119 protein-coding genes, 2 tRNA genes and 3 rRNA genes (2 of these 124 only partly in view) are annotated in these 115,343 nt (G+C 33.6%); 38 read left to right on the top strand and 86 right to left on the bottom strand.

Annotation, left to right across the window (positions count from 1 at the left end; all coding sequences use genetic code 11):
• A protein-coding gene (locus H1R17_RS05190) for a S41 family peptidase (RefSeq protein ID WP_163432746.1) crosses the window boundary here: on the bottom strand, positions 1–329 show its 5' portion. 1,246 nt of this gene lie to the left of the window's left edge; the window shows 329 of its 1,575 coding nt (coding positions 1–329); the start codon lies at positions 327–329; its stop codon lies off the left edge, out of view.
• Positions 322–768 (bottom strand): dCMP deaminase family protein, encoded by a 447-nt coding sequence (locus H1R17_RS05185; RefSeq protein WP_163432745.1) that lies wholly within the window; start codon positions 766–768, stop codon positions 322–324. The genes H1R17_RS05190 and H1R17_RS05185 overlap by 8 nt, the downstream gene beginning before the upstream one ends.
• Positions 769–995: 227 nt before the next feature.
• Between H1R17_RS05185 and H1R17_RS05180 the strand changes: the two genes are divergently transcribed.
• A complete protein-coding gene (locus tag H1R17_RS05180; RefSeq protein ID WP_163432744.1) occupies positions 996–1,445 on the top strand; it encodes a TerB family tellurite resistance protein in 450 nt (149 codons plus the stop codon).
• A gap of 16 nt (positions 1,446–1,461) precedes the next feature.
• On the opposite strand, the gene fbp is transcribed toward H1R17_RS05180, so the two are convergent.
• Complete coding sequence (gene fbp / locus H1R17_RS05175; protein ID WP_163432743.1) at positions 1,462–2,457, bottom strand: class 1 fructose-bisphosphatase; 996 nt, start codon at positions 2,455–2,457, stop codon at positions 1,462–1,464.
• 171 nt (positions 2,458–2,628) lie between these two features.
• Here fbp and H1R17_RS05170 point away from each other — a divergent pair, with 171 nt between their 5' ends.
• The gene (locus tag H1R17_RS05170; protein ID WP_163432742.1) at positions 2,629–3,882 is read left to right on the top strand and encodes an aspartate kinase; all 1,254 of its coding nucleotides are present in this window, start codon (positions 2,629–2,631) and stop codon (positions 3,880–3,882) included.
• 117 nt (positions 3,883–3,999) lie between these two features.
• Positions 4,000–4,557 (top strand): autotransporter outer membrane beta-barrel domain-containing protein, encoded by a 558-nt coding sequence (locus H1R17_RS05165; RefSeq protein ID WP_163432741.1) that lies wholly within the window; start codon positions 4,000–4,002, stop codon positions 4,555–4,557.
• A gap of 103 nt (positions 4,558–4,660) precedes the next feature.
• Here H1R17_RS05165 and H1R17_RS05160 read toward each other — a convergent pair whose 3' ends face one another.
• Both H1R17_RS05160 and H1R17_RS05155 read right to left on the bottom strand, forming a co-directional pair.
• Complete coding sequence (locus tag H1R17_RS05160) at positions 4,661–6,097, bottom strand: helix-turn-helix domain-containing protein (RefSeq protein ID WP_163432740.1); 1,437 nt, start codon at positions 6,095–6,097, stop codon at positions 4,661–4,663.
• A gap of 244 nt (positions 6,098–6,341) precedes the next feature.
• Entirely contained in the window at positions 6,342–7,106 is a 765-nt protein-coding gene (locus tag H1R17_RS05155) for a hypothetical protein (RefSeq protein WP_163432739.1), read from the bottom strand.
• A gap of 93 nt (positions 7,107–7,199) precedes the next feature.
• On the opposite strand from H1R17_RS05155, the gene H1R17_RS05150 reads away from it, so the two are divergent.
• From H1R17_RS05150 to H1R17_RS05130, 5 genes are all read left to right on the top strand, one after another.
• Entirely contained in the window at positions 7,200–10,601 is a 3,402-nt protein-coding gene (locus H1R17_RS05150; RefSeq protein ID WP_163432738.1) for a hypothetical protein, read from the top strand.
• 40 nt (positions 10,602–10,641) lie between these two features.
• Entirely contained in the window at positions 10,642–11,163 is a 522-nt protein-coding gene (locus tag H1R17_RS05145) for a hypothetical protein (protein ID WP_163432737.1), read from the top strand.
• Between the two features lie 90 nt (positions 11,164–11,253).
• Entirely contained in the window at positions 11,254–11,868 is a 615-nt protein-coding gene (locus tag H1R17_RS05140; protein ID WP_163432736.1) for a hypothetical protein, read from the top strand.
• Positions 11,869–11,933: 65 nt separating this feature from the next.
• Entirely contained in the window at positions 11,934–13,994 is a 2,061-nt protein-coding gene (gene metG / locus H1R17_RS05135; protein ID WP_163432735.1) for a methionine--tRNA ligase, read from the top strand.
• A gap of 286 nt (positions 13,995–14,280) precedes the next feature.
• Positions 14,281–14,583, top strand: coding sequence for a GIY-YIG nuclease family protein (locus tag H1R17_RS05130; RefSeq protein WP_163432734.1), 303 nt, complete (start codon positions 14,281–14,283; stop codon positions 14,581–14,583).
• A gap of 114 nt (positions 14,584–14,697) precedes the next feature.
• Here the strand turns inward: H1R17_RS05130 and H1R17_RS05125 are convergent, their stop codons facing one another.
• From H1R17_RS05125 to H1R17_RS05100, 6 genes are all read right to left on the bottom strand, one after another.
• On the bottom strand, positions 14,698–15,552 hold the full coding sequence (locus H1R17_RS05125) for a hypothetical protein (protein ID WP_163432733.1): 855 nt from the start codon (positions 15,550–15,552) through the stop codon (positions 14,698–14,700).
• Between the two features lie 31 nt (positions 15,553–15,583).
• Positions 15,584–16,684, bottom strand: coding sequence for a DUF2891 domain-containing protein (locus tag H1R17_RS05120; RefSeq protein ID WP_163432732.1), 1,101 nt, complete (start codon positions 16,682–16,684; stop codon positions 15,584–15,586).
• A gap of 79 nt (positions 16,685–16,763) precedes the next feature.
• On the bottom strand, positions 16,764–17,042 hold the full coding sequence (locus tag H1R17_RS05115) for a GNAT family N-acetyltransferase (protein WP_163432731.1): 279 nt from the start codon (positions 17,040–17,042) through the stop codon (positions 16,764–16,766).
• A 56-nt stretch (positions 17,043–17,098) separates the two neighbouring features.
• Complete coding sequence (locus H1R17_RS05110) at positions 17,099–18,526, bottom strand: amino acid permease (protein ID WP_163432730.1); 1,428 nt, start codon at positions 18,524–18,526, stop codon at positions 17,099–17,101.
• 86 nt (positions 18,527–18,612) lie between these two features.
• On the bottom strand, positions 18,613–19,269 hold the full coding sequence (locus H1R17_RS05105) for a hypothetical protein (protein WP_163432729.1): 657 nt from the start codon (positions 19,267–19,269) through the stop codon (positions 18,613–18,615).
• Between the two features lies 1 nt (position 19,270).
• Entirely contained in the window at positions 19,271–19,453 is a 183-nt protein-coding gene (locus H1R17_RS05100) for a hypothetical protein (RefSeq protein ID WP_163432728.1), read from the bottom strand.
• A gap of 105 nt (positions 19,454–19,558) precedes the next feature.
• Here H1R17_RS05100 and H1R17_RS05095 point away from each other — a divergent pair, with 105 nt between their 5' ends.
• On the top strand, positions 19,559–20,254 hold the full coding sequence (locus H1R17_RS05095) for an HAD family hydrolase (protein ID WP_163432727.1): 696 nt from the start codon (positions 19,559–19,561) through the stop codon (positions 20,252–20,254).
• Complete coding sequence (locus H1R17_RS05090; RefSeq protein WP_163432726.1) at positions 20,251–20,877, top strand: chloramphenicol acetyltransferase; 627 nt, start codon at positions 20,251–20,253, stop codon at positions 20,875–20,877. Before H1R17_RS05095 ends, H1R17_RS05090 begins: the two co-directional genes overlap by 4 nt.
• Before the next feature lie 16 nt (positions 20,878–20,893).
• Here the strand turns inward: H1R17_RS05090 and H1R17_RS05085 are convergent, their stop codons facing one another.
• From H1R17_RS05085 to H1R17_RS05050, 8 genes are all read right to left on the bottom strand, one after another.
• Entirely contained in the window at positions 20,894–21,889 is a 996-nt protein-coding gene (locus tag H1R17_RS05085; protein WP_163432725.1) for a hypothetical protein, read from the bottom strand.
• 59 nt (positions 21,890–21,948) lie between these two features.
• Positions 21,949–22,449 carry a GNAT family N-acetyltransferase gene (locus H1R17_RS05080; RefSeq protein WP_163432724.1) on the bottom strand — a complete coding sequence of 167 codons (501 nt, stop codon included), beginning with the start codon at positions 22,447–22,449 and terminating at the stop codon, positions 21,949–21,951.
• A gap of 225 nt (positions 22,450–22,674) precedes the next feature.
• Positions 22,675–23,091, bottom strand: coding sequence for a hypothetical protein (locus tag H1R17_RS05075; RefSeq protein WP_163432723.1), 417 nt, complete (start codon positions 23,089–23,091; stop codon positions 22,675–22,677).
• 56 nt (positions 23,092–23,147) lie between these two features.
• Complete coding sequence (locus tag H1R17_RS05070) at positions 23,148–23,702, bottom strand: pentapeptide repeat-containing protein (RefSeq protein WP_163432722.1); 555 nt, start codon at positions 23,700–23,702, stop codon at positions 23,148–23,150.
• Complete coding sequence (locus H1R17_RS05065; RefSeq protein ID WP_163432721.1) at positions 23,702–24,871, bottom strand: class I SAM-dependent rRNA methyltransferase; 1,170 nt, start codon at positions 24,869–24,871, stop codon at positions 23,702–23,704. Before H1R17_RS05065 ends, H1R17_RS05070 begins: the two co-directional genes overlap by 1 nt.
• Before the next feature lie 69 nt (positions 24,872–24,940).
• Positions 24,941–26,176 carry an AI-2E family transporter gene (locus H1R17_RS05060; RefSeq protein ID WP_163432720.1) on the bottom strand — a complete coding sequence of 412 codons (1,236 nt, stop codon included), beginning with the start codon at positions 26,174–26,176 and terminating at the stop codon, positions 24,941–24,943.
• Between the two features lie 12 nt (positions 26,177–26,188).
• On the bottom strand, positions 26,189–26,845 hold the full coding sequence (locus tag H1R17_RS05055) for a CoA transferase subunit B (RefSeq protein WP_163432719.1): 657 nt from the start codon (positions 26,843–26,845) through the stop codon (positions 26,189–26,191).
• A 2-nt stretch (positions 26,846–26,847) separates the two neighbouring features.
• Positions 26,848–27,549, bottom strand: coding sequence for a CoA transferase subunit A (locus tag H1R17_RS05050; protein WP_163432718.1), 702 nt, complete (start codon positions 27,547–27,549; stop codon positions 26,848–26,850).
• 228 nt (positions 27,550–27,777) lie between these two features.
• On the opposite strand from H1R17_RS05050, the gene H1R17_RS05045 reads away from it, so the two are divergent.
• Positions 27,778–28,362: a DUF6252 family protein gene (locus H1R17_RS05045; protein WP_163432717.1), complete on the top strand. Its 585-nt coding sequence runs from the start codon at positions 27,778–27,780 to the stop codon at positions 28,360–28,362.
• 44 nt (positions 28,363–28,406) lie between these two features.
• On the opposite strand, the gene H1R17_RS05040 is transcribed toward H1R17_RS05045, so the two are convergent.
• From H1R17_RS05040 to H1R17_RS05010, 7 genes are all read right to left on the bottom strand, one after another.
• Positions 28,407–30,767 carry a penicillin-binding protein 1A gene (locus H1R17_RS05040; protein WP_163432716.1) on the bottom strand — a complete coding sequence of 787 codons (2,361 nt, stop codon included), beginning with the start codon at positions 30,765–30,767 and terminating at the stop codon, positions 28,407–28,409.
• A 13-nt stretch (positions 30,768–30,780) separates the two neighbouring features.
• The gene (locus H1R17_RS05035; RefSeq protein ID WP_163432715.1) at positions 30,781–31,269 is read right to left on the bottom strand and encodes a gliding motility lipoprotein GldH; all 489 of its coding nucleotides are present in this window, start codon (positions 31,267–31,269) and stop codon (positions 30,781–30,783) included.
• Positions 31,256–32,719, bottom strand: a complete 1,464-nt coding sequence (locus H1R17_RS05030) for a regulatory iron-sulfur-containing complex subunit RicT (protein WP_163432714.1) — start codon at positions 32,717–32,719, stop codon at positions 31,256–31,258. The genes H1R17_RS05035 and H1R17_RS05030 overlap by 14 nt, the downstream gene beginning before the upstream one ends.
• A gap of 195 nt (positions 32,720–32,914) precedes the next feature.
• Entirely contained in the window at positions 32,915–33,091 is a 177-nt protein-coding gene (locus tag H1R17_RS05025) for a helix-turn-helix transcriptional regulator (protein WP_163432713.1), read from the bottom strand.
• A 110-nt stretch (positions 33,092–33,201) separates the two neighbouring features.
• Positions 33,202–33,759, bottom strand: coding sequence for a DinB family protein (locus tag H1R17_RS05020; RefSeq protein WP_163432712.1), 558 nt, complete (start codon positions 33,757–33,759; stop codon positions 33,202–33,204).
• Between the two features lie 51 nt (positions 33,760–33,810).
• Positions 33,811–34,338 carry a Crp/Fnr family transcriptional regulator gene (locus H1R17_RS05015; protein WP_163432711.1) on the bottom strand — a complete coding sequence of 176 codons (528 nt, stop codon included), beginning with the start codon at positions 34,336–34,338 and terminating at the stop codon, positions 33,811–33,813.
• Positions 34,339–34,450: 112 nt separating this feature from the next.
• Positions 34,451–35,074 carry a zinc-ribbon domain-containing protein gene (locus H1R17_RS05010; protein WP_163432710.1) on the bottom strand — a complete coding sequence of 208 codons (624 nt, stop codon included), beginning with the start codon at positions 35,072–35,074 and terminating at the stop codon, positions 34,451–34,453.
• Between the two features lie 314 nt (positions 35,075–35,388).
• On the opposite strand from H1R17_RS05010, the gene H1R17_RS05005 reads away from it, so the two are divergent.
• Positions 35,389–36,030, top strand: a complete 642-nt coding sequence (locus tag H1R17_RS05005; RefSeq protein ID WP_163432709.1) for a hypothetical protein — start codon at positions 35,389–35,391, stop codon at positions 36,028–36,030.
• A gap of 164 nt (positions 36,031–36,194) precedes the next feature.
• Here H1R17_RS05005 and H1R17_RS05000 read toward each other — a convergent pair whose 3' ends face one another.
• The 6 genes from H1R17_RS05000 to H1R17_RS04975 form a co-directional block, all read right to left on the bottom strand.
• Positions 36,195–36,572: a GreA/GreB family elongation factor gene (locus H1R17_RS05000; protein ID WP_163432708.1), complete on the bottom strand. Its 378-nt coding sequence runs from the start codon at positions 36,570–36,572 to the stop codon at positions 36,195–36,197.
• Between the two features lie 341 nt (positions 36,573–36,913).
• Positions 36,914–37,660, bottom strand: coding sequence for a hypothetical protein (locus H1R17_RS04995; RefSeq protein WP_163432707.1), 747 nt, complete (start codon positions 37,658–37,660; stop codon positions 36,914–36,916).
• On the bottom strand, positions 37,644–38,114 hold the full coding sequence (locus tag H1R17_RS04990; protein WP_163432706.1) for a MepB family protein: 471 nt from the start codon (positions 38,112–38,114) through the stop codon (positions 37,644–37,646). Before H1R17_RS04990 ends, H1R17_RS04995 begins: the two co-directional genes overlap by 17 nt.
• A gap of 3 nt (positions 38,115–38,117) precedes the next feature.
• Positions 38,118–38,672, bottom strand: coding sequence for a DUF4256 domain-containing protein (locus H1R17_RS04985; protein WP_163432705.1), 555 nt, complete (start codon positions 38,670–38,672; stop codon positions 38,118–38,120).
• 8 nt (positions 38,673–38,680) lie between these two features.
• On the bottom strand, positions 38,681–39,028 hold the full coding sequence (locus tag H1R17_RS04980) for a hypothetical protein (RefSeq protein WP_163432704.1): 348 nt from the start codon (positions 39,026–39,028) through the stop codon (positions 38,681–38,683).
• 12 nt (positions 39,029–39,040) lie between these two features.
• On the bottom strand, positions 39,041–39,598 hold the full coding sequence (locus tag H1R17_RS04975; protein ID WP_163432703.1) for a GNAT family N-acetyltransferase: 558 nt from the start codon (positions 39,596–39,598) through the stop codon (positions 39,041–39,043).
• Positions 39,599–39,680: 82 nt separating this feature from the next.
• Here H1R17_RS04975 and H1R17_RS04970 point away from each other — a divergent pair, with 82 nt between their 5' ends.
• Complete coding sequence (locus H1R17_RS04970) at positions 39,681–40,592, top strand: DUF808 family protein (RefSeq protein ID WP_163432702.1); 912 nt, start codon at positions 39,681–39,683, stop codon at positions 40,590–40,592.
• A 51-nt stretch (positions 40,593–40,643) separates the two neighbouring features.
• Here the strand turns inward: H1R17_RS04970 and H1R17_RS04965 are convergent, their stop codons facing one another.
• From H1R17_RS04965 to H1R17_RS04935, 7 genes are all read right to left on the bottom strand, one after another.
• A complete protein-coding gene (locus H1R17_RS04965) occupies positions 40,644–41,351 on the bottom strand; it encodes a hypothetical protein (RefSeq protein WP_163432701.1) in 708 nt (235 codons plus the stop codon).
• Between the two features lie 172 nt (positions 41,352–41,523).
• Positions 41,524–41,635: ribosomal RNA gene (rrf, locus tag H1R17_RS04960) — 5S ribosomal RNA — on the bottom strand.
• Between the two features lie 185 nt (positions 41,636–41,820).
• Positions 41,821–44,701: ribosomal RNA gene (locus tag H1R17_RS04955) — 23S ribosomal RNA — on the bottom strand.
• A 183-nt stretch (positions 44,702–44,884) separates the two neighbouring features.
• Positions 44,885–44,958: transfer RNA gene (locus H1R17_RS04950), tRNA-Ala, on the bottom strand.
• Between the two features lie 90 nt (positions 44,959–45,048).
• Positions 45,049–45,122, bottom strand: a tRNA-Ile gene (locus tag H1R17_RS04945).
• A gap of 69 nt (positions 45,123–45,191) precedes the next feature.
• Positions 45,192–46,709 (bottom strand): 16S ribosomal RNA (locus tag H1R17_RS04940).
• The 16S, 23S and 5S rRNA genes sit together here with 2 tRNA genes alongside, the layout of an rRNA operon.
• 505 nt (positions 46,710–47,214) lie before the next feature.
• The gene (locus tag H1R17_RS04935; RefSeq protein WP_163431634.1) at positions 47,215–47,802 is read right to left on the bottom strand and encodes a thymidine kinase; all 588 of its coding nucleotides are present in this window, start codon (positions 47,800–47,802) and stop codon (positions 47,215–47,217) included.
• Between the two features lie 98 nt (positions 47,803–47,900).
• On the opposite strand from H1R17_RS04935, the gene H1R17_RS04930 reads away from it, so the two are divergent.
• The 4 genes from H1R17_RS04930 to recJ all read left to right on the top strand — a co-directional run bounded on the left by H1R17_RS04930 (position 47,901) and on the right by recJ (position 52,174).
• Positions 47,901–48,920, top strand: a complete 1,020-nt coding sequence (locus H1R17_RS04930; RefSeq protein ID WP_163431633.1) for a hypothetical protein — start codon at positions 47,901–47,903, stop codon at positions 48,918–48,920.
• Between the two features lie 3 nt (positions 48,921–48,923).
• The gene (rsmI, locus tag H1R17_RS04925) at positions 48,924–49,619 is read left to right on the top strand and encodes a 16S rRNA (cytidine(1402)-2'-O)-methyltransferase (RefSeq protein WP_163431632.1); all 696 of its coding nucleotides are present in this window, start codon (positions 48,924–48,926) and stop codon (positions 49,617–49,619) included.
• Entirely contained in the window at positions 49,612–50,034 is a 423-nt protein-coding gene (locus tag H1R17_RS04920) for an OsmC family protein (protein WP_163431631.1), read from the top strand. Before rsmI ends, H1R17_RS04920 begins: the two co-directional genes overlap by 8 nt.
• Before the next feature lie 445 nt (positions 50,035–50,479).
• Positions 50,480–52,174, top strand: a complete 1,695-nt coding sequence (recJ, locus tag H1R17_RS04915; protein WP_163431630.1) for a single-stranded-DNA-specific exonuclease RecJ — start codon at positions 50,480–50,482, stop codon at positions 52,172–52,174.
• 94 nt (positions 52,175–52,268) lie between these two features.
• Here the strand turns inward: recJ and H1R17_RS04910 are convergent, their stop codons facing one another.
• The 3 genes from H1R17_RS04910 to H1R17_RS04900 all read right to left on the bottom strand — a co-directional run bounded on the left by H1R17_RS04910 (position 52,269) and on the right by H1R17_RS04900 (position 55,848).
• Positions 52,269–53,816 (bottom strand): acyl-CoA carboxylase subunit beta, encoded by a 1,548-nt coding sequence (locus tag H1R17_RS04910; protein ID WP_163431629.1) that lies wholly within the window; start codon positions 53,814–53,816, stop codon positions 52,269–52,271.
• A 96-nt stretch (positions 53,817–53,912) separates the two neighbouring features.
• The gene (gene accC, locus H1R17_RS04905; protein ID WP_163431628.1) at positions 53,913–55,358 is read right to left on the bottom strand and encodes an acetyl-CoA carboxylase biotin carboxylase subunit; all 1,446 of its coding nucleotides are present in this window, start codon (positions 55,356–55,358) and stop codon (positions 53,913–53,915) included.
• 4 nt (positions 55,359–55,362) lie between these two features.
• Positions 55,363–55,848, bottom strand: a complete 486-nt coding sequence (locus tag H1R17_RS04900; protein WP_163431627.1) for an acetyl-CoA carboxylase biotin carboxyl carrier protein subunit — start codon at positions 55,846–55,848, stop codon at positions 55,363–55,365.
• A 115-nt stretch (positions 55,849–55,963) separates the two neighbouring features.
• Here H1R17_RS04900 and H1R17_RS04895 point away from each other — a divergent pair, with 115 nt between their 5' ends.
• On the top strand, positions 55,964–56,518 hold the full coding sequence (locus H1R17_RS04895; RefSeq protein ID WP_163431626.1) for a 2'-5' RNA ligase family protein: 555 nt from the start codon (positions 55,964–55,966) through the stop codon (positions 56,516–56,518).
• A 27-nt stretch (positions 56,519–56,545) separates the two neighbouring features.
• On the top strand, positions 56,546–57,415 hold the full coding sequence (locus tag H1R17_RS04890) for a CPBP family intramembrane glutamic endopeptidase (protein ID WP_163431625.1): 870 nt from the start codon (positions 56,546–56,548) through the stop codon (positions 57,413–57,415).
• Here H1R17_RS04890 and pgi read toward each other — a convergent pair.
• The 16 genes from pgi to H1R17_RS04810 all read right to left on the bottom strand — a co-directional run bounded on the left by pgi (position 57,412) and on the right by H1R17_RS04810 (position 74,735).
• Entirely contained in the window at positions 57,412–59,004 is a 1,593-nt protein-coding gene (gene pgi, locus H1R17_RS04885) for a glucose-6-phosphate isomerase (RefSeq protein WP_163431624.1), read from the bottom strand. The two genes, H1R17_RS04890 and pgi, sit on opposite strands and share 4 nt — an antisense overlap.
• Positions 59,004–60,248, bottom strand: a complete 1,245-nt coding sequence (locus H1R17_RS04880) for a peptidoglycan DD-metalloendopeptidase family protein (protein WP_163431623.1) — start codon at positions 60,246–60,248, stop codon at positions 59,004–59,006. Before H1R17_RS04880 ends, pgi begins: the two co-directional genes overlap by 1 nt.
• A complete protein-coding gene (locus H1R17_RS04875) occupies positions 60,249–61,184 on the bottom strand; it encodes a tryptophan 2,3-dioxygenase family protein (RefSeq protein WP_163431622.1) in 936 nt (311 codons plus the stop codon). It abuts the gene before it with no gap.
• Positions 61,184–61,951 (bottom strand): DUF3108 domain-containing protein, encoded by a 768-nt coding sequence (locus H1R17_RS04870; RefSeq protein ID WP_163431621.1) that lies wholly within the window; start codon positions 61,949–61,951, stop codon positions 61,184–61,186. Before H1R17_RS04870 ends, H1R17_RS04875 begins: the two co-directional genes overlap by 1 nt.
• A 262-nt stretch (positions 61,952–62,213) precedes the next feature.
• The gene (gene hppD / locus H1R17_RS04865) at positions 62,214–63,374 is read right to left on the bottom strand and encodes a 4-hydroxyphenylpyruvate dioxygenase (protein ID WP_163431620.1); all 1,161 of its coding nucleotides are present in this window, start codon (positions 63,372–63,374) and stop codon (positions 62,214–62,216) included.
• A 29-nt stretch (positions 63,375–63,403) separates the two neighbouring features.
• Entirely contained in the window at positions 63,404–63,859 is a 456-nt protein-coding gene (locus tag H1R17_RS04860; protein ID WP_163431619.1) for a CCC motif membrane protein, read from the bottom strand.
• A 10-nt stretch (positions 63,860–63,869) separates the two neighbouring features.
• Complete coding sequence (locus H1R17_RS04855; protein WP_163431618.1) at positions 63,870–65,027, bottom strand: homogentisate 1,2-dioxygenase; 1,158 nt, start codon at positions 65,025–65,027, stop codon at positions 63,870–63,872.
• Positions 65,028–65,210: 183 nt separating this feature from the next.
• Positions 65,211–67,415 carry a patatin-like phospholipase family protein gene (locus H1R17_RS04850; RefSeq protein ID WP_163431617.1) on the bottom strand — a complete coding sequence of 735 codons (2,205 nt, stop codon included), beginning with the start codon at positions 67,413–67,415 and terminating at the stop codon, positions 65,211–65,213.
• Between the two features lie 119 nt (positions 67,416–67,534).
• Entirely contained in the window at positions 67,535–68,896 is a 1,362-nt protein-coding gene (locus tag H1R17_RS04845) for a TolC family protein (RefSeq protein WP_163431616.1), read from the bottom strand.
• On the bottom strand, positions 68,896–69,549 hold the full coding sequence (locus H1R17_RS04840) for a toxin-antitoxin system YwqK family antitoxin (RefSeq protein WP_163431615.1): 654 nt from the start codon (positions 69,547–69,549) through the stop codon (positions 68,896–68,898). Before H1R17_RS04840 ends, H1R17_RS04845 begins: the two co-directional genes overlap by 1 nt.
• 21 nt (positions 69,550–69,570) lie before the next feature.
• Positions 69,571–69,912 (bottom strand): hypothetical protein, encoded by a 342-nt coding sequence (locus tag H1R17_RS04835; RefSeq protein WP_163431614.1) that lies wholly within the window; start codon positions 69,910–69,912, stop codon positions 69,571–69,573.
• A gap of 116 nt (positions 69,913–70,028) precedes the next feature.
• Positions 70,029–71,126 (bottom strand): efflux RND transporter periplasmic adaptor subunit, encoded by a 1,098-nt coding sequence (locus tag H1R17_RS04830; protein ID WP_163431613.1) that lies wholly within the window; start codon positions 71,124–71,126, stop codon positions 70,029–70,031.
• An 18-nt stretch (positions 71,127–71,144) separates the two neighbouring features.
• A complete protein-coding gene (locus tag H1R17_RS04825) occupies positions 71,145–71,513 on the bottom strand; it encodes a DUF4260 domain-containing protein (RefSeq protein WP_163431612.1) in 369 nt (122 codons plus the stop codon).
• Positions 71,514–71,523: 10 nt separating this feature from the next.
• Positions 71,524–72,792: an ABC transporter permease gene (locus H1R17_RS04820; protein WP_163431611.1), complete on the bottom strand. Its 1,269-nt coding sequence runs from the start codon at positions 72,790–72,792 to the stop codon at positions 71,524–71,526.
• Position 72,793: 1 nt separating this feature from the next.
• Positions 72,794–74,041 (bottom strand): ABC transporter permease, encoded by a 1,248-nt coding sequence (locus H1R17_RS04815; protein ID WP_163431610.1) that lies wholly within the window; start codon positions 74,039–74,041, stop codon positions 72,794–72,796.
• Positions 74,034–74,735, bottom strand: coding sequence for an ABC transporter ATP-binding protein (locus H1R17_RS04810; RefSeq protein WP_163431609.1), 702 nt, complete (start codon positions 74,733–74,735; stop codon positions 74,034–74,036). Before H1R17_RS04810 ends, H1R17_RS04815 begins: the two co-directional genes overlap by 8 nt.
• A gap of 695 nt (positions 74,736–75,430) precedes the next feature.
• Here H1R17_RS04810 and H1R17_RS04805 point away from each other — a divergent pair.
• Entirely contained in the window at positions 75,431–76,795 is a 1,365-nt protein-coding gene (locus H1R17_RS04805) for a T9SS type A sorting domain-containing protein (RefSeq protein WP_163431608.1), read from the top strand.
• Between the two features lie 66 nt (positions 76,796–76,861).
• Here H1R17_RS04805 and uvrC read toward each other — a convergent pair whose 3' ends face one another.
• Entirely contained in the window at positions 76,862–78,661 is a 1,800-nt protein-coding gene (gene uvrC, locus H1R17_RS04800; protein WP_163431607.1) for an excinuclease ABC subunit UvrC, read from the bottom strand.
• A 94-nt stretch (positions 78,662–78,755) separates the two neighbouring features.
• Between uvrC and H1R17_RS04795 the strand changes: the two genes are divergently transcribed.
• The 5 genes from H1R17_RS04795 to H1R17_RS04775 all read left to right on the top strand — a co-directional run bounded on the left by H1R17_RS04795 (position 78,756) and on the right by H1R17_RS04775 (position 81,712).
• Positions 78,756–79,730 (top strand): succinylglutamate desuccinylase/aspartoacylase family protein, encoded by a 975-nt coding sequence (locus tag H1R17_RS04795; RefSeq protein WP_163431606.1) that lies wholly within the window; start codon positions 78,756–78,758, stop codon positions 79,728–79,730.
• Positions 79,723–80,292, top strand: coding sequence for a 5-formyltetrahydrofolate cyclo-ligase (locus tag H1R17_RS04790; RefSeq protein WP_163431605.1), 570 nt, complete (start codon positions 79,723–79,725; stop codon positions 80,290–80,292). The genes H1R17_RS04795 and H1R17_RS04790 overlap by 8 nt, the downstream gene beginning before the upstream one ends.
• Positions 80,289–80,540 carry a hypothetical protein gene (locus H1R17_RS04785; RefSeq protein ID WP_240453338.1) on the top strand — a complete coding sequence of 84 codons (252 nt, stop codon included), beginning with the start codon at positions 80,289–80,291 and terminating at the stop codon, positions 80,538–80,540. The genes H1R17_RS04790 and H1R17_RS04785 overlap by 4 nt, the downstream gene beginning before the upstream one ends.
• Before the next feature lie 76 nt (positions 80,541–80,616).
• A complete protein-coding gene (locus tag H1R17_RS04780) occupies positions 80,617–81,000 on the top strand; it encodes a DoxX family protein (protein WP_163431604.1) in 384 nt (127 codons plus the stop codon).
• A gap of 79 nt (positions 81,001–81,079) precedes the next feature.
• Positions 81,080–81,712: a nitroreductase family protein gene (locus H1R17_RS04775; protein ID WP_163431603.1), complete on the top strand. Its 633-nt coding sequence runs from the start codon at positions 81,080–81,082 to the stop codon at positions 81,710–81,712.
• 153 nt (positions 81,713–81,865) lie between these two features.
• Here the strand turns inward: H1R17_RS04775 and H1R17_RS04770 are convergent, their stop codons facing one another.
• The 11 genes from H1R17_RS04770 to H1R17_RS04725 form a co-directional block, all read right to left on the bottom strand.
• Positions 81,866–82,555 (bottom strand): Bax inhibitor-1 family protein, encoded by a 690-nt coding sequence (locus tag H1R17_RS04770; protein WP_163431602.1) that lies wholly within the window; start codon positions 82,553–82,555, stop codon positions 81,866–81,868.
• 56 nt (positions 82,556–82,611) lie between these two features.
• Complete coding sequence (locus H1R17_RS04765) at positions 82,612–83,202, bottom strand: lipoprotein signal peptidase (protein ID WP_163431601.1); 591 nt, start codon at positions 83,200–83,202, stop codon at positions 82,612–82,614.
• Positions 83,203–83,282: 80 nt separating this feature from the next.
• Positions 83,283–83,669, bottom strand: a complete 387-nt coding sequence (locus H1R17_RS04760; protein ID WP_163431600.1) for a TraR/DksA C4-type zinc finger protein — start codon at positions 83,667–83,669, stop codon at positions 83,283–83,285.
• An 11-nt stretch (positions 83,670–83,680) separates the two neighbouring features.
• The gene (ileS, locus tag H1R17_RS04755) at positions 83,681–87,076 is read right to left on the bottom strand and encodes an isoleucine--tRNA ligase (RefSeq protein ID WP_163431599.1); all 3,396 of its coding nucleotides are present in this window, start codon (positions 87,074–87,076) and stop codon (positions 83,681–83,683) included.
• 145 nt (positions 87,077–87,221) lie between these two features.
• Positions 87,222–87,959 (bottom strand): DUF3575 domain-containing protein, encoded by a 738-nt coding sequence (locus H1R17_RS04750; RefSeq protein WP_163431598.1) that lies wholly within the window; start codon positions 87,957–87,959, stop codon positions 87,222–87,224.
• Positions 87,960–88,349: 390 nt separating this feature from the next.
• Positions 88,350–88,670, bottom strand: coding sequence for a hypothetical protein (locus tag H1R17_RS04745; protein ID WP_240453337.1), 321 nt, complete (start codon positions 88,668–88,670; stop codon positions 88,350–88,352).
• A gap of 30 nt (positions 88,671–88,700) precedes the next feature.
• A complete protein-coding gene (locus H1R17_RS14200; RefSeq protein ID WP_255481750.1) occupies positions 88,701–88,829 on the bottom strand; it encodes a hypothetical protein in 129 nt (42 codons plus the stop codon).
• Between the two features lie 111 nt (positions 88,830–88,940).
• Entirely contained in the window at positions 88,941–90,044 is a 1,104-nt protein-coding gene (locus H1R17_RS04740; RefSeq protein WP_163431597.1) for a T9SS type A sorting domain-containing protein, read from the bottom strand.
• 252 nt (positions 90,045–90,296) lie between these two features.
• The gene (locus tag H1R17_RS04735) at positions 90,297–91,328 is read right to left on the bottom strand and encodes an asparaginase (protein ID WP_163431596.1); all 1,032 of its coding nucleotides are present in this window, start codon (positions 91,326–91,328) and stop codon (positions 90,297–90,299) included.
• The gene (locus H1R17_RS04730; RefSeq protein ID WP_163431595.1) at positions 91,321–92,454 is read right to left on the bottom strand and encodes a 1-acyl-sn-glycerol-3-phosphate acyltransferase; all 1,134 of its coding nucleotides are present in this window, start codon (positions 92,452–92,454) and stop codon (positions 91,321–91,323) included. Before H1R17_RS04730 ends, H1R17_RS04735 begins: the two co-directional genes overlap by 8 nt.
• 42 nt (positions 92,455–92,496) lie before the next feature.
• Positions 92,497–93,267 carry a TatD family hydrolase gene (locus H1R17_RS04725; RefSeq protein WP_163431594.1) on the bottom strand — a complete coding sequence of 257 codons (771 nt, stop codon included), beginning with the start codon at positions 93,265–93,267 and terminating at the stop codon, positions 92,497–92,499.
• A gap of 29 nt (positions 93,268–93,296) precedes the next feature.
• Here H1R17_RS04725 and H1R17_RS04720 point away from each other — a divergent pair, with 29 nt between their 5' ends.
• Positions 93,297–93,734, top strand: a complete 438-nt coding sequence (locus H1R17_RS04720; RefSeq protein ID WP_163431593.1) for a retropepsin-like aspartic protease — start codon at positions 93,297–93,299, stop codon at positions 93,732–93,734.
• Here the strand turns inward: H1R17_RS04720 and H1R17_RS04715 are convergent.
• Positions 93,720–94,301, bottom strand: coding sequence for a DUF3109 family protein (locus tag H1R17_RS04715; RefSeq protein WP_163431592.1), 582 nt, complete (start codon positions 94,299–94,301; stop codon positions 93,720–93,722). The genes H1R17_RS04720 and H1R17_RS04715 overlap by 15 nt on opposite strands.
• A 191-nt stretch (positions 94,302–94,492) precedes the next feature.
• Between H1R17_RS04715 and H1R17_RS04710 the strand changes: the two genes are divergently transcribed.
• The 3 genes from H1R17_RS04710 to H1R17_RS04700 are packed head-to-tail and all read left to right on the top strand — an operon-like array spanning position 94,493 to position 95,927.
• Complete coding sequence (locus H1R17_RS04710; protein ID WP_163431591.1) at positions 94,493–95,068, top strand: MarC family protein; 576 nt, start codon at positions 94,493–94,495, stop codon at positions 95,066–95,068.
• Positions 95,069–95,113: 45 nt separating this feature from the next.
• A complete protein-coding gene (locus tag H1R17_RS04705) occupies positions 95,114–95,308 on the top strand; it encodes a hypothetical protein (protein WP_163431590.1) in 195 nt (64 codons plus the stop codon).
• Position 95,309: 1 nt separating this feature from the next.
• Positions 95,310–95,927 (top strand): FAD-dependent oxidoreductase, encoded by a 618-nt coding sequence (locus tag H1R17_RS04700; protein WP_163431589.1) that lies wholly within the window; start codon positions 95,310–95,312, stop codon positions 95,925–95,927.
• 31 nt (positions 95,928–95,958) lie between these two features.
• Here H1R17_RS04700 and H1R17_RS04695 read toward each other — a convergent pair whose 3' ends face one another.
• Positions 95,959–96,192 (bottom strand): uracil phosphoribosyltransferase, encoded by a 234-nt coding sequence (locus tag H1R17_RS04695; RefSeq protein ID WP_163431588.1) that lies wholly within the window; start codon positions 96,190–96,192, stop codon positions 95,959–95,961.
• A gap of 111 nt (positions 96,193–96,303) precedes the next feature.
• Between H1R17_RS04695 and H1R17_RS04690 the strand changes: the two genes are divergently transcribed.
• Positions 96,304–97,233, top strand: coding sequence for a DUF6427 family protein (locus H1R17_RS04690; RefSeq protein WP_163431587.1), 930 nt, complete (start codon positions 96,304–96,306; stop codon positions 97,231–97,233).
• Here the strand turns inward: H1R17_RS04690 and upp are convergent.
• Complete coding sequence (gene upp, locus H1R17_RS04685) at positions 97,228–97,869, bottom strand: uracil phosphoribosyltransferase (protein WP_163431586.1); 642 nt, start codon at positions 97,867–97,869, stop codon at positions 97,228–97,230. The genes H1R17_RS04690 and upp overlap by 6 nt on opposite strands.
• A gap of 69 nt (positions 97,870–97,938) precedes the next feature.
• On the opposite strand from upp, the gene H1R17_RS04680 reads away from it, so the two are divergent.
• Genes H1R17_RS04680 through H1R17_RS04670 form a run of 3 tightly spaced genes read left to right on the top strand, consistent with a single transcriptional unit; the run spans position 97,939 to position 99,921 of the window.
• Positions 97,939–98,544 (top strand): DUF4254 domain-containing protein, encoded by a 606-nt coding sequence (locus tag H1R17_RS04680; protein WP_163431585.1) that lies wholly within the window; start codon positions 97,939–97,941, stop codon positions 98,542–98,544.
• Positions 98,545–98,584: 40 nt separating this feature from the next.
• Positions 98,585–98,884, top strand: a complete 300-nt coding sequence (locus H1R17_RS04675; protein WP_163431584.1) for a hypothetical protein — start codon at positions 98,585–98,587, stop codon at positions 98,882–98,884.
• Between the two features lie 2 nt (positions 98,885–98,886).
• On the top strand, positions 98,887–99,921 hold the full coding sequence (locus H1R17_RS04670) for a glycosyltransferase family 9 protein (protein ID WP_240453336.1): 1,035 nt from the start codon (positions 98,887–98,889) through the stop codon (positions 99,919–99,921).
• A gap of 22 nt (positions 99,922–99,943) precedes the next feature.
• Here H1R17_RS04670 and H1R17_RS04665 read toward each other — a convergent pair whose 3' ends face one another.
• The 3 genes from H1R17_RS04665 to H1R17_RS04655 are packed head-to-tail and all read right to left on the bottom strand — an operon-like array spanning position 99,944 to position 104,282.
• Positions 99,944–100,357 (bottom strand): hypothetical protein, encoded by a 414-nt coding sequence (locus H1R17_RS04665; RefSeq protein WP_163431583.1) that lies wholly within the window; start codon positions 100,355–100,357, stop codon positions 99,944–99,946.
• Complete coding sequence (mfd, locus tag H1R17_RS04660) at positions 100,354–103,704, bottom strand: transcription-repair coupling factor (RefSeq protein ID WP_163431582.1); 3,351 nt, start codon at positions 103,702–103,704, stop codon at positions 100,354–100,356. Before mfd ends, H1R17_RS04665 begins: the two co-directional genes overlap by 4 nt.
• On the bottom strand, positions 103,704–104,282 hold the full coding sequence (locus tag H1R17_RS04655) for a hypothetical protein (protein WP_163431581.1): 579 nt from the start codon (positions 104,280–104,282) through the stop codon (positions 103,704–103,706). The genes mfd and H1R17_RS04655 overlap by 1 nt, the downstream gene beginning before the upstream one ends.
• 154 nt (positions 104,283–104,436) lie before the next feature.
• Here H1R17_RS04655 and H1R17_RS04650 point away from each other — a divergent pair, with 154 nt between their 5' ends.
• The gene (locus tag H1R17_RS04650; RefSeq protein WP_163431580.1) at positions 104,437–105,381 is read left to right on the top strand and encodes an NAD-dependent epimerase/dehydratase family protein; all 945 of its coding nucleotides are present in this window, start codon (positions 104,437–104,439) and stop codon (positions 105,379–105,381) included.
• 111 nt (positions 105,382–105,492) lie between these two features.
• Positions 105,493–105,894 carry a hypothetical protein gene (locus H1R17_RS04645; RefSeq protein ID WP_163431579.1) on the top strand — a complete coding sequence of 134 codons (402 nt, stop codon included), beginning with the start codon at positions 105,493–105,495 and terminating at the stop codon, positions 105,892–105,894.
• A gap of 17 nt (positions 105,895–105,911) precedes the next feature.
• On the opposite strand, the gene H1R17_RS04640 is transcribed toward H1R17_RS04645, so the two are convergent.
• A complete protein-coding gene (locus H1R17_RS04640) occupies positions 105,912–106,463 on the bottom strand; it encodes a CvpA family protein (RefSeq protein ID WP_163431578.1) in 552 nt (183 codons plus the stop codon).
• Positions 106,464–106,527: 64 nt separating this feature from the next.
• Between H1R17_RS04640 and H1R17_RS04635 the strand changes: the two genes are divergently transcribed.
• Complete coding sequence (locus H1R17_RS04635) at positions 106,528–106,884, top strand: hypothetical protein (protein WP_163431577.1); 357 nt, start codon at positions 106,528–106,530, stop codon at positions 106,882–106,884.
• A 68-nt stretch (positions 106,885–106,952) separates the two neighbouring features.
• Positions 106,953–107,972, top strand: a complete 1,020-nt coding sequence (gene pheS / locus H1R17_RS04630) for a phenylalanine--tRNA ligase subunit alpha (protein WP_163431576.1) — start codon at positions 106,953–106,955, stop codon at positions 107,970–107,972.
• Positions 107,973–108,054: 82 nt separating this feature from the next.
• Here the strand turns inward: pheS and H1R17_RS04625 are convergent, their stop codons facing one another.
• Genes H1R17_RS04625 through H1R17_RS04595 form a run of 7 tightly spaced genes read right to left on the bottom strand, consistent with a single transcriptional unit; the run spans position 108,055 to position 112,498 of the window.
• Positions 108,055–108,804: a hypothetical protein gene (locus H1R17_RS04625; protein WP_163431575.1), complete on the bottom strand. Its 750-nt coding sequence runs from the start codon at positions 108,802–108,804 to the stop codon at positions 108,055–108,057.
• A 3-nt stretch (positions 108,805–108,807) separates the two neighbouring features.
• Positions 108,808–109,515 carry a hypothetical protein gene (locus H1R17_RS04620; protein ID WP_163431574.1) on the bottom strand — a complete coding sequence of 236 codons (708 nt, stop codon included), beginning with the start codon at positions 109,513–109,515 and terminating at the stop codon, positions 108,808–108,810.
• The gene (locus tag H1R17_RS04615; protein WP_163431573.1) at positions 109,512–110,186 is read right to left on the bottom strand and encodes a hypothetical protein; all 675 of its coding nucleotides are present in this window, start codon (positions 110,184–110,186) and stop codon (positions 109,512–109,514) included. Before H1R17_RS04615 ends, H1R17_RS04620 begins: the two co-directional genes overlap by 4 nt.
• A complete protein-coding gene (locus H1R17_RS04610) occupies positions 110,186–110,815 on the bottom strand; it encodes a hypothetical protein (protein ID WP_163431572.1) in 630 nt (209 codons plus the stop codon). The genes H1R17_RS04615 and H1R17_RS04610 overlap by 1 nt, the downstream gene beginning before the upstream one ends.
• The gene (locus H1R17_RS04605) at positions 110,815–111,471 is read right to left on the bottom strand and encodes a hypothetical protein (RefSeq protein ID WP_163431571.1); all 657 of its coding nucleotides are present in this window, start codon (positions 111,469–111,471) and stop codon (positions 110,815–110,817) included. Before H1R17_RS04605 ends, H1R17_RS04610 begins: the two co-directional genes overlap by 1 nt.
• Positions 111,456–112,151: a hypothetical protein gene (locus H1R17_RS04600; protein WP_163431570.1), complete on the bottom strand. Its 696-nt coding sequence runs from the start codon at positions 112,149–112,151 to the stop codon at positions 111,456–111,458. The genes H1R17_RS04605 and H1R17_RS04600 overlap by 16 nt, the downstream gene beginning before the upstream one ends.
• Positions 112,151–112,498: a PadR family transcriptional regulator gene (locus tag H1R17_RS04595; RefSeq protein ID WP_163431569.1), complete on the bottom strand. Its 348-nt coding sequence runs from the start codon at positions 112,496–112,498 to the stop codon at positions 112,151–112,153. Before H1R17_RS04595 ends, H1R17_RS04600 begins: the two co-directional genes overlap by 1 nt.
• A 138-nt stretch (positions 112,499–112,636) precedes the next feature.
• Between H1R17_RS04595 and H1R17_RS04590 the strand changes: the two genes are divergently transcribed.
• Entirely contained in the window at positions 112,637–113,683 is a 1,047-nt protein-coding gene (locus tag H1R17_RS04590; protein WP_163431568.1) for an FAD-binding oxidoreductase, read from the top strand.
• A 99-nt stretch (positions 113,684–113,782) separates the two neighbouring features.
• Here the strand turns inward: H1R17_RS04590 and H1R17_RS04585 are convergent, their stop codons facing one another.
• Positions 113,783–114,631: a hypothetical protein gene (locus H1R17_RS04585; protein ID WP_163431567.1), complete on the bottom strand. Its 849-nt coding sequence runs from the start codon at positions 114,629–114,631 to the stop codon at positions 113,783–113,785.
• Positions 114,632–114,654: 23 nt separating this feature from the next.
• A protein-coding gene (locus H1R17_RS04580) for an AAA family ATPase (protein WP_163431566.1) crosses the window boundary here: on the bottom strand, positions 114,655–115,343 show its 3' end. The gene runs 2,347 nt beyond the window's last position; 689 of the gene's 3,036 nt are visible here — the last part of the coding sequence; its start codon lies beyond the right edge, outside the window; the stop codon is at positions 114,655–114,657.

Raw genomic sequence — 115,343 nt, 5'->3', positions numbered from 1 at the left:
TTTAAAACATAGTAATTGATGCCAATACCAACAAACGAACCTTTCATTACGTTTTGCACCTCATCAAATTCTGATTTTGAAATATAAGTAGAATGCGGATCTAATTGAGCCAAGATGTTATTTACCGTCATATCTATAATAGAATCGGTATTTACGTTATCAACGTATTCTTGTTCAATTAAATCGATTAATTTATTTAATTTAACACGTCCGGTATCTTCTTTAACAGAAAAAGGAGTTCCGTTTTTAGTAAAAAAACCTCCTAAAACAATACCAACAGCTAATGACCCTGTAGTTAATAAAGGCCATAAATAATTTTTTTTACTCATACAACAAAGAGCTTAAATCCTCAATCTGAATCACTTCTACCCCAGCTCTCTTTAAAAAATCAATACCAGCTAAATCTTTATAACCATTTTGATAAACAACCCGTACAATACCCGATTGATGTATTAATTTACTACAATCTTTACAAGGACTCATGGTGATGTAAAGTGTTGCACCGTCACAAGACTGTGTAGATCTAGCTACTTTTAAAATAGCATTAGCCTCTGCATGCAATACATACCATTTAGTTGTACCTTCTTCATCTTCGCAACAATTTTCAAACCCCGATGGTGTTCCGTTATATCCATCAGAAATAATCATCTTATCTTTTACGATAATGGCACCAACTTTTTTGCGCTGACAGTATGATAATTGCCCCCACTCTTTTGCAATGCGTAGGTAAGCTTTATCGTATTTCTGCAGCTTATTAAGGTTTTTCATAAAGTTGAAAAAACAAAAAAATTATATATTTTTTAACACAAAATAGTAGTGCAAAAGTACGTAAAAGAAACACAACGCAAAACTTTTAAAGCAATATATTTCAGCTAAAAACGAATTGTTTTTAAAAATTAATCTACATTAATTAATTCTAAATATTTAGCCAAATATTTTCATTAATATTATTTTTACGTTAAATTTAACCTGATTAACACCTAAAAAAGTTTATTATGTTATATCAAGATATATATGATTCTGGTTTTAAAGACCGAAACAAAGGGCACTTTGCATCTATTGTAAGAGTAGCCTATAATGATGGTGAATATACCGAAACGGAACGTTGTTTTATTGATGCCTTAGCCAATAAATTAGATATTAGCGAAGAAGATTACAAAGCTATTTTAAAAAACCCTAATGGTTACCCAGTAAACCCGCCGTACTTGCAAGAACAACGTATTGAGCGCTTGTATGATTTAGCTCGTATGGTTTTTATTAATCATATCTTAGGGCCTGAACAAAAATCTACATTACGAAAATTTACCTCAGCCTTAGGTTTTGCAGGCAACATTCAACTAATTACCGATAAAGCGTTGAGTTTATTAGTAATGGAATATAATTTAGATGATTTTAAAGAAGAAATGGATGTTTACATAAAAGCAATCAACAAAAAAGCGAGTTAATAACTCGCTTTTTTGTTTATAGATAACTTTCTAAAGTATCAACCATATTTTTACTTCCACAAAAAATAGGCACTCGTTGATGCAATTCAGTTGGCTCAATTTCAAGAATTCTAGTTTTACCATCGGTTGCTTTACCACCAGCTTGTTCTATAATCATTGCAAACGGATTGCACTCATACAACAATCGTAATTTACCATTAGGTTTTGATACCGTTCCTGGGTACATATAAATACCACCTTTTAAAAGATTTCTGTGCACATCGGCAACCAAACTACCAATATATCTGCCACTGTACGGTTTTTTAGATGCATCATCTTTACAAAAATCAATATACTTTTTTACACCATCGGCAAATTGCTTATAGTTTCCTTCGTTTACAGAAAAAATCTCTCCATCTTCCTTAATTTTCATATCAGGATGCGATAAAAAGAAGGTTCCTAAAGCTGGATCTAATGTAAAACCATTTACTCCGTTACCTGTTGTATACACCAACATGGTTGACGATCCGTAAATTACATAACCTGCCGCTACTTGATGAACACCTTTTTGTAAAAAATCGGCTTGCGTTACAGGCGTTCCTGTTTCAGAAACTCTTCTGTAGATCGAAAAAATGGTTCCTACAGAAACATTTACATCAATGTTTGAAGACCCATCCAACGGATCCATCAAAACCACATATTTATTTGTATTACAATTATTTGCACCAGAAATGGTAATAAAATCATCGTTTTCTTCAGATCCAATTCCACAAACAATTTCTCTATTTGTTAAGGTTTGTATGAAAACATCGTTGGCAAAAACATCTAACTTTTGTTGTTGTTCTCCTTGAATGTTTTCTTTGCCAAAAGCACCCGTAATATCAACCAAACCAGCTTGATTTACTTTTTGACTCACAATTTTTGCTGCCAAACGAATTGAATTCATCAAACGAGATAACTCTCCAGATGAATACGGAAAATCACTCTGCTTTTTAATAATAAACTCACCTAAAGTAATAAATCTTTCTTCCATTTTTGTGTTGTTGTAAAAGTGTTACAAATATCGGTAAAATGTGCGTGAAAATAAGTTTCTTTTTCGTTTTTTAAAAACTTGGTATTGTATAAAACAATTGCTTCCTTATTTTTGCACAAACAAACAAAACAATTTTTATTAATTATGAACTTAATGTACTATTAAAGCAAAATGAAAGTATTTAAATTTGGAGGTGCGTCGATTAAAGATCCGCAAGCAATTCGCAACGTTTTCAACGTTTTACAAACCGTAGGTTACAACAACAGTTTAATTATTGCATCGGCAATGGGCAAAACAACAAACGCCTTAGAAGATGTTGTAAACGCTTATTTTAAGAAACCCGAAGAGCTGAAGAACGCCATTCAAATTATAAAGAACTATCATTTAGATATTACAAATGATTTGTTTGAAAATAAAAATCACTTAGTTTTTGATAAGATAAATGTTTTGTTTGGCGAAATGGAATTTTTCCTTAGCATTAACAAATCGCCCAATTATAACTTTGTGTACGATCAAATTGTATCGTATGGCGAAATTTTATCAACCACTATTTTAAGTTATTTCTTTAACGATCAATCTATTGAAAATGTTTGGATTGATGCTAGAAATTTAATTAAAACCGACACAACGTACCGCGATGGTATGGTTGATTGGCAAGCTACAGAGCAAAATATCAAGAATCAATTACAAGGTCAAAAATTATACATAACACAAGGGTTTATAGGATCAGATCCTAATCATTTTTCGGTAACATTAGGTAGAGAAGGTTCTGATTATTCTGCAGCTATTTTTGCATATTGTTTAGATGCCGAAAGCGTAACTATTTGGAAAGATGTACCGGGCGTTTTAAATGCCGATCCACGTTATTTTGAAGATACGGTACTTTTAAATCATATTTCGTATCATGAAGCTATTGAGTTGGCTTTTTACGGTGCATCGGTTATTCATCCAAAAACATTACAACCGTTACAACGCAAAGAAATTCCGTTGTATGTAAAATCGTTTGTTAACCCAACGTTACCAGGAACGGCTGTTTCAAAGGGAGTTGATTTAGACCCAGCAACATCGTGTTTTATTGTAAAGAAAAATCAATTATTGGTTTCTATTTCTTCAAAAGATTTCTCTTTTATTATGGAACATCAAGTAAGCGATATTTTTAAAACCTTTGCAGAACAACACATCAAAGTAAACGTTATTCAAAACTCGGCAATTAGTTTTACAGTTTGTGTGGAAGATAAATTTGGCAATTTTGAAACCATTTTAAACGATCTTTCAAACAATTTCAATGTTACCTATAATGAAGATGTTTCCTTATATACCATTCGTCATTTTACCGATGAAGCTGCTCAGAAAGTTTTAACCAACCAAACGGTTTTATTAAAACAAATTAACCGCGAAACCATGCAAATTGTAACAAAAGAATAAATTTTAAGTCACTCAATATGAGTGACTTTTGTTTTTAATCTACAAAAAACACATTTTAACATAATTTTTGGTATGTTTTTTGGCTTGCACCAATCAAATCTAAAAACAATCAAACTCATGAAAAAATTTATTTATTTATTAGGACTTGTCTCTGCAACTGCTTTTGCACAAGAAAATCAAAAAGATGTTATTACATTATCTGCCAACTACAATTTTTCTGAGCCAACCCAATACGGACTTAGTTTTGAGTTTAACAAAGGCGGAACACCTGATGTACATTTAGAATCGTGGATTTTAAATGTAGGCTACGGCGAATTAAAATTGGATGAAAAACATTTAAAAACTACCGGAACTGGCTTTGTGGTTGAATTAGGAACCAGAAGCTATTTTAAGAAAGGAATGCGCGAAGGTTTTTATGCAGAAAACTTTTTAACGCATGGTGAAATTAAGTTTGACGATACTGTAAACGGACAACCTTTTGAAGGGAAATATAGTTATTGGAGTATTTTTAACCCTAATGTAGGTTACAAAATTCAATTAACTAAAAACCTAAGCATTGATCCATCGGTTGGTTTTAACTGGAAATGGGAAGTTAAAGGCAAAGGCGATGTGGACAACCAATATTTTGACAATTTTGTTTTTAAAGCAGGTGTTAAATTAGGATATACTTTTTAAAAAAAAGGCTTGAATTTAATCAAGCCTTTTTTTATGGTTTTAAAGATGAAAGTTTTATTTTTAACGAAAACCCTTCAATTACACAAACTTCATTGTTAACATGTTAACTTACATCGTTAGAGTTTTTAATTTTAAAATACCTCTCAAACGCTTTATTTATTATTTCATAATATTTGATAGTTTGCGAATCGGGAAGACCAATACCTTCCATTATATTTCTTGCAATATGTATAAAAGAATAATTTTCTGAAAGGTCAATTACATAATAATTACCATTTTTAAATTCAGGTATTTCAATTTCTGATTTTGGAGACAAGGGAATATTGTAAAGCTTTAATTTTTCTAGATAATCCTCATTATCGAAGAAAACAAATTTTCTCCAACAATCACTTATTTTTGTTCTAAATCCAATTTCATTCTTAAAATCAAAATCATTATCTTCAAGTATAGATTTATATTTAGTAACTATTATCATAATTGTTAATATGAGTTCATGCCCATCAATAAATTTGACATGATTGACAAAATCAGTATCTACTCTACGTAAAGTTTTTTTATCCATTTCCATATTATCAAAATCATAAAATGTATCATATGGACTATATTTATTAAGTAAGTATTCTATAGTGTTTGAATTTTCATAATGTGCTGGAATATTATCCGTTTTAAATTCATGTAAAGGAATTAAAAATTTCAGATTTCCATTATCAAATAGTTCGACAGTAGTGGATTTATAAATTAAATTGCTGTCACTTATTGGTCTAATAATAATTGAGCGTTCTGAACTATAAATACTATTAAATCCTAAGTTCAAGCTTACAGACTTTTCTTCTTCGGAGTTAAAAGCGAATTGCGTATTTTGATAAAATCTAACAGCTACATTTTTAAAAAAATCAGAAGAGTAAAAATTTTTAAATTTAAATTCGTTAAAAGGAAGTGGAAAAAGATAAAGTTCTAAATAAGTTTGATTCCAGTTGGCTTGTCCTTTAGTTTCAGGTAAATTAAATTTGCTAAACCTTTCAATTGACTTATAATAATTGTTTGTTTTTTCGTTTAGTTTTTCAATAATGTATCGATCTTTAATTGGCTTTGATTCGTTATTTTCTCTTTGATATATTACGCCTTGACTTGTAATATATGGCGGTGTGGGACTTTCTTCAATACAAAAGACAATAATAACATTACCATTTTCTACATCAATTACTTTTAAATGATAAAATGGCTTAGGGCTTATATTGGAATTAATTATTTGGGAAATTTGGTCTTCAAAGTTTCTATATTCAGTGATATCTATTCCTTCAAGTGAAACAGGTTTATTACTACTATCACATGTAATTCCCCAAAAAATCCAACCACCTTTTGTATTGGCAAATGATGATATAGATTTAGAAATTTTTATATTATCTAGTTTTCCATTCGTCTTTGGAATAATGCTTTTGTATTCTATGTACCAACCTTCTCCAATTTCTTTAGTAATTAAACTTTCTAAATCACTAAATTTTAATTTGTCAAAATCTGTTTCAAAAGGATTATATTCCATTACATGTTGTCTTTTTAAAATTATAGCTAACATTATTATTTAACCAACCTAAATATACAAAAGTTTCGTACAAAACATTATAAAAACAACGTTTGTTGAGACGCAAGCGGAATTTGTTGCTACACAAACAACGTTTGTTGAGACGCAAGCAGCGTTTGTTGAGACGCAAGCAACGTTTGTTGATACGCAAACAAGGCTTGTCAATAAGCAAACACCGTTTGTTGATACACAAACAGCGTTTGCTTTATGGATTGTAGGTTTTGTCGAAAATTTCGCTCATCATTAAAATATTACTTCTAGGATCTTGTTTATACAACTGAAAATCGCCAGGTAGTATTTTATAATCGCCTGTTTTTTTATAATTAGCATCTTGTATCTTTTTAATTTCGTCGGCAGCATCTTTATTAAAAACAAGCATTTTAATGGTATAATACGTTTCGGTTTTCATAGGCGCATCAGATGATACTGTTACTTCACTTCCAGTAGAATAATCCATTTGTACGTATCTATCGCCTGCAGAGAACTCATAAAAAACATCCTGATCTGTTTGCGGAGAAAAACTTGGTTCACCAAACTCATCTTGCAACTGATTTTTAAGATTTGTGTATAGTTCTTCTTTAGGCACTTTACCATACGCAAGAACTGCTACCACGTTGTTGTTGCGTGTTAAAAAAGCAACTCTGTTAAAATAAACACCTTTGTAATACGCCATACTATCATTTTCGGTGCTGTAATAGGCTTTGCCGTACAATGATTCATTTCCGTTCCAAGGCTCGTATTTATATCCATTGGGGTAATCAAAGTTTTCAGAATATCCTTTCTTAATAAAATCGGTATCTACATTTTGGGTGCTATCAATTTTCCCTTTTAAAAACTGCAACGGGTCTTCTTTAAAACTTACTTTTTCTAAGTTAAACCCTTTCTTTTCTTCAGTAACTTGCTGTTCTTTTGTTTGTTTTGAGCATGCTGTTGCCATTATACATAGCAAAAACAAAAATCCTTTTTTCATGACTCTTTTTTATCAAATGTATTAAAAAACAAGTATCTCTTAAAAAAATCAAGCCTAAATACACTACTTTTGGTTTTTGCGAGTTATAGATATATGAAACAATTGGTTTATTTTATATTTTGTCTGCTGTTTTTTACTGCTGTAAATGCACAGGAAATAAACTCTTTGTATCAAACAAAACAAATTATAACCGATTCTTTGACACAAACCATTGTTTTAGATAGCACTTCTTTAAACAAAAGTTATTTTGTACTTACCAACACAAAAGGCGATACTATTAACACTGCTTTTTACAATGTTGATTACACCCAAGCTACCCTAACTTTTAAGCAACCTGTAAAGGACACTTTGAATGTAGCATATTTAAAATACCCCAACTTTTTAACCCAAACATACGCTTTGTATGATACCAAACGTATTGTACCTAATAAAGAAGGTGCTTATATTTTTAAAGTACCCGAAAAAAAAGCCAGTACTTTTACCCCTTTTGAAGGATTGAACACCAATGGAAGTATTTCCAGAGGAATTACGGTAGGAAACAATCAAAACCTAGTAACCAACTCAAATCTTGATTTGCAAATTGTTGGTAATTTAAGCGATAATATTCAAATAAGAGCTTCTTTACAAGACAGCAATGTACCTTTGCAAAATGGTGGCTATTCACAAAAAATGGATGAGTTTGATCAAATTTTCATGGAACTTTTCTCAACCAATTGGAGTATCAAAGCAGGAGATTTATTTTTAGAAAACAGATCGTCCAAATTCCTTAATTTCAACAAAAAAGTACAAGGAATTTCGGGCACTATGAAATTTGGCCCCGACCATGCTAAAACAACCGTAGAAACCGCTGCCGCTTTAGTGCGCGGGCAATATGCTAAAAGTGAATTTGTAGGACAAGAAGGCAATCAAGGTCCGTACAAATTAAAAGGCAGCAGCAATCAATTATATATTTTAATTATTTCAGGATCAGAATCGGTTTACGTAAACGGTAGAAAATTAACTCGTGGCGAACAAAACGATTATGTAATTGATTATAATTCAGGCGAAATTCGGTTTACCACTTTATTTCCTATTACATCAGAAATGCGCATTGTAATTGAATACCAATATACCGACCGAAATTATTCGCGTTTCTTAGGATATGGTGGCATTAAACACGAAAGAGAAAAATGGAATGTAGCAGGTTATGTGTATACTGAAACCGATATTAAAAATCAGCCTTTACAACAAAACCTCAACAAAGAACAAGTTGAAATTTTAAAGCAAGCGGGTGATAGTACAGCGTTAATGTTGGCGCCATCGGCTTATCTTGACACCTATTCAGAAAACAAAACGTTGTATAAAAAAGCAACTTTAAATGGGTATGAATACTATCAATATTCAAACAACCCAACCGATACATTGTACATGGTTTCGTTTACGTATGTTGGGCCAAACAATGGAAATTACAAATTAAGCAATGCCAGTACTATTGGTAAAATTTATCAATTTACAGAACCTTTAGAAGGTATAAAACAAGGCGATTATGAGCCTTTAATTCAACTTATTGCTCCTACCCGCTTAACATTGGTTACTGCTTTGGGTAGCTACAAACCTAAAGAAAATACGGCTTTTGATTTTGAAATAGGATTTAGCAATAATGATGAAAATTTGTTTTCGCCGATTGATGATGCCGATAACAAAGGAGTAGCAGCATCCTTAAATGGTACCCATAGAATCATTGACAAAAAATGGAAGTTAGATGTTTTTGGAAACTTTCAATGGGTAAGTCAGCATTTTAAAACCATTGAACGCTTGTATTCTATTGAATTTGACCGCGATTGGAATGTTGCCAACACCTTTGGCAATCAATCTTTGCTAAATGTAGGCACAAAAATAGCACCTAATAGTCAAAGCTTTTTCACGTATCAATACAGTCGCTTAGAATACAGCGATAGTTACTTGGGGCACAAACAAACCTTATCAGGAACGTATCAAGTAAAAGATTTTAATTTTACTACCAACACCAGCTTCTTAACAGCAAAGGGATCTGCTTATGACACCAATTTTGCCAGAAGTAAATCGCAAGCCATCTATCAAAAAAACAAAAATTGGGCGGGTGCACGTCTTGACTTAGAAAACTATCAGGTAAAAGATGCTACCACACAACAATATCAATCGTTATCGCAAAAGTATACAGAAATAGATGCTTTCATTGGTCGTGGTGATACATTAAAAACCTATGTAGAATTGGGTTATAAATACCGTGTTAACGATAGTTTACAAAATAATATTTTAAGCAAAGTAGCAACATCACATGCTGTTTATGTAAAATCGCAATTGTTTAAAACACAAACCAGCGATTTATCCATCTACGCAAATTACCGTCGTTTAAAATATATGGAAACAGGTTTGGTTGAACCTACATTAAATTCGCGCATTACGTACAACGATCGTTATTTTAAAAACCTAATACAAACCAACACCATTTATGAAACCTCATCGGGATCGGTAGCGCAACAAGAGTTTACCTATATTAAAGTTGATGCAGGTTTAGGAACACATATGTGGAACGATTATAATGGTAATGGCGTACAAGAGTTAGAAGAATTTGAAGTGGCACCTTACCCAGATTTGGCAACCTATGTACGCATGTATTTGCCTAACCAAAACTTTGTAAAAACGCATCAAACAAAGCTTACGCAAGTATTCAACTTTAACTTTGGTACATGGCAAAACGAAACAGGTTTTAAGAAATTTACGAGTCAGTTTCATATACAATCGTCTTTTATTATTGATCGAAGTATTTTGCGTGATGGAAATAACATTGCTCTAAATCCGTTTGGATCATCAGGTGATGAATTAGTTGCCGAAAATGCTAATATCCGAAATTCGATTTATTTCAACAGAGGAAAGCAAAAGTACACCACCATTTATTCGTTGATTAATAATAGAGCTAAAAACTTAATGAATTATGGCAGTTTAGATAATAAAATAACCACACATCAATTACAATTTCAACACTTATTAAACAAATGGTGGTTAGCACAATTTACAGCCAAAACCGATAAAGTAACTAGTATTTCTGAAAACTACGGTTCTAAAAATTATTTGCTAAACAATGTTGGATTAAACCCTAAAATAGGTTATTTATTTTCTCAAAATGCGCGCATTGAGCTATTTTACGAATGGCAAAACAAAGAAAACACGCAAGGCGATTTAGAATCGCTTCAGCAACATCGCATAGGAACCATTTTTAATTGGAGTACTTCGCAAAAATTTACCTTAAACGGCGAATTTTCTTTGTATCAAAACAACTTTAAAGGAAACCCTTTATCAGCCGTAGCTTATCAAATGTTAGAAGGCTTGCAGCCAGGTAAAAACCTAACATGGCGTTTGCTTTTTCAGCGCAATTTAACCAAGTATTTAGATGCTAATATTAGCTATCAAGGGCGTACAAGTGAAACCTCAAAAACCATTCATACGGGAAGTATACAGTTGCGTGCGTTTTTTTAAACGAAATGTGTATATTTGTTTTTCATTAAGTAATATAATCATGAAAAAATTAACAATTATAGCATTATTTGCTGGTTTAGGACTTGTTTCTTGTAAAGATACAAAGGCTGAAACTACTGAAACTACTACTGAAACAACAACAACTACCGAAACAGGAGCTACAGCAGCTGATCCTCATGCGGGACACAACCATGCACCAGGTGAAGGACATGAAGGGCACAACCACGGACCAGAAGGAAATGATCATGGAGCTGCAACAACTGCCCAAGGTATGAATCCTCCTCACGGACAACCAGGTCACCGTTGTGATATTGCAGTAGGCGCACCATTAAACTCGCCTCCAGGGCAAGGAGCACAACAACAAACATCTTCTGCAGCACCAGCAAATCAAGGTGGTTTCTTAGGTGGTGGTTCTGCTCAGGCACCTGCGCAACAACAAGCTGCACCACAGCAAGCAATGCCTAAACAAGAAACTGCTCCAGGTATGCAAGGAAAACCAAACCCAGCACACGGACAACCAGGTCACCGTTGTGATATTTCGGTTGGGCAACCATTACCATAATTTATCTTTAAATACATTTCTTTAAGATACCAACCTGCAAGGTTTTAAAAACCTTGCAGGTTTTTGCATTTTTTAATTAATCACTTTAAAATGAAAAACAAGTTCTTACTAATTGCAATAATAACATTTTGCATTCTCTCTTGTAGCAAAGGCAAGACAATTATGAATCGAGAAGACTTAGCAATTGATAAAACATTTAAGATTGATCCAACTATCAAAAAGGATACTGCTTTTAAATTTTTAAATACTTTACCTGAAACGTACAACTTCTTAGATGAGGTAATACCTAATGCCAAAAAATCAAGCAATGTACATTTTAATTATGGGAAAGATGTTGAAGCAACCGAGCATTATTATTCAGTAAGAAATAAAGCTGATGCATTTAAAAAAGGGAATGACTCATTAATTATTTCTATAGGCACCGCAGATGGTTACTCAGGTAGCGGGATTAATTTAATAATAAAAAAAGATTCTTACTCATCAAGGTATTATAAATTCTCGGATATGCTAAGCTACAATGATAAAAAGCCTCAACATAAAACACTTTATCAAAACCTTATTTTAGATAAAGCAAAATATAATTTAAATGACAGTATTTACGGATTCATAAATTTTAAATCACAATATATCGATAAAAGAAGTGATACAATTATTGTGGCAGCAAAAGGACATTTTAGAGCAAAAATAAGAGAAGCTGAATTTTAATTGAACACTCCTTTTTTAAACTCTGTGTGTTTTTCACTATTTTTGTAGCTTGAAAACGAGATAGTATGATTCAAAATCCTAAAAGATATACCGTTACAGCAGCTTTGCCGTACACAAACGGACCTATACATATTGGACATTTGGCTGGTGTTTACGTGCCTGCCGATATTTACACACGCTTTTTACGTCAGCAAAATAAAGACGTAGCTTTTATCTGTGGTTCTGACGAGCACGGAGTGGCTATTTCTATGAAAGCCAAAAAAGAAGGCATTTCTCCACAAGAAGTGATTGATAAATACAACAAAATAATCAGCGATTCATTTAATGAATTTGGTATTTCATTTGATAATTACTCGCGTACTTCTGCTAAAATTCATCACGATACTGCATCTGAGTTCTTTAGAAAGTTATACGATGATGGGAAATTTATCGAGGAAACTACAGAGCAATTATACGATGCCGAAGCCGATCAATTTCTAGCCGATCGTTTTGTTACAGGAACTTGTCCTAAATGCAACAGCGAAGGTGCTTATGGCGATCAATGTGAAAAATGTGGAACATCATTAAACGCTACCGATTTAATCAATCCAAAATCAACCATTACAGGTTCTACGCCGGTTTTAAAATCAACAAAACATTGGTTTTTACCTTTAGACCAGTACGATGCATTTTTACGTGAATGGATTATTGAAGGACATAAAAACGATTGGAAACCAAACGTATTTGGTCAAGTAAAATCGTGGTTAGACGATGGTTTAAAACCTCGTGCGGTAACTCGAGATTTAGACTGGGGAATTGATGTGCCTGTTGAAGGTGCCGAAGGTAAAAAACTATACGTTTGGTTTGATGCGCCTATTGGCTACATTTCATCAACCAAAGAATGGGCAGCGCGCGTAGGTAAAGATTGGCAGCCTTATTGGAAAGATGAAGACACCAAGTTGGTTCACTTTATAGGAAAAGACAATATTGTGTTTCACTGTGTGATTTTCCCTGCTATGTTAAAAGCCGAAGGAAGTTATATTTTACCTGATAACGTACCTGCAAACGAGTTCTTAAATTTAGAAGGAAACAAATTATCAACCTCTAAAAACTGGGCGGTTTGGTTGAATGAATATTTAATTGATTTTCCAGAAAAGCAAGATGTGTTGCGTTACGTTTTAACATCAAACGCACCTGAAACAAAAGATAACGATTTTACTTGGAAAGATTTTCAAGCAAGAAACAACAACGAATTGGTTGCTATTTTCGGAAATTTTATCAATCGTGTGGTGGTTTTATCAAACAAATATTACAACGGAGTTATTCCTACACCCAACGCATTAACCGAAGTTGACGAACAAACATTAGCCGAATTAAAAGCATATCCTGCGGTGATAGAAAGCTCTATTGAGCGTTACCGTTTCCGTGAAGCATTAGGCGAATTAATGAACGTAGCGCGTTTAGGAAACAAATATTTAGCTGATGAAGAGCCTTGGAAATTAATTAAAACCGATGAAGAGCGTGTAAAAACACAAATGTATGTAGCGTTGCAAATTGCAGCAGCATTATCAACCTTGGCAGAACCGTTTTTACCTTTTTCGGCAACTAAATTGAAAAACATGCTGAATATTGCAGAACCAATTGCTTGGAATCGTATTTCAGAAACATCTGATTTAATTCCAGCAGGGCACCAAATTGGTCAGGCAGAATTATTATTCGCTAAGATTGAAGACGAAGAAATACAAAAACAAATCGATAAATTGGAAGCAACCAAAATAGCAAACGCAGCAGAAGCAAAACAAGCCGAACCTCAGAAAGAATTAACACAATTTGAAGATTTTGCTAAGATTGATTTACGCGTAGGAACCATTATTGAAGCCGAAAAAATGCCAAAAGCAAACAAGTTATTGGTATTAAAGGTAGATACTGGTATTGATGTACGCACAATAGTTTCTGGTATTGCAGAGCATTTTACACCAGAAGAAGTTATTGGCAAACAAGTTACCGTTTTAGTAAACTTAGCACCAAGAGCTTTACGTGGCGTAAATAGCGAAGGCATGCTTTTACTAACCGAAACCAAAGAAGGTAAATTAGTATTTGTAAACCCAGACAAAGCAGGCGTTTACAACGGTGCAACCATAGGATAATATTACATTATATATAAAAACGCAAACCAAATGGTTTGCGTTTTTTTGTTGTCATTTTGAGCGAAACGAAGTGAAGTCGAAAAATCTTTTATATTTATATTCTTACGAATACAGCATTTGTACAGTCATAAAACAATCAAACAAATTGTTTTTTTTCTAAACATTGTTTCGATTAGATCCCTCCTTTCTCGGGATGACAACAGAAAAGCAAATCAAGTGCTGTCATTTTGAGCGAAACAAAGTGAAGTCGAAAAATCTCTTTATATTTATACTGATAAGGATGTATATGAATAAGTTGCTTGGTTCACATAATTACTATGTTTATATTTTGACGAATAAGTCAAAAAAGGTATTGTATATTGGAGTAACAAACGATCTAAAACAGCGATTGTACAGTCATATAAACAATCAAACCAATAGTTTCACTTCAAAATACAAATGTTTCTATTTAATATATTTTGAACATTTTCAAGATATCTCTCAAGCGATTGCCCGCGAAAAACAATTAAAAGGATGGAGAAGAGAAAAGAAGATTGAATTAATTGAACTTTTTAATCCAAATTGGAACTTTTTAAATGACAACATATAGATCCCTCCTTTGTCGGGATGACAGCAGAAAACCCATACTATCAAGACGTTAGCGAAGACATAGAATAACAATAAATATAGATATAAAAAAAAGTAAACTAAATGATTAGCGTTTTTAATTGGTTAAAAACACTTCTATTTGATAATTTAAATACTCTCCATCTTCTTTAAGATGATATGAATCCCAAAACTGTTCATTCTTCGTTTTTATTCCCATCCACATAAAACTACTATCAACACTACTCATTAATATGTTTGGATAGTAATATTTTTTTTCAATACCATGTTCTTTCAACATATAACTATTTTTTTCAATATAGAGTGGTTTATAAAAAACAAAAAAATCATCAGATGGTATTTGAATATTAAGTTCATGAACATCAACTATAGTTGTTGATACTCCTTTTTTTGCGATTCCATAGATAGGTTCATAATGAAGTAAATCTGACGGTTTTCCATCATCTCCAGCTCCATAAATTCTAATTTCAAATTTAGCATCATTAATATTTGACTTTGTTTTAAGATGAATTTTCTTCACATTTGAATAAGCATCTTTATTTACATTACATTTTATTCCAAAGATCATTACAGAAAAAGGATTCTCTTCAGCAAAAACAAAATCTGAATACTTTTTGATTATTTTATTACCTACCATAATTTCTTTAGTATTCAACTTTGGAATAATAACTAACTCGTCAAGCAAATTAGAACTTTCTTCTAAAAAAATAATTGTCGTTTCTAATTTTGAATGCTTTAATTCATAACCCACAGATTCAAATGTAAAAATATCATTTAGATAATCATCTGGAACTTGAAAAGTTCCATCACTTTCTGCATTAATTTTAAAGGTTTTATCTTCATTGTAAATAAAAGTGTAAGCAATTGGAACATCCGTACTTCGATCTTTTACAGAAAAGGTTTGCTGAGCAAATGAAGCTGTTGATAGTAATAATATTAAAAGTGTTTTCATCAATAAATATATCTAATTCTATACAAAAAACTTACTGCGCATCCAAAGCTTGCAAAGCAAAACTTCCTAACCAATGGCTTCCCATATAATCATCGTTTGAGATGTTAGGAAAAGCGGCGTTAAAATGCTTTTCGGCAACAGGTTTTAAATGATGTAGCTCTGGTAACTTTTTGGCAATTTGAAACAAACAAGTAGCTCGACTAAAGTTCAATCCATCTAAATGTACCAAATGCCCATCGGTTCTATCGGAAACCTTTCCTATTTCTAAATCAAAGTTTTGATCAAACAATTGCGGTAAAAAAGCGTTTAACCAGGTTTTATAATCCTTAGTATCTAAAACTTTACTCATTAACCAAGCTTCTTGCAAACAAGGCGAAAGAAAATCGTGTCCGCTTGGCTCGTAGGTAATAGGGCAATTAACATCTTTCATAAACAATTCCTTTGCTTTAGCTACAATAGCATCTTTTAGTTGGGTATTCCCAACGGTTTCGGCATATTCTAAACTCAACGCCATACCAAAAGCGGTATTATCATGCGTTCCGGTTCTAATGGGATAGTTCAATTTAGGCAAATAGGTTAGATATCTTTCCGAAAAAATAGTTTCCAAAGGCTTTAAGGTTTGGTACCATTGCTGCGCTTTCGGGTTATCCTTCCAAGTATATAATTCTTCTTGTAATTTAAAAAACCATGCCCATCCATAGGTTCGCTCAAAGTTTTTGTTGTGCTCTTGATTGAAGAAAGCGGCTTCAACAGCAACATTCTCAGGAGTAAGAACGCGGGTTAACAGCGCTTCTATTTTACCATCGTTGTTCAATTCAGGAAACTGTTTCCATAACTTTACAACTGACCAATATCCGTGTGCAGATGAATGCCAATCGAAACAACCATAAAAGATAGGTCGCAACTCTTTAGGCGACTTTAATTCATCTGATGATTTTAAAACTTGTCCTAACTTATTGGGATATTCAACCTCTAAACAATGCAAAGGCAGTGCAATGATTTTTTGAGCTTCGGCAAGTTCTAGTTTTAATGTTGATGATGAGGTTTTCTCTATTGATTTCTCCGTTTGCTTTTCTTGTTTACAACTGTAAAAAACACTTATAGTTAGGAATAGTATTAGATATTTTTTCATAATGATAGTTTTGATAAATATAAAGGTTTTAAACAAAAAAAGCAGCTCCTAAGAACTGCTTTCGTTTATTTATATGGTTTTAAAGTACATCTTGAATGCTTTCATCTTTATCAAAAGCGGCTTTAGCAAACGGACATAGAGGTAAAATTTTAATATGATGTTCTCTTGCAAAATCAACAGCTGCTAATACCATTTTTTTACCAACACCTTTTCCACCAAATGCAGGATCTACTTCGGTATGATCAATAATGATCATTTTATCACCGGCTTTAGAATACGTCATTTCGCCCGCATTCTTTCCATCTTCTTGCGCTACAAAAGCACCTTTGTTTTCGTATTGTTCGTGAATTACGTTCATATCTTTAAATTTTAATCTTTTCAAATGTACTAAAAACACATTTTCAACTCCTTAATTTACATTAATTTTTGCTCTTTATTCTTTTGTACAAGTTTATAAGTAATAAACAGTATGATTAACCAAATAGGAATTAAGATAACTGATACATGCATACCTGTAATGCTCATAATAACTAAAATAGCCAGTAAAAATGCAATACAAATATAGTTTGACAACGGAAATAAAAATGATGGAAACTTGGTTTTTACAGCCTCGGCATCTTTTGCTTTTCGAAATTTGAGATGTGTATAAGAAATCATGATCCAATTGATGATTAAACATGAAACCACCAACGACATTAATATTTTAAATGCTTCTTCGGGTACAAATTTATTAATGATGATACATAAGCCCGCAAAACAACTCGACACGATAATAGCACGCGTAGGTACAGCACTTTTGTTTAAATGCATTAAAAACTTAGGCGCATTACCCTGCTCTGCCAAACCATACAACATACGACTGTTACTATAAACCGACGAATTATAAACCGATAAAGCCGCAGTAAGTACAATTAAGTTTAAGGCATTGGCAATTAAGTTGGTTGCCGAAACATCAGCGCCAAACAAATTAAAATGCATGCCTTTTAAATTATCAAATACGGTTACAAACGGACTTGTTTTGGTAGTTATGGTTTCCCAAGGCGATAATGAAAATAAGATAATCAACGCCCCTACATAAAAAATTAAGATTCTATAAATAACCTGATTGGTTGCTTTAGGAATGTTTTTTTCTGGATTTTCGGCTTCAGCAGCAGTAATTCCAATTAGTTCTAAACCTCCAAACGAAAACATAATAATGGCCATTACAGAGAGCAATCCTTGGTAACCATCGGCTGTTTTCTCAAACCATCCTTTGGGGAAGAAACCTCCGTTATTGGTTAAATTACTGATGCTTGCTTGCTCGCCACCTGTTCCTGTAACTAATAAGTAGGTTCCAAAAACAATCATTGCAACAATTGCTACTACTTTTATGATGGAAAACCAAAATTCGGCTTCGCCAAATAATTTTACCGAACCTAAGTTTAAAGCGGTTATGGCAAGAAAGAAAAAGGTGCTTGATGCCCATAAAGGAATATCGGGCCACCAATATTGTACGTAAATTCCAATAGCGGTTAATTCAGACATCGAAACTAAAATATATAAAATCCAGTAGTTCCATCCTGAAGAATATCCTGCAAAAGAGCCCCAATATTTATAAGCAAAATGCGAGAAAGATCCCGAAACAGGCTCTTCAACCACCATTTCACCCAATTGGCGCATAATAAAAAAAGCAATGATACCTGCAAATGCGTAACCAAATATTACCGAAGGTCCAGCCAAAACAGCAGCAGGTCCAATTCCTAAGAATAAACCTGTACCAATAGCACCTCCTAAAGCAATTAATTGTATATGCCTATTAGACAAACCACGCTTTAAAGTGTTGTCTTGTGACGAATTTTCCAAATTAGATCGTTTTAGTTGTAAGTGCTAAAATAGTAAAAAGTTATAGAAACTTAATATGTTAAATAGGCTAGTGCTAAATTATTTGCTTATTCTACAGGATTGAAATTGTCGTATCGATCATAAATTTCATCTGGATCAATCGGTTTTCGACCAATTTCTGTTGGATTTCCTTTAGTATCGTACGTGGTTATTACTTGCTCATCAGAATTATCAACCGAAGCAAACATACGCAAGCTGTCTTTCTCTATTTTAAGAAAAACGGTTGTTGATCCACCATGAAACATTTGCGAAGTAAGGCATTTTAGTTTTTTGTTGTACATTAAATTAGGAAACTCGTTTGAGTTTTTCATAGAAACCAGTTCATCCGTCTTTTTATTATACAAAAACAACCTACGCACTTCATTGGCGCCTCTTGCCGCAACGTCTGACTTATAAGTAAAATCTAAATAGCCATCGTTGTTTAAATCTTCTAATACAGGATCGCATGAAATTAAAAAATCCTTTTCATAGCGGTAACTATTTTTTAGAATCCACTGGTTCTTTTTCTTGCTAAAAAATTTAATTTCAACATAACTTTCGGCATCTAAAAAATGCTTCAAATCAACCATGTTCTTACCTTTATTTCCAATGGTTAAGCTGTCTATAAAAATCTCATTTGTTTCGGGTGTTTTCTTACTATGATTATTTAAGAAAAATGTCATCAATCCTAAACAAAAAGCACTTAATAGCATAAATGCTTTCATGCTAAAAACGCTTCACAATTCCATAAAACAACAAACTTAAACCAACACCTGCAACAGCACCTAATGTTTTAGAATGCCCTGTAATTTTGGTAACTGCAATGCCCGCAGCAGCACCTGTTGTTACTAAAGCAGCAACATCTTCATAGTTTAGCTGCTTCATTTCTTCTTTTACAATATTTGCCATAATTTTTATTTTAAATATACAAAAAATCATTTTACCAACATTCCATTTTAACTTATATCAACTAAATAGCATTAACTTGTATCTTTGCAAATATATTTTACAGCTATGAATACAAAATTTAAAGTAATTGCTTTTGATGCCGATGACACCTTATTTGTGAACGAACCTTATTTTGATGAAGCCGAAGAAAAATTTTGTGCTTTATTAAGTGATTATTTATCAAAACAAAGTATATCGCAAGCTTTATTTCAAACACAAATAACCAACTTGCCGCTTTATGGCTACGGTATTAAAGGCTATATTTTATCGATGGTTGAAACGGCTTATTCTATTTCAAACCATACGGTTTCGACTAAAGTAATGGAGAAAATTATTGAAATTGGAAAAGAATTGCTTCAAAAGCCTATTGTTTTATTAGATGGTATTGAAGAAACCTTACAACAATTGCATCAGCACTATAAATTAGTAGTTGCAACCAAAGGCGATTTAAAAGATCAGCACAGAAAACTGCATTTAAGTGGTCTGGGACCTTTTTTTCATCATATAGAAGTAATGAGCGAAAAAGAAGAGTTGGATTATGAAAAGCTATTAAAACGTTTAGAGGTTGAACCACACGAGTTTTTAATGATTGGTAATTCGTTAAAATCGGATGTTTTGCCTGTTTTAAACATTGGCGGGACAGCTGTTCACGTGCCTTTTCATACCACTTGGGCACACGAACGCATTGATCACGAAATTATTCACAACCATTTTTATACTGCTGAAAAAGCAAGCGATATTATTGAATTATTAGATTTATGAAAAAAGAAATCAACATAGAAACTTGGAAACGTAAAAGTCATTTTGAGTTTTTCTCGGCAATGGAAGAACCTTTTTATGGTATTACTGTAGAAGTTGATGTTACCCAAGCTTATAAAAAAGCAAAAGCGCTTAATATTTCATTCTCTACTTACTATTTACACGCAACGTTAAAAGCAATGAATCAACTGCCTGCTTTTAAATTACGAATTGATAACGGAAAAGTTTTTGAACACAATCGTATTGATGCATCGTCAACGGTAATGAAGGAAGATGAAACCTTTGGTTTTTCGCATGTTATTTATCACGATGATTTGGCGATTTTCAACGAAGCTCTTCAGCAAGAAATTAATCGAGTAAAACAAACCGATACGTTGCTTACAAAAGACGATTATGGCGAAAATATCATTCATTTTTCTGCCATTCCGTGGGTAAATTTTACATCGCTATCACACGCACGTAGTTTTAGTTATCCAGATAGTTGCCCAAAAGTATCTATTGGTAAAATGATTGAAAAAAAGGGTAAAAAAACATTCAATGTTGCTCTTTTTGCACATCATGCTTTAGTAGATGGTATTGATATGGCAAAATTTTTTGATGCTTTTCAAAACATATTGAATGAATAGATTTTTTATTATAATGTTAATCAAACTCATTTAGAATAAGTTGAAAAATATTGTTTTTAATATTTTCTTCTTTTTCTAATTTAATATCCGATTCTGAAAAAATAATTCCCCGTTTATCTTCTTCTGAAAAAGTGTTAAATGATATAAACTCTTCTAAAACAGATTCTATAAGTTTTTTTAATTCTTGTTTATTAAATTGATTATATGCTAAATTTTTAGTTGCTGTATTTTTTATATTGTTAAGCGAACTTCCTACATATTCTGCATTATTATCAGTTAATTTTGAACAATACTCACTTTCGTTGTCTTCAATAACTTTCATCATTCTACTTACGAGTTCATAATCTGTAGAAGTGGAATGCTTTTGAGATTTACTGATGATTTGATCAAGTATATTTCTATCTGCATCGGAAATTTTTATATTTCGTTTTGCTTGGGTTTGTTTTATTAAATTTTCTACAACAGCAACTAGGCTCTTTATTTCTGCATCTCTCGGAGTTATCACATTTCCACTTCTCCAACCATAATAATCCCAAACACTCAATAAGTAATTTGTTCCATCATAAACATCCATATTATTTTTCTCGTATCTAGTTTTATCTACAACCACAGCAAAAGCTTCTGTTAATAGCAAGATATCATCTTCACACATAGAAGCTTCATATTTTTTAACTTTAACTTTATTGTAATCTTCTAAAGAATGTATGCGTGAGTTTAATTTATGAAAACGAACCACATATTTTTCTAACTGATAATCTTTAAGAATTTCATCGATTTGAAAAATATATTTTACATCAAACGACGGTTGCACTAACATTCTAACTTTGTATCTTTCAGCTAACCCATCAAATAACTTTTCTTTTATTTTTTCATTGTGTTTTAATGCCAAATCGGAAATGTCAAAATAGTTTTCACTTGGATCTGATCCATCGTAAAAAACTCTTAACTGGCTTTGAGCTGTAAAACAATTTATCAGGCAGAAAAGTAAGATGAAATAGTTTTTAGTTTTCATAAATGTTAATTGTCAAATATAATCTAAGATAAAAAAGTACTGATTTATTCTAGTAATAACTACATAGAAAAATAATATTCTAAAGTAATCTGGGTTTTATCATTTACAACTTTTGTATCTGTAAGTATAAAACCTAACGATTTGCAAATATGTATTGATGCTTTGTTTTCGGAATCTACACGCGCTATAACAGTTTTAATTGTATTTTGATTTTGCTGTGAAGTTAAAAATCCTTTTAATAAATCTGTTGCGTACCCTTTATTCCAATATTGATCATTTATAATGTAACCGATTTCTACTTTATCTGTTTCTTCAGCTATTTTAAAAACCGAAAACTCGCCAATTATTTCTTTTGATTCTGCAAGTTGTATTGCATGAATACCAAACAATTCATCTGTAAACAATTTTTGAATTTTAAATAAAAGCTGCTCTTTTGTCCAATTAAAACAACCGTTACCAATGAACTTCATAACCAAATCCTTATTGTAAAAATCTAAAAAAGCATTTGCATGATTTTCAGTAAATGGTGTTATGATTAAACGTGGTGTTGAAAAGTTCATTTGTATATCTATTTAATTTTGAATTTAATTTGCATAACTAACGGTTATAACGAGTCACGGCTATGCACCTAGTATTTTGTTTGAAATAAATTGATTTTTATTTTCGATTTCCCAACGCTTCGCAAATCTCAAACCGTTTAGGATAGGCAAATTATTTCATCTATTCAGTTGCAAAAAAAAGACAGAGCTTTCGCTCTGTCTTCTCATTAATTTTTAAAATTAATATTATTTTACTGTTGCAGCTGATTGAAGTTGTTCACCTAACTTTGTAGAGTAATCAGCCCATAATTTTGTGTCTTCTGGCGTAAATTTTGCCATAGCTTCTTGTCCTTTTTTAGCCCATTCAGCTGCTTTCGCTTGAAGTTCTGTTACTTTTGCAGCATCCCCAGATTTTACTGCAGCAACTTGATCTTTTACAAATGCAGTATATTCCTCTGCATATTTTTGTACTTCTGGAGAACTAAATTTTGGAACTTCTAATGTAGTTTCTGTTGTAGTAGTTGTAGTTTCTGTTTCAGTAACCGGATCCGTAGTTGTAGTTGTTTCAGTTGTTGTTTGTTCTTCTACAACTGGTTCTTTTTTATTACAAGATACTACTAACATACTTGAAGCGAATAATGCTGATAAAACTAATTTTTTCATATACAATTTATTTTAATTTGTTAATCAAATGTAACAATATTTTTTAAATACGCAAGTTATTTTACAATAATTTTATAATAAGATAAAAGTCCGGGTAAACCTTCTAAACTAAATTTTGCTTGTTTTAGTTTGTTGTGCTCTGGGCTGATGTCAAAATTATAAGCGGTTGTAAAATCGGCTTTTTCTAAGTTAGTAGCATCAAAAACGGCATTTTTTAAATCGCAATTATTTAAGTATACACCCGACAAATCACTGTTACTAAAATCAACGCTTTCTAATTGACAACTATTAAATGTAGTATTTTTAAGGTTGCAGTTGTTAAACGATGAAAAATTCAATTGGCATTCTTCAAAAAAAACTTCAAACAAAAATAAATTCGCTTTATTAAAATGAATCCCTAATAACTTACATCGATCAAAAGAAACCTTTTGAAACATACTGTTTTGCACATTGGCATTTGCTAAATTACAATCAATAAAAGTGCAATTCTCAAAAGTATATCCGTTTAAATAAGCTTCTGAAAAGTCGCAATTTTTAAAAATACATTCTTCATAAGTACCGCGCTCAATGGAAGTAATTTTCTCGTAAGTTTGTTCGTAAAACACTGCCATTATTCTTCAATATATAAAACCAAGCCTTTTAAGTAAGACCCTTCGGGATGAAACATATTTACAGGATGATCGGGTCCTTGTGATAATTTATGCAACACACGCACTTTTCTACCCGATTCTATTGCAGCAGCTGCAATGGTATTGTAAAACAAAACATCATCAATAACTTGCGAGCATGAAAAAGTAAACAAAATACCGCCTTGGGTTATGGTTTTTAAACCTGCAATATTCAATCTTTTGTAAGCTTGGGTTGCAGTGTGTTTACTCTTAATATTTTTAGCAAAAGCAGGCGGATCTAAAACAATAACATCATATAAATTTTTGTTTTCCTTTAAAAAATCAAAAACATCTGAAGCAATTGCTTGGTGATTACTAGCAGGAAAATTTAACTCCATATTTTCGGCAGCTAATTTTACCGCTTTTTCAGAAATATCAACCGATGTTACCAATTGCGCACCCGCACTCATGGCATACACAGAAAAACCGCCTGTGTAACAAAACGTGTTAAGTACTTTTTTATCTTTTGAATAATACTTTAACAGTTCACGATTGATGCACTGATCTAAAAAGAAACCTGTTTTTTGACCTTCGACCCAATTTACATGAAATAAAATATTGTTTTCCTTAGCAATGGTTTCGGTATTGGTTCCAAACAAATGATAATCGGTGCCTGTTTTAGGCAATGTTTGCGAACTTTTGCAATAAATAGTTTCACAATTATCTGGAAATATTTTTTGAATAGCCTGCGCTATTTCGTCCATTTTAAAATAGATACCCGATGAATGCGCCTGAACAACGAAATTTTTGTTGTAGTAATCAATAATCAAACCTGGAATACCATCTCCTTCTCCATGAATTAATCGAAAAGCATTGGTAGTATCAAGTGAAAACAAATTCATGCGTAATTGCCAAGCGGCTTGCAATCTTTTCTCCCAAAAATGCTCGTTGTAAGCTTCATTACCAAAAGCTACTAAACGCACAACAATACTTCCTCTATCACTAAAAAAACCTGTTCCTAAATGATTGTTGTTATAATCGGTTACATCAACCATTTGCCCGTCTTGTAAATCTTCACTTACACCATAAACAGCACCGCTAAACACCCAAGGATGTTTACGTAATATTGATTTTTCTTTTCCTTGTTTTAAAATGACTTTTGCAAACTCCATTGATTGTATTTTTTACAAAAGTAATAAAAACCAAAAAAGAGATTGTTCAGTTACAATCTCTTTTTTAATTTATTCGGTTTCATTTTTGTCCTTTTCACCTTCTTGATGGTTTTGCTCTTCGGTTTGCAAAGCTCTAGGTAAATCGGCATCTTTTGGTTTTATTCTATAAATATATTTGTTGTAATACTTCTCAAACAAAGGCGTTGGCGCGCTGTCTTCTCCTAACACAAATCCGTACGGGCGCATACCTTCTACATTATCAAATATAATTTTGAATATGGCTAAAATAGGTATTGCTAAGAACATACCTGCAACACCCCAAATAGACTCTGCTATTACAATACCAAAAAGTACTACAAAAGAGTTTAAGGATACTTTAGAACCAATGATTTTAGGTGTAATAATGTTTCCGTCAATAGAATTCACTACAACAACCGCAACAATTACCCATAAAGCTTGTATTGGCTCGCCTGTTGCTAATGTTACCACTGCAGCTAAAACAGTTGCCGTAAAAATTCCAATGTAAGGTATTAAGTTAAGCACGCCGCAAAGTACAGCAAACAATACTGCATATTTGATTCCGATGATAGAATAAGCAATGAACATTAGTACAGATACCGCCACTACTTGTATCATTAATCCAAAAATATATTGTTTGATGATGCTTTGAATTTCTGATACAACATCTTTTACTTTTGACTGATCTTTAGGAGGAAAACACCAAATAATGAATTTTACTAAATGGCTACGGTATAAAAGAAAAAAGAAAATACCTAAAAACACAAACATAGATGATGCTAACATTGATGTTACCGAACTAACGGCAGTACCAACTACACCAGAACCTTTTTTTAATACTTCGCCTGCATTTTTGGTTATGTATTGCAATTGCTCTTGTTCAGACACACCAAATTTATTGTAAACAAACACTTGTATTTCGTGAAACAAATGTTCCATTTGTTGTTTAAATTCGGGTAAATCTTCTGTGAACTGAGCCATTTGTGTGCCTATAAAATAAAACACACCTAAGACCACCAAAGTAAATAATATTGGCGAAACTAGAGAAGATACAATTCTAGGAAATTTTAATTTGCGCTCTTGAAAATTAGACAACGGCAATAGCAACATTGCTATTAAAAACCCCATTACCAAAGGTACCAAGACCGCTTTACCTACAATAGCAATATAAACAATAGCAATAATACTAAGCAATACACAAGTTAAGCGTATTACAAAAGGTACTTGCCCGCTGTTTACTTCATGCGGTTCCATTTTTGGTTGATTTTCTACTTCTTTATTTTCCATAGCAATTTTGTTTTAAAGAGTCATTTCAGGAACATCGCCTTCAATAATCAAAGTAGCTTCTGTAGCTTTTATGATATCTTCTACCGAAACTCCTGGCGCACGTTCTAATAATTTAAAACCGTTTGGTGTTACTTCCATCACAGCTAATTCAGTAACCACTTTTTTAACACAACCAACACCTGTTAATGGCAGGGTACAGTTTTTTAAAATTTTAGATTCGCCTGCTTTGTTTACGTGCATCATGGCAACAATAATGTTTTCTGCCGATGCAACTAAATCCATAGCACCACCCATACCTTTTACCATTTTACCAGGAATTTTCCAGTTGGCAATATCACCGTTTTCTGAAACTTCCATTGCGCCTAAAATAGTTAGATCTACATGTTGTGAACGAATCATACCAAAGCTCATTGCTGAATCAAACAAAACAGCTCCTGGCAACATAGTAATGGTTTGTTTACCTGCGTTAATAACATCTGGATCTTCTTCTCCTTCAAAAGGGAAAGGTCCCATGCCTAACACACCATTTTCTGATTGAAATTCTACATTCATACCATTTGGAACATAATTAGCAACCAAAGTTGGTATTCCTATTCCTAAATTCACATAATATCCGTCTTGCAATTCTTGAGCAATGCGTTTTGCAATGCCAATTTTATCTAAAGCCATAATTAATCTTTTTTACGTACCGTTCGTTGTTCAATTCTTTTCTCGTAATTCTCACCTTGAAAAATACGTTTCACAAAAATTCCTGGAATGTGAATTTGATTAGGATCTAATGCGCCTACAGGAACCAATTCTTCTACTTCTGCAATGGTAATTTTACCAGCACCTGCCATATTTGCATTAAAATTACGAGCTGTACCACGGAAAATTAAATTGCCTGCTTCATCACCTTTCCATGCTTTTACAATAGCAAAATCGGCTTTATAAGCTTCTTCCATTACGTACATTTTGCCGTTAAACTCACGTGTTTCTTTTCCTTCGGCTACTTCAGTTCCATAGCCAGCAGGTGTAAAAAAAGCAGGAATTCCCGCTTGGGCAGCACGGCATTTCTCTGCCAATGTACCTTGTGGCGTAAGCTCTACATCTAACTCGCCACTTAACATCTGGCGTTCAAACTCAGCGTTTTCACCTACATAAGAGGCAATCATTTTTTTAACTTGCTTTTTTTGCAATAATAACCCTAAGCCAAAGTCATCTACCCCGGCATTATTTGAAATACAAGTTAAACCTGTAACGTTTTTACGAACCAATTCGGCAATTGAATTTTCGGGTATTCCACTTAATCCAAAACCTCCCACCATAATGGTTTGATTATCTTGCACATCGTGTAACGCTTCTTGTGCGTTGGCAACCTTTTTGTTAATCATAATTCTTTTAGATTGTTGATGGTATAAAAATATAAAAAAAAACGACTTGGTTATTCAAGCCGTAGTATTAAAGTTTAAAAGAAAAAATGTTTTCTTTGATAAGGTAGGAATTGACGCTCACGCTAACATTAGTATTTCAAAAAATTCTCTATCCTAAAAAATAATATTCTATATATTTGAAAAATAAATTAAAAACGTGATATATTTTTGTTTCCAAAAATGATAATTATGAAGAAAAGTATTTTATTCTTGTTGTTGACAGTTGCGCTTATCAGTTGTAAAAAAGATGATGAGATTCTACAACCAACACTTAATTCTACCGAAATAGAAAAACTACCACCTACTACACAAATAGGAGCAAATACTGCTGGTTGTTTATTGAATGGAGTGGCAGTTGTGGCAGAAGGTGATGAATGGTCAGAGAAAAACCCTCATTGTGGGTATGATCAAGGCGCTTTTGTTTTGTTATTTCGACAAAATATAACAGAAGGGGGCCATATTGGAACACAAGCAGTTTATATAACAACTAATTCTAATACTATATTAGAAGAGAATACTAAATATACAATAAAAGAACAAGAAAGTGGAAAATTCGCTATGTTTTATGTAATAGGAGATGGAAGTATTGCTGATGAAAGGTATTATACTACTACAAGTAACGTAGGGGAACTTTACATAAGTAAATTAGATAAAGAGAAGAATATTATATCTGGTACATTTTGGTTTGATGCTGTTGATTCACAAAATAAGAAAGCAGAAATCCGAGAGGGACGTTTTGATGTAGTTTATCAAAGTATGGGAAATAAAAATTAATTTTTTTAACTCCAACAGCGTTTTAAACGCTGTTGGAGTTAATATTAAAAGTCAAATTCTCTTATGATACTTTGCTTTGGTGGCGACAAACTGTCTTTTTTACCGCTACCCTCATGATTTGAGCCTCCGCCCATAACAGAATCGTTTGAAACACGTTTCCAACAATCTACCAAAACACTCATGTTTGCTGGGCGTTCAAAATCTTCATCCGAAACAAACAATGTTTTATCGGCATAACATTTTTTCATAAAGATACCCCAAATTGGCAATGCCATGGTAGCACCTTGTCCGTAAACGGTTGATTTAAAATGCGCTGCTCTGTCTTCATTACCAACCCAAACACCTGTTACTAAATTAGGCACCATACCAATAAACCATCCATCAGAATTGTTTTGTGTTGTACCTGTTTTACCAGCAATTGGGTTTTTAAATGCGTATGGATATCCTGTCATTCTATGATAACCAGCTCCGCCTCCGCCAGTATAACGTAAACGTCCACCAGAACCTCCTTCGGTAACGCCTTCTAACAACTTAACAATAGCGTAAGCAATATCTTTATTCATTACATCGCGCGTTTCAACCTTTGATTCAAATAAAACTACTCCGTTTTTATCGGTAATTTTATTAATGAAACGCGGTTTTACATAAACTCCTTGGTTGGCAAATGTACTGTAAGCAGCCACCATATCGCTCACGGTAATTTCAACAGCTCCTAATGCAATAGCTGGCGATGCAGGAATGTCTGACTTTACACCTAAATCGCGGCATAAATCAATAACTGCTTTTGGACCAACACGATCCATTAAACGAGCCGTAACTGTATTTAACGATTGCGCCAAAGCATATTTCATGGTTACAGAACCGTAATACTTACCTGCCGAGTTTTTAGGCGACCATGGTTGTTGAATTCCGTAACGACCTTTAGGCATGGTAAACGGTCCATCGTAAATATAATCACAAGGACTCATTCCTAATTGATCAATTGCTGTTGCGTACACAAACGGCTTAAAGGTAGAACCTACTTGGCGCGCCCCTTGTGCCACGTGATCGTACTGAAAATGTTTGTAATCAATACCACCAACCCATGCTTTTACATTTCCGGTAATAGGCTCCATAGACATCATACCTGATTGTAAAAAGTGCTTGTAATACACAATAGAATCTTTAGGTGTCATTAAGGTATCCTTTTCTCCTTTCCATGTAAAAATGGCCATTTTTGTTTTTACATCAAACGATTTAATAATATCTTCTTCTGATTTCCCTTGAGAACTCATTTGGCGCCAACGTTCTGAATTTCGCATAGCACGATCGATGATTTTCTTGGTTTCAGCCTGATTAATTTGAATAAAAGGAGCATTTTTATTACCTTTTGATTGAATAAAAAACTCTTTCTGTAAATTAGACAAGTGCATCTCAACCGCTTCTTCGGCATACTCTTGCATGCGGGAATCAATGGTAGTATAAATACGCAAACCATCGCGGTAAATATCATAAGAAGATCCATCCTTTTTAGGATTTTCTTTTACCCATTTGCGCATATAATCACGTAAATACTCTCTAAAATAAGTTGCGTATCCTTTGGTGTGCGTTTCTGGCGTATAATTTATTTTTAATGGCTTTGCTTGATATTTCTCTTTTTCAGCTTCGGTAATTTTATTGTTTTTGGCCATTTGCGCCAACACAATGTTTCTTCTGTTTTGAGAACGCTCTACATTGAAACGTGGGTTGTAACGCGATGGTCCTTGTAACATACCTATCAAAACAGCCGCTTCTTCTACCGTTAAGTTTTTAGGTTCTTTGTTAAAATAAATATTGGCAGCAGAGCGAATACCGTAAGCATTACTTACAAAATCAACCGTATTTAAGTAATACGCAATGATTTCGTTTTTGGTATATTGGCGCTCTAATTTCACTGCAATAATCCATTCTTTTATCTTTTGAATAACTCGAAACAGTTTGTTGCTAGAGCCAGAACTACCATGAAACAAGTTTTTTGCCAACTGTTGGGTAATGGTACTTGCCCCACCACTTGAACCTGCGCTAAAAACAGCACGCATAGTACCACGAGCATCAATACCAGAGTGCGAGTAAAAACGCTCATCTTCGGTAGCAATTAAAGCATCTACCAAATGTTGCGGCAACTCTTCAAACTTAATAGGCACACGGTTTTCTAAGTAAAACTTACCTAAGGTTTTTCCATCGGCCGATATAATTTCGGTTGCAACGCTAGATTCTGGATTTTCTAATTCATCAAAACTAGGCATTGCCCCAAATATTCCCCAATTTGCAAAAGCAAAAATCAAAATAACAAAAACAACACCACCTCCAAACAGTTTCCAAAACAAGCGTAAAAACTTCTTGTTTGTACTTACTTGTTTCTTTTTAGGATCTTCTATTTTTTCCATAATATCTTATGAATTATTGTACTTGTAAACCTACTTCGGTAATGCCTTTTAATACAGCATCTCCTTTAACTTCATTTAAATTACGAACAGCGTGCGATACCTCAACCTTGTAAACCCCTTTCTTAGGGAACTTAATTTTTTCGCGCCAAACCAACTTGTGTTCTTTTACATCGGTAAAACCACTGCCTAACATGGTTCCATCAGCATTTGCCATTTGATACTGCAACGTATCTACTGTAGCATTGCCTTCTGGCGGTACCAATTTTACAATTACAAACAAATTACTGTAAGGATAATCGTTGTTGGTACGTATGTTTAAAAAGGATTGATGTGCTTTTACGGTGTCTAATGATTCAAAATCAAACGTTAAAACATTGTCCTTTTTCCATCCGTCTTGAACCGATTGATATTCATTAAAAAAATCGGTATCATTACAAGCTGTACACACCAATATTGTTGATAAAACGCTTAATTTTAAAAGCCTTTTTTTACTGTTTATCATCGTTTGGTTTTCTGTTAGGTTTAGATCCGTTGTTTTTATTGTAATTTCTAAAATTCTTTTTCTTAGGTTGATTAGGATTAGTAGCAACACCTTGCACTTGTGGTTTGTCATGTGCTTTTACAGGCGCTTGCTTTTCACCATCGGCTTGTTTTTCAACTTTTGCAACATTACTTTGTTGAGGTTTGTTGCGTTGCTGATTTCGCTGTGGTCTGTTTTGATTGTTTTGACTTTTTTGAGCATTTGCAGCACCTTCGCCTTCTGGTTTTGGTGTTTTTTTAAGCTCTTTGGTAGCACCATTTGGCACAGCTTCAACCGTTGTTTTTTTGTTGTTAGAACGCTGTGGACGTTTTTTCTTTTTAGGTTGATCAAAACGAGACAAGCTATCTTCTGCTAAAACACTTTGCACAGTTGCAGTTGTTGTTTCTTCTTCAAAAACAAAATCTTCTAATGCCTCAACTTGCTTGCCTTCTTTATTTAAAGCCAACATTTCTTTAACCTGCGGAACGCGTATTTTATGCCAATTAGCCATGTTGTTAGCATAAGCAAACCACATAACTTCTTTGAAAATATCTATCTTCTGGCAATATGCATCGCCGTTCTTTGTCCATATCTTGGTGTCGGATTCAGGCATTCCTTTCAACGCATCTAAATACGTATCCAACTCATAATTTAAACAGCATTTAAGCTTACCACACTGCCCCGCTAATTTTTGAGGATTTAACGAAAGCTGTTGGTAACGTGCCGCTGCTGTATTTACACTTCTAAAATCGGTTAGCCAAGTAGAACAACACAGTTCACGTCCGCAAGAACCAATACCGCCCAATCGAGCTGCTTCTTGACGGAAACCTACTTGTTTCATTTCGATACGAATACTGAATTCACGAGCAAATTCTTTGATTAACTGACGAAAATCTACTCGATCATTAGCTGTATAATAAAACGTTGCTTTTGAAGAATCCCCTTGAAACTCAATATCCGAAATCTTCATTTCAAGCTTTAATTCAATCGCAATTTCACGTGCGCGCACCTTCATAGGTTCTTCACGTTTGCGTGCTTCGCTCCAAATATCAATATCTTTCTGGGTTGCTTTGCGGTATACTTTTAAAGTTTCGCCGTATGGGTCTACTTTTTTCTTTTTCATTTGCACTTTAACCAGTTCACCTGTTAAAGTAACTACACCAATATCGTGTCCTGTATTTGCTTCTGTGGCTACAACATCGCCTATTTGCAAGGCTAATTTATCGGTATTCTTATAAAAATCTTTTCTTCCGTTTTTAAAACGAACTTCCACCACATCAAAAGGTTCAAATCCCGAAGGATAGTGCATGTTTGATAACCAATCAAATACACTTAGTTTATTGCAACTATCGGTTCCACAAGAACCTTTGCTACCACAACCTTTTGGAATGCTAGAATCGTTTGTTTTAGTAGAACAATTGGTACATGCCATATATATAGAACAACTTGCGTTGTTTGTATTAATTAATAAAAATTCGTGTAAAGATACTTAAATTTAGTTTTCTGTAATAAAACCTTAACGTTTTATGAGCAAAAACCAAAAACTAATATAAGTAAAAAAGAAGAAAGAGGAAAGAAAAAAGAGGCACTATTGCCTCTTTTCATAATGTTTAACTAAATGCTGGCTTTACTCTGCATCTAACCCTTCTATAAAAGAAGTTGGACTTTCACCTGTTATTACCCTAAACAAGCTAGCAAATGTTTTGGGGTGCAAATCGCCGTAAATTGCTGCCAAATCTTTAATCGGTTTTTTTCGCAGTTCTTTATCTGCTTTTAAATCGGCAACTACTTGCTTTACTTTCATTATCAGAACAGCTATTAGTTGCTATACCTAGTATGGCAAAACCTAATAAAAAAAGATATTTTTTCATACAATTGTATTTTATATGTTAATAATATCAAAAAATGTGCCTTTTAACTATCTGCTATACCTTCTAAAACTTTTTGTGCTTGTACTATATGTCTTTTGTTGTGATAGATAATAACACGTAAAGTATCGCCTAATTTTAGTTTGATGATACTTGAAATACTTGTAGTAATACGTAAACTATTTAAATTGACTTTTTCTGCGTTTGTAAGAATGTTTAATAATTGATTTTGTTGTGTTAAAAAAGTAGTTATGGTTTTTTGGTTTAGCACACTATTAATAGGGTTCAAACTCTTAAACGTTTTCATTTTATTAAGCTTTTCCTTAGGTAGCATTGCATTTGCAAAGTAATTACCTAACCAACCTGGTTTAAAGACAGATTGCGGTTTTGAATTAGAACTTGCTATTTTTTGTTCTATTTGTGGATGATAAAAAGAACCGTATCTATTTAAATGTTCCAAACATTCTAAAATACTCCAACTATCAGGTGTTAAACGTTGGTTTAAAATGGTAAGGTTGATTGATTTTAAATTTTCAGCAAAAGAAATATGAGCTAAGGTTAGTTCCTTTAATTCGTTTAATAAAGTAGAAGTATTTAAGTGCATGATTTTTTTTTCAAAGCTAAAACAGAAAAAAAAGAAAAAAGTTGATTGAAATCAATGTTTTTTAAGTCTTGATAATGTTTCTGGTTTCATTCGTAAATAATTTGCAATGTGCTTGTTGGGAATTTCTTGAAATAATTGTGGACTACGTTCTAAAACACGTTGATATCGTTCTTTGGGTAACAATGTTAGCAGATCTTTCTCACGTTCTATTTGCTGTAAAACCAAATCTTGTAAAATAGAAATCCAAAGTTGTAAATGTTTCGTATCGGCTTCTAAAAACAATTGAAATTGCTGTTTTGTAATTACTTTAAGTGTTGTTTTCTTTAGGGCTTGTATGGTAAAATCGGATGTTTCTTGTGTTAAAAAAGAATCTAATGATGCTATGATATTGTTTTTATATCCTAAACGCACAATTTGTTCATTGCCATCGTTGGTAATAAAAACCTTAACGCTACCTTCTTTTATAAAATAAATATTAGTATCAATACTACCTGCTTTTTTTAAGTAAGCATTGCGATTAAGTGTTATTTCTTTATCAAAAAGTTGGTGTTTATCAAACAAAGCAATTAATTCATCCATTGTAATTTGTTATAAAAAATAAAGGTACAAAATAAGATTCCTAAAAAAAACGCTGATGTAGGGTTACATCAGCGTTTTATATTTCTAATTAAATACATAAACCTGTATTTGCTTATTCTTTAGCTTTATGAATGCTATGAATTACATCGGTTTTATACATTTTTACAAGTTCTTCTTTGGAAACAGTAAGCTTTTCAGAATAATCGTTAGGATGTTCTCTCATTAAATCATCAACCTTAGTTACACTTTCTACTTCATAATCATTCATTTCAAAAGTAACCGAGTCTTTTGTTACATCAACAATTTTATAAACAGTATAGGTACGTTTTCCGTTATTATAGTTCTCAATTTCATAAATATCGTTCACTTCAGGGTTTTTAGCATTTTTACCTGTTTCTATACTAGAGCTTACAATAGTAAAAGTAATCAAAGCAAAAAACAACCCAATTAAAATAAGCCCAAAGTAAAAACGCCATGGAATTTTAGTATTGGTTATTCCTTTAAACGTTTGTAATTCAAACTCATTCAATTCATTTTGATATTGTACTTGTTTGCAATGCGAACATTGAGTGGTTATTTTCTTGCTAATTGGAAAAAAAGGAATCCAGAAAATATGAAAATATCTAAAAGAGGTAAAAGCAGTTACTGTGTTTTGCGAAGAGCAGTTTTTGCAGTTTAGTTTTTTAGTAGCGTTTTTATTACTAAGTACCTTACCACGAGTTCCAAAAATAATCATACGTTTTTTTTAAAACTAAAATAATCAAAAAAGGTAAAGAATTTAATGTAGGCTAGTGCGCTTTATAGTCACTTTTTGTTAAAGTTTAAAGTTGGTTTTAAAGTTAATTTTACACGGAGCTTTTGTATATTTAGTTTGTTAATAAAAAATGTTAGTAACAATTTTAACCCTTTAAATGAAAAATCTACTCCTTATTTTAATCTCATTTATTTCAATAAATGTTTTTAGCCAAAAAAATATATTTGATACTCTTAAAATAGATTCATCAACAAAGATTATTGGACGTTATCCTCATTACGACCAATCAAAAACTTATGAAAAATATAATTTTTATTATAGAAGATTCTTTAGAAATATCAAATTTTGTTAGGGCTATAAAACTTGGTGAAGAAGTACCAAACTCTATAGAGAATCCGAATTTTAGAATTAATATCATTAAGAATCATAAAGAAGAAGCAGGTTGGACAATTAACCCAACTCAAAAAAGTGCTATGACTCACGATGGTCATACTTATAAATTTGATCTAAATCAAATTACAAGTTTAAATGAAAAATTCCCATTTGAATATTATTATGAAGAAGTAATTTTTGAAAGTAAAGAAGAATACAATACTTATTTTAATAAACAGAAAGAAAATAATAATTTCTTATTTGATTATGCTCCTCAATTCAAATATGAGGGAAGTTTTGAAATAGAATTTGAGCAATCTGAAAAATTTCCAAACCCAAAAGAAATTAGCGAATTTCTTTATTCATATATTGACAAAATAGTAAGTAGAGAAGAATATAGAGTATCTTATATTTTTAATGAAAAGAATAAAAAAAATATTGGAAAGTCTTTTACTATGACAATTACTGGTCCTAAGAAAATATTTAAAAAGTTAAAAATCAAAAAGCATAAGAATGAAAATTGGCAACCAACTGTCGAAGATGGATGGTTCTTTTATAAAAAGTAAAAACTGTTGTTAATAAGCAGTTTAACAAAAGAGCGGGTTAATGTATAACAGAAAGATTTGAAAAATTTCCTCTTCGCTTACGCAAGCATTACGCTTGTTCCTACTTAAAATACTTCGTTTTGAAAACAAAAAAGGCTGTCTTATATAAGACAGCCTTTTTATTATTAAGCTATTTCTTCAACATTTAAAATTTCTAACTTTAAATTTCCTTTTTTACTAGGCCATTCAATTACATTACCAATTGGGTAGCCTACCATTGCAATACCTTCATCAGATAATATAGAAATTTTATTTTTGCTTATTTTAGCGTTTTTAGGACCTACAAATAAAACGGTTTTCTCTACATTATTTTCAAGGTCTTTGTACGTAACTTTTTTATTTACCGATACTATGTTCTCTGGTAAATCTTTACGTAATACTTGCGATGCGTGTTTAAGTTCGTTTAAAAGAAGGTCTTCTTCAGCCTGAGTTACTTTTTTTCTACGTACGTGGTCTTTTATTAAATCGTATAATCCTGTTGTTAAAATGATATTTTGTGACATGATGTTTTTTTATTACTTCAATTTTTAAAGGCGATCATAACTCATCATTAAAATATAACATAGCATACATTGGTAATTTAATGATACCGCTATCCTAAATAAAAACTGAAAATGATTAAAATGCTAAAAGTCGAAAATAGATCCCTGTCTAGAGTTATGACAGGGCTTATTGAATAAACTCTTTAGAGTTTTTTAAAAAAACATCATCATGTAAATACAACAACGTTCGCATTAAGCGAAATAAATGATTATTTGTTACATAAAAGCTAGAAATACTCATAATTGTTGTATCGTAAGTGATAGGTAAGCAAGTTACAACTTAATTATGATAATAAAAAATGTTAGTTGGTACTAAACGGCAATAGTTCATCATTTGGTAAATCGTATTCATAAAGGGTATGATTTTCTATGTTGTAATACAACCATTGAACTGTAGTTGTACGATGCTCAAACACTTTACCTATACCAATTACGGTATATTCTTGGTTGTTTCTGGTTTGTTCTTCAATAGAATATTCAATTTGTTCTTTATGCGCAATAATATCTAACAAAAGAGTGTTTTTGGTGTTGGCTATGTAACTTTCGGTTAGCAAATACAATTCATCTAGATACGATGTACTGTAATTAGCCGTAGTGGCATAATGGTATTTAAGTTGTTTGGGATATTTTTTTCTGAATAAAGACACATTGCCATCTTTTACTTTTTTAAAAGACAGTAAATGTTTGGCAATTGCAGGTGTATCGCCATCGCCTGCCATATAAATAGTATCATTTTTCCAAGTAGCATCAATAACATCGCCATACAACAAAGAGCGATCGTCAAGGTTATTTATAAACTGTGTATTGCCATTATTTTCTGTTGCGTTTAGTAAAAAGTAATCGCCATTATCATTATAAGATGTAAACACAACTCTACTGGTAACTGCTTTTTCTTCTTGCACAGGTTTTGTAACAACACTTGTATTGTTAACTTGCTTTTCTGTTGGTTTTTCTATTGCTTTGTTACAAGCACCCAAAGTAGATATTATTGCTACAAAAAAACTTGCTCTTAATGTTGTTGTTGCATTTGTTTTAAAGCGATTTTTCATTGAATGATGATTTACTTACAAAATAATTAGTTTGCCAAGCCTTAGTTTTGGTAGCTTGTTTATTAGCAACAATATCATTAGGGGCGTACAATCTAAAACCGCGTTTGCCTTCTTTTATTGGTGTTGATAAAATACCATTGACTATTAAAGCATTTTTAGGAAATATAAAATAACCAGTATTATCTTGATTTTCTATTTCAATAATATAAAAATCAAACGGAGCGGTACTTTGAAAAGGTTCTGTAATGCCTTTACCATTACGTTGCCACAAAGCTACAAAACAACCTACTTTTTTAGGTGTTACTTTGGCTTTGCGGTACACATATTGTTGGTTGTTAAAGGTAAAAGTACATCCTAAATAATCGGTACTTTCTAAGTCTTCTTTATAATGTAAAAGATCTACTTTTATCTTTTTTTGTAACAAAGTGATTAATGCCGTTACTATATTTTGCATGGTTTATATTTTTAATAAACCACGAAACCCACGAGCAGCATAATACGATTCGGCACCATTATGGTACACAAATACAGTATTGTATCTAAAATCGGCAAAAAGAGCGCCACCTAAATTTCTAATTTCATCTGGTGTTTCAATCCAGCTTGATGTTTTGGTATCAAAATTACCTAGTTGTTGCAATTGTTTATATTGTTGCTCATTTAAAAGAGTAATGCCCATTTGTGCAGCCACATCTAAAACATTATTTTTAGGTTTGTGTTCTTTGCGTTTGTTTAAAGCATCGGCATCGTAACAATAACTACGTCTACCTTTTGGACTTTCCTTAGCGCAATCGCAAAAAATGTATTCTTTAGTAGTTGCATCAAAAGCAATAACATCAGGTTCACCTTCGGTAAGTTCCATTTCATGAAGTGATACTAATTTAGATGGATTTTGCAATAATTTTGTTTCAACATCTTTCCAATCTAAATTTTCGTGTCTGTTTTTATTACTTTCAAATCTATTTTGAAGCAATGATAACAAATCAGTTTGTTGTTGTGCGGTTAATTTTTTCATACAATTTTTTAAAAAAGGTTAATAAACCAACTGCAAAAGCAATTTTCACAATAATCGCTCATTTGACAGTGTATATACAAAATAGGAATATTAAATAAAGCTAAAAAGGGCAGGTTGCTAAGCGCAATTGTTTTTTGTTTGGTACGTAAACGAATTATAAAATCGGCAATTAAACCAATAGCCATAAAACAAAGTAAAAAAAACAAAATAATGGCAACACCTAAACCAACATCAGTAGGATGTCCTTTTTGTCGGTTTGCTTCAAAAGCCATTTGCGAGTATCCGTACAAAACACCCAGCGGAATGCTTATAATAAACAAGCGTATCAAAAAATGCTTTAAAAATATACGTCCCATTTAATTGATTATTTATTCTTTTACACTTAATACCATGGTTAAATTATCATAATAGGTATTATCTTGTTTAAAGAAACCTTGGATAATTCCTACTTCTTTAAAACCTACCTTTTTATACAAATTTAGTCCCAAATTATTTGCTGTATATACTTGTAACCACAAAATTTCTAACAAACTATTTGCTTTTGCCCAATTAATAGCTGCGTTCATTAAAGCTGTGCCTAAACCACCGTTTTGCCATTGCGATAACATACCCATGCCTATAACAGCTGTATGTTCCATTATTTTTCTGCGGCTACCAGTAACATCAATATTACCAATTATTTGATTATTATGAATAGCTAATAATAACAAGGAATTTTCAAAATCTATAAACGATTGTATCAAAGCTTCTTCTTGTTCAATGGTAAATGTAAATTCATTTTCCAACATCGGTATAAAGGTACTTTCTTTTACATAATGTTTTACCGTTTTAATAAGTTGTTCAGCATCGCTTTTTTGTGCTTGCCTTATGATTACTTTTTCCCCATTTTTAAGGAGTATTTCGGTTTCTGGAAAGATATTTTTCATGGTTAATTATTCTTAAAAATTACGATTATAAAAAACGAAACTAAAGATAAATTTATATTTTTACACAAAAAAATAAAAGTATATGGCATCAGGTTTTTTTGCAATTTTAGACGATATAGCTGCGTTGATGGACGATGTAGCGGTTACTAGTAAAATTGCAACACAAAAAACAGCCGGCATATTGGGCGATGATTTAGCAGTAAATGCCGAAAAAGCTACAGGATTTCTATCTTCTAGAGAAGTGCCTGTACTTATGAAAATTATGAAAGGATCGTTTGTAAACAAACTTATTATTGTGCCTTTTGTGTTTTTGCTAGAATGGTTGTATTCACCAGCCATTAAAATTATTTTGATTATAGGAGGATTTTACCTTGCTTTTGAAGGAGTAGAGAAGATTGTAGAGTTTATTTTTCATAGACAGAAAAAAGGTTCTGAAGTTATTGAAGAAGCAACAGTTACAACTACTGAAAGCCCTGAAGATATGGAAAAGAAAAAAGTAAAGTCGGCAATTACAACTGATTTTATTTTATCGTTAGAAATTGTCATCATCGCATTAGCTGCTGCAAAAGAAGGGTATGAGGCTCTTAAATCGCAATTTAATCCTTTATTGGTTGAAATTGTAACAGTATCGGTGGTATCAATCATTGCAACTGTAGGTGTGTATGGTATTGTAGCTTTGATAGTACGTATGGATGATGCAGGCTATAAGCTTATTAAAAAATCGAAAGACGGAAAAGGAGTTTTAGCTACACTTGGTAATCTTTTGATAAAGGCATTACCTTGGGTAATTAAAATATTGGGTGTTGTAGGAACTTTAGCATTGTTATTGGTTTCGGGAGGCATTTTTGATCATAATATTGATTACTTGCACCATCTTTTCCCAACAATCCCTGAAACGGTTAAGCATTTTGCTTTTGGTATTGTAGCCGGTTTGGTATTAGTGCTTTTAGTAACAGCAACTAAGAAGGTATTTGGACTGAAAAGCAGTCATTAAAAAGAAAGAGAGTCAATATGACTCTCTTTCTTTTTAATTTTAATCTTCTCCTTAATAATATTCATAATACTTAAACACAACAGATTTAGGTACTCGACTGCTTTCTTTTTCAAAAAAGTAAATTACCGTGGGGTTGTTGTAAACATCAACTGCTTTTATTAAACGAATATCTTCTTTTGTGTTAGTTTCTTCATTATTAGTAATTGTTACTTTGTAAGTAATTTTTTCTAATAAATTGTTAGCGTATTGATAGGTTGCTTGTTCTTCAGAAAAATAATTAAGTCCTTTAAAAGTAACTTTATGAATGCTAAAATCATTGTTTAAAGTAATAGTACGTACTTGGTTTAACGAATCTTTATTAACAACAATTTTATACTCTAAAGGATTTGTCCAAATAAATTGATATTCCTTTTTTTCAGCAGGAGCATCATTTAAAGTATATTCTTCTTTATAACTAATGTTTTTTCCTATTCCTTTAAAAACAGCTTTACTTTTATAGTTGTATTTAGGCTGATTGTATCTACGCAAATAGTTGATAACATCTCCATTTTTGGTAAAAGTCATAATGGTTTTACCAGTAAATGCAACAGTATCTGTAGGAATAGTATATTTAGTTGCATCAACTATATAGCTGGTAACTTTTTTCACAGCCCCTTTATATCCGTATTCAGCTTTTTGGGTGTAAGTACTGTTTTGTGCATTTACAGTAATTGATATTAAAAACAGTAAGTAAAAATAGTAGTTTACAAGGTTATTCATGGTTTTTAAATTGATTATAAAAATATCAATTAAACCTTATAATCAAAAAAAAAAAACATTTAATTATCCAAAACAAAAAATCCCCAGCATTTACTTCGTCAGTTCGCTGCGCTTGTGTCTGATAAGGATTATAAAAAGAAAACCCCTTCACTTTCGTGAAGGGGTTTCTAAAAAAAGGCGGTGACATACTCTCCCACATTAATATGCAGTACCATCTGCGCAATTGGGCTTAACTTCTCTGTTCGAGATGGGAAGAGGTGAGCCCCAACGCTATAACCACCCTAAGTTTTTGTTTAAGGTTTCACGTTTTTTTTGTTTAAGGTTTGCAACCTTTAACTTTAAACTTGGAACTTTAAACGCAGCTTTGCTGCAATATTGTTAACATATTTTTGATACTATTCTGTAGCTATTTTAGTCTTAATACTTAATTCTAAAATCTTAATACTATAATTTATAAAGCAATCCCTAGAGCACATAAGCTTACGGGCTATTAGTATTACTTGACTATGACATTACTGCCTTTACATCTGTAACCTATCAACGTAGTCATCTTCTACGACCCTTTAAAGAAATCTCATCTTGTGGTGGGTTTCGCGCTTATATGCTTTCAGCGCTTATCCCTTCCCAACGTAGCTACTCAGCAATGCACCTGGCGGCACAACTGATACACCAGAGGTTAGTCCAATTCGGTCCTCTCGTACTAGAATCAGATCCACTCAAATTTCTAACGCCCACAGTAGATAGAGACCGAACTGTCTCACGACGTTCTGAACCCAGCTCGCGTGCCACTTTAATGGGCGAACAGCCCAACCCTTGGGACCTTCTCCAGCCCCAGGATGTGACGAGCCGACATCGAGGTGCCAAACCCCCCCGTCGATATGAGCTCTTGGGGGAGATCAGCCTGTTATCCCCGGCGTACCTTTTATCCTTTGAGCGATGGCCCTTCCATGCGGAACCACCGGATCACTATGCTCTACTTTCGTACCTGATCGACTTGTTGGTCTCTCAGTCAAGCTCCCTTTTGCCATTGCACTCTACGCACGGTTACCAAGCGTGCTGAGGGAACCTTTAGAAGCCTCCGTTACTCTTTTGGAGGCGACCACCCCAGTCAAACTACCCACCAAGCAATGTCCTCAACGTCGTCGAGTTAGATCTCAGATAAGCAAAGGGTGGTATTTCAACAATGACTAACCTACGCCTGGCGACGCAGGATCGAAGTCTCCCACCTATCCTACACATCACTTATCCAAGAACAATACTAAGCTATAGTAAAGGTGCACAGGGTCTTTTCGTCCCACTGCGGGTAATCGGCATCTTCACCGATACTACAATTTCACCGAGCTCATGGCTGAGACAGTGTCCAGATCGTTACACCATTCGTGCAGGTCGGAACTTACCCGACAAGGAATTTCGCTACCTTAGGACCGTTATAGTTACGGCCGCCGTTTACTGGGGCTTCAATTCAATGCTTCTCCGAAGATAACATCTCCTCTTAACCTTCCAGCACCGGGCAGGTGTCAGGCCCTATACTTCATCTTACGATTTGGCAGAGCCCTGTGTTTTTGATAAACAGTCGCCTGGACCTTTTCACTGCGGCCAGCATTGCTGCTGGCGACCTTTCTCCCGAAGTTACAGGTCTATTTTGCCTAATTCCTTAGCCATGAATCTCTCGAGCACCTGAGGATACTCTCCTCGACCACCTGTGTCGGTTTGCGGTACGGGTTGTAATAATCTAAGTTTAGAAGCTTTTCTTGACAGCCTTTAGGTACACTATCACTTTGCCCGAAGGCTCCGTGTACTATCGCATTTCTCCAAATCCTACGCATTTTACTATAAGATCTATAGGTACGTGCTTTAACGAACTATTCCGTCAGTTCGCGGTACTTTCACCACTGTGTCACTCCATCACAACTATTACAAGTACGGGAATATTAACCCGTTGGCCATCGACGTCCCCCTTCGGGTGTGCCTTAGGTCCCGACTAACCCACAGCTGATTAGCATAGCTGTGGAAACCTTGGTCTTACGGTGTGCGGGTTTCTCGCCCGCATTATCGTTACTTATGCCTACATTTTCTTTTCTAAACAGTCCAGCAATTCTCACAAATCACCTTCTACCCAGTTTAGAATGCTCCCCTACCACTTGTATATAATACAAATCCATAGCTTCGGTAGTATACTTATGCCCGATTATTATCCATGCTCGATCGCTCGACTAGTGAGCTGTTACGCACTCTTTAAATGAATGGCTGCTTCCAAGCCAACATCCTAGCTGTCGGGGCAATCAAACCGCGTTTGTTCAACTTAGCATACATTTGGGGACCTTAGCTGATGGTCTGGGTTCTTTCCCTCTCGGACATGGACCTTAGCACCCATGCCCTCACTACTAGTAATCATTTATTAGCATTCGGAGTTTGTCAGGAATTGGTAGGCGGTGAAGCCCCCGCATCCAATCAGTAGCTCTACCTCTAATAAACTATAATAGCGCTGCACCTAAATGCATTTCGGGGAGTACGAGCTATTTCCGAGTTTGATTGGCCTTTCACCCCTACCCACAGATCATCCCAAGACTTTTCAACGTCAACGGGTTCGGTCCTCCATTTGGTGTTACCCAAACTTCAACCTGTCCATGGGTAGATCACACGGTTTCGCGTCTACCATTACTGACTAATGCGCCCTATTCAGACTCGCTTTCGCTTCGGCTGCGTACCTGAAGTACTTAACCTTGCCAGCAACGGTAACTCGTAGGCTCATTATGCAAAAGGCACGCCGTCACCCAACGAATGGGCTCCGACCGCTTGTAGGCGTATGGTTTCAGGATCTTTTTCACTCCGTTATTCACGGTTCTTTTCACCTTTCCCTCACGGTACTGGTTCACTATCGGTCTCTCAGGAGTATTTAGCCTTAGCGGATGGTCCCGCCAGTTTCAATCAAGGTTTCACGTGCCCCGACCTACTCAGGATACCACTATGCATTACATTGCTTACCAATACGGGACTATCACCCTCTGCGGTTCATCTTTCCAGATGATTCTTATTCGCTTTGCATACAATGTCGTGGTCCTACAACCCCAAAATTGCCGTAACAACTTTGGTTTGGGCTATTCCGCGTTCGCTCGCCACTACTTACGGAATCACTTTTGTTTTCTTCTCCTCCGCCTACTTAGATGTTTCAGTTCAGCGGGTTTGCTCATCTATCGATGTGACATGTCTTCAACATGCCGGGTTGCCCCATTCGGATATCTACGGATCAATTCGTGTGTGCCAATCCCCGTAGCTTTTCGCAGCTTATCACGTCCTTCTTCGCCTCTGAGAGCCTAGGCATTCCCCATACGCCCTTATTTTGCTTATTGTGCTCTACTTTTTAATCTCAAAAGATTAAAAATGTGCTTTATATTATTTTACTATAATATTTTTCTACTTTTTAAATGTATCTCAATATGTCAATGAACTTTTCCTTTAGATAATAGAGTATAGATGATAGATAACAGACTAAGTCTATTTTCTCTTTTCTATTCTCTATCTTCTTAAGATAGTGGAGAATATCGGAGTCGAACCGATGACCTCCTGCGTGCAAGGCAGGCGCTCTAGCCAGCTGAGCTAATCCCCCGTGTTTTTAGCTTGCAGTTATCAGCCGTTAGCTTTCAGCGGATTGTTGATAACTCAACTTCTAAAATTTCCTTTTAAATAACTTAAATAGTAGTCCCGGGCAGACTCGAACTGCCGACCCCTACATTATCAGTGTAGTACTCTAACCAGCTGAGCTACGAGACTCTGTATTTTAATTATTCTTGTTTTTTGAACCAACAGTTAAAGAGTAAAAGATGCTTGAACCATCTCTAGAAAGGAGGTGTTCCAGCCGCACCTTCCGGTACGGCTACCTTGTTACGACTTAGCCCTAGTTACTAGTTTTACCCTAGGCAGCTCCTTGCGGTCACCGACTTCAGGTACCCCCAGCTTCCATGGCTTGACGGGCGGTGTGTACAAGGCCCGGGAACGTATTCACCGGATCATGGCTGATATCCGATTACTAGCGATTCCAGCTTCACGGAGTCGAGTTGCAGACTCCGATCCGAACTGTGACCGGCTTTATAGATTCGCTCCTTATCGCTAAGTGGCTACTCTCTGTACCGGCCATTGTAGCACGTGTGTGGCCCAGGACGTAAGGGCCGTGATGATTTGACGTCATCCCCACCTTCCTCACAGTTTACACTGGCAGTCTTGCTAGAGTTCCCACCATTACGTGCTGGCAACTAACAACAGGGGTTGCGCTCGTTATAGGACTTAACCTGACACCTCACGGCACGAGCTGACGACAACCATGCAGCACCTTGTAATTTGTCCGAAGAAAAATCTGTTTCCAAATCTGTCAAACTACATTTAAGCCCTGGTAAGGTTCCTCGCGTATCATCGAATTAAACCACATGCTCCACCGCTTGTGCGGGCCCCCGTCAATTCCTTTGAGTTTCAGTCTTGCGACCGTACTCCCCAGGTGGGATACTTATCACTTTCGCTTAGCCACTCAAACCGAAGTCCAAACAGCTAGTATCCATCGTTTACGGCGTGGACTACCAGGGTATCTAATCCTGTTCGCTACCCACGCTTTCGTCCATCAGCGTCAATAAATTGTTAGTAACCTGCCTTCGCAATTGGTATTCCATGTAATATCTAAGCATTTCACCGCTACACTACATATTCTAGTTACTTCACAATCATTCAAGAATACCAGTATCAACGGCAATTTTTCAGTTAAGCTGAAAACTTTCACCGCTGACTTAATACCCCGCCTACGGACCCTTTAAACCCAATGATTCCGGATAACGCTTGGATCCTCCGTATTACCGCGGCTGCTGGCACGGAGTTAGCCGATCCTTATTCTTACAGTACCGTCAATAAGCTACACGTAACTCTTTTTCTTCCTGTACAAAAGCAGTTTACAATCCATAGGACCGTCATCCTGCACGCGGCATGGCTGGTTCAGAGTTGCCTCCATTGACCAATATTCCTCACTGCTGCCTCCCGTAGGAGTCTGGTCCGTGTCTCAGTACCAGTGTGGGGGATCTCCCTCTCAGGACCCCTACCCATCATCGTCTTGGTAAGCCGTTACCTTACCAACTAACTAATGGGACGCATGCTCATCTTATACCAATAAATCTTTATAATAAAATCGATGCCAATTCTATTAACCATAAGGTATTAATCCAAATTTCTCTGGGCTATCCCTTAGTATAAGGTAGATTGCATACGCGTTACGCACCCGTGCGCCGGTCTCAAAGCAGCAAGCTGCCTCTACCCCTCGACTTGCATGTGTTAGGCCTGCCGCTAGCGTTCATCCTGAGCCAGGATCAAACTCTTCATCGTATATTTTTTATATTTTTGATGTGTTGTTCAAGACCTCTTAGTTACCTAAAAGCTCTTACTCTTTATTCTCTGTTAATCCAATATGTCTATGAACGTATCTTCTTATTCTCTCGCCTTGTTTCTTAAAGCGGTTGCAAAAGTAGTAACTCTTTTTTAATCTCGCAAATTTTTTTTGAAAAAATTTTTAAACGATTTTTTTAACCTTAAAAAATTATGAACTTTTACAAAACTCCTTTCGGAATCGGATTGCAAAGCTACAACCTTTTTTATTTACAATCCAAATTTATTTTCTAAATTTTTATTGTGTTACCAAATCTTTAAATGAACGTTATTTCTGTAATGCGAGTGCAAAGATACTCCCTTTTATTTCCTTTTTCCTAATATTTTTTACCCTTTTTTTATTCTTTTTTTTAAATGGCTTTTGCGCAGGGGGGTTACATAACGCATTTAACCTAAACAACCTCTGCTACTACAAGAGCATCAAACTACTTTTTAAAAGCTGGCTTTATTTTTTATTCTCATGCATTGCTTTGTAATAAGCAGCTCTGCTTAAAGGTTCGTATTCATCGGTTTCGCCAAGCATCACTAAGTTATCATTAGCCGCTTTTCTAAAACTATAATTAGCTAAATTTCCTGTACGGGTACAAACAGCGTGAACTTTAGTAACATATTCCGCTGTTGCCATAAGCGCAGGCATTGGTCCAAAAGGTTTCCCTTTAAAATCCATATCCAAACCCGCCACAATAACACGCACGCCAGCATTTGCTAAATCATTGCAAACGGTCACAATTTCATCATCAAAAAACTGCGCTTCATCAATACCAATAACATCACAACCATCGGCTAAAATACGAATGTTAGCAGCGGCAGGTACAGCGGTAGATCTAATTTCGGTGCCTTGATGCGAAACCACATTATCATCATCATAGCGCGTGTCAACTGCTGGTTTAAAAATCTCAACACGTTGTTTTGCAAATTGCGCTCTACGCAAACGCCTGATTAATTCTTCGGTTTTACCAGAGAACATCGATCCGCAAATAACTTCAATCCAACCAAATTGTTCTTTATGGTTTACTGTATTTTCAAGAAACATTTTTGTAATAATAGTATTTAAAAACAGTTTTTTCTGTTACTTTGTAACAAAACAAATTTATCAAAAATAGTTGGTTAAATTTTAATGCTAGAAAAGTTATGAAGAAAATCATTGAATCTGATTTAATTAGTATTGCTCACAGAATTTTAAAGTTGAAAGACAAATCTGATATTTCAACTCTTTTGAAAGAAACAGAATTGTTGCATAACAAATTGATACTGTTACAATTTTATGAAGATAATAAGTTTAGATTAGATCCATCAATAACAGAGGAAAAACTGTTTGAAGTAGCAAATAAATCCATTGAAAAAGTTGATGATTCTGTATCAGTTACTTCTGAAGAACCTAATTATATGTCGGCAGACATTGTCAATGATTTACTAGAAGACACAAAAAACAACGACATTATTGCTTTTGAAGAGGATATTGAAACACCTGTTGAAACAAGTAACACTACATTTGAGGTTAATGGAAATGATGATATATTAGAGACCGATGACGAAATTACAACTGAAACCTTAACAACGAATGATGATGTTTTGGATATTGAGGAAGAAATAGAGGATGTTACAGAAGTGATTGAATTTACCCCATCAATAGAAGAAACACAAAAAACAGTTGCCGAAATTGACGAAGAAATTGCCGATATTGAAAGCCATAATCCTATTGAAGATGCTAAAGAAGCCGTAGAGCGTGTGGCTTTAGAGATAGATCCTGTTTTTTCTGTAGCACATACTGAATTGTTTGAAAATAATCCAATAAAAAACGAAGCGGAAGAGGTTTTAAACAAAAAAGCAACACAGCATTTTGTTTCTAATCAAGCTGAAGTTCCTTCAAACCAAACATATCGTCAGGCGCCATTGAACAAATCAATAAACGATGCCTTTGCGCATAAAATATCCATTGGTCTAAACGATCGAATTGCTTTTGAAAAGAATCTATTCAATGGCAATAGTGACGATCTAAACCGAGTAATTTCTCAGTTAAATACGATTGAAAGTTATCAAGAAGCCAAAGATTTTATCGATGATTTAGTAAAGCCCGAGTTTAACAATTGGCACGGTAAAGAAGATTATGAAAACCGATTTATGGAGTTGGTTGAAAAAAGATTTTTATAGTAAATGAGTAAATTATATATAGTGCCTACGCCTATTGGCAATTTAGAAGATATGACTTTTAGAGCCATTAAGGTTTTAAAAGAAGTCGATTTGATTTTGGCCGAAGATACTCGTACCAGTAGTAAACTGTTAAAGCATTTTGAAATTGGTACACAAATGCACAGCCACCATATGCATAACGAACATCAAACAGTAGAGCATACGGTGCAAAAATTAAAGAACGGACAAACCATTGCCTTGATTTCCGATGCTGGTACGCCCGCTATTTCTGATCCGGGTTTTCTATTAACACGTGCTTGTGTTGAAAACGGCATTGCTGTAGAATGTTTGCCTGGAGCAACTGCTTTTGTGCCTGCTTTAGTTAATAGTGGTTTACCAAACGATAAATTTGTTTTCGAAGGTTTTTTGCCTGATAAAAAAGGACGTCAAACGCGTTTTTTAATATTGGCCGAAGAAATTCGTACCATGATATTATATGTATCACCTCATAAATTGGTAAAAACTTTACAAGAGTTTAAGGAATATTTTGGCGTTGATCGTCAAATTTCGGTTTCAAGAGAATTGTCTAAATTACACGAAGAAACAGTTCGCGGAACGGTTGAAGAAGTTTTGCACCATTTTGAAACCAAAGCACCCAAAGGAGAAATTGTAGTAGTTGTAGCAGGAAAATCAAAAGAAAAAAGGAAAAAGTATGAGTAGTCACATCATTACCACAACGTGGAAAGGAAATATGCAGTTTGAATCAACCAACCCTGGTGGTTCATTAATGATAGATACAACCGAAGAAATTGGCGGAACAAACAACGGACTTCGTCCAAAAGCATTAATGCTATCGGCTTTAGCGGGCTGCTCAGGATTAGATGTTGCTTCGCTTATTAAAAAAATGCGATTAGAAGTAACCGATTTTAACATTGTAACTGAAGGAAATTTAACTAATACCGAACCACAGGTGTACGACAAAGTTACGGTTACCTACCATTTTTACGGTTCTAATTTAAACGAAGAAAAATTAGCACGCGCTGTAGAATTATCGGTTGATAAATATTGCGGGGTGATGCAAATGTTCCGTGCGTTTGCTACAGTAACTACAGAAATTGTGTATCATACTATTTAATTAGAAGTAATGTACTTTTTAAAGAAGCTATTTGAAAAACATTTTGAGAATAATGAAAATAAAAGCTCAAAATATGATTCATCAGTAGTAAAGAAAGTTATTGTTGAAAACGATAAATCTAACAAAAGTGATAAAAAGATAAAGAAGGATTAATGAGTGTAAAAACAATAAATAGAATTATTGCAATTATAATAATATTATCGAACATTTATTGGATCCCTATATCTTATGAAATAATTAAAACATCTGGTGGAGCAATGGGATTTGGTTTTATGTTTCTCCCTTTTTTACTGTTTTTAAACATTCTCTTCATTCCATCTATATTAATTTTTTTTAATAAGTATAAAGACAACACTTTTATATTAAGTATAAATATTCTTGGTTTAGCACTCATTATATTTATAAGTTGGTTAGCTTTTTTTAAGTAACTAAATTTACATTCCAAATGCGTTGGTCATTAAAACAAAAACCTAATCCTGAAATTGTTCAACATTTAATTCATTCTTTAAATGTAAGTCCACTTATAGCTACGTTATTGGCGCAACGTGGCGTTAAAACTTTTGAAGAAGCAAAAAAGTTTTTTCGTCCAGAATTAACAGATCTGTACAATCCGTATTTAATGAAAGATATGGATAAGGCTGTTGCACGTATCGAAAAAGCTATTGAAACCAACGAACGTATTTTGGTTTTTGGCGATTACGATGTTGATGGAACCACGGCGGTTGCCTTGATGTCATCGTATTTAAAAAGTTTTTATCCCGATGTAGATACTTACATTCCTGATCGTTATGCCGAAGGTTACGGAATTTCAAACCAAGGAATCGATTATGCTGAAGACAATGAAATTACATTGATTATTGCATTAGATTGCGGTATTAAATCAATCGATAAAATAGCATACGCCAACAAAAAAGGAATCGATTTTGTAATCTGTGACCATCATTTACCAAGCAATGAAATTCCAAATGCAGTCGCTGTTTTAGATCCTAAACAAAAAGATTGCAACTATCCGTTTAAAGAATTGTGTGGATGCGGGGTTGGTTTTAAATTGATTCAAGCACTTGCGGCAAATCGAAATCAAACCATAGAAGATTTAATTCCCTATTTAGATTTGGTTGCAACAGCAATTGCAGCTGATATAGTTCCTATTGTTGATGAAAATCGTATTTTGGCTTACTACGGTTTACAAGTTATCAATAATAATCCTCGACCTGGTATTCTGGCAATGATGAAACAGTTTTCGATTAAAGAATTCACCATTACCGATGTTGTTTTTAAGATTGCACCTCGAATAAATGCTGCCGGACGCATTAAACACGGAAATTATGCTGTGCGTTTGCTTACTGAATTTAACTTGAATGAAGCGATTGAATGTGCTAAAGAAATTGATGAATTTAACCAAGACAGAAGAGTTTTAGATCAGCAAATAACCGAAGAAGCTTTACAGCAAATAGTTAATAATAACGAAGAAACTCAATACACATCTGTAGTATACCACGAAACTTGGCACAAAGGCGTTATTGGTATTGTAGCATCGCGATTAATAGAAACCTATTACCGTCCTACATTGGTGTTTACCAAAAGCGGTGATAAGTTAGCCGCATCGGCACGATCGGTGAAAGGATTTGATGTGTACCAAGCATTAGAGAAGTGTTCAGAATATTTAGTACAATTTGGCGGGCATATGTATGCTGCAGGTTTAACGCTTGAAGAAGCGCAATACGATTTGTTTAAAAATAAGTTTGAAGAAGTAGTAAAAGCATCTATTAAAGAAGAACAATTAATAGAAGAAATTGAGATTGATGCCCTTGTTGATTTTAATGAGTTCGATGAAAAAACACTACGCATCTTAAAACAGTTTGAACCCCACGGCCCTGAGAATATGTCGCCAGTGTTTTTAACTCAAAATGTCTTCGATACGGGAAAAGCACAAGCAATAGGTAAAAATAACGAGCATTTGCGTTTGTTTGTTAAACAAAACAACTCGCAAGGTTTCGCAGCCATTGCTTTTAAAAAAGGATATTTACTTAACGAAACAAAAAACCTTAAATTAATAAATATGGTGTATTCGTTATCAGAAAACCAATGGAAAGATAAGATAACTGTACAATTGCATATAAAAGATTTAGGCTTTGTTTAAACTATCTTAATTTATTTAAAACATAAAAAAGCCATTCAACTTTCGCTGAACGGCTTTTGTTTTATATAAAATCTAGTAACTAACTTCTTAAAAACTACAACGGAATATTACCGTGTTTACGGTTTGGTGTAGCAACTTCTTTGTTTTCTAACATTTTAAAAGCTTTGATTAACTTTCTACGTGTATCTTGAGGGAAGATTACTTCATCAATAAAACCACGTTGCGCTGCACGGTAAGGATTAGCAAACTTTTCTGCATACTCTGCTTCTTTTTCTGCCAATTTAGCTACTGGATCCGCTGCTTCTGCAATTTCACGTTTAAAGATGATTTCTGACGCTCCTTTTGCTCCCATTACAGCAATTTCGGCACCTGGCCACGCAAAATTCATATCAGCACCAATGTGTTTCGAGTTCATCACATCGTAAGCACCACCGTACGCTTTACGTGTAATTACCGTTACTTTTGGAACAGTAGCTTCTGATAAAGCATACAACAATTTGGCACCGTGAACAATAATTCCGTTCCACTCTTGATCGGTTCCTGGTAAGAAACCAGGTACATCAACCAATACTAATAATGGTATATTGAACGCATCACAAAAACGTACAAAACGTGCCGATTTTATTGATGAATTTACATCTAAACATCCTGCTAAAAACATTGGGTTGTTTGCTACAATACCAACTGATTTCCCGCCAATCCGAGCAAAACCAACAATAATATTTTCTGCGTAGTTTTTATGAATTTCGTAAAACGAATCTTCGTCAATCACGTTGTTAATTACATCGTGCATATCGTAAGGTTTGTTAGCATTATCAGGAACAATGGTATTTAATTGTTCACGTAACTCATCACCTAATTCAAAAGGTAAATCTTCAACAACCTCTTGGTTATTCTGCGGGATATAACTTAATAAACGTTTTACATCTTCTAAACACTCTACATCGTTAGCCGAAGTTGTATGCGCAACTCCCGATTTTGTTGAATGAGTAGACGCTCCACCTAATTCTTCTGCCGAAACCGTTTCATTTGTAACCGTTTTAACAACGTTTGGACCCGTTACGAACATATATGAAGATCCTTCAACCATCATGGTAAAATCGGTCATCGCAGGCGAATAAACCGCTCCACCAGCACAAGGTCCCATAATAGCAGAAATTTGAGGAATAACTCCTGATGCCTGAACATTACGGAAAAAGATATCTGCATATCCACCTAACGAACGAACACCTTCTTGAATACGCGCTCCACCTGAATCGTTTAATCCGATCATTGGCGCACCTACTTTCAATGCCATATCCATTACTTTACAGATTTTCTCTGCATGTGTTTCAGATAAAGCACCACCGAAAACGGTAAAATCTTGAGCGAAAGCATACACTAAACGCCCATTTACTGTTCCGTATCCTGTAATTACACCATCACCCAAGTAATGTTCTTTATCCAAACCAAAATCTTTGGTACGATGCGTTACAAAAGCGCCAATTTCTTCGAAAGAACCTTCATCGAAAAAATATTCAATACGTTCGCGAGCCGTTAATTTCTTTTTTGCATGTTGCGCTGCAATACGCTTTTCACCTCCGCCTAATTGCGCTTCGGCTAATTTTTTATTTAAAATATCGAATTTTGTATTTGATTCCATTTCTTTTCTTTTATTAAAACTATTCAAGTTTTTGTCATTCAGAACAAAGTGATCAATCTAAGAGATTTCTCCTTACGTCGAAATGACAGTTGAATATTATAATTTCGTTGGTACGCGTAAAACTTTTTGATCTGCAAAGTATTGTTTCAATGCTACTAAAGCAGCAATTTCAGCTTCTTTTGCTTGATTTTCTTTGATGATATCTGCGCTATAGAATTTCTTAACGAAGTTGGTATCAAAGTTACCTGAAACAAACGCATCGTGTTCAAAAACAAACGTTCCAAAAGGTAAAGTGGTACTTACACCTTCTACTTTATAATCTTGAATTGCCTTTAACATCAACTGAATTGCCTCGTTACGATCTTTACCATACGTAATCAATTTTGATAACATAGGATCATAATAAATTGGCACATCCATTCCTTGTTCAAAACCATTGTCTACACGAATACCTTCACCTTCAGGTAAAATATACGTTTCTAAATTACCAACCGAAGGCAAGAAATCATTTAATGGATCTTCGGCATACACACGCAATTCTAAAGCATGCCCTTTAATGTGTAAATCTTCTTGAGTAATTGGTAATACTTCCCCACGAGCCACGCGAATTTGCATTTCTACTAAGTCGATTCCAGTGATTAACTCTGTAACAGGATGTTCAACCTGCAAACGCGTATTCATTTCTAAGAAATAGAAATTCTTGTTCTCATCTAATAAAAATTCAACGGTACCAGCACCAACGTAATCACAAGATTTTGCCACTTTTACAGCAGCTTCGCCCATTGCTTTACGGATTTCTGGCGTTAAAACAGCCGAAGGAGCTTCTTCTACTACTTTTTGATGACGACGCTGAACCGAACATTCACGCTCAAACAAATACACTACATTACCGTGTGTATCTGCCATCACCTGAATTTCGATGTGACGTGGAGAACCTACATATTTTTCAATAAAAACCGATCCGTCGCCAAAAGCTGAAGTCGCTTCAGAAATAGCACGTTGCATTTGAGATTCAAAATCTTCTTCTTTCTCAACCACACGCATTCCTTTTCCACCACCACCAGCAGATGCTTTAATTAAAATTGGGAATCCAACTTCTTTAGCTACTTTTTTAGCTTCGTCAATATCCGTAATGGCATGATCTAAACCAGGAACCATTGGGATATCATAAGCTTTAACGGTATCCTTAGCGGCTAATTTATCTCCCATTACGCGCATTGCATGCGATTTTGGTCCGATAAACGTAATATTGTTTTTCTCAGCTAATTCAGCAAAAGTTGAATTTTCTGATAAGAATCCGTATCCTGGATGAATTCCATCAACACCTAACTTTTTACAAACTTCAATAATTTTATCACCTAATAAATACGATTGGTTCGATGGTGCTTCACCAATACAAACGGCTTCGTCGGCAAATTTTACATGAGGCGATTGACGATCGGCAACCGAATAAACAGCAACGGTTTTAATACCCATTTTCTTTGCTGTTTTCATAACGCGTAGTGCAATTTCACCACGGTTTGCAACTAATATTTTTTTCATTTGATTATTCGAATTCAATTAATAATTGGCCTTTATCTACTGCTTGTCCTTTTTCAACAGCGATAGACTTGATCACTCCCGCACGAGGAGAATCAAAGCTGTTCTCCATTTTCATTGCTTCTAAAATCAATAAATTGTCTCCTTCTTGAACTTCTTGACCCACAGCTACATTGATCTCTAAAATCAAACCAGGCATAGGTGCTTTAATGGCGTTCACTACTTTTGCTTTACCTACTTCAAAGCCCATTTCTTTAATCAATTGATCTAAATGGTTTGCAATAGACACTACATATTCGTTGTTATTTACAACTACAGTATATGTTTTGTTGATGAAATCGGTGTTCACAACTTCAGCATGATACGAAGTATTGTTGTGTAACACATGAAAGTTTTTTTGATCTAAGCTAACTGCATCAACAGCTAACATTTGCTCTTCTGTAAAATCAAAGTTATGTTCTTTATTTACAGAAACTTTAAGTGTGTTGTTCATTTTTAAAATTGTTTCTAAGCTGTAAAGTTATTTAAAAATTCGCAATTATTTTATTAAAAACCATGTTTAATATATTAATTAGAAGGTTATTGCGATATTTGAAAAAAATAATGAAATGAACAAATATTCGGTTGTTTTTATGCCAGATGCGCAAACAATTGCGTTAATTAAAGAAATGAAATTGCGTTTAAGTGACGAAATTGGATGGTTTAATAGCAAAAATTCATTGGCGCATTTTACATTATTCGAATTTTTGGAAGAAGCTGCTAATGAATCTCAATTTTGCAAGCAATTAGAACGAATAGCTTCTGAAATAAATCCTTTTGAGATGACTTGCGATGCGTTTGATTCGTTTGAAAATGGTGCTTTTTATATTAAACCTAATACAGAAACCTCTTTGTTAATGGCAAATGAAATGAAAACCGTGCTAAAAGAATCAACTTCAATAAAAAAGACCATAACCAACACAACGCCGCATTTAACTATTGGCAGGCGTTTAAACAATGATCAATTAATGGTTGCAAAGCAAATGTTTCAAGAAATAGATATTTCGTTTTTTGTTGCTCATTTAACTTTACGAAAGTTCAACGAACAAACTCGTCAATTTGATTTATACCAACATTTTCCGTTATTAGGAAAACCAAAGGAAATACAAGGAAGTTTGTTTTAAAAAGTTATTTTTGCCCAAAACATAATTATGAAAAACATTTTACTTGATTTTTGGCATTTTATTAAAAAACCAAAAGATGAACAATATAGTGGAACAGATAAGAAGTACAAATGGAAAGTACTTTTTACGTTGCTTGGTTTTAACATACTTTTTACTATTCCCTTTTCTGGATTGGTATTGTTTATTAATGAATTCTATCCATTAAAACATAAATTTGACGATTTAGATTATAATCCAATAACATTATTTTTGATTGCTGTTATTACGCAACCTTTTCTCGAAGAAGTTGTATTTAGATTAGGCTTAAGAAGAAAAGGTTTTCTAATGGATTTATTTTCTGAAGAAAAATGGAATCGTTATTTTTCTAAATTCGTTTATTTATCTGTTATCACATTTGCTTTAGCGCATGGAAACAACTACAAATTTGATGGTTATTTCTTTATATTATTAATTCCTTTTTTAACTCTTTCACAATTTGTAACAGGCTTTATCAATACTTTTTTACGCGTTCGTTTTAATTTTTGGATGGGATTTGCTTTTCATGCTTTTTGGAATTTTTCAGCCATTGTATTTTCTAATCCAGAAATGTTTACAATATCTAAAAAAGTTGAAATGAAGAACGATAGATTTCAATTAGAAATCAAACAGCCAGTATTAAACTTAGACGATAAAACAATTTTATATTCCCTTAATCATGATACCATTTATCAATTAGAATCGTCTAAATTTTCTGCGAAAGAAATTTTAGAAACAATGGAAGTTTCGGAAAACAAATATCAAATACTTATAAAAGATTTCGATATCCGATTCAATTCTAAAAAAGGAATTCATAAAGACTCTTTATTAAACATTCTTGAAACAGAAGGTTATATAGTAAAGAAAACGCCAACTAATTAGTTGGCGTTTTTATTTTGTAAATAATAGTTTAGTAAAAATGAGGTAGAACAATCGTGCTCTTTAATGCTGTTTTGTTGTAGTTCAGCTTTAATATTATTGGCTAAAACTTTTCCATACTCAACCCCAAATTGATCAAAGCTGTAAATGTTCCAAATAAATCCTTGCACAAAAGTTTTATGCTCATACATAGCCAATAAGCTACCTAAAGTTTTAGGTGTTAATTTGTTTATTAAAAAGGTATTTGATGGTCTGTTACCTGCAAACTCTTTGTAAACAGCATTTGCATCAGGCATATCGTTATCATGATACTTGCCTTCTTTACCATTCATCAACGCTTCGGTTTGTGCAAAGAAATTCGCCATTAATAAATCATGCAAATCACTTGGATAGAATGGATTGATGAAACCAATAAAATCGGTCGGTATTATTTTGGTTCCTTGATGAAACAACTGAAAAAAGGCGTGTTGCGAGTTGGTGCCTACTTCTCCCCAAACAATAGTTCCTGTTTCATAGTTTACATGATTACCTAAGCGATCAACATTTTTACCGTTACTTTCCATGATAACTTGTTGAAGGTATGCTGGTAACATTTTTAATTTATCAACATAAGGAATAATTGCCTCAGTTTCAAAACAATAAAAGTTATTATACCAAATAGATAAAAGCGCCAATACAACTGGAATGTTCTCTTTAAAAGGCGCGTTGATAAAATGCTGATCCATTTCATGAGCACCTTCCAATAATTCTTCAAATTGATGATAACCTATTGATAAAGCTGTTGATAAACCAACGGTGCTCCATAAAGAATATCTTCCACCTACATAATCCCACATCGGAAAAATGTTTCCTTCTTCAATTCCGTAATTAACAGCTTCTGTACTATTAGAAGAAACCGCCACCAAATGATCTTGCGTTTTTAAATTATTTGTAAGCAACCAATTTTTAAAGATATTGGCATTGCTAATGGTTTCAAGCGTAGTAAACGATTTACTTACCACAATTAAAAGCGTAGTTTCGGGATTTAATTTTTGTTTTAAACAGGCAATACTATCATTATCAATGTTTGAAATGTAGTGAATGTTCAAATGATTTTTATAATCGGCTAATGATTCTGTTACTAATTTTGGTCCTAAATCGGACCCGCCAATACCAATGTTCACAATATCAGTAAAAGCTTTACCTGTTGTTCCTTTTAAAGTACCCGAAATAACTTTCTCAGTAAAAACACGCATTTGATTTAATGCTGCGGCAACATCTGTAGATCGTGTTTCTTTTGATTTTCGTAAATCTGTATGTAATACTTTGCGGTTTTCGGTTTCGTTAATCACTTCGCCATTTACCAAAGCATTTATACCTTGCTTTAAATGTACTTCTTCGGCTAAATTGCAAAGTAAATTTATCGTTTCAGTTGTAATTCTGTTTTTAGAAAAATCGACTAAGAAATCATTCCAAGAAATGGTAAAATCTTTTATTCTGTCTGTTTCACTTGCAAACAACTCTTGCATTTTTACAAATTGCATTTTGTAAAAGTGATCTCTTAACTGTTGCCAAGCTTGTGTTTCTGTAGGGTTATTTTTTGGTAATGACATTAATTTTCTAATTTTTCTTGAATTTTATCGTCAATTGCTTTTTTAATAGGTTTGATTTGTGCTAAATAGTTAGGCAAATCACTCTTATCCATAATTAACGATGTAGGTAATTTTTGCTTTAAAGGATCAACTTGTACGCCGTTTTTCCAAAATCGATAACAAACATGTGGGCCTGTTGCTAAACCTGTACTTCCCACTTTACCAATTGTTTGCCCTTGTGCTACACTTTGCCCTCGGCGAACTAAGATTTTAGACATGTGAAGGTATTGTGTGGTGTACATACCATCGTGCTTTATTTTTACATAATTACCATTACCTGATGTTCTGCCAGTTTCTATAACAACGCCCGATGCGGTTGTCATGATTGGTGTGCCATGAGGCGCTGCGTAATCGGTACCGTTATGTGCTTTGAAACGCTTTTGAACAGGATGAAATCTGTTTTTAGAAAATTTTGATGTAATGGTAAAGTATTTTAAAGGCGATTTTAAAAACATGGTGCGCATTTGCTGACCATTTTCGTCAAAAAACTGCGCTTCGTTTTCACCTGCTCTTTTATACGGAAAACCGTAAACATCTTTTCCTTTGTATTCAAAATAAGCGCCTAAAATTTCTTCGGTTCCTACATAAATAGAATCATTGATGTACTTTTCACGAACTGAAATGGCAAATTTATCACCTCGTTCAAATTTAAAGAAATCAATAGTCCATGCAAAACGCTTTGCCAATGCGGCTGCTAAACCAGGATCTAATCCTTCGTTTTGAATAGAAGCAGATAGAGATCCGTTAATTTCACCTGCGATTGTTTTCTCTTTATAGGAAACAGGGTAATTAACCGTGTAAGCGTGAATAGAATCTCTAAAATCTAACACTTGAAAACCTGCTTGATCAGGTTCATATATCAAAACTTCTAACTTAGGAATGGTTTCTTTAGACTTTAGTAATGTAAAAGCTTTACCAGCCTTCATTTTTCGCACATCAAAAGAATCTTTTACTTTGGCTACAATATCGTGTATTTCGGTAGCATCGTAATTATGACGTGCTAATATCAAACTTAAATTATCACCTCGTTCAATCGTATCACGCTCTACGTGATATTCATTTAAAGAAAAACCATAAGCAAATTCAGGTTTTATTTCTGCTTCTTTCTTAGGTTTTGCTTCAGCAATTGCTACTTCTTTCTCTTTTTTACTGCAAGAAATAAAAATTACTAAAAATAATGATATGATAAGTTGATAGCTTTTCATTTACAAAGCGTCTTTACCCCAATTGGCTAATTCTTCTTCACTCCATAATTCTGGAAAGAAAATACGACGTTGGTATTGTGGCAACATGTATTTTTTCCAATCACTTCCACCTGTAGCTTCTTGCGGTCCAGATTCACTTTCAATGTATTTTTTAGCTGCATTAAAATGCCCCATTACCCAAGTAATATTTACTGTTTTATCGTAATGACGCATCGCTTCACGTAAACTTTCGTTTTGTTGATCTGATTCTGGTAACTGCTTAAACTTACGCCATAAATTTAAGGTGTTGTATTCTTGCATAAAATCAATGAATTCTTTCTTGTATTTTTTCTCGAATTCATTAATTAAGTATGATTTTTTTCCTGTTTTGTAATCTTTACCTGCAGCTTGCCAATATAAATGCTCAAATGCATGTTCATAAGGTGTGTTTCTGTCGATATTTTCACGGTAGCGTGCATCAATCAAATTAATTAAATCGGTTGAAGCAAACTCTACCAAACGATATTGCGCACTTTGAAAACCACTTGCTGGTGTTAATGTGTTACGAAATTTCATGTATTGTTTTACATCCATACCATCTTGCATAATGGTAAACGATGTTGTTAACATATCAAAATAACGTGAAATTCTACCCAAACGTTCTGTAAAAAATTCTGTAGTTAAATTTTCTGCGTAAGAAACTTGCTCAATTTCCCATAAAATCATTTTAAACAACAACTCGTTTACCTGATGATACATAATAAAAACCATTTCATCTGGTAGTGTAGTGCGTTGTGTTTGCAAACTAAGAAGCGCATCGGTTTGAATGTAATCCCAATATGTAATTGGTTTTTGCCACAATAAACCTTCTAAATGTGTATCTAGTTTTTGATCAATTTTATTAAATTTTTCTTCTAAATTTTGTATTTTTTGTTGACGTTCGTTTGAAATATCCATTATTTTACAACTTTCAAAGGGGTTTTTAAATTTTTGTATTGAATTAACTCCGCCTTTAAAGAACCTACTAATAAACTTGCCTGAATTTTAATAGGCACACGGTTTTCATCGTTTGAAACCCACATAGTTAAACTTTCTTGTTCTTTAAAAACTCGTCCAGATTGTACGTACGGACGAAACTTCATTGTATTTACCGTTCCAAATTTAGTTTTAATTTTCTCATAACCCATAAATTTTAGTTTAAATTTAAAGATTTCATCATCAAAAAACATATCAATTTGCAAGGTTTCCCCTACTTTCATTGATCCTAACTTTTCATGATTTCTTAAATGATAAAACGATGAAATTACATCTTGAATTTTGGAATGCACATTAAAAGTACGTTCTGTGTTTGTTTTGTGATCTTTCAACAAAACGGTGTTGCTTTTATAATCAATAAAGCCTTCTTGGTTGCGATTATAACCGCCTTCTTGAATTTTTCGAACAAAACGATAAGGTTGCCCTGTTGATTTATCAAAATAACTTTGATAATCATCTTTCACTTTAAAAAAGGTTTTAGACACACCTGTAGTATAACCATAGCCTTTTGCATGAAAAACACTTTTGCCATTATAAGTAGCATCTTTAAGTTCTAATGTAGCAATACCTGCATTTATAAAGCCATAAGATACTTGAAATTTAAAATATTCGCCCGATTTGAATGCTGATTGACCAAAGCCCACAAAGGACATTAGAAGCAATGTAAAAGTTATTATTATTTTATTCATAACACAGTTCAATTTTTTGGAAAGATACAAAACAAAATTTATTCCAAAGTTAATTGAAAACAAAAAAACCCAGTCGATAACCGACTGAGTTTTCATGCTATTAACCAACCAAAAAACTATAAATTATGAAAAATTTATTACACTCAAACAAAGCTATATAACTTTGTTTTTGCGAGTGCAAAGGTAGGTTTTTATTTTGCATTAATAAGCACTATTTGGTGTTTAACATAAGTTTAACTAAATATACTTAAAAAGCAGATTTTTAAAGAGTTCCTCTCTTTTCTTGTTCTCTTTCAATTGATTCAAATAACGCTTTAAAGTTACCTGCACCAAAACCACGAGCACCCATACGTTGAATTACTTCAAAGAATAATGTTGGACGATCTTCTACTGGTTTTGTGAAGATTTGTAATAAATATCCTTCTTCATCAGCATCAATCATGATACCTAATTTTTGTAATTCATTGATATCTTCTTTGAATTTATCCATGTGGTCTTTTAAACGTTCTGGAATAGCATCATAATAACTTTGAGGTGGAATAGATAAGAACTCAACTCCACGTGCTTTCATATCGGCAACTGTTTTTAAGATATCATCTGTAGCAACGGCAATATGTTGTACACCTTCATCTTCATAAAAATCTAAATACTCTTCAATTTGCGATTTTTTCTTTCCTTCAGCAGGCTCATTGATAGGGAATTTAATTCTTCCGTTACCATTTGCCATTACTTTAGACATTAAAGCAGAATATTCTGTTGTAATTTGTTTGTCATCAAAAGATAAGAAGTTAACAAAACCTAATACATCTTCAAACCATTTAACCCAAACGTTCATTTGATCCCAACCAACGTTTCCTACCATGTGGTCAATGAATTTTAAACCAACTGGTGCAGGGTTGTAGTCTGTTTCCCACTTAACGTAACCTGGCATAAACAAACCGTTGTAGTTTTTACGCTCTGTAAACATAAATACTGTTTCACCGTAAGCAAAAATACCAGCTTGTACTACTTCACCGTTTTCATCAGAAGTAACAGTAGGCTCCATAAAAGATTTTGCTCCACGTTTTGTAGTTTCTTCGTAAGCAGAACGCGCATCTTCTACCCATAACGCTACCACTTTAACTCCGTCACCGTGTTTTTTTACGTGCTCACCAATTGGAGATTCTGAGTTTAAAGCCGTTGTAAGTACTAAACGAATTTTGTCTTGTTTAATTACATAAGAAGCTCTATCACGTACTCCTGTTTCTAAACCTGAGTAAGCCTCAGATTGAAAACCAAAAGCTGTTTTGTAGTAATGCGCCGCTTGTTTAGCGTTACCTACATAAAACTCTACGTAATCTGTTCCTAAAATTGGTAAAAAGTCTTGTGCTCCTTCAAATATTTTTTCTAATCCGTATTCTACAGATTTTAATTCTTGTGACATAATTTAATTATTTAGTTATTGTTGTTATTTTATTCTTGATTCAAAGAATCTTGGTAATTATAAATAGAGTCTGCCTCATTGTTGATAGAATCTGTTTCATTTGCAACATCTTCTTCATCATAATTATACTGCTCTTGGGTTGTTTCCTTTTGATCTATATTTTTTAAAAAACTTAACATTGAAAGCATTACTGTACCGTAAATAATAAAATAAGCTACAAAAAACAGTGTAATTGCCCCATTGATTATTAGCGCAATAATGTTTATTACTTTTGCAGTGCTTACATTATTTTTACTGTTAAGCAAATACATATTAGGGTTAAGATCAAATTGTTGCAAGCTTTTATTAGCACTTAATAGCCCAATTATTGAAAGGATTACTCCTATAATAGAAAAGCCACAACAACCTAAAACAACTCCTATGCATAATGCAATGATTCCTAATGTTAATGAACTTGGATCGGCAGGTAATTTATTTTGATGCATCTACTATTTCTTAATCTAACCACGATTGGTAATATTGCTCATCGGCAATTTTCATAGCTTCTTCGGTAACCATTAAAGGTTTAAACGTATCTACCATAACAGCTAATTCTTCGGTACGGGTTTGCCCTATACTTTTTTCCATTGTACCAGGGTGCGGTCCGTGTGGAATACCTGCTGGATGTAAAGAAATGTGTCCTGGCGCAATATCTTTTCTGCTCATAAAATCACCATCTACATAATACAAAACCTCATCAGAATCGATATTACTGTGATTGTATGGTGCAGGAATTGCATCTGGATGATAATCATACATACGTGGCACAAAAGAACAAACTACAAACGCATCTGTTTCAAAAGTTTGATGCACCGGTGGCGGTTGGTGTATACTACCTGTTATAGGTTCAAAATCGTGAATAGAGAACGCATAAGGATAATTGTACCCATCGTAACCAACAACATCAAAAGGATGCGTTGCGTATACCATATCAAAAATTTCGTCTTGCTTGCGAACTTTAATTAAGAACTCTCCTTTTTCATCGTTCGTTTCTAATTCATACGGTCTGCGGATATCACGTTCGCAAAATGGCGAATGCTCTAACAACTGACCAAACCAGTTACGGTAGCGTTTAGGGGTATAAATAGGTCTGCGCGATTCTACAATAAACAAACGATTATCGTCTGTATCAAAATCAATTTTATAGATAATACCACGAGGAATTAGCAAATAATCGCCGTATTTAAAATCTAAATTACCTAAAATGGTACGTAATTTACCTGTGCCTTTGTGAATAAAAATCAATTCATCGGCATCGGTATTTTTATAAAAATAATCTTGTGTTTTATTAGTAGGCGCAGCCAATGTAATAGTACAATCACTATTGGTTAAAACTGCTTTTCTACTTTCTAAAAAATCGGGTATTTGTGGTACCTGAAATCCTCTAAAGCGATACGATTGAATATTATTAGCACGTGCAATTTTTGGCTTAACACTGTAAGAACCTTTAATTTCTTTTACTTGTGTTGGGCGTTGCTCATGATATAAATTGGTTGACATACCATCAAAACCAATAGTACCAAACAATTGTTCGTAGTATAAATCGCCGTTTGGTTTACGGAATTGGGTATGTCTTTTTGGAGGAATATTTCCTAATTTATGGTATAAGGGCATACATTATTTCTTTAAATGATTTAACAAAAAAGCATAGTTATGCTTTACCTCATTCCGGATTTCGTTTAATGAAGTATTTTAATTGCGATAATAGTCCATGCCATATTTTCATACTTAACAAATATAAAAACAATTTTTTGGAGATATCATAATTTTAACCAAAATATGCTACTAAAAGGTAATTTAAAACCAAAAACCAATACCAAACCAAGTGTAATGGGTTTTAATTTCGGGCGAATAGGATTGTTTAATTTCAATAGGACCTATAACAGTTTGAAAACCGTATCCTAAAGCGTAGCCTGAATTAATAGGAAGTTCTAACCAATCATTATACTGAAACATAGCATTTTTTAAGTACATAAAATTAGCTGTTGCATTTAAATGATGTCTTTTGTAAAAACGATAATCAACTCGCAAAAGTGATTTTAGATAAGAGTTGGCATTAACACTTAAAAAATCATATCCGTAAAAAGGTTTTACATTTGATATAGACTGAAAGCCATAACCACCAAAAGAATAATTTAAGTTAATAGATGGCGTACTACCTATGGTTACACCAATATCGGCCTTTAATTCTACGGAAACCCTATTAGCAAATGTTTTCACAACACCTAACTCACCATTAATCTGTGTAAAAGGTTCAAAATTCTTGTTGTAATCTGATGATAAAAACATATGTTTTACTTCGGCATTAAAACTGACTCCTTTTGTTGGAAAGTACTTATTGTCATACGTATCTAAAACTACATTGAAGTACGTACTTAAGTAATGACTATTATCTAACCAGTTGCGTTCTAGCTTAACGTTAGTAATATCCACTATTTGATATTTATGTTCTAAACCTAAACCAATTAAAAACTTATCGTTGTAATAATTTTGCAAATACAAACGGTTGGATAAATCAACCCAATCTGCGTTAAAAACATCTAATCCTAAAAATTGAGGTGCTACAACATCGGTTTCATACGGTTTTATGTTGTACTTAAACTTGTTTAACCTACTTTGGGCACCATAACTCCACCTAAAACCGTTATCTACAAAGTAATTAAAGTTATAGCGTATGTTATCGCCAAAGACAAAATCAAGCGAAGCAACATCATTCTTAAACAATAATTTTTTGTGCGTAACATTTATTAAAGCAGCACTTTTGTAGAGATTATCAAAATGCAACCCAAACTTTAAGAATGTGTTAGTTGTATTTTCCTTTAAATCTAATATCAAATCATCGCCTTCTTCTCCTTTTTCAAAATGATAATTAATACCACTAAAATTCTGTGTTGCATTTAAATTGGTTATTCCATCCTCTAACCTACTAAAAGGCACACATTCTTGCTTAAAATACCCTAATTTACCAAACACATAATCTTTATTGTAGCTTTTTAAAGGGTTCACCTTTACAGAATGAATATGAATAGTATCATTTATAACATATTTTGGCAAAGGTTTTTTATAATAATTAGAACTTATTTTTTTTATTTCTGGTAGTTCCTTTAAAGCAGCTTCTACTCCTTTAGCAATAATTTCGGATCCTTTATCAAATGTAACTACTGAGAAATTTGCAATATCGGGTTTAATGTAAATATCTGTTTTTAGTTGTTTGCCATCCATACCTCGGTACATACCATAGTTGGCAATTTGCATTAAAACATCGGTAACTCCTTTAATTTTCGATTTATCCTTCATACCGTCTTGCACATCAACCCCAATAATGATATCAATGCCTTTGTTTCTAATTTCGGCAATAGGATAATTGTTCACCACACCGCCATCAATCAACAATTTATCATCAATTTCAACAGGCGTGTATAACGATGGAAAAGCGCCACTTGCCAAAATACTTTGCGGCAAATTACCTTTTTCCAGAATTACTTGCTGCCCTGTAACAACATCGGTAGCAATACAAAGAAAAGGTATAGGCAATTTAGAGAAATCGTTTTGATAACGCGCATGTGCCAACAAACGATTAAGCATATTGTAATTGTACATGCCTTTTGATAGCGATACAGGCGCGCCTATTTTGAAATCATCAAAAGGGAGTTGAATGGCATAAATTTCATCGTTTTGTTTTTCGTAGAACGATTTTGAGTTTCTAGGGATGTAATCCTGAAGTAAAGCATCAGCATCAACCGTTTTAAAGATAGAATCTAGCTGATTGGCTGTATAACCCGATGCGTACAAACCGCCAATAATAGCCCCCATACTGGTACCACCAATATAATCGATTTTTACGCCTTGCTCTTCCAACACTTTTAACACACCAATATGTGCAAAACCTTTGGCACCACCACCACTTAATACCAAACCTATTTTGGGACGATTGGTTTCTTGTGCTTTTACTACAAAGCAAACATTTAAGAATAAAAAGAGTCCAAAAATAAATCGAAACATAGTTTTTGATGATTTGATAAGCACTACTTACTTTCTCAAAAATACTGAAAAAAACAGACACTTTTAAGATTGGTTTAAATTAAAAAACTTCTGTTATAAAAACAGAAGTTTTGTGTTATTTAATTTTCATTAGTTGGTATAATAGGAACACCAAAATAAAACTCTAAAATGCGGGTGCGGAACAAATAATCGTATTTAGCACGTAGCAAATCAGATTGGGTGTTTACCAATAATGTTTGCGCTTGGTTGTAATCAAATGCGGTTGCCATACCATTTTCATAACGCTCTTTGTTGTAACGAAAAGCTTCCTCTCTAGCTCTTAATGTTTCTTTAGTGGCAATGTAAGTTTCCATTGCACCTTTAGCATCGGCATAGGCAGTGTATATGTTTCGTTCTAAATCTAACTCACTTTGTTGCATAGCTAATTTATTCTTCTCTAAATTAATTCTGCTACGCTCTACATTATTACGTGTTGCATATCCGTTAAAAATAGGAATGTTTAGCTGCAAGCCAAAACTATGCCCCTTGAACATATCTAACTGATCAAAAAAAGCAGGCGGATTCATTTCTCCTCCTTTACCATCGGGGATTTTAGCATACGAAACACGCGAACCAAAACTATAAAAACCAACCAACGATGGCAAATAAGCGCCTTTGGCAATTTCTACATCCTTTTCGGCCATTAAAACATTGTTTTCTGCTATTTTTAACTCGGTGCGTTCTTGACGTGCTTTATTGAAAATACTTTCTGGCGATTCAAAAAAGATGTTGTTTGCTTGAAACTCATAGGCTACATCGGCAATATCAAAGTCTTTAAAATCTTCCATTTGTAACAATTGCGCCAAGCTCATTTTTGAAACAAGCAAAGCATAATCGGCCTGAATAATGCGTTGTTTACCTGTAGCTAAGGTTGCTTTCATATCGTACAAATCGCCACGAGGAATCATACCGGCATCCACCAAAGCTTCCGATCGAACCAATTGCAAACTGTCGGCACTAAATTGCTGATGTTGTACTTTTAAATTTTCTTTGTTGAACAAAATTTGCAAATACGCATTCACCACGTTTAACGCTACATCTTCTTCCATTTTTAAATGCTGATATTGCGCTGATATAATAGCCAACTTGGCTTTTCTAAAACGGTTTTGGTTTTGCAAGCCTTTGTAAATATCTACATTGGCATTAGCACCAACCGATGTAAACTGCGTGGTTTGATTTTCTAGCAACCCCGTGGTAATGTTAGTGTTTAAACCAATATTCCAAGAGTGCGATGCATTGGCGTTTACACCTGGTAAAAAGTTACCGTATGCATCTTTTTTATCTACTTCGGCTAATTTATTGTCTAACTCAACCTGCGCAATAGACACGTTATTTTGCATAGCGTGTGTTATACACTCTTCTAATGTCCATTGTTTTTGTGCGGTGGCATTTGCTGTACAAAACAACACCACAAGTGTTACTATTTTTGGTATGATTTTCATTACTTTTCGGTTTTCATTTCTTGACTATCGAATTTTTGGTTTTCAGAGTATTCTTTTACATCTATAAGATTTCCTTGACTGAATGTTTCTTTTTTCATTAACTGACCGTTTTCATAATACGTTTTCCAAACACCTATTTGCATGCTTTTATTATACGCTCCTTCTATTTTCAACTGACCGTTCTCATAATAGCTTTTATAATCTCCATGAAAATGAATGCCTTCTTTATTAGCTATATAATCTGGTTGACCATTTGGATAAAAACGCTTTAATTGGTAGGTTTTCTTATCGTTATTAAAGACCTCTTCTTGCATTAATTGACCGTTTTTGTAATACTGTGTCAACTCTCCTATTCTTCTATATCCATTATCAAAGAACATGATGTATGCTAAACGACCATTATCATAATATCCTTCAGACTTACCTTCTTGTCTGCCCTTTTTATATGTAGAAACCTCTTCTAATGATCCATTATCATGATAGCTTTTCCACTCGCCCTCTTTTTCTCCGTTTTTGTAAAACCCTATTTCTTTTAGCTGCCCATTATCATAATAATTTTTCCATTCTCCATCTTGAATAGGCTGATCTTGAGCAAATAGCGTAAAACTAATATTCATAAATAGCAAAGCTATTATTTTTGATATGCTTTTCATGTTGATTATACTAACTGTTGCTTATTTTGGATTGTCCTTTGCATATTGATTTCTAAAGAATTCTTCAAAGTTTTTGGTAGCGTACAACTGTTTTTGATACCAAAATGTTTTTTGAAACGGATTTATTACTACTTGATAGGATTTAGATCCATTAGGGTAAATTCTAAACTCAATTTTTACGGTATCTCCTTCTTCCTCAAAACGATCTAAATTAAACGAATGCAACAACGGAATAACAAATTCATTGGTTGCAGCATCTTGAATACCAAAACCATTAATCCAAAGAGCCATTCTAAACTCGGTGCCTTCGGTTATTAGTTTGAATTTTCCGTTTAAGATGTTTTTTTCACGTCTATCGTTCATTTAGATTTACTTCTTGATTTGGTTTCTTTCATTTCTCCTGCAAGAATTTATAAATCTTGTAGGTTTATAATCAATATCTACAAGGTTTTAAAACCTTGCAGATAAGAGAAACTCAATTACTTCTTAACCTGATTCCAAACTTTTATTTTATCATTTTTAGTGATGCCTTTCTTAATTTCAACATAAATACCATCGCTAACACCTAATTCAACATAGCGGCGCTCAAACTTCTGATCGCTTACCATAACCTCAACAAACGATTTTTTTGTTTTCTCATCGTACTGTACCAAACCTTCTTTCAGGGTTAACACATTGGTTACTTTGGCAATAATAATAGAAGCGTTGGCACTTAAACCAGAACGTATAAAAGTAGATTCTTTGTTTTCTAAGGTACCTTTAATAGGAAACTGCATAGCGCCGTTTTCATTTACACCTTTAGGCGCAATATAATCTAACACCGCGTTAAACTTTTCATTTTCAATAGCACCTACGCTAATTTCTAACGGTAAACCTAACTTTAGCTTCCCTACTTCCGATTCATCTATTTTTCCTTCAAAGATCATATTCCCAACATCGGCCAAACTGGCAATGGTAGTACCCTCGTTAAAGTTGTTTGCCTCAATTACCTGATTTCCTTTTTTAACAGGCACATCCAACACCATACCCGATACGGTTGAGCGTATAAGCGTTTGCGCCACATTTGTCATACCACTTGTAGTACCTGTTCTAATGATTTCGGCACTTTGTTGGCTGGCTCTGTAAGTTTGTTGCGCTAATTTGTACGCTGTTTCAGCTGCATCATAATCGTTGGCAGAAATAACACCTTTGCTAAACAAGGTTTTCTGACGCTCATAAATGCGCTTTTGGTTTTCTAAATCGATTTTTGCCGATTGTATTTGATTGTTTGCCGAGTTTAAGTTAGAAACATTAGGCACTACTTTAATCTTTGCAATTAAATCGCCGTTTTTAATGTAATCGCCTGCTTCTACGTATACCTCATCAATAATACCCGATATGTTTGGTTTTATCAACACCTCTTCTTTAGGGTTGATGTTTCCTGTTGCTACAGTACTTTTAGATATGGAACGTATTTCGGGCTTTTCTGTTTCATACACCACAGGTGGCTGCGCATTTTTTTGATACAGCCAAAACAAAGCGCCTGCAAAAGCAATGGCCAAAAAAACTAAAATACTTATGGTACAACCTTTTTTCATATATGTTTGTTTGAAGGTTTAGTGTTTAACATTATTATTATTTCCTATCCACCCTAAATGAGTGTGTTTAAAATTATCTGAGTACTTAAAGCCATAACCAAAAATGCGGTCCATAGCGGCATGCGCAAATAAAATGATACCCGCTAAAGTAAGTAGTGGTATACTAAGCCAATATCCCACAAACAAAACAATTAATGCTACCAGTTTATGATGAAAAAAATTGTATAACCAGGCACCTACCTTTGGGTTTACTAAATAACCTACCGCAGAAACATCGGGTAATAAAATACACAGAGGAAAAACCCACCATGCGTACTCTAATTGGTTAAACAATACAATAGCCAATAAAAACTGACCCAGCTCTTCTAGCTTTAATAAATTTTTCATAAGCTCACTTTTATTCGGTTCGTAAGGCATCAATAGGTTTTACTTTAATAGCCGTAATAGCAGGTATTAAACCAGCCAATAAACCAGCTATTACCAATATAAGCAGCGCAATTACTACCACCCCTAAATGTACACTAGGGTTTACAATAGGTATTTCATTGGCATTGGGTGCTTTATCTAATGCAAAATTAATACCCGCCAACACCAACGATGCAAAGATGATACCCGCCATACCTGCAATAACTGATAACACTACCGATTCTGTTAATATTTGTTTGATAATGGTTGCAGGGGTAGCACCTAGCGCCCTACGAATACCAATTTCTTGTGTACGTTCTTTTACAATAATCAACATAATGTTGACAATACCAATAATACCCGATCCTAAAATAAAGATTCCAACAATGTATGATACTGCAGTAAGAATGGAGAACAATCCGTTGATTTTTTTAAACTCTTGATACAAATCAAAATGACCAATGGCTCTGTCGTCCTTAGGATCAATAGAATGGCGTTGCTTTAAAATATCAAATATATTTTCTTTAATATCAGTAATAGGCGTATCATCAACTGCTGTAATGGCCATCCACCCTACAATATCGCCGTAATTAAATGCTTGCTGAAAGGTAGTAAAGGGCATAAACAATTGTTTTTGACTCTCTTCTTTATCGCCCCCAATATTAGATATGCTTTTATACACACCCACTACCATAAAGTTAACACCTTGCACTTTAATATACGATCCCAATACTTTTTCATCGGGTGCATACAGCTCGCGTATTACGCCTTCGCCAATAACGGCTACCTTGCGCTTGTTTTCAATATCGCCATAATTAATAAAGCGTCCTTGCAACATTTCCATTGGTTGTTGCAGGATAAACTCCGGATAATCACCATACACATTATAAGCACCTGTTTTGGTACCACGCACTACATTGTTGCTGCCTCTAAAACCACCTAACTGATTACGTGGTGATACATACATTAACCCTTCTACATTGCGCTTAATAGCCTCAACATCGCCGTTTTTGTAATTAAACGCGCGCCCTTGTGGTAAGCCTTTATAAGGTTTAGAGGTGGTATTGGCCCACATAAACATAGTATTGGTTGATAAACCACCCATTTGGCGCTTAATACCGTTTTGCAAGCCTTGACTGGCAGACAGTAAGATGACCAATATAAAGATACCCCAAAACACTCCAAATGCCGTAATGAGCGTTCGGAAAGGATTGGCAGAAAGCGCCTCTAGTATTTCGTTCCATTTATCTCTGTTAAACATACTATTCTCCTCTTAGTGCAACAATAGGTCTAATTTTAGCGGCACGATACGCAGGGATGAATCCTGCAAAAGCACCTGCCACAACTAATATTACTAACGTAGTAACAGCTACGTTAAAATCAACTTCGGGACGGGTAAAGAAATCGGCTTCTACCGATGGTCCTACCAGCTCCCACACCAATAAGCCAAATATCAACCCAGAAAAACCTGCAATTACGGTAATAAAAACGGCTTCTTGCAATACCATGGTTATAATAGATAAAGGCGATGCCCCTAAAGCCTTGCGAATACCAATTTCTTTAGTGCGCTCTTTTACAATAATCAACATAATGTTACCAACACCTACCACACCTGCAATAATGGTACAGATACCTACAAACCAAAAGAAAGCTTGCACACCACCTGTTATAATGTAAATGTTTTTGGCTTGCTCTAATGAGTTGCTAATAACCAAAGCACTATCATCATCTGGGGCAATGCTGTATTTTGTTTTAAGTAAGGTTTCTAATTCTTTTGAAAAGGCATTTGATTGTGCCAAAGCTTCATCAAAATTAGCATTGGGTTTCATGGTAAACGACATAGAACGGATGCTATCACCTGCGCTGTATGTTTTTTGTGCTGTAGCAATGGGTATAAACACTCTGCTTTCTTCACGCTCGCCACCTGGATCGGTATACACGCCTACTACGTTGTATATAGTACCCGAAATATTTAAGCGTTGCCCTAAAGGTTCTTCGCCGTGTTTAAACAAATCGGTAGCTACCTTATTGCCAATAATCACATTTTTTTCATAGTTGCGAATATCGGCTTGATTAATAAAGCGCCCTTTTATAATAGAGGCATTCTCTATGAACTGATAATCGGGGTGTACCCCTTCTACACTATAGTTGCCCGTTTCTTTTTTATATACTATACTACCATTCCATACCGAGTAGATAGCCGACTTTTTATCAATATAATCGGCAAACAAGGTAGTAGCCAAATCATAATCGGCATTGCGCAGTTGTATTTCACGCCCTACGCCCAAGCCTTTGTATTCTTTCTTAGTAACGCCTGGCCAAACCGCAATACGATTCACCGCATCTTGCTCAAACTGTTTTTGTATGCCGTTTTGTATGCCGTTACCAGCACCTAAAAGTATCACCAATATAAAAATACCCGAAGCCACCGATACCCCCGTGAGTACCGTGCGGAGTTTGTTTTTCAACAAACCTTCAAATATTTCTTGCCAGCGCTCTACACTAAACATGCTGTGCTGCTCTTATTTGATTTACCAATCGGTCCGATTCTATTTGTCCGTCTTTCAACATTACAATACGCTTGGTCATTTCGGCAATATCAGGTTCGTGGGTAACCACCAAAACGGTTTTACCTTCATCGTTTATTTGCTGAATCAAATCCATCACTTCGTACGATGTTTTAGTATCCAACGCCCCTGTAGGCTCATCGGCCAATAATACTTTAGGATCCGATGCCAACGCACGTGCAATAGCTACGCGTTGTTTTTGCCCCCCACTCATTTCATTAGGCAAGTGTTTTGCCCAATTAGCCAAGCCTACTTTTTCTAAGTAATGCATAGATCGTTCCATACGTTCTTTGCGCGCCATGCCTTGATAGTACAACGGCAAAGCCACATTATCTAAAGCGGTTTTGTAATTAATAAGGTTGAATGATTGAAACACAAAGCCCAAAAACTTATTGCGGTATTGCGATGCAATGGTTTCGTTTAAGTTTTTAATAGGCACATGGTCTAAGGTATACGTACCTTCATCGGCTTCATCTAAAATACCAATGATGTTTAAAAGGGTTGATTTACCCGAACCCGAACTACCCATGATAGACACAAACTCGCCCTCGTTTACATGAAAGTTAATGCCCTTAAGTACGTGCAACGAATTTTTACCCATTTGATACGATTTGTGAAGGTCTTTAATTTCTATCATGTGTATGCGTTTTTAACCGATTAAAGATACTATTTGTTTTAAAAACAACTCTTTGTACTGTGTTATTTTTACATGGTAAGTATGTTGTTTTTTATAAACGTTACACTAAAAAGACATTTTTTTTATTGTAGATGATGGGTGTGGGGTGGTAGATGTTACATATTGGGTGTAGGTTGCAGAGAACTTGTTATTAACTTCTCGATACGCTTCATTTCATTACGCTACTCGAAGTGACGAAAAGATGCTTATTTTGAGATTCCTTCGGGCACGAGAGCTTTGCTCGAACTGGCGTAGCAATGACAAAAAAGAATGAACCATACTTAACGTTGATAATCTTCGTCAGTTCGAGCTTGTCGAGAACTTGTAGTTAACTTCTCGATAAACTCGAAGTGACGGTTCTTATACTTATACACTTTGGAGTATGGTTTGGGAGGACAGAGCATTGCCTTAATACATCTGTGCATCTGTGGCAACAAACCCCTACGTTTGGCTCTTAAAAAAGCTTACTACTTTATGGGCTTTGTCTTTGCCTACAATAGCGGCAATATCGGTTTCGGGGGTTTCTTTTAAGCGTTTTAAAGAGAATAAATCTCATTGATGTTACCTCAATCTAAAATTCACAATTGTGTTTTTTATTAATATTAGTTATTTAACTTAATTTTTATTACATTAACAAAAATATTAAATTTTATGTTATGAATTTAAAAATACAAAAGGCAGTAACTAATTTAATTATTATTTTAGGATTATCCCTAAATACAGTAGGACAAACTTGGCAAACAGTAGGACAAGCTGGGTTTTCTGCTGGAGAATCACATTATACTTATCTTGCGTTAAACAATACAGGTCAGCCTTATATAGCCTATAAAGACATTGCGAATTCAGGTAAAGCAACGGTAAAAAAGTTTAACGGAACAAATTGGGAAACTGTAGGCTTTGAAGGATTCTCTCCTTCTTTTATTTTTCACATTTCTATTGCTTTTAACAATATAAATGAACCTTATGTAGTTTTTCAAGACAATACAAATTTAGCTAAAGCTATTGTCATGAAATTTAACGGAACAAATTGGGAAACTGTTGGTACAGCGGGTTTCTCTACTGGCACAGCAGTTTATGTATCTATTGCATTCAATAACAATGAACCTTATGTAGCCTATCAAGATGGTGGAAACTCAACTAAACTTACCGTTAAGAAATTTGATGGCACCTCTTGGATTACAATTGGCACAGAAGGTTTTTCATTAGGAACAGCAAGTGATATTTCTCTTAAATTTAGTAAAACAGGCACTCCTTATGTAGCGTACGAAGATTCTGCAAATTCTTACAAAGCAACTGTAATGAAATTTAATGGCACCAATTGGATAAATGTTGGTCCTTCAACAGGTTTTTCCCAGGGAATCGCTAATTATACTTCACTTGCATTTAGTAATAATGACGAACCTTATGTAGCTTATCAAGATTATTCAAACGGACAGAAAGCTACTTTAATGAAGTATAACGGAACAAATTGGACAAGCGTGGGAGTAACAGGATTTTCTCAAGGAATGGCTAGTTATACATCACTTGCATTTAATAACAACAACGAACCCTATGTAGCTTTTAAGGATTGGGCAAATACATACAAAACAACTGTTATGAAATATAATGGCACATTTTGGGTTACTGTGGGTACAGCAGGATTTTCTAATGGATATACGGCAACAACCTCGCTTTCAATTAATAATAATAATGAACCCTATGTAGCTTATATGGATAATAGTTCTACTTATATAAATAAAGCTACAGTTATGAAGTTTACAAATTCCGCAGGTATTAATACAGTATTAAATAATATTTTAGCTGTTTACCCCAACCCTGCAAACAACATATTAAATATAGAGATTTCTAGCATTAATACAATGATGGCAATGAATGTACAAATCATAGATGCAACAGGCAAAACCGTAGCAACCCATCAATTAAAATCAGGAAATAACAGTATTGATATAAACAATTTATCAAGCGGAATGTATTTTATAAAGAACGAAGAAGGTGGCTCTGTAAAGTTTATTAAAAATTAAAATATAACAACAGAATTTTAAACTATTTTAATTAGATCAATCATAAAAAAATTATAAAACAAACCCTTACGTTTGGCTTTTAAAAAAGCTTACTACTTTATGGGCTTTGTCTTTACCTACAATAGCGGCAATGTCGGTTTCGGGGGTATCCTTTAAGCGTTTAATCGATTTAAAGGCAACCATTAGCTTCTCCATTGTTTTGGCACCAATACCGGGTATGGTGGTAAGACTGTTATCAATAGCGTTTTTACTACGTTGGTTGCGGTGAAAGGTAATACCAAAACGGTGTGCCTCGTTTCGTAAATGTTGTATTACTTTAAGGGTTTCGCTTTTTTTATCTAGGTACAACGGCACGCTATCGCCTGGGTAAAACAACTCTTCTAAGCGTTTGGCAATACCAATAATGGCAATTTTACCTCGCAAACCTAACACATCTAAACTTTTAAGGGCGGCACCTAATTGTCCTTTACCACCGTCAATAATAATTAGGTTAGGCAAAGCCTCGCCTTCATCTAACATACGACGGTAACGGCGAAACACCACTTCTTCCATCGATGCAAAATCATCGGGTCCCACTACGGTTTTAATGTTAAAGTGGCGGTAGTCTTTTTTGCTGGGCTTACCATCTTTAAACACCACGCAAGCCGCAACGGGGTTGGTACCTTGAATGTTCGAGTTATCAAAACACTCAATATGTCGTGGTTCTTCATGTAAACGCAAATCGGTTTTCATTTGCGCCATAATGCGGTTGGCGTGCCTATCGGGGTCAACAATCTTTATTTGCTTTAACTGATCTAATCGGTAGTAACGGGCATTGCGCTCGCTTAAATCAAGCAGTTGCTTTTTATCGCCTAACTTGGGTATTGTTACGGTAATCTTTTCGCCTAAATCAACAGCAAAAGGTACAATTACCTCTTTGGTTAACAGCTTAAAACGTTCGCGAATTTCAACAATTGCAAGGGTTAGCAAGTCTTCATCGGTTTCGTTTAATCGTTTCTTTAGTTCTAAGGTATGCGAACGTATCACCGACCCGTGGGCTATTTGCAAAAAGTTTACGTATGCCATGGTTTCATCGGATACAATAGAAAACACATCTATGTTGTTTATCTTAGTGTTTACAATGGTTGATTTGGCTTGATAGTTTTCTAATATCTGCAACTTTTCTTTTACGGCTTGCGCTTCCTCAAACATCATTTCCTCGGCATAATGCAGCATCAACTGTTTAAAGTCTTTTACGTTTTCTTTAAAGTTACCCTTTAGTAGTTGACGGATGTTTTGTATTTTACGCAAGTAATCTTCCTCGCTTTCATGCGCTTCGCAAGGGCCTAAACAGTTACCAATGTGGTACTCTAAACATACCTTGTACTTTTGGTTGTTGATGTTTTGCGGGCTTAAATCGTAATTGCAATTGCGCAGTGGATACAGCTCTTTAATTAAATCTAACAAGGTGTGCAGGGTGCGCCCGCTGGTATACGGACCAAAGTATTCCGAACCGTCTTTAATCATGTTTCGAGTAGAGAATACACGCGGAAAACGTTCGTTTTTAATGCAAATCCATGGATAGGTTTTATCGTCACGCAACAAAATATTGTATCGCGGTTGCAGGTTTTTAATCAGGTTGTTTTCTAACAGCAAAGCATCGGTTTCGGTAGCTACCACAATGTGCTTAATGGTGACAATTTTGCGTACCAAAACGTTTAAGCGAGCGTTATCGTGTACCTTATTGAAGTACGATGATACGCGCTTTTTTAAGTTTTTAGCCTTGCCCACATACAATAACTTTTGATCTTTATCAAAGTACTGATACACCCCGGGTTGCTGAGGCAACGTTTTTAATTGTAATGCAATTTCTGCCGATGTTGTCATTTATTTAAACCGATTTCAACAAATTTACGTCAACTTTTTTGAATATCTAAACCAAGATAGTATCTTTAAAGATGGATATACATTTGCTTACATTATGCAGCCAACTACACAAAACTTTGAACTTTTAGGAAAACAAGTAATACCCGGCGAAACCAAAACCATTGAGCTAAATATTGCCACATTGCACACTATGACTGAGCTTAAGGTGCCTATTATTGTATCGCGATCGATATACGAAGGACCTACCGTTTTGCTTACCGCAGGTTTGCACGGCGATGAATTAACGGGTATTGAAATTGTACGCCAAATTATACGCAGGGGTATTAACTACCCTAACTGTGGTACTATTATTTGCATACCCTTGGTAAATGTATTTGGCTTTGTAAACCAAGCACGTGACTTTCCGGATGGGCGCGATTTAAACCGTATCTTCCCCGGGTCGGCAAATGGGTCATTAGCCAGTAGGTTTGCGTATCGTATTATGCAAGATGTAGTACCTGTGGTTGATTATGTAATTGATTTTCATGCAGGTGGGCGTGGTAGATTTAATGTACCGCAAATTCGTATTGAACCTAACAACAAGGTGTTAGATGTGTTGGCACAAGCCTTTGCTACGCATTTTATATTGTACTCTAACAACATTGATGGTTCGTTTCGTGAAGCCTGTGATAAATTAGGCAAAAAGTATTTGCTGTTTGAAGCTGGTAAAGCATTAGATATTAACAACGAGGTTATTGAGGAAGGCATACAAGGAACCATTCGCTTTTTAGATAAACTCAACATGTTAAACAGCAATTTCACCGCAAAACAACCCGAAAAGAAAATGGTGGTTATAGAACATTCAACTTGGATTAGGGCGCAATATTCGGGTATGTTGCATAACTTTATTCACAACGGCGCATTTGTAAAAGCAGGTACGCAATTAGGTAAAATAACTGACCCTTATGGATTGATTGAAGAAGCAATTGTAGCGCCTAACGATGGATACATCATTTGTGAAAACCAAGCGGCAATTGTTTTTCAGGGCGATGCTGTTTATCATATATCAACCAAATTAGAAAATGACTAAGAAAGAATTACGCAAAAAGTATAAAGAGTTACGAAACGCCTTAAGTGAAGACCAAATTGAGGATTTAAGTTTGCAAATTGCCAACCAAGCTTTGAAATTAGATATTTGGAATTATGAGAATTACCATGTGTTTTTAAGCATTTTAGAACACAAAGAAGTACAAACCGATTACTTGTTGCATATTTTACAAGGCAAGGATAAAAACATCATTATTTCATCGTCTGATTTCGAAACTCGTAAAATGGCACACGTATTGCTTACAGATAATGTAGTTGTTAAAAAAAACGAATGGAACATACCTGAACCCCAAAACGGTTTTGCTGTAAACGATGAAGCTATTGATGTGGTTTTTGTACCCTTATTAGCTTACGATACCAAGGGCAATCGTGTTGGTTACGGCAAAGGTTTTTACGATTTGTTTTTATCAAAATGCAAACCCAATGTGGTAAAAATAGGTTTATCGTTCTTTGAAACTGAGCCTGAAATTACCGATGTTTTTGTAAACGACATACAACTTAATTATTGTATCACACCTAATAAAATAATTACATTTGCATCATGAAAAAGATAAACTTTACAAAATGGGCACGTTACACAGGTATCTTAATGCTGTTAGTCGCTTTTTCGGCTACCCTAACAAGTTGTGTTGTACACACGCCCAATCATCATCATTCTAGAGGAGCAAAGGTTCCGCCAGGACAAGCTAAGAAATACTATGGTGATAGAAGTGCTAAACGCTACGCGCCAGGGCAACAGAAAAAAGAATACAAAAAAAGCAAACACAATAAAGGTAATAAACGCGGTAGATAATACCGTGTTTTTTTATTTCAGAAGACGATGAACTGCTGTAATTGCTTTATATGTATCTTTACAAAAAAGCAAACACATGACGTATATTACAGAAATAATGATTCTGCTGTTTTTAGCACTTACTTTTTTACAATCGGGTTATGACAAAGCTATTGATTGGAAAGGAAACGTAGGTTGGTTAAAATCGCATTTTGCTAACACTTTTTTAGGTAATAAAGTACCTTTTGCATTGGGCATCATTTTAATATTAGAACTATTTGCTGCTTTGTTTTCATTAATTGGTATATATCAATTAATATGTAACAACAATAAAGACATGGCGCTTTATGCTGGCATTACATCAAGCATTACCTTGCTTTTATTGCTTTATGGTCAACGTATTGCAAAAGATTATGATGGCGCACGTACCATTGTTATTTATTTTATCCCTACTGTTTTCCTTCTTTTCTTGTTAAAATAGGCATCAAATGCTTTTGTTAATCTATATTATTTTTTTGTAAGTACATTCAATCGTAACTTTGTATCAAATAAAACAAACTATGGAATTAATAAACGCATTAAACTGGAGATACGCTACTAAAAAGATGAGTGGCGAAAAAGTGGCTGATGAAAAAGTACAACAAATTGTAGATGCTGCACATTTAGCACCTTCGTCTTCTGGTTTACAACCTTTTGAAGTTATTGTGGTAAGCAATGAAGAATTAAAACAAAAAATACAACCTATTGCATACGGACAATCGCAAATTGTGGATGGTTCTCATTTATTGATTTTTGCTTCTTGGGATAAATATACAGACGAACGTATTGATGCTATTTTTGACCACATGAATACAGAGCGTGGTTTGCCTTTAGACAATACCGATGATTACAAAGCGGGTTTAAAAGCGCAGTTATTTTCAATGACCGAAGAGCAACAAGCGGCGCATACTGGCAAACAATCATACATTGCTTTTGGAACAGCAGTAGCCGCTGCAGCTATGTTACAAGTAGATGCAACACCAATGGAAGGTTTTGTTAACGATCAATTAGATGAATTGTTAGGTTTAAAAGCAAAAGGATTAAAATCGCAAACTATCTTAACATTAGGTTATCGTGCTACAGATGGAGATTGGTTACAAGGCATGAAAAAAGTGCGTCAACCTAAAGATAAATTCGTAACAGAATTAAAATAACACCCACAACAACGCTTTTGGCACAGTTGTTGTTTACATCTAATCAAAATACATGAAAAGGAAAATTTATTTTGGTTAGTTTAGTTACAAAAAGTCCCGCATTGTGCGGGACTTTTTGTATTTATAAGTAAGAACTACTTTTTTTTAAAAGTTTTAGTTTCTGCTCATTAACAAACGCAACACATACCAAAATAACAACATTAATGATGCAAATAATGATAAAGCTGCTGGCACATATTGCTCTGTACCAAAGTTGTTTTTAATTTGATAGGTATTATACAAAATAGAACCTGAAGCCAATAAAATCATAATTACAGAAAACCATAATCCTAAATCAAAGCCAAAAATCATTCCTGCTACAATAGTACCTATTGCCACAAAGAACCCAATGGTTAAAACGCTTCTTAAAATAGAAAAATCGGCTTTTGTACTAAATACAATAAAGGTTAAGCCTAAAAATAAACTAGCCGTAATTACAACTGCTTGCGTTAGCAACTCTGCTCCTGCTGTGTAATAAATTGCTATGTATAAAATAGGCACAAAAATTAATGCTTCGGCAACAATATAAAGAAAGTATCCTGTATATTGTTTTGATAAACTTACGCCTTCATTTGTCATTTTTTGAGCAACATAGGTAATACCCATGAAACCCGCTAACAACACCAACCATAAATAACCTTGTGTTAAGCTCAACATAAAGTTTACCAAAGGCTCTATACGTAAAAAAATGGTTTCTAAAATAACAAACGCTACAATACCTAAAGCTAAATTTAAGTATGTTTTTTTGTAAAATGTAGCTTGCTCTTGCTTTGTTGCCTGCGCAACTAATTGAAATGTTTCCATAGAATTTAATTTTAGTTTTATTTAAAGATAAAAAAAGACTTCTTATTGAAGAAATCTTATTTAAAAACTTTTTTGTTGAATACAATTAAAAGACCAACACCTACCGATATAGCTACATCAGCAACATTGAAAATAGCGTTGAAAAACGTAAAGTACTTACCACCCCAAATAGGTAACCATTCTGGTAAATATCCTTTCCAAATAGGAAAATAAAACATATCAACTACTTTACCATGAAACCACGTTCCGTAAGGTTTATCGCTAAATAAAGTTGCAACTTGACCGTGACTGTCGTTAAAAATCACACCATAAAAAACAGAATCGATAATATTTCCTACAGCACCCGCTAAAATTAAAGCAATAGCAACAATTAAAATGTTTGATCCTTTTTTCTTAACCGAATCGTTTAACCAATACAAAATACCACCTACAGCAAATATCCTAAAAGTAGTTAAAAGTAGTTTTCCGTAATCGCCAGGAAGTTCAACTCCCCAAGCCATTCCATCATTTTCTATAAAATGAAAATGAAACCAATTAAAAACTTGTGTTACTTCACCAATAGGAAAGCTTGTTTTGATGTATATCTTAGAAATTTGATCGATTACAATTACTAAAAAAGATAAAATAAGCGCTTTATTAAACGACATGTTGTGTTTTTTATAAAATTTGAGCACAAATGTAACGTATTTTAAACAAAAAACGCCCTTAATTAAGAGCGTTTTAGTAATTATCGTTGTTGCAATTTAGCTTCCATACTCATGGTTGCGTGCGGTACTAATTTTAATCGTTCTTTTTCGATTAATTTTCCCGTTACACGGCAAACTCCGTAAGTTTTGTTTTCTACGCGTACTAAAGCATTCTTTAAATCGCGAATAAACTTTTCCTGACGAATAGCCAATTGTGAATTTGCTTCTTTAGAAAGTGTTTCACTTCCTTCTTCAAACGCTTTAAATGTAGGCGATGTATCATCGGTACCGTTATTTAAATCGTTCATATAAGCACTTTTTATCAAATCTAGGTCAGCTTGAGCCTTTTCTATTTTCTTTAAGATAAGTTCTTTGAACTCCGCTAAATCTGCATCTGAATATCTAACTTGTACATTCTCCTTTTCCATAACTTAACAATTTATTTTGTAATACTAATTTTGGTTATCAAATCATCAAATTCAATTTCTGTGCCATTTGCTAAATCATCAACAAAATCAAGGGTTTGTGTTAATGTTTCTGCCTTAATGTATTCTAAATTAGCTTGAACGGCATCTTCTATAATTGCATTTTTTTGCATTTGTACTTTTACTTTATCGGTAACTTCAAACCCAGAATCTTTACGAATATTTTGAATTCTGTTTACCAATTCACGCGCAATTCCTTCTTTTCTAAGTTCATCGGTAATGGTAATGTCTAACGCAACTGTAATTCCGTTTGCATTGGCTACCAACCAACCTTCGATATCTTGTGAAGAAATTTCAACATCTTCATTTGTTAATATAACGCTATTTCCTGATAATTCCAACGAAATTTCGTTATTCTTCTCTATTTCATTAATCTGTTCTTGTGTAAAACCTTGAATTGCTTTCGCAACATTGCCCATGTCTTTTCCAAAACGCGGACCTAATGCTTTGAAATTTGGCTTGATTTGTTTCACCAAAATTCCCGAAGCATCGCTTAACAACTCAATTTCTTTCACATTTACCTCAGCCATGATTAAATCTGCAACTGCCTCAATTTCTGCCTTTTGATTGGCGTCTAAAACAGGAATCATTACTTTTTGTAACGGCTGGCGCACTTTAATCATTTCTTTCTTACGCAATGATAATACTAAAGAAGATACAATTTGCGCTTTCTCCATTTTACTTTCTAACGACTTATTAACAATTGCATCGTTGTATTTTGGGAAATCGGCCAAATGTACCGATTCAAACGATTCTTTACCAGTTGCTTGTGTTAAGTCTTTGTAAAGTTTGTCCATAAAGAACGGTGCAATAGGCGCTGATAATTTGGCAACGGTTTCTAAACAAGTATATAACGTTTGATAAGCTGCAATTTTATCCTGAGCATACTCGCCTTTCCAGAAACGGCGGCGGCATAAACGTACGTACCAGTTTGATAAATTTTCTTGAACGAAATCTGAAATAGCACGTGCTACACGAGTTGGTTCGTAATCTGCATACGCATCGTCAACCGTTTTTATTAATGAATTTAATTCTGATAAAATCCAACGGTCGATTTCTGGACGATCTGCTAAAGGAACTTCAGCTTCACTGTACGTAAATCCATCAATATTAGCATATAAAGCAAAGAACGAATAGGTGTTGTACAGCGTTCCGAAGAATTTACGACGCACCTCTGTAATTCCGTCTAAATCGAATTTTAAATTATCCCACGGATTGGCATTCATAATCATGTACCAACGTGTTGCATCTGGTCCGTGATCTTCGATTGTTTGAAATGGATCAATGGTATTGCCTTTACTTTTAGACATTTTGATACCGTTTTTATCTAAAACCAAACCGTTTGATACTACATTTTTGTATGCTTTTTCACCAAAAACCGATGTTGCAATGGCGTGTAAGGTATAAAACCAACCGCGAGTTTGATCAACACCTTCTGCAATAAAATCAGCTGGGAATGATTGATGATTATCAATTAATTCTTTGTTTTCAAACGGATAATGCCATTGTGCATAAGGCATAGCGCCCGAATCAAACCAAACATCAATTAAATCGGCTTCGCGCTTCATTGGTTTTCCTGATGCAGAAACCAACACAATGTTATCAACTACATTTTTATGTAAGTCGATTTTATCATAGTTTGCCTCGCTCATATCGCCCACAACAAAACCATCAAAAGCATTGTTTGTATCGATACCTGCTGCTTTGGCTTTGGCTATTTCTGCAACCAATTCTTCTACCGAACCAATGATGATTTCTTCGGTTTTATCCTCGGTTCTCCAAATTGGCAATGGAATTCCCCAATAACGAGAGCGCGATAAGTTCCAATCGTTTGCATTTTTCAACCAGTTTCCAAACCTTCCTTCTCCGGTAGCTTTAGGTTTCCAGTTGATTTCTTCATTCAATTCGAACATTTTATCTTTAAAATCCGTAACCTTGATAAACCAAGAATCTAACGGGTAGTATAAAATTGGTTTATCGGTTCTCCAACAATGTGGGTAACTGTGTACGTATTTTTCTACTTTAAAGGCTTTGTTTGCTTCTTTTAATGCAATGGCAATTTCTACATCTACCGATTTTTCTGGCGCTTCACCATCGTTGTAGTATTCATTCTTAACATATTTACCTGCCATATCGCCCATTTGAGCCACAAAACGACCTTGTAAATCTACCAAAGGTACTGGGTTACCGGCATCGTCTAACACCAACATAGGTGGTACACCTGCATCTTTAGCAACCTTGGCATCATCGGCTCCAAAAGTTGGCGCTGTATGTACTATACCTGTACCATCTTCGGTTGTTACAAAATCACCCGGAATTACCTGAAACGCTTTATCGGCATCTTCAAAAGGTAAGGTATAAGACAACAACTGCTCGTAACGAATACCAACTAAATCGGCACCTTTACATTCTGCCACTACCAAATATGGAATTTTCTTATCACCTTCGGTGTAATTTGCTAATTCTCCTTCGGTTTCAACAGCTACAAATTTTCCTGCAAACTGTTTTGCAACCAAAGGCTTACCTAAAATTACATTGATAGGCAGATTGGTGTATTGGTTGTACGTTTTTACTAAAACATAATCAATTTTTGGTCCAACAGTTAATGCGGTATTACTTGGTAACGTCCACGGAGTAGTTGTCCAAGCCATAATATCGATTGGTCCGAAACCTTTTAAGAAATCAGGTAACGATGCCTCAATGGTTTTAAACTGTGCTACAATGGTAGTATCGGTTACATCACGGTACGATCCTGGTTGATTTACTTCGTGCGATGATAAACCTGTACCTGCTTTTGGTGAATACGGCTGAATGGTGTAGCCTTTGTACATCAAATTTTTATTATAAATTTGTTTTAACAACCACCAAACAGTTTCCATATATTTTGGTTTGTAGGTAATGTACGGATCTTCCATATCTACCCAATACCCCATTTTCTCTGTTAAATCATTCCAAAGATCGGTATAACGCATAACGGTGCGTTTACACGCTTCGTTGTATTCTTCAATCGAAATTTTGGTTCCGATGTCTTCTTTGGTAATACCTAATTCTTTCTCGGTACCTAATTCAACAGGTAAACCGTGTGTATCCCAACCTGCTTTACGTTTTACTTGAAAGCCTTTTTGAGTTTTATATCTACAAAAAATATCTTTAATAGCACGAGCCATCACGTGGTGAATACCAGGTTTTCCATTAGCTGAAGGAGGTCCTTCAAAAAACACAAATGGTTGATTACCTTCGCGAGAAGTAATCGATTTATCAAAGATGGATTGTTCTTTCCAATACTGTAACATTTCGCTTGCTACGGTTGGCAAATCAAGTCCTTTATACTCTGTGAATTTGGTGCTCATGGTACTGTTTTTAAATTCAATTTGCGAATTTACGGAATTTAGGTTAAATAGTAACACTTTAATTAGTTACGATTTTGGTGTTTAAAGAACTGTTTTAGGAATAATCCCAAAAAAACCGCTCTCTAAAAAAGGAAGCGGCTTTGTATTAAAATCTTCTACCAAAACTAATGGTTGCTCTGGGAATTAAAAGGTTTGCTTTTGCAGTAACCGATGCTCCGTATGCATTAACATCGGTTGTCATAGTGGCGTTTTTGATACCAAAATTATCTAACTGCTGTTTGATGTAATGTTGTTGCTCAAAAGTTAGCGGTATTTTTTTGCTAAATGTACCCGAATTGGTATGATAAGCCACATTGGCGTTTACATCAAAATACCAATTATTGTTCAGTTTCCATTGTTTGCCAATACCAACTCCTACCCCAAACGATGCCAATGGACCTGAAAGCTGTATGCTTTGCGAAGTATCGTAATACTGATAATGTAAGTTAATATCAGCTTGGTAGTGATCGTATCGTACAAACGGAGCAACATAGAACCCCACTGCATCTACATCGGTAAAATAAAACCGTATCTCTGGAATAACCGAAAAAGTAGCCACCTTGGTGTTATTCCATGTTGCAAAACTAATATCGCTTTCAATATACCCCTTTAACATATCTAAATACGGCACATTGCGTTTAAACATATAGCTAACCCCTACATTTAGGGTTTTGTTTTTGTCTAACAAAATACGCTCGTACTTTAAAGAAAGCATACCTGTAGGCAACCCCAGCACATTTAATTTAAGAATGTTGCGGTTGTATGCATTGTTTATGTAAAAATTCTTTTGTGCATAACTGTTTAAGGCAGTAACCAAAAACAGCAGGTAGAACAACTTTTTCAATAGTACTAAGTGTTTTGTTTTATGCTCTAATGTATTGTTTTTTACGTAATAAAAAAAGCAATCTTAACAGATTGCTTTTAAATAGTTTTGGGTTTTTATTAATTTCTTAGGACGATGCTACACTTGTTTAGGTTTTAAAATAGTCTGATGACGTTCTACAATGATCTGTTGGGGTATTTTAATGATATTTTGCGGTGTTTTACTGATGTGTATACGTTATGCAAGCCCAACTTTGGGGTTATGTTACCCTAATTTAGGGTTAAAAAATAATCCGTTAGGGTTGTGTAACCCCAACGGACTATTCTAGAACCTATCCCAATATGTATTTTAATCCATCAGACTAGTAAATTACTGGTTAGGACAACTATTTTAATGTATTGCCTGCCTAAATTACTCATTAGGAGGGGTGTTTTTAGCAACCGTTTTGCTAAAAAACTGCTTTAATTGGTTTTGTTTGGTTTCAAAACCTGACGCACCCGTACCTGCCATAAAGTTAGTGTAGGCATAATCTACCAAAGCTGCTTGAAAGTTATCAAAATCGTGTAATATTTTAGCGTTTTTTAAATTGGTAGTTACTTTTTCTAATCGGTTTATTAAATTTTCCATGTTTAAACGGCTGGTATAGTCGTTGTGAAACTCCGTCCAATCAACCTGTGAGGTACTTAAATTAGGCTGGCTGTTGTTAAAATCGTACACCTTGTTTACAAACAATTTGTTTTGCTCATTAATACTACCGTATTTTTAGCGATCCTCGGCAGTAAGCGTGGTGTTTACACTTGCTAATGCGTTTTCTAACGCAGTAAGCAAATCATTTGCGGCAGTAACATCGGCTGCTGGCAAATGGTTGTTGTTTAAATTTGTTAGTGCCATAATACATTAATTTTAATTTTTAATTACTTTAAATTTTACACCTACCTAACCCTCCTTAAGGAGGGAATAAAGGCGCTACTTTTGACTTCTATTTTCTACTTTAAGACCACATTACTTCTTAACCAATTTCTTCACTGCGGTGCCTTCATTAGTTTCGATGTGCAACATATACGTACCGCTTGCCAAGCTTTCGGTGTTTAGTTGTAGGTTGGTTTCATTATTAAAACTTTGGGTACTTAACAACTTACCTGCAACATCATAAACAGCTATTTTGCTAACATGCTTGTTTTCTGCACTGTTTATGTTTACTATAGTAGTAGCTGGGTTGGGGTATACGTTAAATTGGGTTGCTAAAACACTTTCTGCACTTAAATTTACTGTTGGTACTGTATTTTGTGCCGAAAAATTAATGTTATCTATTTTTGGAGTGTTGGGTTGTATAGGTATAACATCAGTAAATTTCCCTGTATCAAAACTTAACCACACAGGGTTATCATCATGCTCTATACCATTTAAATCTAAAATATAAGTACCTGTGTTTTTGGCAAAGGTATAGTTTAAAGCGGGTATGCTAAAATATACCATGCTGTTGTTATAGTCTACATATACCTCAAAAGTTACCCAACTGTTAGCTGGCACTTTTAACGGTTGCCCATTGGCGTAAAATAAAAAAGGACCAAGTGCTCCTTTAATACGTTTAAACTCAGGCTTAACATCAACACCTATATATTGGTGATAAGGATGATATCCAATGGAAGCTAACGTACCTTTATCGCTTTGTAGTTCCATGTTGGTACTAGCAAGACCAGTACCATTATTTCCTGAAGCCCCGCAATACATATCGAAAGTTATTTTTAACACATTATTACCAGGGGTGCGTTGTTGCCAAATGGTTTTTAAATCGGTACGATACAATACTCTATACCATTCTCCTTTTATAGCCATAGGATCTATTTGCGCCACTTTACCTCTGCTGGGTTCGGTTACTATTTGAAATTCGGTATTAGATGTAACTGCAGATGATTTTGTATCTATAGCAGAAACCGTATACAAACCCCCAACACCAGGTATTTGCCCAGTAACATCGGTACCTATATTGCCAATAGGGTAGCTTTCAAAATTTTCGGTATACAGTACTTGGCTGTTTGTTGTATTGTTTACCAATAAAACAAACAGCACAAATATGTATTTATTTAAAATGCTAAATAGTTTCATAAAGCTTATTTTGTTTAATAAAAAAGCATAGTAACACCTTTTGGTTCTGCAGTTGGATTTAAAGCATCATCACTGCATGAGGTTAGCATTACTACCCCCCAATAAAAACAAAAGTTTTTCATAATACTTAATTTTAATTGTTAATGTTATGAAGATACTATAATTTTTAATACAATATTAACATTTGTATAAGAATTTTAAATAACATCTTAATACAAGAATAAAAAATCCCGAACCATGGTTCGGGATTTTTTATTCTTGTATTAACTCACCACAAATAGGAGTTTGAAAAGCGGTAGAAAAATCGTTTGAAGTTAATTGTTTAGGCAATAAATGCATCATTTTGGTAATGGCGGCTTCGGTGGTAATATCGTGCCCCGAAATAACGCCAATTTGTTTTAGCGCCGTACCGGTTTCGTATTTACCCATATCTACACTACCGCCCCAACATTGGGTTACATTTACAATTTTTATACCCTTATGTATTGCTTTTTGAAGCGTATTGATGAACCAAAACTCGGTAGGTGCATTACCTGACCCAAAAGTTTCTAAAACCAATCCTTTTAAATTTGCAATGTTTAAAATAGCTTCTAAAACATGTTGGGTAATACCTGGAAATATCTTTAAGATAAACACATTGGTATCTAAATTCTTTTGAACATCTAATTTTGATGACGTATAAAAATCATCCAGCAAATGTTCGTTTATTTTTAAATGTACGCCACTTTCTGCTAAATGCGGTAAGTTAGGCGATGTAAATGCATTGAAATGTTCTGCTGATATTTTAGTTGATCGGTTGCCACGATACAATTTGTATTCAAAATACAAACCTACTTCTTTAATTACAGGCACATTGTTTTGCTGTAACGCTGCTATTTGTATGGCGGTAATTAAATTTTCTTTGGCATCGGTACGTAAATCGCCAATAGGTAGTTGTGACCCCGTAAGAATTACAGGTTTTGCCAAGTTTTTTAGCATGAAACTTAATGCCGATGCAGTATATGACATAGTATCAGACCCATGAAGCACCACAAAACCATCAAAAGCATCATAATTTTTCTCTATAACCTCAGCAATGGTTACCCAATGTTCAGGGTTCATGTCTGATGAATCAATAGGTTCATCAAAAGAATACGTATCAATACTACAATCTAACAGTTGCAGTTCAGGGATACGCTCTAAAAGCTGATCAAAATTAAAAGCCTTTAATGCGCCGGTAACAAAATCTTTAATCATACCAATGGTACCACCAGTATATATTAAAAGTATGGCTGGTTTATGCATTTTGTAACTTTAACTTGTTTACCACAGGGTTGGCATACATTTCTAAGAAAGTGTCTACCATGGCTTCGTTGTTTTTATCGACTTTTAGTTCTAAACGACGTAAAAACAGTTGCTTTTCCTTATCGGTATACTCTTTCTCAAAAGTATTGGTGTTATTTAACAAATCATACGCTATGTAATTGGTTGGCCACAGTTTATAATTTGCTATAATTTGATCATCAATTGCCTTTGCAATTAACTGTATTTGTTTGTTAACGTTGGTGGTTTCTGCCTGAATAACATCTAATTCAGTATCTAAAACATCACCAATATGTAAATGAATGCGTTTTTTTTGACCTACAACGCCACTCATTAAATTGATAAAATCTTCGTTTTTCTCCTTAATATACGTTTCGTCAGACATTTTTGCCATTAATTGCGGCATTTTTAATTTGTCTGTAGGGTCATATTCATATGAAATGGTAACTGGTACAATGCGCAATTTCTTTAAATAATCAATCATTGATGCTTCGTTACAAGCCATACCAATCATTTTTAAAACGCCTGGGTGTGTGGCATCATTACCATCTTTGGTTCTACCCTCGCGTTGTGCAATCCAAACCGATCTGTTTTCATCGGTAAGTAAATGATAAATATATTCGGATAGGTTTTTACTACTTTCTAACAACTCGCGCGGTGGTAAATTTCGTTTTACCATAAAGTTGCGGTTTAACTTGGCCAAGTCTAAAAACAACTTCTTTTTAACCAAATTATCGCCCATTGCAGAAGCCGTCATTACTTTTCCTTTTTCTAACAACAATACGTTTAAGAAACTGGTATCTAGCAATATATCACGGTGATTAGAAATATAAAGATACGATGTATCAGGATCGATTTTCTCAAAACCTGTACTAGAAATACCTTCTGATGAATTTGCTAAAACGCGTTGTAATGTATGGTAAATAATTTTAGACTGAAAGTCCTTAATTGAATTGATACCATGCAGCAATTCATGAAATTGATCGTTGGTTATATTGGGAAATGTAAAATCTATCAACGATTTTACCATGGGATGTTGCTCAATAGATTGTATGATCGCGCTTACTTCATCATCATGATAAAAACGTATCGAATCGAATTTTGACATAGTTCGTTTTGTTTTTGCAAATGAAACAAATATATTTTCAATTTACAATTTAAATATATTTAAAGCATTTTTTGTTGTTTGTTCTGCAATTTGGTTTACGGTTGTATTGTAAATTACAGCTAATTTTTGAGCAACTAAGCTAACATAACTGCTTTCATTGCGTTTACCGCGATGTGGCGCAGGTGCTAAATAAGGCGCATCGGTTTCTAAAACAATTTCGGTAAGGGGAATTTCGTTTAAAAACTGATCTATTTTTCCGTTTTTAAAGGTAGCAACACCACCAATACCTAACTTCATATTTAAAGACAATGCTTTTTGTGCCTGATTAAAATTGCCCGTAAAACAATGAAATATTCCAAACAATTCATTGCTTTTCTCTTGTTCTAAAACTTCAAATACTTCATCAAAAGCATCTCTACAATGAATATTAATAGGCAAACCTAATTTTTTTGCCCATTGTATTTGTGTTGCAAAAGCTTGTTGTTGCAAAGCCAATGTTGTTTTATCCCAATACAAATCTACCCCAATTTCACCAACAGCACAATAGGCGTTTGTATCTAGTTGCTTTTTTACAAAAGCCAACTCTTCCTCATATGTTTCTGGTTTTACATAGCAAGGATGCAAACCCATCATTAAATGCACATTGTTAGGGTATTGTTCTTTTATTTGTTGCATTCCGTTAAAATAAGAAGCATCAATTGCAGGAACAAAAAAGTGTTGTACATTATTTTGTAAAGCGCGTTCCATCATTTCAGTACGATCGGTTGCAAACTCTTCGCTGTATAAATGGGTATGCGTATCTATTAAAATCATTTTGTATTTTAGCTTTTTTATTATTTGAAATGACAAATATTACGTTGTTTTTAGAACAAGAAGGTTATTTTAAAGTTTCTTTTAAAATTAGAAAATCAAACCACTTGTTTGTAAATGTCAAAATAAATGGTGTTAAAGGATTGTTTTTGATTGATACAGGCGCATCTAACACCTGTATTGATTTAGAAATGCAAAATCATTTTAAAATGCAAACCGTTGCACATCATGCAAAAGCATCGGGTGCTGGCGCAAATGGTTTATACACTGAAATTTCTAAAAACAACACCTTACAATTTAACACATGGAAAACAAAAAGCAATGCTATTATTCTTTTAGATTTATCACATGTTAATACTGCTTTAACTGAATACAAATTACCAAAAGTTCAAGGTATTATTGGTAGCGATTTATTAAAAAAACATGAAGCTATTATTAACTATTCGCTTTGTACCTTATTTATTAGGTGATTGTTTTTTCCACTCTAAAGCAACTGTTTCTAGCTCTGCATACCAATCTTCACCAAACTTTCTAATCAAAGGTTCTTTTAAGAATTTGTACACAGGCACTTCTAACTCTTTACCTAAAGCACAAGCATCGTCACAAATGTACCAACGATTGTAATTTACGGCCGAAAACTGTGAATATTCTTTAATTCGGATGGGATACAAATGGCACGATATTGGTTTTTTCCACTGCACAAGCCCTTCATTATAAGCCTGTTCTATGCCACACAAAGCAGTATCCTTATCAAAAATTACATAAGCACATTCTCTACCTTCAATCAATGGAGTTTCGTGTTCACCATCTTCACCTACAACCCAAGTACCTTGTTCTTCAATTACGGCAATTCCTTCTGGGCGTAAATACGATTTTATTTTTGGATAAATTTCCTCTAAAATTGTGGTTTCCTCTTTACTTAAAGGGGCACCAGCATCGCCATCAATACAACATTGCCCTTTACAGGCAGTTAAATTACAAACGAATTCGTTTTCTAAAACCTCATCAGAAACAATTGTTTTACCAATTTGAAACATACATCTATCATTTTCTGCGGCAAAGTTACAACTATTTAAGGTAGGTTAAGGCACATTTTTAATTTAACAATTCAATAAGTTTTATATCTTTTAAATCTATTTTAAAGACAAATATCTTTTTATTTAAATTTATATTGAATAATTCGTAATTTTAAACGAATATAAATACCTTTGCAAAAAATTTAAGTGCTATGGAAATTAACTTTAAAGAGATTTTTACCGCAGGTATGATTTTATTTGCCGTTATTGACATTTTAGGTTCTATTCCTATTATTGTTGATTTAAGAGCGCGCGTAGGAAAAATTCAATCTGAAAAAGCATCATTTGTTGCGGCTTGCATCATGATTGCCTTTTTGTTTGTTGGTGAAAGCATTTTGAGTTTAATTGGTATTGATGTAAATTCATTTGCGGTAGCAGGTGCTTTTGTATTGTTCTTTTTAGCTTTAGAAATGATTTTAGGTATTAGCTTGTATCGCGATGAAGAACCTAAAACAGCATCAATTGTACCTTTAGCCTTCCCTTTAATTGCCGGACCAGGTATTATGACTACTATTTTAGCATTGCGTGCAGAATACCAAACCATTAATATTGTTTTTGCCATTATATTAAATATTGTGGTTGTTTATATTGTTTTAAAACTATCAGGAAAAATAGAACGTTTAATTGGCGCAAACGGTTTAGGAGTAATTCGTAAAGTATTTGGTGTGGTTTTATTAGCAATTGCTGTTAAATTATTCGCTACTAATGTTAAAGGTTTATTTAACTAATAAATATTTAGTACCTTCACACATTCAAACAAAATTAAAACAATAATGAAATATGTTACCTATATAATCATTGCTATTGCTATTGCTTTGATTGTATTAAATATCACAAAATTAGATTTTGACAACTTATTTCAAGGCGAAAGTGTTATCGCTTTAATTTGTATTATTGCTATTTTATGTGCAGTAATCATTTTACTTATTTTCAACACCTCAAAAGCAATAGACAACAAAAACAAATAAAATGTTTGATTGTTTAATAATTGGCGGTGGAGTTTCAGGCGTTTCTTGTGCTTTGGTTTTAGGATCGGCTTTAGAAAAACCATTTATGCTTGATAAAAAAATAGGCATTATAACTCACCAAAAAGGATCTATGCTACAAGATGCCTTGTTTAACAACGCATACGGCATTACTCCTGGTACTTTAGGTAGTGATTTGCTTTTACAAACTACAAAAGATTTACAGGAATTATATCCTAAAATAGAGCAAATTGCACATGAGAAAGTAGTTTCTATTGTAACCGAAGCAGATTATTTCTTAGTAACCACCACGCATACTATTTACGAAAGTAAAATTGTTGTGGTTGCAGTTAACTCTTCAAATCCTTTTACCATTGAAGGATGTTTGCAACCTTATGTAATACCTCATCGTAAATCGCTAGCAAAGAAAAACCGTATTCAATTAGCCAATAATGATCATTTGGTTTTTAAAAATGCGTATGTTGCAGGTACATTAGCAGGACATAGAAGTCAGCTTGCCATTGCGGCAGGAAGTGGTGCTGCTGTAGCTACCGATATTTTAACCTTATGGAACAATGGTATTGAAACCCACGCACACGATAGTATTAGAAAGAAAGAATAAAAAAAATCAGGATTTAAAATCCTGATTTTTTTTATTTTAAGAATGAATGTGCTGTTGTATCTTGATCGTCTTCTTTAGTTGAAGCAAAAAAGCTCAATCGTTTTAACCAATAAACAAAAGCTACACTGCAAATGATGATAAAAATCCAAGTAATTGCATTTGCAACCCACCAGTTTGATAATTCTAATTCAGCCAACCAATCCATTGGTTTCATTAAAACATCTGAAAATAGAGATCCAATAGCTTCAAAAAAAGATGTCCACATAATATTGTTATTAAATTATTTATGTTTAGTTTCAGTTAAATTTTAACTTTGCTACAAAAGTAAATAAAATTATCAACAAGTTATTTACAAAAACCCAATAAAAATTAATTAATGCTTACAAATCTTTTTTCAAAGAGCAAACCCATAGGCTATGTTGTAATAGGTTTATTACTTTTGGCGGTATATTTTATACACCTAGTATCAAATCTTGACTGGTTGCAATCACCCGCAGTTATAATTGAAAAAAGCTTTTTATTTATTGCCGTTGTATTTTCTGTTTTATTAATACAGTTTATAACTGTAAAAAACTATTTGGCTGTAAATAATTTGTACTCATTATTTTTGTACGCTTGTTTTTTGATTCTTTTCCCTACCTTTTTTGATGATTCTGAATTAATTATTGCCAATTTATTTGTGCTTTTGGCTTTGCGTAGAATTATATCTTTACAAACCTTAAATCAACCCAAAATCAAGATATTTGATGCCAGTTTATGGATTTTTCTTGCCACTTTATTTGAATCGTGGACTATTTTGTATTTTTTAATGATTTACTTAGCCATTATTTGGTACATTAAAAAAGATTATCGTCATTGGATTATTCCTGTTATAGCGTTGTTAACTGTTACGATTTTGTTTTACACCTACAGTCTTTTTTACGATATTGATTTAGTTGCCTTTTGGACAAATAAATATGCTGTTGGCTTTAACTTTAGTTATTTTGAAAGTGTTTATCAAAACATAGCTATTTCGTTTTTTGCATCGGTTGCAGTACTTTTTACGGTATATCAGCTAACTCATTTAAAAAGCATTGCTTCCAACCAGTTAAATCTTTACAAAAACATTGTACTTTGTTTTATTATTGGTGTTGTTATCTATTGTATTGCTCCGCAGAAATCAAATGGGTTATTGGTGTTTACTTTTTTTCCTTTATCTATTATTGGTGGAAATTTCATTGCCAATACTCCCACAAAATGGGTTAAAGAAGCTGTTTTAGCAACCATCCTAGGCGTAAGCTTATTGTTGTTTTTATTAAAATTATAGTTTTTCGCCAAAAGCCAAATCACCCGCATCACCAATACCTGGAATAATGTATTTTTCGGCATTTAAACCATCATCCAAAGTTGCTACCCATAAATGTACGTAACTAGGCAAATGTTGTTTTAAATAAGCAATGCCTTCTGGCGCAGCAATAACCACACAAATATGAATTTCTTTTGGTGTTTCTTGTTGCATTAATTTATTAAAAACCGCAACTATAGAATGCCCTGTTGCCAACATAGGATCTAACAGCAATAAATGTTTTCCTTTAAACGATGGAGCTGCTTGGTATTCAACCAAAATATCTGTTGCACCATGAACTCTAGAAGCCGATACAAAACCATTTTCGGCATCGTCGTAAAAATTCATAAAACCTGTGTGCAAAGCCAATCCGGCGCGTAAAATAGAGCATAAAACCACATTATCTTCAATAACCGTAGTGTTTTTAACACCTAAGGGCGTTTGCACAGCTACTTGTTTATACGGTAATGTTTTACTTAATTCATACGCCATAATTTCACCAATACGCTCTACATTTTTACGAAAACGCATGGAATCTTTTTGAATATTTACATCGCGTAATTGAGCTAAGAAATGATTCAAAATACTGTTTTGCTCTGAAATATAATGTATATGCATAACTTTTAGGTTTCAATTTATTATTTTGTAAAATTATTAAAAGTATATTTGTAAATAAAACTTATATCCATGTTTGCAGAATTCGCATTTCCTATTTTTGAACAAAGTATTGTAGATTATCATAAATACGACGATGTAAATCATCCTATTGAAAATCCTTTTGAGAAAGGTTCTATTGAACATTTATTATATGCTAAAAACTGGGTTGATACTGTGCAATGGCATTATGAAGATATTATTCGCGACCCGCAAATAGATCCTGTTGCTGCATTAGAGTTAAAACGTAAAATTGATGCATCAAACCAAGTTAGAACAGACATGGTTGAATATATTGATTCTTACTTTTTACAAAAATATGCTGATGTTACAGTTAAGGCTGATGCTAAAATTAACACCGAAAGTCCTGCATGGGCAATGGATCGTTTATCAATCTTGGCTTTAAAAATTTATCATATGCACGAAGAAGCAACACGTGAAACAGCTTCTGAAGATCATAGAGCTAAATGTCAAGCTAAATTAGATGTTCTATTAGATCAAAAAAACGATATGTTTACATCTATCAGCCAATTAATTACCGATATTGAAAATGGCGATAAATACATGAAAGTGTACAAACAAATGAAAATGTACAACGATGATGATTTAAATCCGGTATTATATCAAAATAAAAAATAGTAACTTTGAAAGACTTTCTTAACGAAAGTCTTTTTTTATTATGACCAAACTAATTAAAATAGCGCAAGTATTTGTTTTTACAATATTATTGTTAATAATAGGCGCATTTATATGGCAGTTTTTTGATGCTTTTGCCCAATTACTATTTTTACCATTAGGTATTTTAAGCATTTATTACTTACTTATATATTCATTTGCAAAACTAATGCAGCACAAAACAGCTAAAATTTGGTTTTATGTTGGCATTGTATTTTTAGTTTTACCACTAGTTGCTTTTTCTTTAGCCTACAAACCCATTTTAGAGTTTTCATATTACACTTTGCAAAGTTTTATACATTAAAAATGAAACATATTTTAATAATTCGACTTTCTGCTATGGGCGATGTTGCCATGACAGTACCTGTAATTCGGGCGCTAGTTCAACAACATCCAAACGTAAAAGTAACCATTGTTTCAAGACCTTTTTTTCAACCATTTTTTGCTGATATTGATCGAGTTGATTTTTTTGGTGTCGATTTAAAAGAGCGTCACAAAGGTTTCTGGGGTATTTATCGATTATTTCAAGATTTAAAGAAAAAGAAAATTGATTTTGTTGCCGATTTTCACAATGTTTTACGTTCTAAATTATTACGCACTTTTTTTAAAGCATCGGGTGTAAAAACAGCATTTACTGATAAGGGAAGAGGAGAAAAAAAAGCACTAACTCGTTCTAAAAACAAAATTTTAAAACCACTAAAAACCATGATTCAAAGACACATAGACACTTTGAATACATTGGGTTTTTCTATTGATGTATCATCGCCAAAATTTCCTGAAAAATCAATTCTTCCAGATAAAGTAACATCCATTATAGAAAAAAAAGACACTTATAAATGGATAGGTATTGCTCCCTTTGCTCAATATCAAACCAAAGTATATCCTTTTGATTTAATGCAAAAAACAATACAGCTTTTATCAGAAAACAGTAATTTCAGAATATTCTTATTTGGTGGCGGTAAAGAAGAAATTGTTCAACTAAACAAATTGCAACAAAATTTACCGAATGTAGCCGTTATTGCAGGAAAAATTGATTTTATTGATGAATTAAAAATAATACAGCATTTAGATGTAATGCTTTCTATGGATTCTGGAAATGCACATATTGCTGCAATGTACGGAATACCGGTTGTAACTTTATGGGGTAACACACATCCTTACGCAGGTTTTGTTCCTTTTAACCAACCTTTATCTAATTGTTTGGTTGCTGATAGAGAAAAATTTCCTTTATTACCAACATCAATTTATGGAAATAAAAAAATAGATGGTTATGAAAATGTAATGCGAACTATTGAACCTAAAGACATAATATCGGTAATTAATAGTAATTTAAATGTTTAAAACACTTTTATGTCAATCACCATTATTCATTAACACTTGCTTTGATTGGCAGCACTAAAAACTGCTTTTTATATTCGTTACCAACCAAAGAAGGATTCCAACGGACAGACGCTATTACACGAACTGCTTCTTTATAAAAACTATTATCTTCTTTAATTTCTTTTGGCGAAAATTCAAATGCTTTTCCGTCTTCACTAATAGCAAAAACAACATAGAAAATAAAATACGACTGTTTTTTACTTGTTTGAGGAATATCTGTTTTTTTTACATTATTATAATTAAAATTATTGTTTACATAATAATACAAATCTTCCATACCGCCACCGCTATAACTAGCATCTTTAACAATTGGCTTTGTCTTAAAATGCAGTGTATCTTGGGCAAAAGTTTTATTAATACTAAATCCTAAAAACAATAATACGATTAAAATTCTCATAGCTGTTGTAATTTTTGAAGGCTTTCTAAAGCTTTTCCTATTGATTTAATATGATCAAAAGTTAAAAGTAAACGCAAACCGTTTTTAGTTTGCTTCTCTTTTAGTGTTGCTAATTTTGGATAAACCTGAATAAATTGCAATACCTTTCTAAATTGAACTGATTGATAATAACTTGATTGTTGATCGCTAACAAAATAACCAATCATTTTGCCTTGTTTTAACACTAATTTTTCAATACCTGCTTTCGATGCAATCCATTTGATACGAACAGAATCTAATAAATTTTCAGCTTGTTTAGGCAATGCTCCAAATCGGTCAATTAATTTGTTTTGATAAGCAATTAACTCATCTTCTGTTTTCAAGGTTGCCAATTCATTATACAAAGTTAATCGTTCTGATACATTATTAATGTATTCATCTGGAAACAAAATTTCAAAGTCGGATTCTATCACAATATCCTTTACATATTCTTTGGTATCTATATTTTGTTCTTCTTCATACAAATCCTTAAACTCGTTCTCTTTTAACTCATCAATTGCCTCATTCATGATTTTTTGATAGGTTTCAAATCCAATTTCATTAATAAAACCACTTTGTTCACCTCCCAAAATATCACCAGCACCACGAATTTCTAAATCTTTCATAGCGATATTGAATCCGCTGCCTAAATCACTAAATTGTTCTAAGGCTGATATACGCTTACGAGCATCCTCTGTCATTACAGAATACGGTGGTGTTATGAAATAACAAAATGCTTTTTTATTGCTACGCCCAACACGCCCACGCATTTGATGCAAATCGCTCAATCCAAAATTATTGGCATTGTTAATAAAAATAGTGTTGGCGTTAGGTACATCCAATCCACTTTCTATAATAGTAGTTGCAACCAAAACATCAAACTCGCCTTCCATAAAAGATAAAAGTAACTCTTCTAGTTTTTTACCATCCATTTGTCCATGCCCAATACCAACTTTTGCGTGAGGTACCAAACGTTGAATCATACCGGCGACTTCTTTAATATTTTCGATACGATTGTTGATGAAAAACACCTGTCCGCCACGCTCTATCTCATACGCAATAGCATCGCGAATGATTTCTTCGTTAAAACCAACCACATTGGTTTCGATAGGATAACGGTTTGGCGGCGGCGTTGTAATTACCGATAAATCGCGGGCAGCCATTAACGAAAACTGTAAGGTTCTTGGAATTGGCGTTGCCGTTAAAGTTAAGGTATCAATGTTTTCACCAATGGTTTTTAGTTTGTCTTTTACGGCAACTCCAAACTTTTGTTCTTCGTCAATAATCAACAAACCTAAATCTTTAAAAACCACATTTTTATTTACTAATTGATGTGTACCAATAATAATATCCACCTTACCATCGGCCAAATCTTTTAATGTTTCGGCTTTTTGCTTTGCAGTTTTAAATCGATTTAAATACGCCACTTTTACAGGCATATCCTTTAAACGCTCGGTAAATGTTTTATGATGCTGAAACGCCAAAATAGTTGTAGGCACCAAAACAGCGACTTGCTTACCATTATCGACCATTTTAAAAGCAGCGCGAATAGCAACTTCGGTTTTACCAAAGCCAACATCACCACAAACCAAACGATCCATTGGTCTGTCGTTTTCCATATCTGTTTTTACATCAATGGTTGATTTTAACTGATCGGGTGTATCTTCGTAAATAAACGAACTCTCTAATTCGGCTTGTAAATAACTATCGGGCGCACAAGCAAATCCTTTTTCTAATCTGCGTTTTGCATATAATTTTATCAAGTTAAACGCAATATGTTTAACACGAGCTTTGGTCTTTTGTTTTAAGGCTTTCCATGCGTTTGACCCAATTTTATGGATTTTGGGTGGTGCGCCTTCTTTGCCATTATACTTAGATATTTTATGTAACGAGTGAATAGAAACGTACACAATATCGTTATCGGCATACACTAATTTAATAGCTTCTTGTTTTTTGCCTTCTACATCAATTTTTTGCAAACCGCCAAACTTACCAATTCCGTGATCAATATGCGTAACATAATCGCCTACCGATAAAGTTGTAAGCTCCTTTAAAGTGATGGTTTGTTTTTTGGTATATCCGTTTTTGATGTTAAATTTATGGTATCGTTCAAATATTTGATGATCAGTATAACAAACAATTTGATTTTCTTCATCAATAAAACCTTGATACAAAGGCATTACAACCGTTTTATATTGCTGAATGCTTTTGTTTTGATCTTTTAAACTCGAGAAAATTTCTTCGAAACGCTTGCTTTGCGATTCACTTGAGCAATACAAATAATTGGTAAAACCATCTATTGTATTCTGGTTGAGATTTTCAATTAACAAATCGAATTGTTTGTTAAACGAAGGTTGCGGTTTGTTATAAAATTCTAACGATAAATTAGGCGTAAAAAAGTTTTGGGCAGCAAGTTCAACAACTGTAAAATCATCTGCTTTTTGTAAAAACTCATTTGCTGGTAAAAACATTTCTTCAGGAGAAAGATGTTTTACATCGCTGTTTAATTTTTCAAACGTTTCGGTAGCTTTGCTGAACATTTTAGTCAATTGCTCTGAAACTACTTTTGTATTTTGAAGAAAAATAACCGTATTTGGACTGATATAGTTTAAAAAGCTTTCGCGATTTTCTTGCAAAAATTTATTTTCTACATTAGGAATAATGGTGATTTTCTTGTTAGTTTCAATAGATAATTGTGTTTCAACATCAAACGTTCTAATGCTATCAATTTCGTTTCCGAAGAATTCAATACGATACGGATTTTCATTCGAGAATGAAAAAACATCAATAATACCACCACGTACTGAAAATTCGCCAGGCTCCGAAACAAAATCTACACGTTTAAAATTATATTCAAACAAAACTTCGTTAATGAAATCAATCGTCATTTTATCATTAACAGCAATTTTCAGTGTGTTTTTATCTAATTGCTTGCGCGTAACCACTTTTTCAAACAAAGCATCGGCGTACGAAACAATCACCACTGGTTTTTTGCGCGCATTTAATCGGTTTAAAACTTCAGCACGTAATAAAACATTTGCATTGTCTGTTTCTTCAATTTGATAAGGTCTGCGATACGAACCTGGATAAAACAAAACGTAATCTTTAGAAATAAGGTTTTCTAAATCGTTTAAATAATATGCAGCTTCTTCTTTATCGTTAAAAATGAGTAAAAAATGTTGCTCAGAAGTTTTAAATAACGCTTGAATTTGAAACGATAAAGCCGAGCCAATAAAACCCTTTGCATGAATTTTATGACCTGTTTTTTTTATACTTTCTTGTAACTGTTGCGTTTTAGTTGCTTGTTCAAATACTTTTTTAATACTCATTATTCCTTAGGTATGGCATTTAAGGTGGCACGTTTAATAGTATCAATAGGTTGAAATAACTCGCTTTCTCCTATTTCTTTCGGAATCTTAGCTTTTACTTCAAACTCGTCAAATTGATTGATAATTGAATTGGTGTTCTTTTGAATATTTGCCAACAATTTTTGTACTTCTTTTATATTAATAGGCTCTAACCCCAGCAACATATCCAAATTTTGCACATTGGTTTCTAGCAATGCTAATCTTGCTTTGGTTTCTTGCTTGTTGTATTTTTCTGGAATACTGTTTTTTAAAACAGCTACTTTTTCAACCAATTTAGTCGCTTTATGTGCCATATTTCCTAGTGATGGATTAGGAGCAATGGTTAATTCATTTACATAATTTCGCCAATCTTCCCAATTACTAAGATTTTTACTAATGGATGGATTATTCACAGAAACAGCAAATTTCCATTTACCATGAATACTCCGAACTAAAGAATCTTGCGATATTTTTGAAACAGGATTTACAACCTGTGTTGCTTCTTTCTTACAAGAAATGATGCTTAATGCAGTAAAAACAATAAAAGCAATATATTTCATAACTAGGTTTATATCAAAAACACAAATTTACTAATCTTAAAGGCATAAATGGTTTTAATAATGTAAATATTAAGAATACTTTGATGATTTTTTTGAAGAAGTTTTAAAAATATTTAAGGTACAAAGGTTATATTTGTGCAACAATTTTAACAACATGGACACGACCAAAATATTAATTATTGGAGCTTGCGGACAGATTGGTTCTGAGCTTACTTTAAAATTAAGAGAATTATACGGAATTGATAATGTAATTGCATCGGATATCAGAAAAGGCGAACAAGAAGTTTTTCAAACAGGTCCTTTTGAACTAGTGGATGCTATGAAATTTGATGAAGTTGCCGCTTTGGTTGATAAATATAAGGTAGACGAAGTATATTTAATGGCTGCTTTATTATCGGCAACTGCTGAGAAAAACCCTGCTTTTGCTTGGGATCTAAACATGAATTCATTATTTCACGTTTTAAACTTAGCCAAAGAAGGAAAAATTAAAAAAATATTTTGGCCTTCAAGTATCGCAGTATTTGGTCCTACAACTCCAAAACACAATACACCGCAATATACAGTAATGGAACCTTCAACCGTTTACGGAATTTCTAAACAAGCAGGCGAACGCTGGTGCGAATATTATTACAATAAATATGGCGTAGATGTACGTTCCATTCGTTATCCAGGTTTAATTTCTTGGAAAACACCTCCAGGTGGTGGCACAACCGATTACGCAGTTGATATTTACTATAAAGCTGTCGAGCAAAATAAATACACTTGTTTTTTAAGTGAGAATACTGAATTACCTATGATGTATATGGATGATGCTATACGTGCAACGGTTGGTATTATGCAAGCTAAGAAAGAAGATATAAAAATACATTCTGCCTATAACTTAGCTGCAATCAGCTTTACTCCAAAACAAATTGCTGAACAAATTGCTAAAGAAAAATCAGGTTTCATAATTGATTACGAACCAGATTTCCGTCAAGCAATTGCCGATTCTTGGCCTTCAAGTATTGATGATTCATCAGCTAGAGAAGATTGGGGCTGGAAACATGATTTTGATTTAGAAAGTATGACAAAAGTAATGTTAGAGAATTTATCTAAATAACACCCTATTAAATGTTAATTATTTTAACTTATTCATTTTAATTATTGCTAAATAAAAATTATTATTACATTAGCAAATAATAATTTTAACTAAATCAAGAACTATTCAATTATGAAAAAAATATTATTATCATTATTATTAGTTTTACCATTGGCTTTATCAACCATTTCTTGTCATGAAGAGCCAGATCCAGTAGTAGTTACAAGTCCTTATGATAGTTTTAAAGGACCTTGGACAGCTACTTTTTCAGGTGGGGATACTGGAACATTTGACTTCAACGTAAAAAGCGATGGTTCGATAACAGGAACCATTATGTCTGATTCTTTTCCTGAGTCTGATCTCTCACTTGTGGGAAGAGTCTCAAAAGATGGTGATGTAAATATTAGATTAATGTATACTTCAACAATTGATATTGGTGGTTTTACAGGTAAAATGTACGGAAAAACAGCATCAGGTACATGGGTAAATACTTCTTCAAAGAAGTCGGGAAATTGGATAGCAGACAAAGGTTAATATAAAAAAACCACTCATTAATTGAGTGGTTTTTCATTTTCTTTCATTTCTTTTAAGCCATCCGTTGCTTCTTGTAAAGCTAGCTTATACCATTTATCCATTAACGGAAAAACTATTTTAGAAATACTCTCTACAGGTTTATAAAAAATACTCTCATTTAATTTCTCTTCCGAAACTAATAAATTATTAAAATTGATTTTTTGAAATAAATTCAAAAAAACCGAAATTATTAAAATCATTTTTACTCCTTCAAATAAAGCACCCGCTAATTTATTTACAAAACCCAAAGCCAAACTATCAACCATTTTAGTTACAAGTTTTCCAATTCCGTATAAAGCAAAAAGCACCAATACAAATGTTATAAAAAAAGCAGCAACTGTAATGGTATTTGGGTTCCATTGCGTATTATCAATCAAAAAATCTCTTGTAAAGAAAGAAAATCGTAATGAAAAATAAATCCCTACAAGTAAGGCAACTAACGATATTACCGAAACCACTAACCCATTTTGCACACCTTTAAACAAAGCATAACCTAATAAAACGGCAATTATTAAATCTAAAACTATCATACCAAAATAAATCACAAATATAGTACACATTCATCATTTCACGATATCTTTGTATTTTTAAAATATGGCAAGAGACGAACAATTAAAGCAAAGATGGGATGTGTTGGTTGAAAAACTATCCAACCAATTTGCTGACGGAGATATATTAGATGTTGATGGTATTATTTACTTAATTGGCATTCAAGAATTAGGAAAATTCAACAAAAAATTTAAAAAAGATGAGAAAGTAAACATTATGCACATAGCTATTTGTCGTTTACTTGAGCCTTTTGGATATTATGAGTTTTCGCATTTTGATAACGATGGCTGGCCGCATTATCATGTAAAAGACCAGTTACCACATTTAAAAGCAGGCGAACAAACTGTTTTAATGAAAGAGGCAATTGTGCAGTATTTTATAGATAACACATACATTCATTAATTTTTAACCATTCTAATTTTTTCGCATCAATCAAAAGCGTAAATTTGCATAACTACTTTTCAGAAACAATGATAGATAAAATTAAAGAACTGATTGGTGAAGCAGAAGCTTTTACTACCGATAATAAAGAGGCTTTAGACGCTTTTAGAATTAAATTTATTTCTAAAAAAGGACTTATTAATGATATTTTTGCTGAGTTCAAAAATGTGCCGAATGATCAGAAAAAAGATTTTGGTCAAGCCATTAATACCTTAAAAAATTCGGTTGAAAGCAAAATCAAATCCATTCAGGATGTTTTAGAAGCTAAGGAAGAAAGCAACGGTTTTTTTGGCGATTTAACGCGCCCAGGGACTCCTATTTCTTTAGGTTCACGCCACCCTATTTCTTTAGTAAAAAACCAAGTAATTGATGTTTTTTCAAACATTGGATTTAATGTTTCTGAAGGTCCTGAAATTGAAGACGATTGGCATAATTTTGAAGCTTTAAACTTTCCTGCGCACCACCCTGCGCGTGACATGCAAGACACGTTTTTTATACAAATGAATCCTGATTATTTGTTACGTACGCATACCTCATCGGTTCAGGTACGTTATATGGAAAACAATCAACCGCCTATTCGTACCATTTCACCAGGACGTGTTTTCCGAAACGAAGCAATATCATCTCGTTCACACTGTATCTTCCATCAAGTAGAAGGTTTATATATTGATAAAGATGTATCGTTTGCCGATTTAAAACAAACCTTACTTTACTTTACAAAAGAAATGTTTGGTAAGTCAAAAATCCGTTTGCGTCCTTCGTATTTTCCTTTTACCGAGCCAAGTGCAGAAGTTGATGTTTATTGGGGTTTAAAAACCGAAACTGATTACCGTATTACCAAAGGCACAGGTTGGTTAGAGATCATGGGTTGTGGTATGGTAGACCCAAATGTTTTGAAAGCTTCTAATATTGATACCGACAAATATTCTGGTTTTGCTTTTGGTATGGGCTTAGAGCGTATGGCAATGCTTTTATATCAAATTGGCGATATTCGTATGTATTTTGAAAACGATGTACGTTTCTTAGAACAATTTAAATCGAATTTTTAAAATTTGATTCTTAAATAAGGAAAAGCTCTTGAAATTTCAAGAGCTTTTTTTAATTAAAGTGTTTGGTTTTTGGTTGAATGTATTAAGAATAAAACTGTACATATTGTTTTAAATCTTTTTTAAGTGATTTATGAACCACAAAATAAACAATGCTTATATGAATAAGCATTAAAGTAAGTATGATACTTAACTTAATACTGTTTGAATGAAAATTGTAAGCATCAGTATTAAAAAAATTCATAGGCTCAATAAAGTAATTCATTAACATATTAGTTGCAATACCCGTAAATCCTGTTTGTACTGCAATAATACGATAGCTTAAACCGTTTAATAAAAACTGATGTCTTTTTCCGTTTATTTTATGTGTTTGATACATATTTACTAAAATCAGAAACAAACCAAAAAATAAAATACTTAGTGAAATTGTAAATTTCACTTCAGAAAACCAATATTCATCTATCATCAACAACTTATAAATTACAAAACCTATAAGGGCGAATAAAAATATTTTAGGCGATAATAGTATGGTCTTTAATCCTTCAAAGTATTTTCCGTTATATTTTGATCGCATTGCTTTATTTTTAGCAACTTCTAGCTTTTTTAGTTCGTTAACTGACCATTTTCTTTGAACTACACTAAAAGCTTGCTCAAAACTCAACTCCTCTTTCATCATTAAACTTTCAATATCCGAGGCAATATGATCTACCATTTCGCATTGAATATCATAATAAAGAGGCTTTTTGTTCATTCTTCCCCAAGTATCAAAAAAATTAATTTTCTGATTCGCAATCCATTCTGAAATTTGTTGTAATTGTTCTTTCTCTATTTTCATAATTTAAGCGAATTGATATCTTTTTTCGGTTTCCTTTATACTATTATTAAAATGAGGTTTAATGATTTTATAAAAAACATACATACAGATACATTGAATCAATGCAAAAAAAGCTAGAAAATACACTCCAGAATTAGACAAACCTAATTGCTCTTCAAAAAATCTGTTTATAAATGTAAAATAGACGCCGCCTAAACCAATAGTTGGTAATGAAAATATTGATTGCGCTACTGACTGAATCAACCAACTTTTCCCTTCTCTTTTTTGTTCTCTTTTTGATTTAGAAATGAATCGAAATCCATCTATCATAAAAAAAATAAACGAAATAAGTAACAATGTTAATACAATAGTTTCGCCTATTGCATTTGTGTTTTTTAAAAAGAAGTAAATACTTAAATATAAAACTACAGAAACAACTACTTTAGGAATTGATATGAATTTTAGTACTTCGCCCCACAACATTTTGTTATAGTATTTATGTAACTCGGCTTGTTTTTGCTCTACCAAACCTGTAAAACCAAATATTCCAAATTTCTTAAATTCAATATCTAAAGCATCTTCAAAAGAAATATTCAGATTTTCTTTCCATTGATCTTCAATAGCATTGGCTAAATGATCAACCAATTCTACCTGAACATCGTAAAATTCTACGTAATGCTTTTTTGTAAAATCAAATAACTGACTTATTTCGTTTTCGGTTAATTTTCTCATATTTTACTAAATTTTAGGTCGGTTTGATTAATTTCGGTTTTAATTAAAGGAATAATCTTTGCAAATAAAACAGCTATAAAAAGAATGTATAATGTTGTAGTAGTTGTATTTAACACCAATAGAAAAAGGCTAGGCTTTTGATTTATGCTTGAACTAAAAAACACCATAAATGTACATGGCAAACTGTAAAAATAAATGCTTATTGATTGTACTAAATATTTATTTGGACTCTTTTTTAGTTGACGATTTTGATAAATCCATAATAAAATTGTTGCAATAAAAAGTACTATTTTTAAACCAAACCACATTTGCTCACCTAAATCAGTTGGATTGGCATAAAAACGAAACAAAGCATAAAACAAAACGGTTGAAAAAATAATTTTTGGTATGGAAAAGAAATCAATGACTTCACTTTTGATCATTTTCCAATAATGATTTTGTAAAGCTGCTTGTTTTTGTTCAACTAAACCAGAAAAGCCAAAAACACCAAAACTTTTGTACTCTTTTTGCAAAGCTTCTTCAAACGAAATATGCGGATTTTCTTTCCATTGATCTTCAATCGCGTTTGCCAAATGATCAACCAGTTCTACTTGAACATCGTAATGCTCGACCAAATGTTTTTTGGTAAAGGCAAAAAGCTCATCAATTTGTGGTGTAGTTAGTTGTTTCATTATTTGTTTAATAGCATTTTAAATTTTTGATCGTTTTTAATTTTGTAATAAAAAAGCAAATAATACAACATTAAACTAACCGCTGTAAAACCTGATAATAGCAGCAGAGAAGGGAATTGTTCCATCTTTCTTACCCAATGAATTCCAAAATACAGATAAAACATCATTATAAAACTAATGGTAAACAATGCTCCGTAAGTACCAGCAACTTTGTTTTTTGAAACAAAAGTATACGCCCCTAGAAAAACAAAACTTAAAATAGGGATTGCCATTGGTATCACATCCAAGTCTTCTAATAATAAATTGTAATTTGAGTATGGTAAATTATCGTAAATGAAATAAGACAAAATCCAAAGGAAAATAAATACAGGATTTAAAAAGATATCTTTCAATAATGAAACTCTTTGCGACATTACATTAGTCCATTGTGTTAACTTTTGCGTTTTTAAATAATCTCTCTGCTCCTCAAAAACAATTTTTATATTACAGTTCACATCTTCAGATTCTTTTTCTTCAATTAAACATAAAATATGGTCTAAAACTTCTATTCTATGATCAATAAATGTAAAACCAAGATTGATTAATTTTTTATCAACTTCCTGTATTTGTTGTGTAGTTAGTTGTTTCATTAGATAACTTTTAATAGTTGATTTTCTATTTTTAAGTGCTTGTGCATTACCCAAGCTTTTCCTATTGCTAACAATGAAACATAAGTAGTTGGCCAGAAAATAGGTATTATAGTTTTGCTTCCAACGCTAGAAACAAAGAATAAATTCATCAATAGAAAAGCCACTAAAAGAAATGTTTGTCCTATGATTTTTTGTAATGCATATGTACTTAAAGTAGAGTGTGTTTTATTGGTGAATTTTCTATAAACTAAATAAGCGTTTGCTAAAAAGCCCAATAACAAAATAGGCAACATAAAAAAATACATTGAAATGTCTTTTTCTTGTAATTGATAAGCAACGAACGAAATTACAGCAACTATAGGAATGGCACTAAACTGAAATTTCCAATCGAGTGATTTCCATAACTTACAAACGATGTAAGGAACATTTTCATAACGGCTCCATGTTTTAGGTAAAATAATTGGATTCCATTTATTCATCACCTCTATAAATGCTTGATCAAATGTGTTCTCAGAATGATTTAATTTTTCTTCAATTTCAGTAGCAATATGATCAACAACTTCTAAACGAACATCATCAAAATCTTTAAAATTGCACTTTTCAATTAAAGCGTTCTCTATAAATTGTATTTGTTGTGTAGTTAAGCGTGTTTCCATTTTTTGATGTTTTTTACCAATTTTAAATGACGAAAATAATTACAATACTTAATAATGAACATAAAATAAAAAGCATTAAAAAACACTAATGTTCCTAACCATAATTCTATATTTTCTTTATATCTGAAGCTATCTCTTTGCATAAAAATCATTGAAACTGCCATTAATGATAATGCTACAGCCGTTTTCTTGTTAGACCATGAAGCTATTTGTCCATAAACAGTTGTATACTTGCCATTTTGATACTTATCTAACGTATATTTGTTTAGAAAAACGGCAATAACAAAAACCACAATCTTATAAATAAAAACAGTTGTGTTAATAGTTTCTATTTCCATAGCATCTTTAAAAAGATAAATTATAGCAGGAAAAAACAACGATAATGCAACCCAAATAAACAAATCATTTCTAAAAGTGCTCATTAACTGACTTTTATAAAACAAGGGCATTTTAATTTTTCCATACAAATGCATGCCACTCCATTCGGTTTCTTGTAAACGATTATGCCAATTTTGAAAAACGCTATCAAACGATTCTTCAAACGAAGTGGTTTCCATCAATTCTTCAATTTCTGAAGCTATATGATCAATTACTTCATGTTTTGCATCATCGTAATAAAAATCATACTCTAGGTATAATTTTTCTTCAATTAGTTTTATTTGTTCCGTTGTTAACTTCATTACATTTCCAATTTAAAATTAGGACCCGTAACAATATTTTGCATATTTCGAATGAAATTCTCTAACTCTTCCATACGCGAAACTGTTTCTTTCACTCCGTTTTCGGTTAATTTATAGTATTTACGAATGCGTCCATCCACGCGGTCCATCTCCACATCTAAAAAACCTTCAGCTTCCATTTTATGCAAAGCAGGGTATAAAGCCCCTTCGGTAATATTCATTTCGCCTTGTGTAATTTCTTTTACTTTCTGCGTAATCTCGTAACCGTACATTTTACCGTTTTGTTCAAGAAGTTTCATAATAATGGTATTTAAACTTCCTTTATATAATTGTTGCTGCTTTTTCATATACTTATGATTGTTAGGTATGACAAATATACATAATTTTTTTATGCATCAAAGTTTTAGGTATAAAATTTCTATAGGAAATGATAAAAGTCATTTTGAAGCCGTTTGATTTTTGTATTTTTGTAAAAAATTAGATAAATGTCAAAATTCAATCCTTTAAAGGTTAAAGAAATAAGAAAAGAAACGCCTTTGGCAGTTTCGATTGTATTTGATATACCAACAGAATTACAAGAAACGTATCAGTTTGAAGCTGGACAATATGTAAATATTAAAGCAGATATTAATGGCGAAGAAATAAGACGTTCTTACTCTATTAGCTCGTCTCCAAAAAGCAATGAATTACGCGTTGTGGTAAAAGCGGTAGAAAACGGTGTTTTTTCAAACTACGTTACACAACAACTACAGGTAGGTGATACTTTAGAAATTGCTGTACCCGAAGGTAAATTTGTTTTAGAAAATAAAACGGCGAAAATTGTTGCTGGTATTGCTGCAGGGTCTGGAATTACCCCTATTATTTCGTTAGCACAAGATATTTTAGAAAGCGCAAACGATACTACTTTTGTTTTGGTTTACGGCAATAAATCGGTTGAAGATACTATTTACTTTAACGAAATTGAGGCTTTAAAGAATCAATATTTAGGAAGATTTTTTGTTCATTATACTTTTACGAAAGAACATCCAGAAGGGTCATTATTTGGTCGAATTGAAAGATCAACCATTAATTTTGTTTTTAAAAACAAACACAGTGAAAAACGTGTAGACGAGTACTTTTTGTGCGGACCTGAAGATATGATTAAAAAGGTTACCGATGTTTTAAAAGAAAACGGTGCCTCTGAAGACCAAATTCATTACGAATTGTTTACCACTAGCAGTACTAATGGAGAAATTCCGGTAACGGGCGAAGGAATGGTAAAAGTAACCGTTTTGGTTGATGATGTTGAAACCACTTTTAATATGCCACGTACCGAAAACATTTTAAGTGCCGCTTTAAAACATGGTGTAGATGCTCCTTATTCTTGTCAAGGCGGAATTTGCAGCTCTTGTATGTGTAGAACGGTGAAAGGATCGGCAGAAATGAAAACCAATCATATTTTAATGGATGATGAAGTGGAAGAAGGTTTGTTATTGGCTTGCCAAGCTTATGTAACAACAGATGAAATTTATGTTGATTTTGATGATGTTTAAAATCTTAAAAATAAAAAAAGCTCGATTTAAAAATCGAGCTTTTTCTTTATAAATCAAAACCTAAATCTGATCTAAAATATTTTCCTTCAAAATCATTTTCTAGTTTTTTTCTTGGGCATGTAAATAATATTCTTTTTGTGTATCCGAAAAACGTTGAGAAGATAATAAGGCTATCTTACTTTTTTCAGTAATCCAGATACATTCAATATCATCCATTTCATCTATTTTTTCTATAAATAAATCATTAAAAATATTTACAAAATCATCTTCACTTGTATATGTAGGCTTTCCATATTCCTTAATCATAGCATTGTAAAGAACAGCCCTTCCTTTTTCATATTCATTTTGAGTAAACGGCCATTGTTTATACTTCCATGAAAAAGCAGCGTTTGCAGTCATTTTGTTATTTATTGCCCCACCAACCTTTTTTGAATTAACAGTTAGTACAAAATTGTTAATAGTATTGATATAGCTATTAGTTTTTGTTGTACTATCACTCCAATTTATATTGAAAAAATTGTAAGGATTAGTAACATTAATGGTTAATGCATCTAATGTTTTTTTATTTCCATTTTTGTAACCTATTAATTTTGTTTCATACGAACCTATACTCATAAAGGTATGATGCCAAATTGTAATTTCATACTCAGCTGGATTACCAATTGGGCTATTAGGATCTTCATATCCAATTGTAAAAACACGAAGTTCTTCTTCAATACCAGAAACAGAGAAGGTAATTGAATCGTATAAATCTCTTTTAGGTAAACCGTTTGTTTTTACATTATAAGAGAAAGTAACTGTTTCTAATGAGGTTACTTCAACTTTTGAAGAACTCAATTTATCAATATTTTCTTCTCCAAAAATTGGCTCTGAGTTTTTTATTCCATATTCAGGATCTTCACAAGATATTAAAAAAAGTACAGGAACAATAAAAATTAGTTTTTTCATAAGTGTTAATTTTTATAAATGTATCAATTTTTTTCAATAAAACTACCTGTTTCTTCATTTTTGGTAATGTTTAAAGCAACGGGTATGCGTTCTTTTAACTCTTCAACGTGCGAAATAATACCTACAATTCTATTTTCTTTATGTAAATGCTGCAAGGTTTCAAACACAATGTTCACAGATTCCTGATCTTGCGTACCAAAACCTTCATCAATAAAGAAAAAGTTACGGTCGCTTTTTGCATTAGCCTGTACACTTTCTGCCAACGCAAGTGCTAAACTTAACGATACCTGAAACGCTTGCCCGCCCGATAATGTTTTTACACTGCGTGAACGCCCTTCGTTTAAATAATCAATAATCTCAAAGTCGTTGTTTTCGTTCATTTGTAAACTTAACTGGTTTCGAGTCATTTTGTGAAAACGCACATTGGCATTGTCACACAATTGCTGCAAATAAATACTTGAAACGTATTGTACAAACCCTGAAGCTTTAAAAAGATTGGTCATAACTTTTAAATTATCACGTCTTTTTTCAAGTTTGGCAAAGGTTTTAAGCAATTCTTTTTTGTCGTCAAAAGCTTTGGTTAAACGATTAATTTCAGCTTGTGTTTTGGTAAAATCTGCTGACGCTTCGTTTAAAGTTTCTGTTGCTTTGTTAAAGGAATTTAAAAGAGCATCATAGGTTTCTTGACTGAACGATGTGTCTTTTAGCTTAA

The organism is Flavobacterium sp. xlx-214, assembly GCF_013874595.1.
Taxonomy (GTDB): Bacteria; Bacteroidota; Bacteroidia; order Flavobacteriales; family Flavobacteriaceae; genus Flavobacterium.
This window is presented reverse-complemented; position numbering and strand designations above follow the sequence as displayed.

Coding starts and splice junctions, on each gene's coding strand:
- metG (WP_163432735.1), top strand. CDS start 11,934: ATGATTCAAAATCCTAAAAGATATACCGTTACAGCAGCTTTGCCGTAC.
- H1R17_RS05020 (WP_163432712.1), bottom strand. CDS start 33,759: ATGCACTTAAATACTTCTACTTTATTAAACGAATTAAAGGAACTAACC.
- H1R17_RS04810 (WP_163431609.1), bottom strand. CDS start 74,735: ATGATAGAAATTAAAGACCTTCACAAATCGTATCAAATGGGTAAAAAT.
- H1R17_RS05150 (WP_163432738.1), top strand. CDS start 7,200: ATGAAACAATTGGTTTATTTTATATTTTGTCTGCTGTTTTTTACTGCT.
- H1R17_RS04715 (WP_163431592.1), bottom strand. CDS start 94,301: ATGTTTCAAATTGGTAAAACAATTGTTTCTGATGAGGTTTTAGAAAAC.
- H1R17_RS04930 (WP_163431633.1), top strand. CDS start 47,901: ATGAAGAAAATCATTGAATCTGATTTAATTAGTATTGCTCACAGAATT.
- H1R17_RS05005 (WP_163432709.1), top strand. CDS start 35,389: ATGAAAAATATAATTTTTATTATAGAAGATTCTTTAGAAATATCAAAT.
- H1R17_RS04635 (WP_163431577.1), top strand. CDS start 106,528: ATGGCAAGAGACGAACAATTAAAGCAAAGATGGGATGTGTTGGTTGAA.
- H1R17_RS04790 (WP_163431605.1), top strand. CDS start 79,723: ATGACTAAGAAAGAATTACGCAAAAAGTATAAAGAGTTACGAAACGCC.
- H1R17_RS04985 (WP_163432705.1), bottom strand. CDS start 38,672: ATGAAAAAATTAACCGCACAACAACAAACTGATTTGTTATCATTGCTT.
- H1R17_RS05120 (WP_163432732.1), bottom strand. CDS start 16,684: ATGAAAAAATATCTAATACTATTCCTAACTATAAGTGTTTTTTACAGT.
- H1R17_RS04610 (WP_163431572.1), bottom strand. CDS start 110,815: ATGAAACAACTAACTACACAACAAATACAGGAAGTTGATAAAAAATTA.
- H1R17_RS04705 (WP_163431590.1), top strand. CDS start 95,114: ATGAAATATGTTACCTATATAATCATTGCTATTGCTATTGCTTTGATT.
- uvrC (WP_163431607.1), bottom strand. CDS start 78,661: ATGACAACATCGGCAGAAATTGCATTACAATTAAAAACGTTGCCTCAG.
- H1R17_RS05055 (WP_163432719.1), bottom strand. CDS start 26,845: ATGGCTTTAGATAAAATTGGCATTGCAAAACGCATTGCTCAAGAATTG.
- H1R17_RS04990 (WP_163432706.1), bottom strand. CDS start 38,114: ATGCAAAATATAGTAACGGCATTAATCACTTTGTTACAAAAAAAGATA.
- H1R17_RS04995 (WP_163432707.1), bottom strand. CDS start 37,660: ATGAAAAATCGCTTTAAAACAAATGCAACAACAACATTAAGAGCAAGT.
- H1R17_RS04795 (WP_163431606.1), top strand. CDS start 78,756: ATGCAGCCAACTACACAAAACTTTGAACTTTTAGGAAAACAAGTAATA.
- H1R17_RS05105 (WP_163432729.1), bottom strand. CDS start 19,269: ATGAAAGCATTTATGCTATTAAGTGCTTTTTGTTTAGGATTGATGACA.
- H1R17_RS04920 (WP_163431631.1), top strand. CDS start 49,612: ATGAGTAGTCACATCATTACCACAACGTGGAAAGGAAATATGCAGTTT.
- H1R17_RS04760 (WP_163431600.1), bottom strand. CDS start 83,669: ATGGAAAAGGAGAATGTACAAGTTAGATATTCAGATGCAGATTTAGCG.
- H1R17_RS04725 (WP_163431594.1), bottom strand. CDS start 93,267: ATGATTTTAATAGATACGCATACCCATTTATACAGCGAAGAGTTTGCA.
- H1R17_RS05025 (WP_163432713.1), bottom strand. CDS start 33,091: ATGAAAGTAAAGCAAGTAGTTGCCGATTTAAAAGCAGATAAAGAACTG.
- H1R17_RS04645 (WP_163431579.1), top strand. CDS start 105,493: ATGAAAAAAATATTATTATCATTATTATTAGTTTTACCATTGGCTTTA.
- H1R17_RS04890 (WP_163431625.1), top strand. CDS start 56,546: ATGAAAAACATTTTACTTGATTTTTGGCATTTTATTAAAAAACCAAAA.
- H1R17_RS04835 (WP_163431614.1), bottom strand. CDS start 69,912: ATGAACGATAGACGTGAAAAAAACATCTTAAACGGAAAATTCAAACTA.
- H1R17_RS04675 (WP_163431584.1), top strand. CDS start 98,585: ATGACCAAACTAATTAAAATAGCGCAAGTATTTGTTTTTACAATATTA.
- hppD (WP_163431620.1), bottom strand. CDS start 63,374: ATGTCACAAGAATTAAAATCTGTAGAATACGGATTAGAAAAAATATTT.
- H1R17_RS04815 (WP_163431610.1), bottom strand. CDS start 74,041: ATGTTTAGTGTAGAGCGCTGGCAAGAAATATTTGAAGGTTTGTTGAAA.
- H1R17_RS05180 (WP_163432744.1), top strand. CDS start 996: ATGTTATATCAAGATATATATGATTCTGGTTTTAAAGACCGAAACAAA.
- H1R17_RS05045 (WP_163432717.1), top strand. CDS start 27,778: ATGAAGAAAAGTATTTTATTCTTGTTGTTGACAGTTGCGCTTATCAGT.
- H1R17_RS04845 (WP_163431616.1), bottom strand. CDS start 68,896: ATGAAAATCATACCAAAAATAGTAACACTTGTGGTGTTGTTTTGTACA.
- H1R17_RS04870 (WP_163431621.1), bottom strand. CDS start 61,951: ATGAATAAAATAATAATAACTTTTACATTGCTTCTAATGTCCTTTGTG.
- H1R17_RS05160 (WP_163432740.1), bottom strand. CDS start 6,097: ATGGAATATAATCCTTTTGAAACAGATTTTGACAAATTAAAATTTAGT.
- H1R17_RS04680 (WP_163431585.1), top strand. CDS start 97,939: ATGTTTGCAGAATTCGCATTTCCTATTTTTGAACAAAGTATTGTAGAT.
- H1R17_RS05070 (WP_163432722.1), bottom strand. CDS start 23,702: ATGGCAGTGTTTTACGAACAAACTTACGAGAAAATTACTTCCATTGAG.
- H1R17_RS05165 (WP_163432741.1), top strand. CDS start 4,000: ATGAAAAAATTTATTTATTTATTAGGACTTGTCTCTGCAACTGCTTTT.
- H1R17_RS05015 (WP_163432711.1), bottom strand. CDS start 34,338: ATGGATGAATTAATTGCTTTGTTTGATAAACACCAACTTTTTGATAAA.
- H1R17_RS04600 (WP_163431570.1), bottom strand. CDS start 112,151: ATGAAGTTAACAACGGAACAAATAAAACTAATTGAAGAAAAATTATAC.
- H1R17_RS04980 (WP_163432704.1), bottom strand. CDS start 39,028: ATGGGACGTATATTTTTAAAGCATTTTTTGATACGCTTGTTTATTATA.
- mfd (WP_163431582.1), bottom strand. CDS start 103,704: ATGAGTATTAAAAAAGTATTTGAACAAGCAACTAAAACGCAACAGTTA.
- H1R17_RS04655 (WP_163431581.1), bottom strand. CDS start 104,282: ATGAAATATATTGCTTTTATTGTTTTTACTGCATTAAGCATCATTTCT.
- H1R17_RS05095 (WP_163432727.1), top strand. CDS start 19,559: ATGAATACAAAATTTAAAGTAATTGCTTTTGATGCCGATGACACCTTA.
- H1R17_RS04970 (WP_163432702.1), top strand. CDS start 39,681: ATGGCATCAGGTTTTTTTGCAATTTTAGACGATATAGCTGCGTTGATG.
- H1R17_RS04690 (WP_163431587.1), top strand. CDS start 96,304: ATGCTTACAAATCTTTTTTCAAAGAGCAAACCCATAGGCTATGTTGTA.
- fbp (WP_163432743.1), bottom strand. CDS start 2,457: ATGGAAGAAAGATTTATTACTTTAGGTGAGTTTATTATTAAAAAGCAG.
- H1R17_RS04805 (WP_163431608.1), top strand. CDS start 75,431: ATGAATTTAAAAATACAAAAGGCAGTAACTAATTTAATTATTATTTTA.
- recJ (WP_163431630.1), top strand. CDS start 50,480: ATGCGTTGGTCATTAAAACAAAAACCTAATCCTGAAATTGTTCAACAT.
- accC (WP_163431628.1), bottom strand. CDS start 55,358: ATGAAAAAAATATTAGTTGCAAACCGTGGTGAAATTGCACTACGCGTT.
- upp (WP_163431586.1), bottom strand. CDS start 97,869: ATGCATATACATTATATTTCAGAGCAAAACAGTATTTTGAATCATTTC.
- H1R17_RS05140 (WP_163432736.1), top strand. CDS start 11,254: ATGAAAAACAAGTTCTTACTAATTGCAATAATAACATTTTGCATTCTC.
- H1R17_RS04965 (WP_163432701.1), bottom strand. CDS start 41,351: ATGAATAACCTTGTAAACTACTATTTTTACTTACTGTTTTTAATATCA.
- H1R17_RS05090 (WP_163432726.1), top strand. CDS start 20,251: ATGAAAAAAGAAATCAACATAGAAACTTGGAAACGTAAAAGTCATTTT.
- H1R17_RS04590 (WP_163431568.1), top strand. CDS start 112,637: ATGTCAAAATTCAATCCTTTAAAGGTTAAAGAAATAAGAAAAGAAACG.
- H1R17_RS04855 (WP_163431618.1), bottom strand. CDS start 65,027: ATGCCCTTATACCATAAATTAGGAAATATTCCTCCAAAAAGACATACC.
- H1R17_RS04735 (WP_163431596.1), bottom strand. CDS start 91,328: ATGCATAAACCAGCCATACTTTTAATATATACTGGTGGTACCATTGGT.
- H1R17_RS04650 (WP_163431580.1), top strand. CDS start 104,437: ATGGACACGACCAAAATATTAATTATTGGAGCTTGCGGACAGATTGGT.
- H1R17_RS05125 (WP_163432733.1), bottom strand. CDS start 15,552: ATGAAAACACTTTTAATATTATTACTATCAACAGCTTCATTTGCTCAG.
- pheS (WP_163431576.1), top strand. CDS start 106,953: ATGATAGATAAAATTAAAGAACTGATTGGTGAAGCAGAAGCTTTTACT.
- rsmI (WP_163431632.1), top strand. CDS start 48,924: ATGAGTAAATTATATATAGTGCCTACGCCTATTGGCAATTTAGAAGAT.
- H1R17_RS05155 (WP_163432739.1), bottom strand. CDS start 7,106: ATGAAAAAAGGATTTTTGTTTTTGCTATGTATAATGGCAACAGCATGC.
- H1R17_RS05075 (WP_163432723.1), bottom strand. CDS start 23,091: ATGAAAAAATTAGTTTTATCAGCATTATTCGCTTCAAGTATGTTAGTA.
- H1R17_RS04860 (WP_163431619.1), bottom strand. CDS start 63,859: ATGCATCAAAATAAATTACCTGCCGATCCAAGTTCATTAACATTAGGA.
- H1R17_RS04640 (WP_163431578.1), bottom strand. CDS start 106,463: ATGATAGTTTTAGATTTAATAATTGCCGTTTTATTAGGTTATGCTTTG.
- H1R17_RS04825 (WP_163431612.1), bottom strand. CDS start 71,513: ATGAAAAATTTATTAAAGCTAGAAGAGCTGGGTCAGTTTTTATTGGCT.
- H1R17_RS05035 (WP_163432715.1), bottom strand. CDS start 31,269: ATGATAAACAGTAAAAAAAGGCTTTTAAAATTAAGCGTTTTATCAACA.
- H1R17_RS04730 (WP_163431595.1), bottom strand. CDS start 92,454: ATGTCAAAATTCGATTCGATACGTTTTTATCATGATGATGAAGTAAGC.
- H1R17_RS04900 (WP_163431627.1), bottom strand. CDS start 55,848: ATGAACAACACACTTAAAGTTTCTGTAAATAAAGAACATAACTTTGAT.
- H1R17_RS05050 (WP_163432718.1), bottom strand. CDS start 27,549: ATGATTAACAAAAAGGTTGCCAACGCACAAGAAGCGTTACACGATGTG.
- H1R17_RS04700 (WP_163431589.1), top strand. CDS start 95,310: ATGTTTGATTGTTTAATAATTGGCGGTGGAGTTTCAGGCGTTTCTTGT.
- H1R17_RS04840 (WP_163431615.1), bottom strand. CDS start 69,549: ATGAAAAGCATATCAAAAATAATAGCTTTGCTATTTATGAATATTAGT.
- H1R17_RS05170 (WP_163432742.1), top strand. CDS start 2,629: ATGAAAGTATTTAAATTTGGAGGTGCGTCGATTAAAGATCCGCAAGCA.
- H1R17_RS04830 (WP_163431613.1), bottom strand. CDS start 71,126: ATGAAAAAAGGTTGTACCATAAGTATTTTAGTTTTTTTGGCCATTGCT.
- H1R17_RS04740 (WP_163431597.1), bottom strand. CDS start 90,044: ATGAAACTATTTAGCATTTTAAATAAATACATATTTGTGCTGTTTGTT.
- ileS (WP_163431599.1), bottom strand. CDS start 87,076: ATGAGCACCAAATTCACAGAGTATAAAGGACTTGATTTGCCAACCGTA.
- H1R17_RS04695 (WP_163431588.1), bottom strand. CDS start 96,192: ATGTGGACATCTTTTTTTGAAGCTATTGGATCTCTATTTTCAGATGTT.
- H1R17_RS04780 (WP_163431604.1), top strand. CDS start 80,617: ATGACGTATATTACAGAAATAATGATTCTGCTGTTTTTAGCACTTACT.
- H1R17_RS05130 (WP_163432734.1), top strand. CDS start 14,281: ATGAATAAGTTGCTTGGTTCACATAATTACTATGTTTATATTTTGACG.
- H1R17_RS04765 (WP_163431601.1), bottom strand. CDS start 83,202: ATGTCGTTTAATAAAGCGCTTATTTTATCTTTTTTAGTAATTGTAATC.
- H1R17_RS04585 (WP_163431567.1), bottom strand. CDS start 114,631: ATGAAAAAACTAATTTTTATTGTTCCTGTACTTTTTTTAATATCTTGT.
- H1R17_RS04670 (WP_240453336.1), top strand. CDS start 98,887: ATGAAACATATTTTAATAATTCGACTTTCTGCTATGGGCGATGTTGCC.
- H1R17_RS04785 (WP_240453338.1), top strand. CDS start 80,289: ATGAAAAAGATAAACTTTACAAAATGGGCACGTTACACAGGTATCTTA.
- H1R17_RS04605 (WP_163431571.1), bottom strand. CDS start 111,471: ATGGAAACACGCTTAACTACACAACAAATACAATTTATAGAGAACGCT.
- H1R17_RS04850 (WP_163431617.1), bottom strand. CDS start 67,415: ATGTTTCGATTTATTTTTGGACTCTTTTTATTCTTAAATGTTTGCTTT.
- H1R17_RS04620 (WP_163431574.1), bottom strand. CDS start 109,515: ATGAGAAAATTAACCGAAAACGAAATAAGTCAGTTATTTGATTTTACA.
- H1R17_RS05040 (WP_163432716.1), bottom strand. CDS start 30,767: ATGGAAAAAATAGAAGATCCTAAAAAGAAACAAGTAAGTACAAACAAG.
- H1R17_RS04875 (WP_163431622.1), bottom strand. CDS start 61,184: ATGGATATTTCAAACGAACGTCAACAAAAAATACAAAATTTAGAAGAA.
- H1R17_RS04615 (WP_163431573.1), bottom strand. CDS start 110,186: ATGAAACAACTAACTACACCACAAATTGATGAGCTTTTTGCCTTTACC.
- pgi (WP_163431624.1), bottom strand. CDS start 59,004: ATGTCATTACCAAAAAATAACCCTACAGAAACACAAGCTTGGCAACAG.
- H1R17_RS04770 (WP_163431602.1), bottom strand. CDS start 82,555: ATGGAAACATTTCAATTAGTTGCGCAGGCAACAAAGCAAGAGCAAGCT.
- H1R17_RS05060 (WP_163432720.1), bottom strand. CDS start 26,176: ATGGAAAATAAAGAAGTAGAAAATCAACCAAAAATGGAACCGCATGAA.
- H1R17_RS04595 (WP_163431569.1), bottom strand. CDS start 112,498: ATGAAAAAGCAGCAACAATTATATAAAGGAAGTTTAAATACCATTATT.
- H1R17_RS04625 (WP_163431575.1), bottom strand. CDS start 108,804: ATGAAAATAGAGAAAGAACAATTACAACAAATTTCAGAATGGATTGCG.
- H1R17_RS04820 (WP_163431611.1), bottom strand. CDS start 72,792: ATGTTTAACAGAGATAAATGGAACGAAATACTAGAGGCGCTTTCTGCC.
- H1R17_RS04910 (WP_163431629.1), bottom strand. CDS start 53,816: ATGGAATCAAATACAAAATTCGATATTTTAAATAAAAAATTAGCCGAA.
- H1R17_RS04975 (WP_163432703.1), bottom strand. CDS start 39,598: ATGAAAAATATCTTTCCAGAAACCGAAATACTCCTTAAAAATGGGGAA.
- H1R17_RS04665 (WP_163431583.1), bottom strand. CDS start 100,357: ATGAGAATTTTAATCGTATTATTGTTTTTAGGATTTAGTATTAATAAA.
- H1R17_RS14200 (WP_255481750.1), bottom strand. CDS start 88,829: ATGGCACTAACAAATTTAAACAACAACCATTTGCCAGCAGCCGATGTT.
- H1R17_RS05100 (WP_163432728.1), bottom strand. CDS start 19,453: ATGGCAAATATTGTAAAAGAAGAAATGAAGCAGCTAAACTATGAAGAT.
- H1R17_RS05010 (WP_163432710.1), bottom strand. CDS start 35,074: ATGATTATTTTTGGAACTCGTGGTAAGGTACTTAGTAATAAAAACGCT.
- H1R17_RS04720 (WP_163431593.1), top strand. CDS start 93,297: ATGACAAATATTACGTTGTTTTTAGAACAAGAAGGTTATTTTAAAGTT.
- H1R17_RS04710 (WP_163431591.1), top strand. CDS start 94,493: ATGGAAATTAACTTTAAAGAGATTTTTACCGCAGGTATGATTTTATTT.
- H1R17_RS05030 (WP_163432714.1), bottom strand. CDS start 32,719: ATGGCATGTACCAATTGTTCTACTAAAACAAACGATTCTAGCATTCCA.
- H1R17_RS05185 (WP_163432745.1), bottom strand. CDS start 768: ATGAAAAACCTTAATAAGCTGCAGAAATACGATAAAGCTTACCTACGC.
- H1R17_RS05080 (WP_163432724.1), bottom strand. CDS start 22,449: ATGAACTTTTCAACACCACGTTTAATCATAACACCATTTACTGAAAAT.
- H1R17_RS05000 (WP_163432708.1), bottom strand. CDS start 36,572: ATGTCACAAAATATCATTTTAACAACAGGATTATACGATTTAATAAAA.
- H1R17_RS04935 (WP_163431634.1), bottom strand. CDS start 47,802: ATGTTTCTTGAAAATACAGTAAACCATAAAGAACAATTTGGTTGGATT.
- H1R17_RS04775 (WP_163431603.1), top strand. CDS start 81,080: ATGGAATTAATAAACGCATTAAACTGGAGATACGCTACTAAAAAGATG.
- H1R17_RS04880 (WP_163431623.1), bottom strand. CDS start 60,248: ATGAAAAGCTATCAACTTATCATATCATTATTTTTAGTAATTTTTATT.
- H1R17_RS05115 (WP_163432731.1), bottom strand. CDS start 17,042: ATGAACGTAATTCACGAACAATACGAAAACAAAGGTGCTTTTGTAGCG.
- H1R17_RS05085 (WP_163432725.1), bottom strand. CDS start 21,889: ATGAAAACTAAAAACTATTTCATCTTACTTTTCTGCCTGATAAATTGT.
- H1R17_RS05065 (WP_163432721.1), bottom strand. CDS start 24,871: ATGGAGTTTGCAAAAGTCATTTTAAAACAAGGAAAAGAAAAATCAATA.
- H1R17_RS05145 (WP_163432737.1), top strand. CDS start 10,642: ATGAAAAAATTAACAATTATAGCATTATTTGCTGGTTTAGGACTTGTT.
- H1R17_RS04895 (WP_163431626.1), top strand. CDS start 55,964: ATGAACAAATATTCGGTTGTTTTTATGCCAGATGCGCAAACAATTGCG.